This window comes from Ochrobactrum sp. Marseille-Q0166 (assembly GCF_014397025.1).
In the GTDB taxonomy this organism is placed as follows: domain Bacteria; phylum Pseudomonadota; class Alphaproteobacteria; order Rhizobiales; family Rhizobiaceae; genus Brucella.
Map to the genome: position 1 here is coordinate 1,711,153 of NZ_JACJUO010000001.1, position 115,343 is coordinate 1,826,495.

Sequence of the window (115,343 nt, forward strand, 5' to 3'; positions counted from 1 at the left end):
ACCCGGCAAATCACGGATCTCCGACAAACCAAACTGATCAAGAAATGCGTCGCTTGTGCCATAGGTTACTGGACGGCCCGGCGTCCGCCGGCGGCCACGCAGCTTTATCCAGCCTGTTTCCATAAGGACGTCGAGCGTGCCTTTGGATGTTTCCACACCTCGAATATCTTCAAGTTCTGCGCGTGTCACCGGCTGATGATAAGCAATGATTGCAAGCACCTCCATCGCTGCACGCGACAATTTGCGCTGCTGCACCGTCTCACGGCTCAAAAGAAACCCGAGATCGGGGGCCGTGCGGAATGCCCATGCTGCGCCGACTTTCACCAGATTGACACCCCTGGTCTCGTAAATTCTTTTCAGATGATCGAGTGTAGCTGTCAAATCCGCATCACCTGGGAGGCGTTCTGATAAAGCACGCTCTGTGACAGGCTCCGCGGAGGCAAAGAGTATCGCCTCAACCACCCGACTGATTTCTGCGAGCGTCATTGAAGATTCCACGGCCTCAATCTTAGCATCATGCTCATCATCCATCGTGATTTCCGCCTCAGACATCACCGTCCTCATCCAGTTCATTCAATTGAGCCTGAGCACGCATATAAATAGGCTCGAAAGCCGCATTCTGCCTCAGCTCCAGCTTACCCTCACGCACAAGTTCAAGACTTGCGGCAAACGAGCTCGCAAGGGCTGATGCGCGTTCCTGTGGTGTCAATGCATAATTGATCAGAAACCGGTCCAACGAAATCCAGTCTTCACTTACTCCCATCAACCTTACAAGCGCACTACGTGCTTCTTTCAAAGACCATACTGCTCGTTTTTCGATCTGAACATGGGTCACACTCTGACGCTGACGCTGGGATGCATAAGCCGTTAACAGTTCATAGAGCGTAGCGGAAAACTGGCTTGAGCGATCCACGACCACCAATTCCGGCATGCCACGGGCGAATACATCACGCCCCAATCGCTTGCGATTTACCAGATTGGCCGCAGCGTCACGCATGGCTTCAAGGCGTTTCAGGCGGAATTGCAGCGTGGCAAGCAGTTCTTCGCCAGTGGCCTCGTCATCGCCCTTCTGTTTTGGGATCAGAAGTTTTGACTTGAGATAAGCCAACCATGCAGCCATGACGAGATAATCAGCCGCCAGTTCAAGCTTCAGAGCCTGTGCCTGCTCCACAAACGCCAGATATTGCTCGGCGAGAGCCAAAACAGATATCCGTGAGAGATCCACACGCTGATTACGGGCGAGATGCAACAGCAAATCCAGCGGACCTTCAAAACCCTGCACGTCGATGAGCAGTGATGGTTCACCGTCATCACGCTCAGATTCCTCTTGCCAAAGAGCATCCATCGGTACATTGGCACCGTCTTTGCTACTTGTATTGGTTTCAGATCCAGCCAACCGCTTGTCCCGTCAATCAATCGGCCAGTGCGTCAATCTCGCCAGGCCTTTAAGGACATCTTATCCGAAGAATCGCCTCTTAAGCGATCAATTCAAACATTTCTCCAAATTCTTCACGCAATTCTGCTTCTTCTGACAAATCAGGCTCACCTGCATAAACTTCGGCCAGTTCAGCACGTTCGAGCGATTGTCCATCCAGAATTGGAACTCGCGCGGCAACTTTCTTGAGTTCATCCATGACGCCAGCGCAATAAAGAACAATATCGCAGCCCGCATTGATGATACCTTCGGCAATATCGCCGAGATCGCCTGAAAGCGCCTTCATTGAAATATCATCACTGATGATCAGCCCGTCAAACTGAATAATATCGCGAATGACAGTATTGATCACCGTTGGTGAAAGCGTTGACGGATTCTTCGGATCAAGGCTGTCGAAGATTACATGCGCAGTCATGGCCATCGGCAAATCATTCAAAGCTTTGAATGGAACGAAATCATGTGAAACGAGCTCGCTTAGTGGAACACCAACACGCGCCAGCTCTTTATGTGTATCGCTGAATGCTCTACCATGTCCCGGCATATGCTTGATAACCGGTAATACGCCACCTGCAAGCAAGCCTTCCGCCGCGGCCCGCCCCATTACTGCTACTTCTTGAGGGTTCTTGGAATAGGCGCGTGCTCCAATCACATCATGTGCGCCTTCAATCGGCACGTCGAGAACAGGCAAGCAATCAGCATTTACGCCAACTTTGAGAAGGTCGAATGCATGAAGGCGTGCATGAAGCCATGCGGCGCGAAGGCCTGCTTCCGGATCGCGATGGTAAATGGAACCAATTTCAGCGGCAGCAGGGTAATTGGGAACCAATGGCGGGCGAAGACGCTGAACGCGACCACCTTCCTGATCAATAAATATCGGAGTCTGAGGCCTGTCGGTGACGTCTCGCAATTGTTCGGTCAAATCGGCCACTTGCTGAAGGCTTTCGACATTCCGTGCAAAAAGGATAAAGCCCCAGGGCTTTTCATTGCGGAAGAAGGCTATCTCATCCGGCGTAAGCTTCGTACCGGCCACACCTGCAATCCATGCCTTGCATTCGCTCATGCGATATTCCTTCGATCCATTTGAGCTCAAATCAGTGACTATGCCTTATCCGAAAAACAATTCACTTGGTAGTCTGATGCAAAAAGGGCGGCCAATGCCGCCCTCTTCAAATAGGCCAATCCAAGCAACTTATTGCGTTACAAAGCAGCTGCCGCCCGCCGTCTTGAAACGACCGCAAAGAGCATTGGCTTCTTCTTTCGAGCCAGCCTGAACACGAACGCGGTAATAAGTGCCCTTGTTTGGAATATCAGCCCGCTTGATATCGACCGCACGACCGCCGATTACGCTTCCATAACGCTGAGCCATATTGGCATAAGACTTCTGAGCCAGTTCGGCAGATGGCTGCGAAGCAATCTGAATGAAATAGCCCCCACCTGCAGCCGATGCGACCTGAGGTGCAGCGACAGCCGCCTGAGCAGGTGCCTGTGTACGCTGTGGAACATTGCCAACAATTGTCGTTGGCTGTTCAGCTGGTCTCGAAGGAACAACAGGCGCGCGGACAGGTGTTACAGGAGTCTGTGTTACCGGCTGAGTGGCCGGCGTATTGGCAACAGGTTGCTTTAGCTCACCGCCAGCAGCAAGTGCTGCAATTTCATCTGTTTCTGCTGGCGGCGCAATCGGCGCATCATTATTCGCAGATGCGACGGGCGCTGTCTGTTGGGGTGCCGTCTGAGCCGGTTGCTGCGCCTGAACGATCGAACCGTCCGGACGCACAATCATCGTTTCCACCTCGCGTGGCTGGATCAAAGGTGAGTCTTGTCCGGATTGAGATGGCGTTGTACCGGCCAGATTTGGCTCAGGGCTATCATCCGTACCCACTTCATTGTCCTGCGCGCCCAGATCAACAGGTTCTTCACCTGCTGAAATAAGCGACTTCTGTTCTGGATTGTTGGGCAACGTACCTGCAACCCGATCGTAAACTGCCTTGTCCTGATTAGGAACAGTTGCACCGCCCGGATTTTCGGGCTGCATCTTTATTGGTTGATTGTCTGCGCGAATCACGACGGGTTCCCCCGATCCGCTACCACCAAGGAAATGATAACCAATGCCACCGATGAGAACGGCCAGACCCGCGACACTTGCAAGGATCAGGCCACGACGCCCGCGAACAGGGCGATTGCGATAGGCTTCAGCAGCAACACCAAGATCGTCTTCTGGCTGCATGCCGGCACGCGTGCCAAATTCGCCGCCTTCCATGGTTTGCGCACCTTGCGCTGCCCAATGATTATAAAAATCATCGCTACTACCGGAAGTTTTCTGAGGCGCTGTCGACTGCACTGTTGGATTGGCGCGCCCGTAGGCAACCGTTGCTGCCGCTGCGCCGAGGCCAAGTGCCGCTCCGGTCGCTACACCACCATTCGGCAAATAAGACGATGCGCTTTCACGGAAAATATCTTCAAAAGCCTTGTCGGCTTCGCTCTGCACCTCAGCCTTGGAAGTCGATTCTTCAACGTCAATGGTGCTGAAGACTTCAGCGAATTCGGCTTCCAGATCATTCAGCGATGCGTTTGAATCGTCATCACCATAACTGACTTCAGGCAAATCAAGCGAGTGGGTTTGTTCAACCTTACCTTCAGCGACACTCAAAGTTTCAATTTCAGGCGCAGGAGCTGCGAAAGCCGAACGCTGGTCTGCGTAATTGCCAAAAGTTGGCGCTGATGGACGCTGCTCTTCGTCGCTATAGGTCGCGTGAGCATAGGCTGGCTGGCTAACAGACTCTTCTTCCGCTTCAGCTTCCAGATCGAAGTCCTCATCCGTAAAGAAGACGTCTTCGGTAAATGTTGCTGCTGCTTCTGCGGTTACGGCAGAAGCCGACTCCCCTGATGGCTCAAATCCGAAGTCATCATCGCCGAACGAAATTTCTTCCAGCCCCGAAAGATCATCGTCAGTGGACTCTGCGACTGCAGGCACAACATCTGTGTCATCTGCGAGTGAAAAATCATCACCAAAGGAGAAATCATCCTCGAATTCAGACTGTTCTGATTCGTATTCCGCGGCCTGCGGTACTGACTCAGGAGATAATGCCCCCGTCGTTGCGGCACCGGCAGCAAAATTGCTCAGCGTATAATGCGGGTGAGCCGGAGCATCTTGTTGAGACGATGTTTCAGAATGATCGCCCGCCTGCACATAGCTCATTGGAGACTCTACCGGCGCATAAGCCTGCGGTTCTTCCGACGAAAAATCGTCGAATGCTGGCTCAGCATAGGCAGGCCCTTCCACGACATCAGCATCGAAATGAGAGCCATAGTTTGCATACTGTTGTGGCTCGCCCTGCGGAACGGATCGATAATCTGGTTCGGGTTCCGACACAGTCTGAGGCTCATCACCGAACAACAAGCTTTCCAGTTCGTCCTCAAGAGAAAGCGCATGATGCGCAGGTTCTATCGACTGAGAAGGCTCAAACGTTGTTGCTGATGGGATTTCCCATTGGTTGACATCCAGACTGTCGGCCGATTCATTTGCCGGATATCTGGCAGTTTCTCCCGTATATGGATCAGAAAAAGCCGTTTCAGATGCCTGATATTCGGACACTGGGAAGCTCGAATGGCTCTGCTCGGAAGCTGCAACACTTGCGTTTGCCGCATACACATCCGGGTGAATATCTTCGTAAGCTGTACGCGCTTCGGAATAATCGTTGTAGTCGAACTGCGGCACGGGTTCCGCGCGGTCTGCTTCTACAAATTCGAAAGATTGCGCAGAAACGGCTGGTTCATTTGAATCCAATTGAAAATCGAATTCTTCTTCAAGGGCAGAAGCCAGATTGTCTTCATTCAAGACAGGCTCTTCATTCTGATAAGAATTCGTCGAAAATGGAACCGTGTATTGTTGCGGTTCAGCTTCATTGCCAAAATCACCCAGCAACTCACGCTCAAGATCAAACGATAGTTCACTATCACCAGAATCAAAATTTGGCTCAGACCTGAAGTCGCCGCGATAATCGTTCTGGGGAATGTTGGTATCAGCAGACGCGCCGAAGTCCATGATCCTTGATAGTTCCATCAGCGGATCATCTTCGTGCAGCGGACGATCGCCGTAATTACGGGAATTAGCACTGCTGTCCGTCATGGTGTGTTCCTAACTCAAACCCTGGACGTCGTAAGACGTTTCAATACATCACATTTTAGCGAGGCAATGTGGGCAAAAGTTGACGGAAGTTACCTGCGCCTTATGGAAGGTCGACAACTTACCATGCCGTCGATCTTCCATCTTTTCGACTTATCATCACCCACTCAACACTGACGTTGAACTTGCGAGTGATCAATTCGTCTTAGCGCATTTCCGTTGGAGCATCCGCACCGATAATCGTCAAACCAGAAGTAAGAACATCGGAAACGACCTGCACCAGCCCTAGCCTTGCTAGAGACAATTCTGGATCGTTAACCTTAATAAAACGTAAGTCTGGGTTTTCTGTACCCTTATTCCATTGCGAATGCAGCGCGCTGGCAAGGTCATAAAGGTAAAAAGCAAGGCGATGTGGCTCTTGATGGCTCGCAGCAGATTCGATCAGACGTGGATATTCCGCAAGCTTGCGGATGAGCGCGATTTCGCTCTCATCAGTTAGCTTGTGAAGATGTGCGCCCAGTGAAACACGGTCCAGATCACTCAGGCCCAGCTGATCAACTGCCTGACGGAAGACAGAGTGGCAGCGTGCGGAAGCATATTGCACGTAGAAGACCGGATTGTCTTTCGACTGCTCTGTTACCTTTGCAAAATCGAAATCGAGCGGCGCATCGTTCTTCCGGTAAAGCATCATGAAACGGACAGGATCACGACCCACTTCATCGACCACATCGCGCAGCGTGATGAACTCGCCCGAACGTTTCGACATACGGACCGGTTCGCCGTCGCGGAACAGCTTGACCAACTGGCAAAGCAACACAGTCAGCTTTGCTTTGCCGTCGGAAACCGCGCGCGCTACAGCTTCAAGGCGCTTGACGTAGCCGCCATGATCTGCGCCTAGCACATAGATCATCTCATTGAAACCACGGTCATATTTGTCTTTGAAATAGGCGACATCGGCAGCAAAATAGGTGAAAGAACCGTCCGATTTCATCAGCGGACGATCGATATCGTCCCCTACTTCCGTCGACCGGAACAAGGTCTGCTCGCGATCTTCCCACTCTTCAGGCAGTTGGCCCTTTGGTGGTGGAAGTTTGCCCTTATAGACATGGCCTTTGAGTGTCAGGTCGTTGATTGCGGCCCGGATCGCGCGTGCATGGTCTGCATGCAGTGTGCGTTCAGAATAGAATACGTCATGATGAACATTGAGTGCCTCAAGATCAGCACGAATCATCGCCATCATCGCGTTGATAGTGCGCTCCTTGACGAGCACAAGCGCTTCTTCGTCCGGCATTTCCAGAAGCGTCTTGCCAAACTCTTTGGCGAGCGCCTCCCCAACCGGCACCAGATAATCGCCCGGATAAAGGCCCGCAGGAATTTCACCGATGTTTTCGCCCAGCGCTTCGCGATAACGCAACATCGCAGAACTGGCGAGTACATCAATCTGTGCGCCCGCATCATTGATGTAGTATTCTTTGGTGACGTCAAAGCCTGCAAATTTCAGCAAATTTGCAAGAACGTCGCCCACAACAGCACCGCGACAATGGCCAACATGCATCGGGCCGGTCGGATTCGCTGAAACATATTCGACATTGACCTTGGTGCCATTGCCCAACTTCGAGCGACCAAAATCAGTCGCTTCATTGAGCATCCCCTGCAGCTCACGCTGCCAGTAAGCATCTTTCAGGCGCAGATTGATAAAGCCGGGGCCCGCGACATCAACCGTTGCAACGTCAGCATCAGCCTTCAGCGCATCGGCAATAGCAGCTGCAAGCTCACGGGGATTCTGACCAACAGCCTTGGAAAGCACCATTGCGGCATTGGTTGCAATATCACCATGCGATGCGTCGCGCGGTGGTTCTACGCTGATACGCGACAAATCGAGATCGCCGCCATCTTTCGTTTTCAGATCAATATCTTGCAACGTTTTTTTGATACGTGCGTCGAAATCTGCAAAGATATTCATGGTCCGTCCTGTCAGGCGTCCGTCCGGCTGAAGTTGTGCATTCCGGCCTTAGCTCTTCAAAAAAATATCAGCAGCACCAACGCATTTCAGCATCGGCACCTGCTTCGTTACGCCCCCGATTAAGCTAAATCGGGTGTGTGGTCAAACAATCGTCGGTGTTCGCGCATGGCATAATTGTCAGTCATGCCTGCCAGATAATCGGCAACGCGGCGTGCGCGGCCTGCGTCATCAAGCGTTTCCATGCCTGATTGCCACTCGGCAGGCATGATCGACGGCTTTTCAAATGAAATATCAAACAGGTCTTGAACGATTTTATCGGCAGCATGCCTGCGAACCACAACACTGTCGTGAAAGTAGAGGTTCTTGAACAAAAAGCGTTTCAGAACTTTTTCTTCATCCCGCATTTCATCCGAGAAGCTCACGAGCGCGCGTGGCTGCGAATGGACCTCTTCAACGCTTCGTGGATTTGCGCTCGTGATACGGCGCTGGGATTCCGCAATCACGTCCTCAACCATGATCGTGATCTGCCGACGCACCAGTTCATGTCCGGTACGTACGGCATCAAGAGCAGGATAACGCGCTCTGACGATATCAAGCAACCGTTTGGTCAGCGGCACTGCGTCAAGCGCCCCAAGTGTCAACAGACCAGAACGCAGACCATCATCGATATCATGGGCATTATAAGCTATATCATCGGCGATTGCTGCGCATTGCGCCTCAAGACTTGCAAAGCGCGACAGTTCGAGATCATAGCGCTCATTGAAATCAAGAATGGGTTGTGGAACAGGCCCATCGTTATGAGACGCAAATTGACCAAGTAGCGGTCCATTGTGCTTAACCAGCCCTTCGAGCGTTTCCCATGAGAGGTTCAGACCGTCAAAATCAGCATAGCGATGCTCAAGCTTTGTTACGATGCGCAGAGACTGCGCATTATGATCAAAGCCGCCGTAAGGTTGCATCCGCTCATTGAGCGCATCTTCGCCAGTATGGCCGAACGGCGTGTGGCCAAAATCATGAACAAGGGCAACAGCTTCGGCCAGATCCTCATCGAGCCGCAGGGCACGCGCTAGCGCACGCGCAATCTGCGCCACTTCGATCGTGTGGGTTAGACGGGTGCGGTAATGATCGCCCTCATGTGCGATAAAAACCTGTGTCTTATGCTTAAGACGACGAAAAGCGGTGGAATGAATAATTCTATCGCGATCCCGCTGAAAGGGTGTGCGTGTTGCGCTTTCCGGCTCTGATACCAACCGCCCACGGCTCAAGGTCGGATTGCAGGCATAGGGCGCCCGTTCGCGATAGCCGAAGCCAATTCCTTCAAGTTGCCCTATTCCTTCAGCAGACATTGCGATGCATTCCTCACTGTAATATGATTACGCAAATCTCGTGCGGACATTGACTTCCGCACGTTGCGTTCATAGCTATCAGCTAAACATGAAGGCAAGTATGCGTTTGTCGTAAATCTGGACAATTCCAACTCGGCACTCGCAATTGCAAGCGGAACAAGGCAGATGACAGGCATTACCGTTTCTGAATCCGCAGCCAGGCGGATTGCAAAAATTATCGGTTCCGAACCGGGAAAGACAGCGCTTCGCGTTTCGGTCGAAGGCGGCGGCTGTTCCGGCTTCTCTTACAAATACGATCTCGTAGATGACCAATCCGACGATGACATCGTGATTGAAAAGCTCGGTGCCAGGGTGCTGATCGATTCAATTTCTGTGCCGTATATGGACGGATCGGAAATCGACTTTGTTGACGATCTGATGGGTCAATCCTTCCAGATACGCAACCCGAACGCCACGGCATCATGCGGTTGCGGCACAAGCTTCGCGATCTGATAAAGGGAAACTGGTTGAATAAGCCGGCTCCAGTTGGACTGGAGCCGGCTTTTTTTATCAGGCTTTAACAGAAGAGACCGTCGCGTCGATGTGATCGACCAGCGCATCCGGCAGGCCAAGACGCCCAGCCAGCATATCGAGATAACCGCGCTCTGCGCGGCTGTCCGGATCAATGGTCAGGCGCGATGCTGTGTAAAGCTCAACCTTTTGTTCTTCGGTTTTTGCGGCTGCGACAAGCGCATCAATATCTATCGGGTCAGCCAATTCTTTCTCAAAAAATGCTTCGGCCTCATTATCGAGACCCGAAATCTGAACCTTCTCCATGATGCGCGCACGTTCCGCGTCATCAATATGGCCGTCTGCCTTGGCAGCTGCAATCATCGCCTGAATGAGTGTAAGCGCGAAAGAGTTGCTCATTGCGGGAGATTGCGGATGAAAAGGAGAATCGGCTGGCGGCGGAAGCAATTCCGGCTCTTTTGCTGTGGGCTGTTCTGCCGCCTGCGGCGACTGGCCGGATTTATAATTCTTATAGGCGAGATAACCAAGGCCGGCGATTGCAGCGATACCGCCAGCGGTCGCTACATTACCGGCAAGCTTGCGTCCGGTTTTTGTGCCTAAAATTGCAGCCGCTATTGCCCCCGTAGCCAAAGGGTTTTTCTTCGCGAGATCGGTGGCCTGCCCTGCTTTGTCACGAACGCTTCCTGACATGCCCGGAATTTGCGATCCCAGAAACTGATCGAGAAGCTTTTTGGCGTCGAACATACATATCTCCTGTTTGGCTACGATTTTATGGAGATAGGAATGGGACAGCGGCAATACAAATCCCGAGCAAAGAAAACTGAGCATGGCTGCAATTTCTGTGGTGGAGAGTGGGCAGCGCTTGCCCTCGCCTCGTCTTCCGCCTAATCATTTGTACATGAAAATCGCGACATGGAACATTAATGGCGTCAAGGCGCGTATCGAAAACCTTCAGCATTGGTTGAAGGAATCGTCGCCTGACATCGCTTGCCTTCAGGAAATCAAGTCAGTGGACGATCAGTTCCCACGGCTCGAGATCGAAGCACTCGGCTATCACGTCGAAACGCATGGCCAAAAAGGGTTTAACGGCGTCGCGATCCTCTCGAAAAAATCTCCTGAGGAAGTCAATCGCGGCCTTCCCGGCGATGATGACGATGAACAAGCTCGTTTTATCGAAGCCGTTTTTTCGACGGATAGTGGCGTTTTGCGCGTCGTGTCACTTTATCTGCCAAATGGCAATCCAATTGATACGGAGAAGTTTCCGTACAAGCTTTCTTGGATGCAGCGCCTCGAAGTGTGGGCAAAAAGCAGACTTGCATTGGAAGAGCCGCTTGTTCTTGCAGGTGACTACAATGTTATTCCCGAACCCTATGATGCGAAAAATCCGCAACAATGGCTGGGCGACGCGCTGTTTCAGCCCCAATCACGTCAAGCATTCCGCCGATTGGAAAATCTGGGCTTCACCGAGGCAGTCAGGGCTGCAACGGATGATGAAGGTGTTTATACATTCTGGGATTATCAGGCCGGTGCCTGGCAGAAAAACAACGGTATCCGCATCGATCATCTGATGCTGTCGCCGGAAGCTGCCAACCACTTTGTTTCAACTGACATCGAAAAGCATGTCAGAGCATGGGAAAAGCCGTCAGACCATGTGCCTGTCATGGTAACACTATCCGTCTGATCATCAGGCGGATTTAAAAAAATCAGAAATCGCCCTTGGCAGCCATATTGCTGGAAAGTGCAACTGCGTTGCGGCGATCAGCTTCACCGGCAATCGAAAACGCCTGTTCCTGCATATCGCGTATCCAAGCGCAATCCTCTGTCGGGCAACGCTCAAAGGCTGCGGTCAGCAGCGCAAGGCCACGGACGGTTTTGCCAGCCTGGAAAAGCATATTGCCCAGCATGGCTTGCGCACTGGCATTTCCCTTCTTGGCGGAAAGCTGGAACCAACGTGCAGCCTGCATGGGATTAGGCTCTCCGCCCTCTCCATCAAGAAGCATCTTGCCAAGCTCGAACTGCGCTGCAGGATCGCCAAAATTCGACGCAGCCTGCACATAGAGGTTACGCGCAAACTTGGGATTGGATTTAACCGGAGAGCCAGGAATGCCGCTCTTCACATAACCGGCAAGTGCAACGAGTGCATCAGCGACATAAGGTTCGTTCTCAGAGCCCGGTTCAGCTCCATCACGGACAATCTTTTCGAAAATCTGATAGGCTTCGTAGTCATTCTCAGTCACGCCATCGCCATCGGCATACATGCGTGCGAGCTTCCACTTGGCACCCTGATGACCCCGATCAGCAGCATAACGCAGCGCCTTGATGGCCTCATCCTTATGACCGCTCTTATAAGCAGAAAAACCAAACTTGAAGAGTTCAAACGGGCTGCGCGATTTCTCGGAGTCATCGTTCAAATCAAAGGCAGAGGCGCTGTTGCAGACAATGGCTAAGCCAAGTGCCGCAGCGATGAGGGGATATGAAAAACTGCGGACACGCATCACAACGCTGGTCTTTCACAATTATCGGAAGTTAATGGCATAAGTGGCATCGTGCATTGAATTTTAGTCAACACTGAGACGCGATTTTGGCGGAAAAAAGCTGCGCCACCAAGACCTGCCGATGTTGAAGATACGACGGCATCACTGCGTCGAGAAAACGGATCGTTGCCAAGCAATGCGTCTTTCTTCATTTCAACCTGCTCAATGGGAACTTAATCGCCCCAAAAGTGTTTATCAGCTTTTTGCCTTCCCTATCCGGTGACGAGTCTTTGTGGCGGGAAGTGGGCAAAATAGATCCCCCAATCCTATAGCCTAAAGCAATGATAGAGACTGTTGCTAAATCAACACAAAATAAAATGTTGTGAGCTTCATTTGATGAGCAAAGCGTGCTTCCAAATGTGATAGCTTTCCCAAAGCGTGATCATGGGCCGTGTTTAGAATTCAAGACGAGGACAAGAAAATGGCCCGCAGGCGGCGCGATTATAAGCGTTCCTACGCATCAAAAAGGCGAAAGAATACACGAAATATCCGTAGTATCCTTTTGACTTTGCTAATATTTTTAGCACTCATAGTCATCATCATCTCGCTGCCGGAAAATCGACAACAAGGAGATACCCTGACTGGCCCCGTTTATGTCATTGACGGTGACACGGTTGTTTTGAACAAGGTTCATATTCGCCTGGCAGGAATAGACGCACCGGAAATGCAGCAGAGTTGCCAAGTTGATCACCGTGATTACTTTTGCGGCAAAGATGCCCGAAAAGCTTTGCTTGGCGAGATCAATGGCAGAACGATTCGATGTGAAACGCTGGGGCTCGACAAATATGAACGCACTTTGGGGACATGTTATCTTAACGAGACAAACCTCAATCAGTGGATGGTTGAACAGGGCTGGGCCGTTTCATACGGCGGTTATCACGAAGAGGAAGCTATCGCTCGTCGGGACAAACGCGGGATATGGGCAGGTCGCTTTGAAACACCGCGTCGTTGGCGAGAAGACCATCAGAAGCCGGATACGGAACCAGAATCCGGGCATCACGCGGGATCATCCGATATAATCAGCGACATGATTTATTACATCAAGAACCATATTATGGATCTGCTGAATGCAATCAGGTCGGGAGCTTTGCCGAAACAATGAAAAATATTCACGCGTTGAGGCAGTCTATACAGACATGCCGCATTTGTCGCGATATGCCTCTGTTCCTACCGCCTTTGCCACATGAACCCAATCCGGTCTGTATAATTTCAAATACTCCACGCATCGCCATATGTGGGCAAGCACCCGGGATTCGCGTTCATAATACATCCCTGCCATTTAACGACCCTTCCGGTGATCGCCTGCGACATTGGCTCGGCACTACACGCGAAGAATTTTATGATCCTGCGCTTTTCGCGATCGTACCGATGGGGTTTTGCTTTCCCGGTTATGACAAGCATGGCGGCGATCTTCCTCCGCGCCGCGAATGTCGGCAAACGTGGCACGATCGCGTTTTCGCCTCTATGCCACAGCTCGAATTCATCCTGGTCGTCGGTCAATATGCGATGGCATATCATCTGCCACAATCGCGCAAAACCAATCTCACTGAAACGGTTCGTAATTGGCGCAGCTTTATGGAATCGACAAATGCTGCAGGTCGAACCGTTTTGCCGCTTCCTCATCCTTCGTGGCGCAACAGTGGCTGGCTAAAGCGAAATCCATGGTTTGATGCAGAAGTGGTGCCTGCTTTGCAGAAAAGAGTACGCAAACTCATTAATACGGGAAATAATTTTTAGAACCGCCATTCTCAACAGAATAATTTTCCTGTAATTTGGAGCGAATGCAAAGGATAAGGTATTAAGTTCCCCACATCCACCGGCTTCGGGAAACCGTTTCTAATATCGGGATAATAAACGCATGGACAGGCTAGACAGAAAGATTCTGCGCTTATTGCAGGAAGACGCAACACTGGCGGTAGCTGATGTCGCAAAGAAGGTTGGCCTATCCACAACCCCTTGCTGGCGCCGTATCCAGAAGCTTGAGGAAGATGGCGTTATCAAACGCCGGGTCGCCATCCTCGATCCTGTACGCATCAATGCACGGGTAACGGTATTTGTTTCTGTGCGCACCAGCTCTCACAGCAATGAATGGCTGAAACGCTTCTCGGAAGTTGTGCAGGAATTTCCAGAAGTCATCGAGTTTTATCGCATGAGCGGTGATGTCGATTATTTGTTGCGTGTGGCCGTACCTGACATTGCTGCCTATGACGCGTTTTATAAGCGACTGATCAGCAAAATTGAAATTCGCGATGTGTCTTCATCTTTTGCGATGGAGCAGATCAAGTACACGACCGAGCTGCCGCTGGATTACATGGTGCTCGACAAAGAAAACAATTAAATACGCATTGCCACAAAAAAGCCCGGAAAACTCCGGGCTTTTTTGTGTTCATTTTGTGGAACCTGTGACGCCAGCCTGTTCAAATGTTGCCATTCCACTGTGGCAGAGCGCTGCTGCCTTAACAATACCGGCGGCAATCGCTGCCCCCGTCCCCTCGCCAAGACGCATTCCGAGATCAAGAAGCGGCTTCTTGCCCATCTTCTCCAGAAGCAGTTTGTGACCCGGCTCGGCCGAAACATGACCGAACAGGCAATGGTCAAGCGCTGTCGGATTTGCCGCATAAAGAACTGCAGCGGCCGCACTTGCCACAAAGCCATCAACGATAACGGGAATCTTTTCCATGCGCGCTGCCAGAATTGCACCTGCCATAGCTGCCAATTCGCGGCCACCAAGGCGACGCAAAACTTCCAGCGGATCCTTGAGGTGATCCTGATGCAGGTTAACTGCTGCGCGCACTGCTGCAAGCTTGCGCTGCAACAATTCACCTGTTGAACCAGTACCCGGCCCAACCCAATCTTCAGCAGCGCCACCAAAAAGTGCGAGTGCAATTGCAGCGGCTATCGTTGTGTTGCCAATCCCCATTTCGCCAATGCATAACAGATCGGTCCCGCCAGCGATTCCTTCCATCCCGAAAGCCATGGTTGCTGCACAAGTGCGTTCATCCATCGCGGCTTCCTCGGTGATGTCTCCTGTCGGATGCTCGAGGGCGAGATCGAACACCTTGAGACCGAGATCATATGCGATACAGAGCTGATTTATTGCGGCACCACCTGCTGCAAAATTCTCAACCATCTGTGCGGTAACACTGGAAGGAAATGGTGTGATATTCTTTGCGGTCACACCATGGTTTGCTGCAAAAACGGCTACCAGCGGACGATTAATCTGCGGAATCGATTTGCCAGTCCATGCTGCAAGCCAAGCAGCAATCTCTTCCAGTTGGCCAAGCGAACCAGCAGGCTTTGTCAATGCCGATTCCCGTTCGCGCACCGCTGCTTCAGCACCAAGATCAGGTCCCGGCAGATTACGGATAAGTTCACGAAAATCGTCAAAAGGAAGGCCACTGGCGCTCATATCGTCTGGTCCAATCAAGCAATGGAGGATGCAAAACTATTTTGCACGTCCTATAAGCACTTACGGAATTTTTCAAATCACCTCTTTGCGCCAAGCTTATAATGGCTGCAAATATCTCTTTCGACACCTGTTGTTCTCAAGGCGGAGCAAGCACTTGCAGCGAAATAGCTTTATAACAGACACAGTTCGCTCTCTGGGCTTCCTCAGCCGACTGCCGCTTCCGCACAACTGGTTAAAAGACACTGATGCTTCTCAGGGCGATTCGCTTAAACAAAGTCTTCGTGCATTTCCATTAGCGGGCGCTATCCTCGGTCTGCTTGCAGCTATCGTTCTTCTCATATCAAACGAACTGAACTTGCCAGCGCTTGTTTCCAGCCTCATGGCCGTGGGTGCACTCGCCGCTATGACAGGTGCGCTCCATGAGGACGGTTTGGGCGATACAGCGGACGGATTTTTCGGCGCAACCAAACGAGAGCGACGCCTCGAAATAATGAAAGACTCGCGTATTGGCACCTTTGCAGCCATGACGCTTATCATCTGGACTGGTCTTAAAGTCGCTCTGCTGGCTGCAATTATCGAACGTGCTGGGCCGTGTTACGCGGCTCTCGCCCTTGTCGGAACAGAGGCCGCAAGCCGAGCAGCGATGCTTGCCATCTGGTATGGCCTTCCATCTGCACGTCCCGGCGGCCTTTCCGACAATCTGGGACAGCCCAGCTGGGAAAGCGTTGTCTGCGGCTGTTCGCTCGGCCTCTTCATACTGGCAATAACCAGCATACCTGTTGCAGGCTTTGCAGGCTTTGTGAAAACATTGTTTTTCAGCGTTGTATTAGTGTTAGCTTTTGCGAAGCTCTGCATATCCAAGATTGGCGGACAAACAGGCGACACACTGGGAGCCACGCAACAGATTTGCGCTCTCACCGTGCTGTTTGGTCTTGTCAGCGGACTTTGATGAAACCACATTGTCTGCATGAACATGGCAACAATTGAATCTCCATGTATTCTGGTATGCGTGATAGACCACCACTCGGGCTTTTGCTTGGGCTGTGCGCGAACGCTTGAAGAAATCGCCACATGGTCCGCCATGGACAACGGTGCACGGCGGACAGTGATGGCGCTTTTACCAGCGCGCCATGAAAAAATGAAAAAGAAAGAAGACTGATGGGGCGTTTGTTCTGGATCGTAATTGCAGCAATCGCGGTCGTCATCTTGCTGCTGATGGCCAACAACGAGAGCGGTACAACACTCGGCCTCGCCAATGATGCCTTTGGCCAAGCTGCGTATATGGGCATATGGGGTGTTGTACTGGCGGCGGGCATACTCGGTTCCGGTATCAGGCTTAGTGATTTTGCGCGCAACATGGCCGTTTGGGCTGTGATTATTCTGGCTCTGGTTGCAGCTTATCAATATCGCTATGAACTTCAGGATGTGGGCAGCCGAATAACCGCCGGCCTTATTCCCGGAAGTCCTATTTCGGGTCGCGCGTTGGATGGTTCTTTAACGGTCACGCTTGCCAAGTCTGCCAATGGGCACTTTGAAGTAAATGGCCGAGTTAATGGTGCGCGTGTATATTTCCTCGTTGATACAGGTGCATCATCGGTCGTTCTCTCCCAAGAAGACGCTGAACGTGCAGGAATAGATACATCGTCACTCGTTTATAATGTGCCGATAAACACTGCCAATGGCAGAGCAAGCGCTGCAAGCGTCACCATCACAAACTTACAGATTGGCGACATCGAACGCCAGAACATCCGCGCCATGGTTACGCAGGAAGGTCTGATGACCGGCAGTCTGCTCGGCATGAATTTCCTGCAAACACTGGGCGGTTTCAGTGTGCGCGGCGATCAACTGATTATGATGGATTGATCGGGGCAATCCCCAAAAGTATTAAACGGTTTTAAGAAAAGATGCGCCCAATATTAAGCTGCCTCAGCGCTGGCTTCCATGACAGACGCGTAAGCTTGACGCAGCAAATTACTATTAGCATCGGGCTTTGACGCATCGGTCGAGAGCATCTGACGCCAGCGGCGCGCGCCGGGTTGCCCAGTAAACAAGCCGATCATATGACGGCTAACATGCGAGAGCTTGCCACCGTCGCCAATATGCCTATCGACATATTCGCACATGGCATCAAGAACGTCCGCTATATCTATGGATTTTTCCTCGCTTCCATAAATCAGTCGATCAACGTCCGCGAGTAATGCCGGGTTGTGATAAGCGGCACGTCCCAGCATGACCCCATCAACGTTTCGGAGATGCGACACCGCCTCATTCAGAGACACTATGCCACCATTTATGCCGACGAAAGAATTATCAATGCGCTGCTTCAAGCGATAAACACGATCATAATCTAGCGGCGGAATATCTCGATTTTCTTTGGGCGAAAGGCCTTTCAGCCATGCTTTGCGGGCGTGGACCCAAAGCGCATCCGCTCCAGCGTTCAGCACCTGATCGGCAACGGCATTGAGTGCCACTTCCGGGTCCTGATCGTCGACGCCAATCCGGCATTTGACAGTGACAGGCACTGAAACGACTTCTTTCATGGCCGCAACGCAGCGTGCAACCACGTCCGGCGTCAACATCAAGCACGCTCCGAACGTCCCCGACTGTACCCGATCGGACGGACAACCAACATTAAGATTGACTTCATCATAACCATAGCTTTCGCCGATACGTGCTGCTTCCTGCAATTTGATAGGATCAGAACCACCTAGCTGCAAAGCAATCGGGTGCTCCATCGCATCAAAGCCCAGCAAACGTTCGCGCGGGCCATGGATTGCAGCATCAGCGACAACCATTTCAGTGTAAAGCAATGCACGCTTTGAAAACAGGCGATGAAAATATCTGCAATGGCGATCAGACCAATCGAGCATCGGAGCCACAGAGAACCGATGATCAGGATAATTGCTATTTTTATTTTTAATTTCAGTCATTTAAACAACTATCTCGAGAATGCGATTCATGGAGGCCTGACAGCTTGGCGTAGATCGCTGTGTTTCAAGCGGCGCAAAAAGCCACAAACAAGGTCAATGATCAAGTTTTCATACCGCGAAGGCTACTAAATCATCGATTACTGTGACTTTCACGCTTTTTAGGCCTTAAGATCGCTATAAGCGATTCTTAATACTAAATTCGAGGGCCTCATTTTGACCGACCTGTCCCCCTTTAATAAGCCATTCGATGCATTTTTGTTTGACATGGATGGTACCGTTCTAAGTTCTATTGCTGCAACCGAACGCGTTTGGGGGCAATGGGCTACCCGCCACGGCATTGATCCTGTAACTTTCGTTCCCACTATTCATGGTGTGCGTGCCGTCGATACTGTGCGCAGGCTCGGCCTGCCACATCTCGACCCTGATACCGAAGCTAAAATTCTGCTTGATGCTGAAATGGCGGATCTGGACGGTATCGTTCCGATTGAAGGGGCACTCGATTTTCTAAGCGCATTACCGAAGGATCGTTGGGCGATCGTTACTTCTGCACCCATTGCACTTGCACGGCTTCGTCTGGCGGCTGCCGGTATCCCGCTACCGGAAATTATTGTTTCTGCTGAAGATGTAGAAAGAGGCAAACCAAGTCCGGAATGCTTCCAGTTGGGCGCAAAGCGACTTGGTTTTGATCCGCATAATTGTCTGGTGTTTGAAGATGCGCCAGCGGGAATTGTTGCAGGAGAAACCGCTGGCGCTCACGTTGTTGTTGTGACCGCTACACATCCGCACTCCCCGGAAACGGCTCACAGGAGCATCAACAGCTATAATGAACTCAAGCTGTCTGTTGATGCCGATACAGGAGTTTTGTCGCTGACCGACGCCTCTATCTGATAATTAGTGAGGGATGCGCGTGTTAAATCACGCGCCGCCCTTCCCGCCAAACGGTGCGGATAATCGGCACATGCTCTGCGATCTGCACACGCACAATATCGCCGCGCTTGCCAATGGAAATGTCTCCGCGATCTTCGAGACCAACGGCCTTTGCCGGGTTCGCTGAAACAAATCTGATGGCTTGCGGTAAAGTGATTTCTTCCATCACTTCGGCCATAAAAAACGCAGCCTGCATCATGCTTGCCGGGATATAATCTGACGAAATAATATCAAGATAGCCAGATCCAGCGAGTTCGCGGGCCGAAACATTACCCGAATGAGAGCCGCCGCGCACAACATTCGGGGCGCCCATCAGCACAGACATTCCGGATTCTTTCGATGCCTTTGCGGCCATAACGGTCGTTGGAAATTCAGCAACACGAATGCCTTGCAAAGATGCTTCTGCAACATGATCCGTCGTTGCATCATCGTGACTGGCAAGAACAATTCCCCGTGCGTTGCAGGCACTGGCAATCGCCGTCCGATTGGATGCCGAATAGTGTTGCGACTGTCCCATACGTTTTTCGCAATAGCGGATAAACTCTTCTTCCGAGACCTTTAGCTTGCTCATGTAGTAAAGCTTATATGTCTCAATATCAGTAAACTGGCGCTGGCCCGGCGCGTGATCCATCAAAGAAACAAGCCTGACCAGTGGATGTACACCAAAGCGTTCAAAAGCACTCAGGCAATCAGGGGCCGAAACCTCGCAACGCAAATGCAGAAAGTGATCGGCGCGTAGCCGACCGGCTTCACGTCCTTCTGCAATAGCCGATGAAAGCTTGCGCATATCCTCAATGCCAGTGGCAGCTTCCTCATCAAAACCGATCCGCAGAGCATCAAAAACCGTAGTAATGCCGGAAGCTGCAATCTGCGCATCATGCGCCTGCACTGCGGCAATCGGGTTCCAGCGCACTTTGGGGCGCGGTGCATAATGGCCTTCCAGGTGGTCAGTATGCAGCTCAACCAATCCAGGCGTCAGAAAATCGCCCTCCATATCCTCTCCATTTACGGACGACCCAGAAGCGACATCAACAATAACGCCATCAACAATTTTTATTGCACCGTTGATTACCTCATCCTGCAACACGATATTCGCATTTTTTAGAACTGTTTCGGCAGTCATTTTTCAAGGTCTCCCCACGGCTCTCGAAGACCGCACCGACACCTTATTACCACCCGACAGTGGATGCAGCGAATGGATCTCGAATGGCGCCCCTTTTTCAGGTTCAACAAACAAAGCAAGATTGGCGACTTCGACCTGATCTTCGAGAACAGGAGCAAAAAAGTCGTTAAGTGCCCGCTCGACCTGAGGACGTTGCTTTTCTTCCACAGGCCCAGTCAATGTCATATGAAAACGGAACTCATCAAATACATACGGATAACCCCAGCGATCCAGATTACGTCTCTGTGTATCGCTTAAACGCTCAGGGCAACGTTTGGCGATTTCTTTATCGCGCAGAGGTGCACGAAAACGGTCAAACGATACAACAATATCATTGGCTAGCTGGTTGAGCTCAGCCACAGGCTCTTCGGGGACCAGTGCGAAAAATGGGCCGATACCTTGAATTTTAAGGCGCGGAATAACGAAGGGCGCAGTTGACGAAGCAAAATACATAAGCGCGGAAAGCAAGTCGCTTTCCTGAAACCCTTCATCAAGCCTGAACGGTGCTTTCAATGTCCCATGAAAACCATATCGCCGCGGCTCTTCGGTCAGCAGTGCGATGTCTTCTGCCCGAAGCGTGCGAATCGCAGGAAGTTTTACAGCCTCTCCACTAAACGCACTGCGCCCCAGCCAATTTGCAGCCACTTTCACAAGTGCATCACCCGAAGGCGGCGTGAAATAGATCGCGTAACGCATATTGATTCCCCTTTTCGCAGGATGCTTACACGCGGAATGTGGCAAGTCGATAAAGGCAGGCTAAATCAGGATTTTACATCAGAGGAAATTCGTATAGGCGTAGTTTTGAATAGCTGTGAGGAGGTAACTATGGGTGGTTTTGCGTCAATTGGTGAATGCATGATCGAACTGTCGGGAAGCGGCGATGATCAGTGGCGGATGGGCTTTGCCGGAGACACCCTGAACACTGCCTGGTACATGCGCGCCCTGACAGAACCATCCTATGCAGTAGAATATGTCAGCGCTTTTGGCGAAGATGATTTTTCCCAGCAACAACGCGCATTCCTTGCTTCAAACGGAATCGGTACAGCAAACAGTCCAGTTATCAAAGGCGCTCATCCCGGCCTCTATGCGATTACGCTCAACGGCGCCGAGCGTTCCTTCACCTATTGGCGCAACGATGCCGCGGCAAAGCGGCTTGCCAGCGACAAAGACGCGCTGAAAGCCAGCCTCGCCGGGCGTGATATGATTTATTTTTCCGGGATTTCAGTGGGAATCGTATTTCCGGAGCATCGTGAGACACTATTCGAGGTATTGCGTGAGTGCCGTGCAAATGGCGCACGCATTGCTTTCGATCCAAATTTCAGGCACCAGCTCTGGCCAGACCGGGAAGTGGCAAAGAAAATTATCAGCGACGCCATGCGCATTGCCGATATTGCGCTACCGACATTTCCGGATGAGCAAGCCCTTTTCGGCGATGAAACAGCACAAGCCTGTGCAGACCGACTGGCGGGGCTTGGTGTCAAAGAAATTATCGTGAAGGACGGAACCGAACCGGCGCTGGTCGTTGCTGATGGCAACAAGACACTCGTGCCTTCGGTCAAAGCCAATGCAGTGGATACGACAGGTGCTGGCGACAGCTTTAACGGTGGTTATCTGGCTGCGCGACTGCACGGCCTCTCGCCTGTGGAAGCAGCAACGAAAGCACATACCGTTGCCGCCCGAGTGGTTGAAGTTCGCGGCGCGCTGGCTCCGATGGAAACTGCACGCGCCGCTTATCTTTAAGAATTAGTCCTTCGTAAAGGTGAAATGACTGGTCTGGGCGTAAACCTCGCCCGGACGCAATATCGACTGCGGGACATAGGGATATTCAAGCGAACCCGGCCATAGCTGGGGTTCGAGACAAAAACCTGCGTGTTTGCCGTAAGACTTGCCAGTCAGACCGATGCATTCATTGGCCATTGTATTGCCTGCATAGAACTGAACGCCGGGCTCTGTGGTTGCTATATCCAAACGAATACCTGAACGTGCAGCTTTAACGGAAGCACAGGTGCGGAGAGGACCGCGCGCTGCAGTCAGGCAGAAATTGCTGTCATATTCCAGCTGAGCGCCATTTTCATCGAAGCGGATTGGCCGGAAATCGCGAAAGTCATAAGCTGTTCCCCTGACCGGCAGAATGCGACCATCGGGAATCAGAGCGTCATCAACAGGCATATAAGCATCGGCTTCGATCTTAAGCTGATGATCAAGAATGTCGCCCTCGCCGCCATCATCAAGGTTGAAATAACTGTGATGGAGAAGGCTACACGCGGTGGCCTTGTCTGTAACGGCCTCTAAATGCACAACCAGTGTGCCATCTTCTTTCAGTGAATAGGTGCAGCTTACATTCAGGTTACCCGGAAACCCCATTTCACCATCTTCAGACAGTATTTTGAGAGTTACAAAATCCGGGCCGGAATCCGCAATATTCCAGACCCGGTTTCCAAGACCTTTGCTACCGCCATGGAGATTATGCACTCCCTGAAAATTCGGCTCAACGTCATAGGTTTTGCCGTCAATTTCAAACCGCGCATTGCGGATGCGATTTGAAAAACGCCCGGCAATTGCACCCAGATGCGGTGAATGGGCCGGATAATCATCAAAGTCACGATAACCAATCACCAGTGGTGCCTCGTGCCCCTCCATGCGAAGGTCCTGAATGGCAGCGCCCCATGTGATGATTTTAGCTTCAAGACCGCCGCTGGCAATTGTCAGGCGATGAACTGCCTGCCCGTCTGGTGCATATCCAAATATTTCCAATGTCACTTTTTCTCCGCCCATTCTGATGCAATTTCAGGAATTATATCAAATCCGCATCATGAACATGGTGCAAGGGAAATAAAGACAGTCCTCAGATATTTGCGCCAAAACAAAGCAATATTCATTTGTAAAAATCTGGAATAATATGGAGCAATAGTAAGTATTTATCAAATATTATTTATATAAACTTGAGGTTGTAACAATGAAAGATAATTTCAAAAAAGTTATCCCATATATTTACAGTGAAGAAGGTGGATACGTTGACAATCCACACGACCCCGGCGGCGCGACCAATATGGGAATTACTCGATCAACATTATCTGCCTGGAGAGGATCTCCAGTATCAGCACAGGATGTAATGAATCTTTCTAAAGCAGAGGCGACAAGAATCTATCAACAACAATTCTGGAACAAGATCGATGGCGACAATCTGCCTTCCGGCGTTGACTATGCGATGTTTGATTTTGCGGTCAATTCCGGGCCGGGTCGCGCAGCAAAGCTGTTACAGGAAATTATCGATGAGCCACAGGATGGCGTGATCGGCGCAAAAACCATTGCAGCAGTTTCTGAATATTCGTCTGAATTTGTAATCAATGCACTTTGTGATGCGCGCGCCTCATGGCTCAAAGGTCTATCCACAGCATCAAGATTTGGCAGCGGCTGGTTCGCACGGGTTGAGCGTGTTCGTGCGCGTGCCCTTGACCTTATAGCCACACCGCCCATTATGGAGCCTGCCGAACCCAAAGCCGAAAGTCTGCCGAAAGCGCGTCAATGCGACACCTCCGTACAAACTGTTCTCAGACATCCCGAAGCACTCGGCACTATTGGCTCAGCGTTATCGGGTCTCGTGGCTATCGCAACAGGCAACGGGCCTGTGCAATATGCGCTTGCAATCGTTATGCTTGTATGTGCCGGTGTTGGTCTGTGGTATTTCATAAAACGCATCAGAAACGAAGCATGAATTGTGCTTTTCAAACATCATTTCAAAATTTTGTAATCGGCTTTATGTTGCGCTTGGCCTAACAGACACCTTATATGCCCGATTAACGCTCTGGTTATTGTGAAAGCAATATGACTTTCCCTATCGCTGGAAACACGCTAGATACGCGCAGATACTCAGACACATGCCTGTTGAGGCATCGCCAGGAATAAAGGAATCGAAACTTGTCCTCTACTTTTGACAAAGTCGCCGACATCATCGCAGAAACGAGCGAAATCGACCGTGATATCATCACGCCGGATAGCCATACCATTGATGATCTTGGCATCGACAGCCTCGACTTCCTCGACATCGTATTCGCTATCGACAAAGAATTCGGCATCAAGATTCCGCTTGAACAGTGGACTCAGGAAGTAAACGAAGGCAAGGCTCCGACCGAAGAATACTTCGTTCTGAAGAACCTTTGCGCCAAGATCGATGAACTGGTCGCAGCGAAAAAAGGCTGATTAGCCGCGCAACCTGGCAGAATGAGAGGGTGAACATCCGTGTTCGCCCTGATTCTGTTTTAGGAACAAGCAAGCATTCTTGGGCACAGCATTTACGGGCAGACCGAACCATGCAGAGCAATAAAGTCGTCATAACCGGCATCGGCATCATCTCTTCGCTTGGTGAAGGACTCGATGCGCATTGGAACGCTTTCTCAGTCGCAGGCTCTGAGCCTCGTCTCGAAAAGGAAGCTTTTGCGCCTTACACAGTCCATCCGCTTGGCGAAATCGATTGGGGTTTGCAAATCCCCAAGCGTGGCGACCAGCGCCAGATGGAGACATGGCAGCGGCTTGGCACTTATGCGGCAGGCCTCGCGCTTGACGATGCAGGCATCAAGGACGACGAAGCCCTTTGCGCAAGCATGGACATGATCGTGGGCGCTGGTGGTGGCGAACGCGACATCACAGTCGATATGCAAATTCTCGAGGAAGGTCGCACCAGTAATAATCGCGGTGAGATGCTCAATGAGAAGCTTTCGACCGAGTTGCGCCCGACCCTGTTTCTTGCCCAGCTTTCCAATCTGCTGGCAGGCAATATTTCCATCGTTCACAAGGTGACCGGCTCTTCGCGCACATTCATGGGTGAAGAAGGTTCGGGCATCTCGGCTATTGAGACCGCTGCGGCCCGCATTCGTTCAGGTCAGAGCACGCACGCGCTGGTCGGCGGCTCGTATAATGCTGAACATTTCGACATGATCCTCGGACATGAACTTGGCGGCTTGCTCAAGCATGATGGCTGGGCATCGCTCTGGGATCGTGAAGGCTCTGCCGGTGGCGGCATGATTTCGGGTTCTGGCGGTGTGTTCCTTGTGCTTGAAAGCGCTGAACACGCGCAAAAGCGCGGAGCGCGCGCCTATGCCGAAATATCGAGCATTGAAAGCGCACAAATCCGCCGTGATGTGGTTGATCTCGAAAAGACGGTGTGTGACCTGCTGCTCGCTGCCAATGGCGGAGCAAAGCCTGAATATGTAATTTCCGGTGCTTCAGGTGCGCATCAGGCAACCGCTGCGGAAAAAGCAGCGCTTGAAAGCGTTTCTACCGCTTATCGTGGTATCGCGGGCCTGACCGGCCACTTACGTGAAGCGCAGTTCCCGCTGGCCCTTGCGCTTGCAGCAATTTCCGTCTGGAAGGGTGAAGCTTTTGCACCATCGAATCCATCGGAAAAAAGCCTTGACGGATCTGTGAGCGAAGCAATTGTCACCACTATTGGTGCGACACGCGCTGAAGGTGTAGCAAAGTTGGTGAGAGCATAAGATGACCAAATATACAGACCATCTCGGCCGTCCCATTGTTGCCATCACGGGTGCTGGCGTTGTTTCTTCGCTCGGGCAGGGCAAGGAAGATAACTGGGCAGCACTGACCGGCGGCCGTTCAGGCATTCACGAAATCAGCCGCTTCCCTACGGAAAGCCTGAAAACCCGCTTTTCAGGCAATGTTGATTTTCTTCCTGAAAGCAATGTCGGCTCCTCTGCTCTGTCCGAGGCGCTGGCGCGTCTTGCTGGTGAAGAAGCCCTCGCCCAGTCCGGTCTTTCAGTGAGCAATTTTGGCGGACCGCTTTTCCTTGCAGCTCCTCCGGTTGAGCTCGATTGGAAAAGCCGTTTTGCGCTTGATGCGAGCATCAAGGATGAAGGCCCGGCAAGCTATCAGCTTCTGCTTGAAGCTTGCCGTCGCGTGCGTCAGGATGAGCTCTTCAATACGACGCAGTTTGGCTATATCGCCGAGCGTCTGTCTGAAGCTTTTGGAACACGCGGTCTGCCGGTAACGCTCTCTACTGCCTGCGCTTCGGGCGCAACGGCGATCCAGCTCGGTGTTGAAGCTATTCGCCGTGGCGAAAGCGACCGTGTTCTTGCGATCGGCACCGACGGCTCGGTATCCGCTGAATCGCTTATCCGCTTTTCGCTGCTTTCCGCATTGTCCACCCAGAACGACAAGCCGGAAAAGGCATCAAAGCCTTTTTCCAAGGATCGCGACGGTTTTGCCATGGCGGAAGGCTCAGGAGCGCTGGTGATGGAATCGCTTGAGAGTGCCATTGCACGCGGTGCCAAGGTGCTCGGCATTCTTGCCGGTTGTGGTGAAAAGGCTGATGACTTCCACCGCACCCGTTCCAAGCCTGATGCCTCGCCTGCAATCGGAACGGTGCGCGCTGCACTTAGCGATGCAGGTCTTACCGAAGATCAGCTTTCCTATGTCAATGCTCACGGCACTTCGACACCCGAAAATGACAAGATGGAGTATCTTGCCCTTTCAACGGTGTTTGGAGACCGACTTTCTTCAATCCCTGTTTCGTCAAATAAATCGATGATCGGTCATACGCTGACCGCCGCAGGAGCGATTGAAGCCGTATTCTCGCTGCTGACAATTGAAACCGGCACCCTGCCTCCAACCATCAATTACGATAATCCGGACCCGGCAATTCCGCTGGATGTCGTGCCAAATGTGAAGCGTGACGCACAGGTTTCCGCCGTGCTTTCCAACTCATTTGGTTTCGGTGGACAGAATACCAGCCTTGTATTGACGGCAAATACGAATTAATCGGACAGGAAATTATATATTCTCGGTAATCCCGGAAAGCCGAATGCTCTCCGGGATTATGTCTTGAAAAGGATAAATTCATGCGCGCCTTGCAACTTCTCGACGATCGTCGTCTTGAAATGACCGATATTGCTCCGCCGCCTGCCCCCGGTAATGGCGAAGTTACCGTCAAGATCAAGGCCGTCGCACTCAACCATATCGACGTATGGGGTTGGCGTGGCATGGCATTTGCCAAGCGCAAGATGCCACTCGTCATCGGCGCAGAAGCTTCCGGTGTGGTCGATGCCATCGGCCCCGGTGTATCCAATGTTCTGCCGGGTCAGCTCGTGTCGATCTATGGCGCACGCACCTGTGGTCTGTGCAAGGCCTGCCGTGAAGGTCGCGACAATCTGTGTGAACATGTAGGCGGTGTTCATGGCTTCCATCTTGATGGCTTTGCCTGTGAAGCCGTCAATCTGCCAGCACGTCTGCTGGTTCCGGCACCTCCCGGCGTTGACGCCATTGGTGCGGCAGTTGCTCCTGTTACTTTTGGTACTGTTGAGCACATGCTTTTTGACAATGCGAAACTCCAGCCGGGCGAAACCGTTCTGGTTCAGGCTGGCGGTTCCGGCATTGGTACAGCAGCAATTCAGCTTGCCAAGAAGATGGGCTGCACAGTCATTACCACCGTTGGATCGGACGACAAGATCGAAAAGGCGAAGGCGCTCGGTGCCGATCACGTCATCAATTATCGTGTGGATCGCTTTGAAGGTGTTGTACGCAAGCTTACGAAGAAAAAGGGCGTCGATGTTGTGTTTGAACATGTCGGTGCCGACACATGGGCAGGCTCGATGCTTTGCATGAAGCGCGGCGCACGGCTTGTGACCTGTGGTTCGACGTCTGGCGTTTCAACAAACATGAACCTGATGCAGCTCTTCCAGCAGCAGCTCAAAATCCTCGGCTCCTTTGGTTGCCGCATGGAAAACATGGCTGATGCGATGCAGAAAATGGCGCAGGGCGTTGTTCATCCAGTCATAGACACCATTGTTGGCTTTGATGACATCAGTACGGCTCTCAAGCGCATGGAAGGCCGCGACGTGTTCGGTAAGATCGTGTTGCAGATCGACTAAGCCTTTATGTTCAAGATAAAGCTTCTTCTCTTCAAGTGGTCGCGCAAGCTCAAGCAGTTCAACTACTGGCTTTGGGCGCAAGCCGTGTTTATGGCTCTGGCTCTGCTGCGTCTGCTGCCTGCCAAAAGTGCAATCCGCTTTTCTGCGTGGTTCGCGCGCAAGGTGGGACCGCTGACACCGCGGCACAAGGTTGCAACCAACAATCTGCGCCTTGCCTATCCCGAGAAGAGCGATGCTGAAATCGAAAAGATCGCCGTCGAAATGTGGGATTCGATGGCGCGCCTGTTCGCGGAATATATCTTCCTCGATGCGATTTTCGATTTTGATCCCAATGCGACCGAACCGGGGCTTATTGAAGTTGACGGCATTCCGATTTTCGAACGTCTGCGTGACGAGAAGAAGCCGCATATATTTTTCACCGCGCATACCGGGAATTTCGAGCTTTTACCGATCTGTGCAGGTACATTCGGTCTCGATGTAACGGCCCTCTTCCGCCCCCCGAACAATCCTTATATTGCCAACACGGTTCTCAAGGCCCGCCGCACCAATATGGGTCATCTTGTGCCATCAAAGGCCGGTGCCGCATGGTCGCTGGCGCGTGTTCTGGATGCTGGCGGCAATGTGGGGATGCTGGTGGATCAGAAGTTCCAGCGCGGTGTTCCCTCGACCTTCTTTGATCGTCCGGTTAAAACCAATCCGTTGCTCGCCAAGCTCGCGCGCCAGTATGATTGCGACGTCTATCCGGCGCGCTGTATTCGTCTGCCGGGCGGTCGTTACCGGCTCGAACTGAAAGAGCGTATGGATCTGCCACGCGATGAAAAGGGCGAAATTGACATCGCCGCGACCGCGCAGCTCCTCAACGACACCGTTGAGGAATGGGTGCGTGAATATCCTGGCCAGTGGATGTGGTTCCACAAGCGCTGGGGCTAGAAACCAATAATCTGCGTTCGGCCAGCACTGGCCGGACGCTTTTTGTTAGAATTAGGCAATGCTTGCCAAGGGAGACAAACATGCGTCCTATCGCTATCGCCCCATCCATCCTTTCTGCCGATTTTGCTCGTCTGGGAGAAGAAGTCGATGCTGTGCTTGAAGCCGGTGCTGACTGGATTCATATCGATGTCATGGATGGGCATTTTGTGCCTAACATCACGTTCGGCCCACAGGTGGTGAAAGCAATTCGTCCACGTACCAAGGCTTTCTTTGACACACATCTGATGATCGCACCTTGTGATCCATATCTTGAGCCATTTGCCGAGGCCGGTTGCGATCTCATTACAATCCACGCAGAAGCTGGCGCACATACACACCGCTCGCTCCAGAGCATCCGCGCTTTGGGCAAAAAGTCTGGTCTGGCACTCAATCCCGCAACACCTGTCGAAGCATTGGCCAATGTTATTGATGATGTTGATCTCGTTCTTGTCATGACCGTTAATCCGGGCTTTGGCGGTCAGAAGTTCATTGCGCCGATGCTCGACAAGATCAGGCGAGTGCGTGAGATGATCGGCGACCGCCCGATTGATATCGAAGTGGATGGCGGGATTACGCCAGAGACTGCCGGATCGGTCGTTGCTGCGGGTGCAAATATTCTCGTTGCGGGTTCTGCCGTTTACAAAGGCAACTCGGTTGAGAGCTACAGTGCCAATATCAAAGCCATTCGCGAAGCAGCGGAAGCTGCAAGATAAGCCGCATTTGCTGGGGTTTGTGCGTTGAGCAGAGCGTCAGGCTCTGCTAAACACCACGCATTCCCTTTACCCAAGACTGCAGCCCGGCAGACGGGCCGCCAAAACAGGATATGCCCATGATCCCGCGCTATTCCCGACCAGAAATGGTCGCCATCTGGTCTCCCGAAACCAAATTCCGCATCTGGTTCGAAATTGAGGCCTATGCATGTGAGGCGCTTGCCGAACTCGGCGTTATCCCGAAGGAAGCCGCAAAAACCATTTGGGAAAAGGGCGATGCCGCCAAGTTCGACGTTGCGCGCATCGACGAAATCGAAGCCGTCACCAAACATGACGTCATCGCGTTTCTGACTCATCTGGCTGAATTCATCGGCCCGGACAGCCGCTTCGTGCATCAGGGCATGACATCGTCGGACGTACTCGACACAACGCTCAATGTTCAGCTCGTTCGCGCAGCTGACCTGCTTCTCGCAGACATGGGCCGCGTGCTTGCAGCGCTCAAGAAGCGCGCATTCGAGCACAAGGATACCGTTCGTATCGGCCGCAGCCATGGTATCCATGCCGAGCCGACCACAATGGGGCTGACTTTTGCTCGTTTCTACGCCGAAATGGTACGCAACCGCGCCCGTCTCGTTGCAGCACGCGCAGAAATCGCGACCGGCGCTGTATCGGGCGCTGTTGGTACCTTTGCCAATATCGACCCACGCGTTGAAGAATATGTCTGCGAAAAGCTCGGTCTTGCCGCAGAGCCAGTTTCAACACAGGTTATCCCGCGCGACCGTCATGCCATGTTCTTTGCAACGCTCGGCGTTATCGCTTCGTCGATTGAGAACGTAGCCATCGAAATCCGCCACATGCAGCGCACCGAAGTTCTGGAAGCAGAAGAGTTCTTCTCGCCCGGCCAGAAAGGCTCGTCGGCGATGCCGCACAAACGCAACCCTGTTCTGACCGAAAACCTGACCGGCCTCGCCCGTCTGGTCCGTATGTCGGTTGTGCCTGCAATGGAAAACGTCGCTCTCTGGCATGAACGCGATATTTCGCATTCCAGCGTTGAGCGTGCGATCGGACCCGACACCACCATCACGCTTGACTTCGCGCTGAACCGTCTGGCTGGCGTCATCGAAAAGCTGGTGATCTACCCGGAAAATATGCTCAACAACATGAACAAGTTCCGTGGTCTTGTTCATTCGCAGCGCGTTCTGCTCGCTCTTACACAGGCTGGCGTTTCGCGTGAAGATTCATATCGCCTCGTGCAGCGCAATGCCATGAAGGTCTGGGAACAGGGCGCAGACTTCCTGGAAGAACTGCTTGCTGACCAAGAAGTGCGTGCAGCACTTTCCGAAGAACAGATCCGCGAAAAATTCGATCTTGGCTACCATACGAAGCATGTTGACACGATTTTCAAACGGGTTTTCGGTGAGGCATAAGCCTTCATAAATCGAGTCCGAAAAGAGCCCCATGTTTCTGTAAACATGGGGCTTTTTATATTCAGATCAGGCGCTCTTTTTAATCGTGTTGATTACATTGCCCCATGGATCCTCAAAGACGTGGTCATTACCGCCACGCGTGTCTTCCATTTCAACCCATGCAAGACCCGTGCGATCCTTATCGCGCAAGCCAGCACCTGAACTCTGCCAGGCATTGGCACCAATATGGTGGTGATAACCGCCGGTTGACAGAAACACAGCCTTGTCGCCATAAGTTTGCACGGTGTCGAAGCCCAGCTGATTATTCCAGAAAGCTTCCGCATCCTTCGCATTACCAACGCGCAAGTGAACGTGACCGACAACTGTATTCTGCGGTGCACCGTTCCATTCACCACCTTCACGATCAATAACATCAAGAAGATTTTTCACGTCGAGCGCTTCTGTGCCCATCTTTACGCGGTTACCATTCCACTGCCACGTATTATGTGGACGATCAGAATAGATTTCGATGCCGTTACCTTCTGGATCAGTCAGGTAGATTGCCTCACTGACATTATGGTCCGACGCACCGGCCACAGGCAGCTGCTTGTCGATGGCGCGGCGCGACCAGCGCGCCAGATCGCCACGGGTCGGCAGCAGGAAAGCCGTATGATAAAGGCCAGCGCTGCGTGGATCATCGGGCTTTGCTGCAGAAAACTGCTCGATTTCCATCAGCTCACGGTCGCCGGCGCCAAGCACGATCGAAGCACCTCGACGTGTCATTTCACGCAAGCCTACGACATCACGATAATACTCAGCCAGAGTTTCTGCATCACGCGCCTTTAGGCCAATGCGCGCCACACGTACCGGTGTCGTCATTGCAAATGGCAAAGGAGCGCTTTTTACGCTGTTTGTGGTCGAACCGCCCTTGTCGGCGACCGCCATCTTCATTGTCTCAGTCATTTCATTCTCCTTCGACGGCATTTCTGCGCGTGCGGAAAGAATATTGCTCATGACAACAGCGCCTACAGAACCAAGTATCGTTCTTCTGCTAATCGTCATGGCCGCCAAATCCCTTCCCTTGTTATCTTCCCGCTAAAGATCACAATTTAGCGAGCGTTTCACAAGATAGCGATCAGCGAACAAGCTGTTCATCATTCGCGTTCTCTAAGTTGATACATCAGCGCTATAGCCTAGCTTGAAGATGCATTTAAACGCCTCTAAATAGGGATCATGAAAGTTAAAGATTCCGACATTCTTATCATTCCCGGCTATACCAATTCCGGCCCCGATCACTGGCAGACCCGTTGGGAAAACAAACTCTCAACGGCGCGACGTGTGGAACAGGCGGAATGGTCGAAACCGGTCAAAGAGGACTGGGTGGCGCAGCTGGTCAAAACGGCCAATGAGTCGACAAAGCCGATCGTGCTCGTTGCCCATTCGCTTGGCGTTGCCACAGCAGTTCATGCCATTCCACACATTCAGCACAAGGTTGCCGGTGCTTTCTTTGTAGCGCCTCCCGATGTAGCGAATGAAAAGATCCGACCCAAGCACCTCATGACTTTTGGTCCTTATCCGCGCCAACGTCTGCCGTTTCCAACAATCACTGTCGTCAGCCGCAATGATCCCTTCTCAAGCTTTGAAGCTGCAGAAGATATCGTGAAGGACTGGGGCGCGCTCCTTATTGATGCAGGTGAAGCAGGCCACATAAATTCGGAGTCAGGACATGGCCCATGGCCTGAAGGTTCAATGGTTTTTGCTGAATTTATGAGCAATCTTCAGCCACCAAAATCACATTAAATCAATATCTTACATTACATTCTGATCAAATAGATTCAGTTTAATTTTTGAAGCGGCAGATGAAGTGCTCTGCCGCTTTATTTTTTTACGCGCGGACGGCATCGACAAGCGTTTTTGCGCCGAGGCGCAGATAACCGCCATCGTTTCCGAGTGTCAAAAACTGGAAGCCAAGCGGGATATAACGCCGTGCGAATTCAGCTGATGGCGAGTAGACACCCGCAAATTTTCCAGCCGCCGCAGCCTTGCGGGCGATCGTGCTCACCGGTTCGATGATCGCTTCGGAATCGGGATCGGCCTCCCGGCCATTACTCCATGCGATCGAGAAATCCGCAGGACCCACGAAAACACCGTCAATACCACGCACATCAAGGATTGCATCGAGTGCATCATAGGCATCGCGTGTTTCAATCATCGCAAAAGCGAGTGTGTCATGATTGGCGGTGACAAGGTAATCGTTCGAGCCCGGTGTACCGTAATCGGCATTGGCGCGGAATACGCCCCAAGAACGCTCCCCAACCGGCGGATATTTCATTGCAGCGGCAAATTTGCGCGCATCTTCAACCGAGTTTATCATTGGCGCGATCACAGCTTGTGCGCCGAAATCGAGTGCGCGACTAGCCATATCGAAGCGCCCGACCGGAATCCGAACGATTGGCGGCTTACCCGCATTCAGAATCAATCCAAGGCTGCGTAACACGCTTTGCTCATCATGACCGCCATGCTGCATATCAAGCGTGACCGCTTCAAAGGCGCTATGCGCGAGCACTTCAACTGTCAGCGCTTCCGGCAAGGATGACCACGCAGAGAGAACTGTTTCTCCGGCACGAAGACGCGAAGACAAAGACATGCTTATTCCCCATTACAAACATTCAGGGCGGAAATGCTGTTTACATTTCCGCCCTGATAAACTGATTAGTCTTTCTGCACTTGCTGCACTGCTTCCTCAAGGAAAGCGAACATCTTTTCGCGAATGGTTTCGTCAGTCACTGTCGCCCCAGCCGCATCGAAATCGGCACGCAGTTTGCGGAAGACGTCTTCATCGCCAGCTTCTTCAAAGTCAGCGGCAACAACTTCACGAGCATAGGCTTCTGCGTCGGCGTCATGCTTGCCCAAAAGTTCAGCCGCCCAAAGGCCAAGAATCTTGTTGCGGCGAGCCTCTGCCTTGAAACGAAGTTCTGCATCATGAGCAAACTTGTTTTCAAAAGCGTTGCGGCGATCATCCATGCCAGTGGCCATTCATATAACTCCCAAGCTGTTAACTTATATGAGATCGTCAACCGTTCTCTTGCCTAAAGCTGGCAAGGGGCGCAAGATTATACAAGAGCCAAAACCCAATTTATTAACTTATCTGGCTCTCAAACGCTTAAAACGGGGGAACGGGTGTAAAGCAGGATTGTTAAAAGCCCACAATTGCTATAGGTAGCCCGCGAGAATAGCGGCAAATGCCGATCATCACATTTTTGGAAATCCGAGAAAAGCCATGAACCGTCGCCGCCGTATTTACGAGGGCAAGGCCAAGATTCTTTATGAAGGCCCTGAACCCGGTACTCTTGTCCAGTTCTTCAAAGATGACGCAACCGCGTTCAATGCGAAGAAGCACGAAGTTGTTGACGGAAAAGGCGTGTTGAACAACCGCATTTCCGAACACATTTTCACGCAGCTCAACCGCATCGGTATTCCGACCCACTTCATCCGCCGCCTCAATATGCGCGAGCAGCTGATCAAGGAAGTCGAGATCATCCCGCTTGAAGTCGTTGTTCGCAATGTTGCAGCCGGTTCGCTCTCCACACGCCTTGGCATCGAAGAAGGCACCGTTCTGCCGCGCTCAATCATCGAGTTCTATTACAAGGCAGACGCTCTTAACGACCCAATGGTCACTGAAGAGCATATCACTGCGTTTGGCTGGGCCAGCCCAGCAGAAATCGATGACATTATGGCCCTTGCCATTCGTGTCAACGATTTCCTGACCGGCCTGTTTCTTGGCATCGGCATCCAGCTCGTTGACTTCAAGATGGAATGCGGACGCCTGTTTGAAGGCGACATGATGCGCATCGTCGTTGCTGACGAAATTTCACCCGACTCAGCGCGTCTGTGGGACATCAACACCAATGACAAGCTCGATAAGGACCGCTTCCGCCGCGATATGGGTGGGCTGGTTGAGGCCTATCAGGAAGTTGCGCGTCGTCTTGGCATCATGAACGAGAATGACACACCCCGCCCTTCCGGCCCTACGCTTGTGAAGTAAAATCCGCACAGCCCGGCAACTCGCGTTCCGGGCTGTTTTCATTGTCTTTATTACAGATCAGCAGGAACTACCAAGTGATCAAGGCACGCGTCACCGTTACACTGAAAAACGGCGTTCTCGACCCGCAGGGCAAAGCTATTGTCGGCGCGCTCGGCAGCCTCGGCTTCGAAGGAATCAACTCTGCACGTCAGGGCAAGGTTTTCGATCTAGAACTCGAAGGCACGGACAAGGCGAAAGCCGAAGCCCAAATCAAGGCCATGTGCGAGAAGCTGCTCGCAAACACGGTTATTGAAGATTACGCAATCGTCATCGCTTGACGCACTGCGGCTTGAACTTAAGTTTTTTGTACACCTTCAGATTAAAAATGAGCAGATTTGAAGGGTACTCAAATTCAAAGAGACGTAAAACGCCATGAAAGCAGCAGTCGTTCTTCTTCCAGGTCTCAACCGCGACCGCGACATGATTGCGGCCATTACCAAGATTTCCGGTCAGGCACCAATCACCGTATGGCAGACAGATACCTCTATCCCTGATGATGTTGATCTGATTCTCATTCCGGGTGGGTTCTCCTATGGCGATTATCTGCGTTGTGGTGCGATTGCGGCGCGTATGCCGATCATGCAGGCTATTCGCGAGAAGGCTGACAAAGGCGTCATGGTCATTGGCGTCTGCAACGGTTTCCAGATTCTGGTTGAAGCCGGAATGCTGCCGGGCGCGCTGATGCGCAATACATCGCTGAAATTCGTCTGCCGCGAAGTGAAGCTCGAAGTCAGCAATGCGAATACTTCCTTCACACGCGGCTACCAGCCTGGTCAGATTATCCGTTGTCCGGTTGCGCATCATGACGGCAACTATTTTGCTGATGCAGAAACGCTGAAGCGTCTCGAGGGCGAAGGTCAAGTTGTGTTCCGATATGCAGAAGGCACCAACCCTAACGGTTCGGTCAATGATATTGCCGGCATCGTTAATGCACAGGGCAATGTCCTTGGCATGATGCCTCATCCTGAAAATCTGATTGAAGGTGCACATGGCGGCGATGACGGCCGCGCGCTTTTTGCGGGCGCATTGGGAATTGCCGCTTAAAACGCCCTGACTATATTGAATACGAAAACGGCCTTCGTCTCAAAACGAAGGCTTTTTTATTAAAATAGGCGCTGGTTGCTTCAAACAATACGGCGAACTCATTCGACTGGCGCGTCGTGCAAATTCATGGCAGCTTGCTCATTGCATACTTCCTACGGAAACCGACTCGGGGAACAAAAATAATGCAATTATATTCGCGCCCACTCTCCCCTTATTGTGCCTTTGTGCGCAGCGTTCTTTATCTCAAGGAACTGCCTTTCAAGCCGCTGAACCTACCCTACCCTCTTCCTGGAGATTTCGGCAATGTGACGCCGCTTAAGCGGGTACCCGTGCTGATTACCGGCTCAGGCGAAACGTTGTTTGAAGCAATCGTCATTGCTGAATATCTTGAAGATCATTATCCGGAAACGCCTCTATTGCCAGGAACGCCCCGCGAGCGAGCGCTGATCCGGCTTCTGGCGCGTATTGCCGAAATCGATGTGCTCGAACCTGCAATGAAACTCTTTATTCTTCGAAGCAAACCTGAAAGAAATGAGGCTACAATAGAGCGACTTTTCACGAAGCTTCATAATGGTCTGAGCGTGGTCGAATCGCGCCTCACCGACCACGATTTCGCGCTCAATGACGCACCAACACTCGCCGATGCATGGCTGTTGCCAGTACGGTTCCTTATGGAACCGCTCAAGAAGCTTTCGGAAAAAGTCGACCTGCTGCATGCTTACCCAAAATTCGACACATATGCAGTGAAAGCAACGCAAGACCCGGCATTCGAACTCATATGGAACGAAATGAGTGACGGGTTGAAGACTTTCATGCCGGAACTTGCCTGAGTTACGACTCGATAAAGGGCGCACTTTTGGAGATGCGCTTGAACATATTGTTTCTATGCGTTTTCGGCAGACCAATCGCATGACGGTTTTGCCCATAGCATTATCATGGAGCCGTCCTTGAAGAAAAAGACTATTGCATTTGCAGCACTGCCTGCATTGGCATTTTTTGCAGCCTGCACACCGAAACCGACGCCTCCCGTGCCGACAAATGTCAGCAAAGCTGCGCTTCCAATCATGGAACGCATTGCTGTGGGAGCGAATAGCTGCTGGTTCAAATCCAAGGATAGCGATTTCCGCGGCTATGCGTTTGCGCCGGAACTTAATTCTTTTTCGGGTCGTCCACGAATTTTAGTGGTTCCTGCTCGTAATCTGGCTGGGCGACCGCTGCTTGTCGTGCAGGCAGAGGGCAACCCAGCGCGGATAGAGGCTTTTGGACCGATGATGCAGCAAGGCCATGGCAGTCGTATCAATGCGGACATTAATCGCTGGGCATCAGGCCAAAAAGGCTGCTGAAAATCACTGCTATCGAATATGGAAGCGTACTTTACGCGCTTCCTTATCCGCATCGCACCGCGTGAAGCCGATATCGCGAAGCTGATCTTCTGAAAGATCCATAAGTTCGATACGGCTGCGGCGCAGCATCAGGCGCAGAGCACACCATTCCATGATGCGCCGACCGAGCGACCGGGATGCGTAACAGAATTCACTCTCCCTCGTCTGAATTGTATCAATTGTATCTATTTCATCGTGCTTAACTGACCTATATGTCATGGAAAAGTGCCTTTTAGATTGGGCTTAGGCGGTATTATGCATCAGTTTGATGCCTTAAGCGTAAATACGATTGACTCAAATATTGATACAATGCTTATATTGTGACCATGACAAATTGGCTCCCTGATCTTACCGGCAAGTCCGGCCCGCTCTATCTTCAGCTTGCTGACGCGATTGAGGATGCAATAACGACTGGCGCTCTGCCTGCGGGAGAGAAACTGCCGCCGCAACGCAATCTTGCCTTTGACCTGAAGGTGACAATTGGCACAATCGGGCGTGCTTATGCGCTGGCGCATGAACGCGGACTGGTGACGGGGGAAGTCGGGCGTGGCACTTATGTGCTTGGAAAAGCTGACCGCAAAGATGCGCCGATCGCCTATTCAAGTGATGGGATTGCTGGCACGCGCATTCAGGATGCCCCGGCCGACAAGGGCCGCTTTGACACCACGGCCGCGCCTGATGTCGGGCAAAACGCGGTTCTTGAGCCGTTGATTGCATCAATTATCCGCAACTACCCGCATGAGGTTGTCAATTACACACGATATTTTCCGCAACACTGGCTTGAGGCTGGTCGTCAATGGCTTAATCAGGAGAATGGTCCTGATGATGCCAGCAATATTGTTATCACCAATGGTGCCCATGCCGGTGCAGTTGCAGCAATTACGGCTTTCACCTCGCCAGGCGACAGGATAGTCTTTGAAGAGCTGACCTACACCCAGATAAGCAGGTCCGTTAAAATTGCCGGACGCCGGGTGGCGATTGCGGCAAGTGACGAATATGGCATGATCCCGGAAGAGTTTGAGCGGGTCTGTAACCAGCAGCACCCAACGATGGCATTTCTCATGCCAAGTATTCACAATCCAACACTTGCGACCATGCCTTATGAGCGCCGGGTTGCAATTGCCAATATTGCGGCGCGGCACAATGTCTGGCTTATCGAAGACGACACCTACGGGGTCATGACCCGGTCCAATATCCCGAAGATTGCCGATATTGCGCCCGAACGTACATTTCTTTTAGGCAGCCTTTCGAAGGCTGTAACAGCGGGCCTTCGTTGCGGCTGGGCAGCCTGTCCGCCGCATTGCGCGCAGCGTTTACGCGTGACTCACAAGCTGATGACAGGCGGCGTGTCGTTTCTGCTTGCTGAAACAACGGCACAGATGGTGCTTTCAGGTCAGGCAAGCGCCTTGCTGGATCGATGTTCGGCTGAAATTGAATGGCGCGAACAGTTGGCCCGTAAAATTTTTGCCGGTCATGACTTCGTATCGTCACCCCATGTCCCGATTCTCTGGCTGAAACTGCCAGAGCCATGGCATGCCAGCACGTTTAAAGCAGCCGCATATGAAAACGGTTTGCTGATCGACGATGAAGATGAGTTTAAAGCCGGACGTATTGAGCGCAACTATCACCGCGTTCGTATCGCTTTTTCCTCGCCGACAGACCGTAGCCACATAGAAAATGGCTTTACAACGTTGCGGCAACTGCTCGAAAATGAACAAGTCGGCTATGAAGGTAGTTTTTGAGCCGGGAAATCGGCATTTTCCTGTCGCGCTTCCAGCAGAGTTAGGTTAAAGAGGCCCCTTGAAACCTTAGGTGTCCGCCCTTCGGCAGAAGTTTCCGGGTACCGCAGCCTGCGACGGGGTCCCTCATCTCCATGACTATTTCCAATAAGCGCGACATCACGCCGGAACTTATCTCTGCCCACGGCCTCAAGCCGGAAGAATATCAGCGTATTCTCGACCTGATCGGACGCGAACCAAGCTTCACGGAGCTCGGCATTTTCTCGGCCATGTGGAATGAACATTGTTCCTACAAGTCGTCGAAGAAGTGGCTGCGTACTCTTCCAACAACCGGTCCACGGGTTATTCAGGGGCCTGGCGAAAACGCTGGCGTTGTTGACATTGGCGATGGCGACTGTGTCGTCTTCAAGATGGAAAGTCACAACCACCCGTCCTACATAGAGCCTTATCAAGGGGCTGCGACTGGCGTGGGTGGTATTCTGCGCGACGTGTTCACCATGGGCGCTCGGCCGATTGCAGCGATGAATGCGCTTCGTTTCGGTGAACCTGACCATCCGAAGACCCGCCACCTTGTATCCGGTGTTGTTTCGGGCGTTGGCGGTTATGGCAATGCCTTCGGTGTCCCGACCGTGGGCGGCGAAGTGAACTTCGACAAGCGATACAATGGTAATATCCTCGTCAATGCATTTGCTGCAGGCCTTGCCAAGCATGACGGCATCTTCCTTTCGGAAGCCAAGGGCGTTGGCCTGCCGGTTGTTTATCTCGGTGCCAAGACGGGCCGTGACGGCGTTGGCGGTGCCACAATGGCATCGGCTGAATTCGACGAATCAATTGAAGAAAAACGTCCTACCGTTCAGGTCGGAGATCCATTCACCGAAAAGTGCCTGCTCGAAGCCTGCCTTGAGCTGATGGCTTCGGGTGCTGTGATCGCCATTCAGGACATGGGTGCGGCTGGTCTCACCTGTTCTGCGGTCGAAATGGGCGCGAAGGGCGATCTCGGTATCGAACTTGTTCTCGATCATGTTCCAGTTCGTGAAGTCAACATGACCGCTTATGAAATGATGCTGTCGGAAAGCCAGGAGCGTATGCTCATGGTTCTCAAACCAGAAATGGAAGAGGAAGCACAGGCGATCTTCCGCAAGTGGGGCCTTGATTTCGCAATCGTCGGCAAGACCACTGATGATCTGCGCTTCCGCGTCATCCATCAGGGCGAAGAAGTTGCAAACCTCCCGATCAAGGAACTCGGTGACGAGGCTCCTGAATATGATCGTCCGTGGATGGAACCCGGCAAGCACGCTCCGCTGCCAGCCAGTAACGTCCCGCAGGTCGAAAACTATTCAGATGCACTGCTCAAGCTCATCGGCTCGCCGGATGGTTCGTCACGCCGCTGGGTTTATGAGCAGTATGATACACTCATTCAGGGCAATTCGTTGCAGCTTCCTGGTGGTGACGCTGGTGTTATCCGCGTTGAAGGCCATGCCACCAAGGCACTCGCCTTCTCGTCCGACGTAACGCCACGTTATTGCGAAGCCGATCCGTTTGAAGGCGGCAAGCAGGCCGTTGCCGAGTGCTGGCGCAACATTACCGCAACCGGTGCCGAGCCGCTCGCTTCGACTGACAACCTGAACTTTGGCAACCCTGAGAAGCCGGAAATCATGGGACAGTTGGTCAAGGCCATCGAAGGCATTGGCGAAGCCTGCCGTGCCCTCGATTTCCCGATCGTTTCGGGCAACGTATCGCTCTATAACGAGACCAATGGTCAGGCAATCCTGCCAACGCCGACCATCGCAGGCGTTGGCCTCATTCCTGACTGGTCGCAGATGGCCAAGATCGGCGGGATGCAGGATGGCGACACGCTGGTTCTGCTGGGTGGTGATGGCACGCATCTGGGCCAATCGATCTATCTGCGTGATCTGTTCGACCGTGCTGATGGCCCTGCTCCAAGCGTTGACCTTGGGCTTGAAAAGCGTAACGGCGAATTTGTGCGTTCAGCGATCCGCAACGGCCAGGTGACAGCCTGTCACGATCTTTCCGATGGTGGCCTTGCAGTTGCGGTTGCTGAAATGTCCATCAAGTCAGGCAAGGGTGCAATCCTTGATGCGGGCGACGGCCTGCCGCATGCAACGCTGTTTGGTGAAGATCAGGCGCGTTATGTGATTGCAGCAACGCCTGAAATGGCGAAACTCATCGCACTCAATGCAGAGGGTGCTGGCGTTCCGTTTCGTGTACTTGGCACGGTTGGCAGCGACCGCCTCAAGTTCGGGGAGAACGTTGATGTTGCAGTCAGCGACCTTACCAATGCCTTCGAAGGCTGGTTCCCGAGCTTCATGAACGGTGAAGCGAGCGTCGATAACTGAGCATCTGTGACGAACTGATACTAATTGCCGCCCGGCCGGAAACCCCGTGCCGGGCGGTTTGCTTGTCGGCAATTTAAGCGTTAGACAGATTGAGTTTAACGTATCACGATGATGCACTACGATTCTATAATAGTAAAAAGCCTAAAAATGGCAGGAGATTTTGCATGGCTATGGACGCTCATGAGATCGAAAAACTGATACGCGAAGGTATTCCCGGCGCAAAGGTGACGATCCGCGACCTTGCCGGAGACGGAGATCACTATGCTGCCGAAGTTGTTGCGGAAATCTTCCGCGGCAAGTCGCGCGTGCAGCAGCACCAGATGGTTTATGATGCGCTGAAGGGCAATATGGGTGGTGTACTGCACGCCCTCGCGCTGCAGACCAGTGTGCCGGAATAATGATTGAGGGGCTCATCGTGCTACTGCGGCAAGATGCTGCCCCCAACGTGGCCGGATTTCGCGCTAATTTGACTTGCTTTCACCTTTAGAGGGTGATTACCAAAGCTCAGCTCACTATATAGGGGCAGAACCTCTCCCTACGCGGGCCGGGATTTGAACCGGCATCCTGAAAGGAACTAAAATGACCGGAATCAATGATTTCATCGACAATGAAGTGAAGACCAACGACGTTGTGCTGTTCATGAAAGGCACCCCAGGTTTCCCACAGTGCGGTTTCTCCGGTCAGGTCGTTCAGATTCTCGACTATCTCGGCGTCGATTATAAGGGTGTAAACGTTCTGGCTTCAGACGAAATTCGTCAGGGCATCAAGGATTACTCCAATTGGCCCACCATTCCTCAGCTCTATGTAAAGGGTGAGTTTGTTGGCGGATGCGACATCATCCGCGAAATGTTCCAGTCCAGCGAATTGCAGTCACTTTTTAGCGATAAGGGTATTGCAACCAAGGCTGCCTGAAGACTAATTAAACCCATAAGGCTTTTGCCGCTTTTGGGAAGGCGCTGCTATGTGGCGCCTTTTTATATTGCCTATAATTAGCGCAGGAACTTGGCTCGGGCCAAAACGCTGCTTTTTCTGAGTTCTGTCTCTTGAGACGTATCTCTGCAAGCTCCACGCTTTTCTATCAAGGACTGCATTAATGCCGCTTAACATCCAAAAAGCTTCGCCGGATCAACAGATGCCTGTGCGCGCACGCGGTGAATTTATTGCGCTTATTGCAGCAATTATGGCGATCAATGCACTTGCAGTGGATATCATGTTACCTGGCCTGCCACAGATCGGTGAAAGCCTCGGTTTGTTGTCAGAGAACCATGCGCAATACGTCATAACGGCGTATCTGCTTGGCTTTGGTGTTTCGCAGTTATTTTATGGTCCACTCAGCGACCGTTTTGGTAGACGCGTGCCATTGTTCGGTGGTCTGACAATTTATATTCTAGCGGCAATTGGTGCAGCTTTTGTCAGTGATTTTACAACGCTTATCGTATTGCGTGTATTACAAGGTCTTGGTGCAGCTGCAACGCGCGTGATTGCAGTATCTGTGGTGCGCGACCGGTTTGCGGGCCGCCAGATGGCGGAAGTTATGTCACTTGTCATGATGGTATTTATGATCTTGCCGGTAATTGCTCCGGCAACAGGCCAGTTGATCATGCTCTTTGGGGAGTGGCACCTCATCTTCCTGTCGATGGCGATCTTGGCCGCAGCTGTTGCGCTATGGGCCTATATTCGTCTGCCTGAAACGTTGCCTGTCGATCACCGCCGTCCACTAACGCTGAAAAGCATCATTGGCGGTTTTGGGATCGTGCTGTCCAACCGTGTCGCGCTTTTCTATATGTTTGGTACATCGTTCATTCTTGGCGCGCTATTCGGCTACATCAATTCAGCGCAGCAGATTTTTGTAGATATCTATAAGCTCGGCTCGTTGTTTCCTCTAGCCTTCGCAGCAGTCGCTATGACGCTGGCGCTAGCATCATTTCTGAATTCGCGCCTAGTCGGACGCTTCGGGATGCGACGCATTTCGCAAACGATGCTGTTGGTTTATGTTGGCTTCAGCCTGCTTTGGGTTGTGTTGTCAGTATCGTTTAGCGGTCCAATCCCATTCTGGCTTCTGATGGTGATCTATATGACCATCATGTTCTCATTCAGCCTCGTTACATCAAACTTCAATGCGCTGGCTATGGAGCCGCTCGGAGAAGTGGCTGGCACGGCATCGTCGGTACTTGGCTTCGCCCAGACCGTTATCGGCGCAGCCCTTGGGGCAGCAATTGGTCAGGCATTTGATGGAACGACGACACCGGTCGCTGCAGGGTATTGTGTACTGGGCTTTGTCGCCTTCATTTGCGTCATAATTGCTGAGCGCGGTAAGCTGTTTAAACCGCATAACAAGCGCGTTTGATTTGAAGCCTGAAAAGCCCGCAAATTGCGGGCTTTTGTTTATTCTGTGAAAAGAGCTGCCTTTATTGCTTTCCAGCTTTCCCTGTCAGGCGCGACCAGCAAACCGCCGCCAGTGTGCGACGGCAGATATGCAGTTTCATCCCAGCGCGCCAAATAACCGCCTGCTTCCTGATGGATAAGTGCACCAGGCAAGTGATCCCAGGGCATCAACTTATTATAGCAAGCAAAATGGGCGCCACCGGTAGCGATGATGCGATATTCGTGCGCTGCACAGCGATAACCGATCTGTGACAAGAATTTGGTATGGTTACGCGCCAAACGTGAACGGATCGGCTCTTGCGTATATTGCCATGACACTGAACCCGTCATCTGGGAAATATCCGCTGATGCTGCAACCTTCACGGGGCTTGTCGAGCCATTCGCATAGCGAATATGCGCGCCGCCCCCTTTTGAAGCGAGAATCCAGTCCTGACCGACTGGATCATGGATAATACCGGCAACGGTTTCGCCTTTAACAACAACCGCCAGCATCACGCCAAACAATGGAACGCCAGACGCGAAGTTAAAGGTGCCATCGACCGGGTCGATAGTGAATGCGAAATCTGCATCACCAAGACCATTCAGCAGTGTTTCATCGTCTGAACAAGCTTCTTCACCGACAATCAATGCGTGCGGGAAGCGTTCTTTAAGGCGGTCTGTGATATAGCGCTCGGCGTTTACATCCGCCTCAGTAACGAGATCCGCCGCCGAAGTCTTCTGGCGAATATCACCCTGTCCCAATTGCCGAAACCGCGGCATGATCTCGGCATTCGCGGCTTCTGCCAAAAGGTCTGCCAGCCAATCGATCTGCTTCTCATCAAACTGCACTGTCAGTCTCCGCATTAGAATTGGTCATCAAGGCAGCGAAATCGAACAATTTGCGATCCAGCAGGTGACTTGGGCGCACATTGGTCATGGCACGGATCATTGTGTCCTTACGGCCCGGCATACGCTTCTCAATATCGCTCAACATCGCTTTCATCGCGTTGCGTTGCAGGCCTTCCTGGCTGCCGCAGAGATCACAAGGAATGATCGGGAACTGCATTGCATTCGCAAATTTTTCCATATCTTCTTCCGCCGCATAAGCAAGCGGGCGGAAAAGCATCAGATCCCCTTCATCATTGAGAAGTTTTGGCGGCATGGCTGCAAGACGACCGCCATGAAACAGGTTCATGAAGAAGGTTTCGAGAATGTCTTCACGGTGATGACCGAGCACAATCGCCGAACACCCCTCTTCACGCGCGATGCGATAGAGATTGCCACGTCGCAGTCGCGAGCAAAGCGAACAATAGGTGCTGTTTTCCGGCAGCTTTTCTGTGACGATTGAATAAGTATCCTGATATTCAATGCGGTGTTTGATACCATAACGGTTCAGAAAGTCCGGCAAAATATGCTTTGGAAAATTCGGCTGTCCCTGATCGAGATTAACCGCCAGCAGCTCCACCGGCAACAGGCCACGCCATTTCAGGTCAAGCAGCAGTGCCAGCAGGCCATAAGAATCCTTGCCGCCGGAAAGGCAGACCATCCAGCGCTCACCGGGCTTAACCATAGCAAAATCATCAATGGCCTGACGAGTGAGCCGCAGCAGACGCTTGCGCAGCTTGTTGAATTCGACTGAGTCTGGAACATCACGAAAAAGCGGGTGACAACCATCGGCACCGGAATCTTCCGCAATATTTGGATCGAAAGCGTTCATCATGCTTCCTGCACATAAGAGAGATGGATTAACGTCTACATACAGAAAAGCCGCCCTCGGGAAAACCAAGGGCGGCCATTTATTTTCACTTTCACGCATTCCCTCACGCAAAACCGCTTCGCACTTTTGCCGGAAACGCTCTGAACCAGAGGCTCAGAATTAACGCGAATAGAATTCGACGACGAGGTTTGGTTCCATCTGAACTGCATATGGAACGTCAGCAAGCGTTGGAACGCGCGAGTAGGTCGCAACCATCTTGTTGTGATCAACTTCAACGTAGTCAGGGACATCGCGTTCTGCGAGCGCAACAGCTTCGAGAACGATCACGAGCTGCTTCGACTTTTCGCGAACTTCAACAACGTCACCAGCCTTGAGGCGGAACGACTGAATGTTGACGCGGCGGCCGTTTACGTTGACGTGACCGTGGTTGATGAACTGACGTGCAGCGAAGATCGTTGGAACGAACTTTGCGCGGTACACAACAGCATCCAGACGCGATTCGAGCAGGCCGATGAGGTTTTCACCGGTGTCGCCCTTGCGGCGAGCTGCTTCGTCATAGGTCTTGCGGAACTGCTTTTCGGAGATATCGCCGTAGAAGCCCTTGAGCTTCTGCTTTGCGCGGAGCTGTACACCAAAGTCAGACAGCTTGCCCTTACGGCGCTGACCGTGCTGGCCTGGGCCATATTCACGACGGTTTACAGGGGACTTCGGGCGGCCCCAGATATTTTCGCCAAGACGGCGATCAATTTTGTACTTAGCGGATTCGCGCTTGCTCATCGCATTTCCTTTAAAAAGTTAGTGCGCCTTACGGCGCAGACAGGAAACGCGCCCTCCTCTGCCCTTGGTTTTCAAGGACTGACAGAATGAAGCGCGCAGCTGCGATCCTCATCCACGGGACACGTCAAATGAAACGCCGGAGCGTTCAGGCTCCAGCGATGGCGGCTTTTAGTCATTTGATTGTCATCTTGTCAAGGCTGAAGCCCTGATTTTAAGTCATTTGACCGGTTTGGAGTCGATCTTAAACAGGACACGGTGGCTTTTAAAGAAAAAGCACATCCCACCGCCTTTCAGGGTCAATTGCAACATTTTGCCATCAAGCGTGAAGGAACGACATCTCATCTTTCAACATTATCCTTTTGGCGCGTGTTATCAAAAGAGGTGAATATGGTCGTTTTCTTCGCTTTCCTTCAAAGGATTATGATGATCGTCTTCGCGACTTTCGCGATTATGATGCTGCCCGAAGAAAACGGGACCAGTCTTTCGCACGCTCAGGCTCAGAACCTTATCGAAAGGGTGTTGAGTAGTGATGCCAAACACAAGAGTCCGCAAAGGCGACCAAAGAAGAAGCGTGTGGCCAAACAAAGCCAATCCAAGGCATCACTTGTCGCGCCCAATCCATCGTCTACTGCCGCACCTGCCGTAATTCCTATTCCAACGCCTTCACCTCGTCGAGAAGAGGAAACGGCAAAGCGATCGGAACAGTCAAAGCGTGTTCAGACACCTTCTGCCGAAAATCCTCCTCTGCCGGATAAAAAACCCAAGCAACAGGTACAAAACGTCAAACCGACCGCAGAGTTAGCTCCCCCTTCGAAGCCAGAACGTATCTATCAGGTTTCTTGTCCAGCCCTGATGACCGGAGATGTGGAGGGACAGCTGTTACCTCCGATCCAAGACGCAGCACAATGCAGTGCGCGCTCGCCTTTATCGCTGACAGCAATTGGAAAAACCGAACCTTTGAAATTCACCAATGCAGTCACCACAAATTGCGCAATGGCTGTCACGCTTGCTGAATGGTCAAAAGATGTCAGAGAGGCAGCCAGGAAAGTGTACGGAGACAGGATCAAGATCTCCGAAATCGGAACCGGATCAGATTATCAATGCCGTAATGTCAACGGCACATCTACGGGACGAGTATCGGAACATGCTTTCGCGAATGCACTTGATATCATGTCATTTAAATTTTCTGATGGCTCGAAGACTGAGCTGGAAAGTGGATGGAATGGGTCAGAGAAAGAGAAAGCTTTCTGGCGTGCAGTGCATGGTGCGAGTTGCAAGATCTTTATGACTGTCATCGGGCCGGATGGTGACGCGGCTCACCAGACGAACATGCATCTAGATCAGGGATGCCACGGCAAATCCTGTCTTGCTCGAATCTGCCAATAAGATATCTTGCGACGTTATTGGGAAACACAAAAAAGACCCAACTGCGTTTCTAATAGTATCGTCATTATCGATTTTGCTTACCGCAATTTCTGCGGTAGCTTTTCAAAGGAAGCGATCCATGAAATCGACCCGACTTATATTTTCTGCGATTTTTACACTCGGGATTGTCAGTGCTGCACAAGCGGATGCCGTACCAAAGCGCTCGAAAGATTTTACCGGAAACTACCAAACACTCGTAAAAGATCAGCAGGCATCGCCACCGGTGGCAGACTGCATTGCGAGTGCCTATGACTTTGTGAAAAAGAGCACGAAATATGATCGACTTGGCTTTACCAAAGACGATATTGCTGCGGCCAGCACAAATTCGAAATCTATAAAATTCAGCGCAAAGGACACGCGTAAAGTTTCCAAGGTAATTTCAGTATCCGGAGAAGCCCGCATCAAAGCAGGTGGCTGGGACAGTATCACCCTTCGTTGCGGTATTTCTGATGGCAAGTTAAAAGCAATCGAACTTATTCCATCCAAACCTGCCAAATAAACTGTCGAAAGAGCAGCTTATTAAGCGTCAGCTGCTCTTTTTGTCTGAAACATGTTCGGGCAAGCCTTTGCGTTTGGTTTCCGCAAATTCTTCCAGTTCCTTTTCAGTCATCGATTCATACATTTCTTTCGATGCACCAAAGAGTTCACTCTTTTTAATTTCGCCTCGTTTGGCTGCGAGTGCAGCACCCGCCGCCTTCTGCTGAGCCTGTGATTTTGCTGGCATGAACGTTACTCCCTTCTTCAAGAGAATAACGAGTGTGCGAATAACAAGTTCCTTAATCTTGCGCAGCCACATCAAATCGTGAACGGGCGTTACGCATTTGCTCACGATTTTTTACTGCCCACTGACCCAGCACATCAATCGGCACGGCCAGCGAGTGGCCAAGCTCTGTAAGCGAGTAAGTCACTTCCGGTGGAGATGTTGGCCGCACGCGGCGCGCGACCAATCCATCACGCTCGAGGGATCGTAATGTAACTGTCAGCATTCGCTGGGATATACCCTCAATGGCGCGACGCAAGGCATTGAAACGCAACGAGCCCGTTTGCAGATTGAAAATAACGAGAATGCTCCAAGTATCACCAACACGATCCAAAACTTCGCGAATGGGGCATGAACCCTCCCCTTCAGGGTCAGCCTGAAAAGCGGGTGTTGAAGACAGTAAAGGCGAGCTGGCATTTGGCTCCGTCGTATTTTTCATTCGCGCTCCTACAATCATACTGCACTCTAAATCATTGTTTTAACGCGCATCACCATCCAAACAAAGCTTGACCAGAAATCAGCCTAGCGGATTGATTTTCCCGCATATGCGTTTCAAGCTTTTCAGAATGCGCTCAAAATCTTGATTTCGAGACACGTCTTTTACAAAGATGGTTCCCCGTTTAGGGACACCCCACAATCTGGAACTTACTGCTTCTATCGTCAGTTTTTGCACTTGCCAGCGACGCGGTTACTTCCATGTAACTTAAACATGAAAAAGTGCGTTCTTCACAACGTTTCCGGCATCGACTACATAGTTACCATAAAGAACCTGATTATTAAATATCACTTCTCCAAGTTTAATTGAAAGGAAACATCATGGCGAAAATTGCACTGATCGGCGCTACAGGCTTTGTGGGTACTGCCGTCCTTAAGGAAGCCGCATCTCGCGGCCATAGCGTGACCGCGCTGGTTCGAAACACGGACAAGGTTGAGAAACTCGATAATGTGACAGCGGTGAAGACAGACGTCTTCGACACCGATGCACTCGCCAAACAGCTTGCAGGCCACGACCTTATTATTTCAGCCTTCAATCCCGGCTGGGGTGATGCGAATATCCGCGAAAATCATATCAAGGGTAGTCGTTCCATCAATGAAGCTGCCAAGAAAGCGAACGTAAAGCGCCTCATCGCGGTCGGCGGTGCAGGCAGTCTCTCGATAAATGGGCATCAACTGGTGGACTCACCCGAGTTTCCTGCCGAATGGAAAGAAGGTGCACTCGGCGCGCGCCAGGCCTTGAATGAATTGCGTGAAGAAAAGGACCTCGATTGGACCTTCGTTTCGCCTGCAATCATTCTTCAGCCGGGTGAGCGCACTGGAAAATATCGTCTTGGTACGGATGAACCTGTGTTCGACGACAAGGGAGAAAGCAAGATCTCTGTTGAAGATCTGGCCGTTGCGATTGTTGATGAAGCCGAACAGGGAAAATACATCGGCAAGCGTTTCACCGCTGCTTATTGAGCGCCATCATTGCCGGGCGGACAACCGCCCGGTTTCGTCAAGCTAACCCGATCACTTTTAAGTGCGTTCTTAACAAGCGGCATAAAGCGCATTAACTAAACGCATCAGACAACAGATCGATGGAACGCATGGAACTCGGTATTTATACTTTCGGCGATATAGGGCCTGACCCCGAAACCAATCGCCCGCTCTCGCCACAACAACGGCTCAACAATCTCATCGAGGAGATCGAACTCGCAGATCAGGTTGGCCTTGATGTGTTCGGCGTGGGCGAGCACCATCGACCGGATTATGCGATTTCTACGCCGCCCGTCGTGCTGGCAGCGGCAGCTTCACGCACGAAAAACATAAAGCTGACCAGCGCGGTAACGGTTCTTTCGTCTGACGATCCTGTGCGGGTCTATCAGCAGTTTTCAACGCTCGATCTAATCTCCAACGGGCGGGCTGAAATTATGGCAGGACGCGGCTCGTTTATCGAATCCTTCCCGCTTTTTGGCTATAATCTCGACGACTACGACACGCTTTTTGCCGAAAAGCTCGACCTGTTGCTCAATATCCGTCAGAATGAGCATGTTACCTGGACTGGCACCACGCGTGCAGCAATTGATGGTCGTGGCGTATATCCGCGTGCGTTGCCGGATTCCTTACCTATATGGCTCGCAGTGGGTGGTACGCCTGCATCAGTGGGACGAGCAGCACTTCTTGGTTTACCTCTCGCTATTGCGATTATCGGCGGATATCCACAGCGTTTCGCGCAACTAACCGATTTCTATCGCGAAGCAGGACTTAAAGCAGGGCACGCACCCGAAAAGCTCAAAGTTGGAATCAATTCTCACGGCTATATTGCTGAAAACTCTCAACAAGCTGGCGACGAGTTTTACAATTCTTACGCATATGTCATGAGCAAACTCGGGCGTGAGCGGGGCTGGCCAGCAACCAGCCGAGAACAGTTTGATGCAATGTGCCAACCACAAGGATCGCTACTCGTCGGAAGCCCGCAACAGATCATCGAAAAGATTTTAAGCCAGCACAGCTATTTCAAGCATGATCGCTTCTTGCTTCAGACAGCCCTTGGCAATCTGCCCCACAAATATGCGATGAAATCGATTGAGCTATTTGGAACCAAAGTGGCGCCGGAAGTCCGCAAAACGTTGAACCTGCAAACCTGCTCCTAAGCAAATGCCGGCTGGATATTTCCAGCCGGCTTTTTCATAAGAGCGACGATTTGATTGGACCAGATAGGCGCTTTCAATGAATGTTTTACGTGCGCCCTTTCCGATCATGGCGGGACCGGCAATCACTCCAGTGGACTGATTTCCCTGCGTAGGGCGCTTCACACTTTTCGGGATGCACTTTAAACCAGTTCGACTTCCACGATACCCGGGATTGCCTTCATCGCGCTCGCAATTTGCGGACTGACGCGATAACGGTGAGGAAGTTCAATCTCGACCTCGCGCTGGCCATCTTCCTTAATGACAATCAGGCTCACCTGCCCGTCACCACGCGTGTTAAAATGCGGCGCAATGTGCTTCACCGCCTCGGCTGAACGCAGATAAAGTCGCAATGCCTTTTGCATACGGCAAGCCTCATCTTCCAGTGACTGAACCGTCTGGATTCTGAGGCCAATACCTTCTGGGCGGTTTTCAGCAGCAACCGTAACCACCACCGATTTACCGCTCTCAAGGAGATCGCGATATTGCGCCAGACCTTCCGAGAAAAGCACAGCTTCAAACTGACCGCTGGCATCCGATAGCTGCACAATGCCCATCTTATTGCCTGTGCGTGTCTTACGCTCCTGTCTGGTTGTCACGGTCCCTGCAAGACGACCCGCATTTGCGCCCCGCTTCACCGCCGCCGAAAACTCGGTCCAACTCTGTACGCGCATACGATCAAGTACCTGACGATATTCATCAAGCGGATGTGCAGACAGATAGAATCCGACCGCCTGAAATTCGCGATGTAGCTTTTCTGATGGAAGCCATGGTGCAGCCTGCGGCAGAATAAGTGTTTCTTTCGGTGCACCCGAAAGCCCGAAAATATCGGACTGACCACTAGCCGCATTTTCCTGCGTGCGCTGGGCGAAGCCCATGATGCGATCCATGCCAGCGCTCATCGAAGCTCGGTCACGACCAAAACAATCAAGCGCACCGGCATTGATCAAGCTTTCCGTGACGCGACGATTGACGATTTTAGGATCGACCCGCTCAAAGAAATCTTCCAGACTTTCAAACGGCTTTTCTGAGCGAACATTGACGATATGATCAACCGCCGCCTCCCCGACACCCTTGATTGCAGCAAGAGAATAGAAAATTTTCTTCTCTCCCACCTCAAAAGGGCGGAACGACGTCATGACTGATGGAGTGACAACATCAATCCCCAGCCGATTTGCATCGCGACGGAAATCGTTAAGCTTATCGGCGTTCGACATATCATATGTCATTGAAGCGGCAAGAAACTCAACAGGGTAATGCGCCTTCATATAGGCGGTCTGATAAGACACGATTGCATAGGCAGCTGCGTGAGACTTGTTGAAGCCATAGTCAGCGAACTTAGCCAACAAGTCGAAAATCATGTTCGCCTGAGCTTTATCAACACCGCCTTCAATTGCACCGTCAACGAAACGGACACGTTGTTTGTCCATTTCCTCACGGATTTTTTTACCCATAGCACGGCGTAGAAGATCAGCTTCACCCAGCGAATAGCCGGAAAGAACCTGCGCGATCTGCATCACCTGTTCCTGATAAACGATAACGCCTTGCGTTTCCTTAATCAGACCGTCGATCTTCGGATGAATGGAAGCGATCTCTTCCTCACCGTTTTTGCGCGCATTATAGGTCGGGATATTCTCCATCGGACCCGGGCGATAAAGCGCCACAAGTGCAATAATATCCTCAATGCGGTCTGGTCGCATGCCTAGCAGCGCTTTACGCATACCCGCACTTTCCACCTGAAACACACCGACCGTTTCACCACGAGACAGCATTTCATAGGTAAGCTTGTCATCAAGCGGCAGACGCGACAGATCAATGTCTATGCCCTTGCGCGCGATGAGCTTGACGGCTGTTTCAAGCACAGTGAGAGTTTTGAGACCAAGAAAGTCGAACTTGACCAGACCGGCCTGTTCAACCCACTTCATATTAAACTGTGTGACCGGCATATCGGAACGCGGATCACGATACATCGGAACAAGTTCAGAAAGCGGGCGATCACCGATAACGATACCGGCAGCGTGGGTTGAAGCGTGGCGATAAAGCCCTTCAAGCTTCAGCGCCATATCGAGAAGGCGACCGACGACCGGCTCCTTCTCCCGCTCCTCATTGATTTTGGGTTCTGTTTCAATAGCCTGCGCCAAAGATACCGGATTAGCCGGGTTTTGAGGCACCAGCTTGCAGAGGCGGTCAACCTGGCCATAGGGCATTTCGAGAACACGGCCCACATCGCGTAATACCGCACGCGCTTGCAGCGTTCCAAATGTGATGATCTGTGCAACCTGATCACGGCCATACTTTGCCTGCACATAACGAATAACTTCTTCACGACGGTCCTGACAGAAGTCGATATCGAAATCGGGCATCGATACGCGGTCAGGATTGAGGAAGCGTTCGAACAGCAGCGAGAAGCGTAGCGGATCAACGTCCGTTATCGTCAAGGCATAGGCGACAAGCGAACCCGCACCGGACCCACGGCCCGGCCCCACCGGAATACTCTTTTGCTTCGCCCATTTGATAAAGTCCGCAACAATGAGAAAGTAGCCCGGGAACTTCATGCGGGTTATAATGCCGATCTCGTAGTCGAGCCGCTCGGCATATTGTTGTTCCGTATACCCTTCAGCAAGTCCAGCTGTTCCCAGCCGCATCTTCAGGCCTTCGCGTGCCTGCCGGGCAAGCTCGTCAGCCTCAGCCCGCATAGCTGCTTCAGGATCATCAGAATCGCCAGTGAAACGCGGCAGAATTGGCTGTCTCGTCTGAGTAAACCAGCTGCAGCGCTGCGCAATCTCAATTGTATTTTCAAGTGCTTCGGGCAGATCTGCAAAAAGCGCAACCATTTCGGCGCGGCTTTTCAAATAATGATCCGGCGTCAGACGACGGCGATCATCATTGGAAATAATTTGTCCTTCCGCGATGGCGAGCAGCGCATCATGTGCTTCGAAATCCTCTGCCTTAAGGAAGAAGGCTTCATTCGTAGCGACGAGCGGCAAATCCATTGCATAAGCAAGTTCGACAGTTTTTGCTTCAAGCGCTCGGTCATAGCCGGCCTGACGTTGCAACTCGACATATAAGCGATCACCAAAAGCGTCTTTCAAAAAGGCCAGTCGACTTTCGGCGCGATCAGCACGGTCAGCAGCAAATGCGCGTCCGATCGGCCCCAGCGGACCACCCGAAAGGACGATCACATCTTCTGCAAGACCGGACAGCCAGCTCGCATCCACATGTACCGGATCACCTGAGGGCGTATCGAGGTAGGCACGACTGACCAGCCTAACGATGTTGCCGTAGCCTTCCTCCGTAGAAGCAAGGAAGACCAAAGGCGCAAGATCAAGAACAAGCCTGCGGTTTGCGCTGCGGCTGTTATCATTGTGATCGCCAAATGCAACATCAAGCTGGCAACCGATAATAGGTTGCAAACCATCTTTCGACGCTTTCTGAGCAAACTCCAAAGCGCCAAATAAATTGTTGCTGTCGGTTATTGCGATGGCCGGCGCTTCATCGGCAATCGCCTGTTTGATGATCTTGCCAACCGGCAGTGCACCTTCGAGCAAGGAATAAGCAGAATGAACTCGCAGATGAACAAAACGAGGCGACGACTTGTCCCTGCCCGCTTCGATGCTTGCTGTATCACTCATATCATTTCCCCGATCTTTGCAGAGCTAACTCCGCTGCTAAGGCATGATAATGAAATCATGCCTTTATCGCCATCCGCGTGCCATTCACAATATTGAAGTTTGCACACGATAACGGGCGACTCTCATCGCCCATTCAGGCAGTTTCGGGGAATACGGTAACGATGTCCAGAGTTAGCTTCGTTACTATCGTTCAGGTTCACAAAAGAACCCGTTTTACGTTTTCAGATTGCACTTACCCAGATAGCGAAAGTTGCAACGAACAGGCTGACGGAGACGAAAGATAAAACGTCGTAGACGAGATCGGTCATGTGGATAACTCCTCTTTGTTCACGTATGTTTATTTTTTGTTCCATTTTTGTTCCAATGTCAACACTAATATAGCTGTGCAGATCTATTTAAGGTTTATGAAATATAAACAGAAAACGCCGACAGCATCAGCCGTCGGCGTTGGGAAACAGGTAGTCGTAAAACTCTGAGCTTTATCTCAGCGCAGATAAAGCTATCGGGCTTGCGATATCAAAGATCTACAACCTTGCCGTCTTTCAGCGTCACGCGCCTGTCCATACGACGTGCAAGATCGTGGTTATGTGTGGCGATCATCGCGGCCAATCCAGACTGGCGCACCAAAGCTTCCAGAGCACCAAAAACATAAGACGATGTTGTCGGATCGAGATTCCCGGTCGGCTCATCGGCCAAAAGTACGAGAGGTGCGTTGGCGACTGCACGCGCAATAGCAACGCGCTGCTGCTCGCCGCCAGAAAGCTCGGCTGGACGATGCGAAGCACGCTTGCCGATCTTCATGTAATCCAACAGTTGCTGCGCACGTACCATTGCAGCCTTCTGCGGAAGGCCACGGATCATCTGCGGCATCATCACATTTTCCAGCGCAGAAAATTCCGGCAGCAAGTGGTGGAACTGATAAACAAAGCCCACATCGTTGCGGCGGACAGCAGTACGTTCGTCTTCCGGCAGTTCACCACACGAACGCCCATCCAGAATGACATCACCAGCATCCGGGCGCTCCAGCAAACCAGCAGTGTGAAGCAGCGTTGATTTACCTGCACCAGATGGCGCAACAAGCGCCACCATCTCGCCGCGACGCAGCGTAAAGCTCGCGTCTTTCAGAATAACCAGTTCGCGATCAGCTTCCTTATAGGCTCGGCTGACATTTTCCAGACGCAGAATGACTTCAGCCGCCATTATTCATACCTCAGAGCTTCGACCGGATCGAGCTTGGCCGCGCGCCATGCCGGCAAAATGGTGGCAATAAATGAAAGGACCAAAGCCATTCCAATAACAGATAAGGTTTCGCCAACATCCATCTTTGCGGGCAGCGTGCTTAAGAAATAAAGTTCCGGATTAAACAGGGTCGTACCCGAAAGCCACGAAAAGAACTGTCGAATCCGCTCGACATTCAGACACACGACAACTCCGAGCACTACGCCTGCAAGCGTACCCGTCACGCCAATCGCAGCCCCCGTCATCAGGAATATCCGCATGACAGCGCCACGTGTTGCCCCCATGGTTCTCAGGATCGCGATGTCACGCCCTTTATCCTTCACCAGCATGATAAGGCCGGAAATAATGTTGAGAGCTGCGACAAGCACGATCAACGTAAGGATCATGAACATGACATTGCGCTCGACCTGCAAGGCAGAAAAGAAAGTCTGGTTGCGCTGGCGCCAATCGACCATGGAAATCTGGCGAGCTGCCACTTCCTCAACTGGTGCGCGCATGGCATCGACCTTATCCGGATTATCGACGAAGATTTCGAGCGACTGAACCTTGTCTTCCTGGTTGAAGAACAACTGCGCTTCAGTGAGTGGCATCATCACGATGGACGCATCATATTCCGACATACCGATCTCAAAGATCGCGACAATCGGATAGGCTTTCACGCGTGGGTTTACGCCAAAGGGCGTCACGTCACCATCAGGAGAGATAACGCGCAATGTGTCGCCAATGGAGAGGCCGAGGTTTTCAGCCATACGTGTACCAATGGCCACACCTCCGCTCTGATCGAACCCCTGCAAAGTGCCCTGCTTAATATTGTCAGAAACAAGCTTGAGCTTGGCAAGATCCTCCTCGCGAAGGCCGCGAACCAGTGCGCCGGTGCCTGCACCGATATTGCCTTGCACTAAAGCCTGTCCTTCTACGACTGGTATGGCGAACTTCACACCGGAAATGCCGTCAATGCGAGTAATGAGGCTCGCGTAATCATCAAGCGGGCGATCAATCGGCTGCATGATGAGATGACCGTTAATGCCCAGAATTCTATTCAGAAGCTCCGCGCGGAAGCCATTCATCACCGCCATAACGATGATGAGGGTAGCAACACCGAGCATGATACCGGTGAAAGAGAAACCGGCGATGACCGATATAAAGGTTTCGCGGCGGCGCGCTCGCAAATAGCGCCATGCGATCATCCGCTCAAAGGCTGAAAATGGACCGGAAGAAGGTGTCTTACCAGACGCCTTCTGTTTACCATCAGATTTTGCTGCCGCCGCACTGCTCATGTTTAAGCCGTCAATAGATTGATTGCAGCTTCGACGGTGAGATTCTGACGCTCACCGGTCTTACGGTCCTTGACCTCGACTTCGCCAGCGGCGACACCACGTGGACCGACGATAACCTGATAAGGCAGGCCGATCAGATCCATGGTCGCAAACTTGGAGCCAGGACGGTTATCCGTGTCATCGAGAAGCGGATCAATGCCGGCATTCGTGAAAGCTTCATAGAGTTTTTCACTCACGCCATCGCAACCTTCATCCCCCGGCTTCATGTTGACAATGCCAACACCAAAAGGCGCAATCGCCTTTGGCCAGATGATGCCAGCTTCGTCGTGGGATGCTTCAATAGCAGCTGCCACCAGACGCGAAGGGCCGATACCGTAAGAGCCCATCGAAACAAGATGCTCCTTGCCATCTGGACCCTGCACTTTTGCCCCCATAGGCTCGGAATATTTAGTGCCGAAGTGGAAGATATGGCCGACTTCAATACCCCGCGCGGAAACCTGATCCTCTGCCTTTACAGCAGCCCATTCAGCTTCATCATGCATTTCGTCTGTTGCGGCATAAGGGGTCGTCCAGCGATTAACGATATCCGTCAACTGCTCATCATTGCGGAAATCGGTGTCCGCGCCTGGAACGGCCAAATCGAGATAAGCCTTATCGCAGTAGACCTGGCTTTCACCGGTTTCAGCCAGAATGATGAATTCGTGACTGAGATCACCACCGATCGGGCCGGTATCGGCACGCATCGGGATCGCCTGCAGACCCACGCGAGCAAACGTGCGCAGATAAGAGACAAACATGCGGTAGTAAGCCATCTTCGCGCCCTCATAGTCGAGGTCGAACGAATAAGCATCTTTCATCAGGAATTCACGCGAGCGCATTACGCCGAAACGCGGACGCACTTCGTCGCGGAACTTCCATTGGATATGATAAAGGTTAAGCGGCAGGTCTTTATAAGAACGGACATAAGAACGGAAAATATCCGTAACCATTTCTTCATTGGTCGGTCCGAAGAGCATTTCGCGCTCCTGACGGTCCTGAATGCGAAGCATTTCCTTGCCATACGCATCATAACGACCGCTTTCACGCCAAAGATCGGCCGACTGGATCGTCGGCATCAGAATTTCATTCGCACCAGCACGGTTTTGCTCTTCACGAATGATATTGCAAACCTTGTTGAGCACTTTCAGACCAAGAGGGAGCCATGAATAAATGCCTGCCGACTGCTGACGGATCATACCCGCGCGCAGCATTAACCTGTGAGAGACAATTTCTGCCTCTTTTGGGTTTTCCTTTAGAATAGGCAAAAAATACCGCGACAGACGCATCGTGACCACCGATCAAGAGAGAGATTGCCTGAGTATCAACTGAGTGTGAGGAGAATCAGGCAAAAATTAAGCAAATCTGTCGATTTCATAACGAGTTATGCCGCTGTTGAAAACCCGCCCATTTACTGTTTGCTAACCAGCTTTTTTAGCACCCACAACAATCAGCAACGCGCCTGTAAATAGAGAATCGAGATGCGCTCCACTTAATTCTTTTTAAAATTCAATATTTTACGCGGATCACATATAAAAAGGGCAAAAAATACGAAGGAAATATGACTTCCTGAAAGATTCTTGGTGACAAAAGCTGTGCAGTCCGCTATTTTTTTCATCAATAAGCATGACAACGGAAATAACCGTTGTTTAACGCGGTCAAAGTCTTGGGAGGATGGATCCAGGCGCGATTTTTCGCTGCCGCCGGTAAAATGGAAATGGATCGAACGCGTATTCGACTAGCAAGGCGAAAGCCTTGCTTTTTTTTTAGCCTTGACAATAAACGCGGTTTTTTAGGCGACCAAGCGCGAGCAACCTACTGTTATTATTGATTTTTCTCATTTGACGAATTTTTAGACTGATTTCCAATCATTTGAAACTCAATGGGACATTGCAACCGCCGAAACATGGTGGAAAAAATCACGGATCGAAGCGCTAATTTTATATTGATTCAAATAGTTATACTGAATTGATGAGTTTTAGATTCACAGAGAATCTAACAGTTCCACGTATAAAATGCTCCTCAGAAATTTACTGCCTAAATATTAGGCGGAAGATCAACGGCCTATAAAATATCTAAACCGGTCTGGTTGCTATTTCAGATCGGGGAAGAAATGTGGAATGTCGTCAAGCCCAAAACCTCGAACCTGCGTCATATAGTAATAGAGCGCAAATATGGCTGAAGCCACAATCGTTGTGCGAAGAAAAGCCCGCCCAATGCGGGGTTTTGCCGGTGCACTGGCGACCGTTCCCAAAGTCACGTCATTTTCTTCCGCTTGCGTTCGTAACCCAACAGGTAAAAGCGCAAACAATGTGATCCACCAGAAGATAAAATACATGGCGATGCCGGAGACAATCGTCATCTCATGCCTCCTCAAGCTCAATTAGAGTGCCATTGAAGTCCTTGGGATGCAAAAACAGTACGGGTTTCCCATGCGCCCCAATCTTTGGTTCGCCGCTGCCAAGAATGCGCGCGCCTTCTGCCTTTAGATGGTCACGAGCGGCGATAATATCCGCCACTTCATAGCAAAGATGGTGGATGCCGCCGGAAGGGTTCTTTTCCAGAAAGCTTGTGATAGGTGATCCCTCGCCCAAAGGCTCAAGCAACTCAATCTTGGTATTGCCTACATCAATGAAGACCACCGTCACACCATGCTCAGGCAAAGCCTGTGGCGCGGTCACTTTCGCACCCAACTGGCCGCTATAAAGTGCAGAAGCGACCTTAATATCGGGCACCGCAATTGCGACATGGTTCAGGCGTTCAAGCATCAGTATCCTCCTCCCGAAAACTGAAGCCTACTTTATCCGGTTGAGAAATACTGTCACTACCGGCTTTTTGCCCCATGCTTCATTTGTCGCAGCGCGAACAGCACGGCGAACGGATTCACGAACCACTTCCAGATCCTTGCGGCGAACACGTGGAATGCTGTCGATCGCTTCAATAGCTGCATCAAGCAGAACATCTTCCATCAGGTCACCCTGGCCGTCTTCCTCTGGCAGACCGAAAGCGACAAGATCAGGTTCATCCATAATCTTGAAATCACGGTCGAGCAGCACGGAAACCGCAACATGACCGACATAGGCAAGCTTGCGTCGCTCAACCATACCGATTTCGTCTTCATCACCGATCAGTTTGCCGTCCTTATAGATACGACCAATCGGGGCTTCGTCGATGATTTCGGCCTTGCCGGGTGCAAGACGGAGCATGTCGCCATCACGCACCTGTGCGATTTCTTCGATGCCTTCCATTGCCCCTAGCGACCCCTGCGCGACAAGATGCGCTGCTTCACCGTGCACCGGCACGAGGATTTTCGGGCGCACCCAGGAATACATGCGCTTCAGCTCGGCTCTTCGTGGATGGCCGGAAACATGGACGAGCGCTTCATCATCGCTGATCAGCTTGATACCCTGATCGATAAGCTTGTTCTTGATGTCCAGAATGGCCTTTTCGTTACCCGGAATCGGGCGCGACGAGAAAATAACCGTATCGCCAGCCGAAAGCGCAATGCTGCGCATTTCATCACGCGCAAGTTTCGCAAGTGCTGCACGCGGTTCGCCCTGACTGCCCGTGAGGATCATCACGACGTTTTCACGCGGAATATAGCCATAATCGTCTTCGCTGAGGAACTCAGGCAGGCCTTCCATATAGCCAAGTTCGGTCGCCACAGCGATTGTGCGTTTCATGGAACGACCAACCACCAGCACCTGACGACCCGCATCGCGTGCGGCTTCGGTGATCGAGCGAATGCGTCCAACATTCGACGAGAAAGTCGTAATGGCAACGCGTCCACGCGCGTTTTCAATGAGTTCGCGCAGGCTTTCGCCGACTTGACGCTCAGATGGAGATTCCCCTTCGCGCATCGCATTGGTGGAGTCGCAGACGAGCGCCAGAACACCCTGATCACCAAGCGCACGGAAACGTGCTTCATCAATCAGCGGCCCCATCGACGGATCCGGGTCCATCTTCCAGTCGCCTGTATGAATGACAGTGCCCAGCGGCGTGGTAATGGCAAGTGAAACAGGTTCAGGAATGGAGTGCGTAACCGCAATGGCTTCGATCTTGAACGACCCGATTTCAAAGCTTTCACCCGCTTTGAAAATATTCATAGGGATTTCCGGCGCACCGAATTCAGACTGGCGCTTGGCTTCAAGCAAACCTGCCGTGAATGGTGTTGCGTAGACTGGCGCTTTCAGGCGCGGCCAGAGATCAAGCAGCGCTCCGTAATGATCTTCATGCGCATGCGTGATGACAATACCGCGCAGATTGTGCTTTTCAGCTTCTAGAAAACGAATATCAGGAAGAATAAGGTCCGCCCCCGGATGCTCCGGTCCGGCAAAGCTTACGCCCATGTCAACCACGATCCATTCACGATTGTCTTCGGGACCAAAGCCGTACATGGCGACATTCATGCCGATTTCGCCGACACCACCAAGTGGCAGGAAGACAAATTGCGTGGATGGTGAGCGGGGCATAATGCCTCCCTGTTCTATGCTTTGAATTTATTATGCCTCTGTTGAACCGACAACCGATAGTTTGCAAGCCCGGAATGACGTGCAATGTCGCGCATTGTTCACAAATATTCGTTCATGAACCGGCTTTAATGGAGGCGGCTGTTCCAAAATAGACGTCACCCGCAGTTACGGGCACACGCATTCCGTCGTCTTGGCGGATGACCAGTCGGCATTCCGAATCGATAGTCTCAAACACGCCTTCAACGATCTTGCCATTGAGTTGCATTGCAACAGGCTGACCAAGGCCATATGCCCGTTTGAGCCAAAGCGTGCGGATATTATTCAATCCCCGTCCCTGATCCCATATACGGTAGTAGTGACACCATGCATCGGAAAGCGCGAGAAACAGTGTGGCTGCATCCGTATTGCCGCCCAATGCGTTGATCGAGGTTGCGGCATAAGGCAGGCCCTCAGGCGCTGCAACAACGTTTGTGCCCATGCCGATCGCTATTCCGAAATACCCGTCAGAGAGCATTGTTGACTCAAGCAGAATTCCCGAGAGCTTTGCGCCATCCACAAGCACATCATTTGGCCATTTGAGTGCAACGTTCACTTTAGCAACCACCGCTTCCGGCAACACGGCATCCACAGCGTCGGCCAAGGCCAGACCTGCAACAAAACCGAGTGTGGCAGCTGTTTTCGGTTCAAATTGATCAACGAGAAGCAGAGTGGCGGCGAGATTGCCTTCAGGCGCAGTCCATGTACGGCCACGGCGCCCTCGTCCTCTCTCCTGCTTGGGAGAAACGAACCAGAGGCGTCCTGCATCCCAGGCATTAGCCTGTGCAAGCGCCTCTGCATTGGTAGAACCAACGACCGGGAAAAACTCCAGTCGGTATTTGTCTGCTAAAGCCGCAGGTGCCAGCGTGAATCCCATGCCATCAACTGCGGCCTTATTTATTGTCATGCTCAGAAGAATGTCTTCGCTGCTGTTTCAGCCAAGCCACCGAGCCAGCCACCGATCAGTCCATAGAACAGAACGAAGGCACCCGAAACGAGCAGAACCAGACGGAGCTCAATTGCCGCCGGAACGAAAGTCGCCACCGGCTCATCGAACCACATGACCTTGATCATACGCAGATAGTAGAAAGCACCTACAACCGAAGCGACAATACCGATGATCGCCAATGGATAAAGACCCACTTCAACGGCTGCAACGAAGGTGTACCACTTACCGAAAAAGCCAGCGAGCGGTGGAATACCTGCAAGCGAGAAAAGCATGATCGTCATGATAACAGCCATGACCGGATTGGTGCGCGAAAGCCCAGCAAGATCGTCAATCTTCTCAACATTGCCATCTTTGGTCCGCATCGACAAAATGAAAGCAAAGCTGCCAAGCGTCATGACCAGATAGATCGCCATGTAAAGAGCCACACCCTTAACACCGACAACCGTACCTGCTGCCAGACCAACGAGGGCATACCCCATGTGGCTGATCGACGAGTAAGCCATCAGGCGTTTGATGTTGCGCTGGCCGATTGCAGCGAAGGCACCAAGAACCATCGAAGCGATTGCAACGAATGTAATGATCTGCTGCCAGTCGTGAGTGACAGGAGCGAATGCACCTTCAACAACACGAACGATCAGCGCCATTGCAGCCATTTTCGGAGCAGCCGCAAAGAACGCGGTTACCGGCGTTGGCGAACCTTCATAAACGTCCGGCGTCCACATATGAAATGGAACAGCAGAGATCTTGAAGCAGAGGCCTGCGAGGATAAACACCAGACCAAAGACGAGGCCAAGCTGACGCTCACCGCCGGTGATTGCACTTGCAATTTCAGCAAAACCGATATGGCCGGTGTAACCGTAAACAAGGCTGATACCATAGAGCAGCATACCCGAAGACAGCGCACCAAGAACGAAATATTTTAGGCCTGCTTCTGTGGAACGCACGCTGTCACGATTGAAGGCTGCAAGCACATAAAGTGCCAAAGACTGCAATTCGAGACCCATATAAAGCGTCAGCATATTCGATGCCGACACCATGATGAGCATGCCGAGCGTGGAAATCACGATCAGGACAGGAAACTCGAACTTGTCAAATTTTTCTTCACGCGCGAAGCCGACCGACATGATCAGCGCCACGATAGAGCCGATCAATGTCAGCGCCTTCATGAAGCGCGCAAATGCATCGCTGACAAAAGCACCGCCAAAAGCGCTGCCATTGTGAGGGAAAATCAGGACAAGAGCGAGTGCTGCGATCAGAACGGCGACAGCTAGTCCATTGACGATGGTTGAGGCGCGCTCTCCGGAGAACACGCCGATCATAAGCAATACCAGCCCACTCAGCGCGAGGAGAACCTCGGGAGCTGCGAGAGTCAGGGAAGCAATCAGGTCGGTTTGCATCAAGCCTACGCCTTTACTTACTGCGCCAGCGTAGCACTAGCGGCATTTGCCAGCGCTGCGTCATAATTGGTAACCAGTGCATGCACGGCACTTGCGGTCACATCGAAGACCGGCACCGGATACACACCGAAGAAGATAGTGAGGGCCACAAGCGGATAGAGAATCAGCTTTTCACGCGGGCTGAGGTCGAGAAGCCCCTTTAGGCTTTCCTTGGTCAGCGCACCAAACACCACATTGCGATAGAGCCACAGCGCATAGGCTGCCGACAGGATCACACCCGATGTTGCAAACAGCGCCACCCACGTATTGACACGGAAGACACCGAACAGCGTGAGGAATTCACCGATAAAGCCAGAGGTGCCCGGAAGACCGACATTCGCCATCGTCAGGATGAGGAAGGCAACTGCGTATTTCGGCATATTGTTGACGAGCCCGCCAAACGCCGAGATTTCACGCGTATGCATACGATCATAAATCACGCCAACACAAAGGAAAAGCGCACCCGAAACGATACCGTGCGAGAGCATCTGGAAGATCGCACCCTGCACACCCTGCTCGTTGGCGGCGAAAATACCCATGGTGACATAGCCCATATGCGCAACCGACGAGTATGCAATCAGCTTCTTGATATCTTCCTGCACCAGAGCAACTAGCGAGGTGTAGACGATAGCAATTGCAGACAATGCAAAGACGAGCGGTGCAAAATCGGCAGATGCCAGCGGGAACATCGGCAGCGAGAAGCGCAGGAAGCCATAGCCGCCGAGCTTCAGAAGAATACCTGCCAGAATGACCGAACCTGCGGTCGGGGCTTCAACGTGCGCATCCGGCAACCAGGTATGAACTGGCCACATTGGCATCTTGACGGCGAAGGATGCAAAGAATGCCAGCCATAACCACGTCTGCATGCCAGCCGGGAAGTCGTATTTCAGCAACTCGACGATGTTGAGCGTTCCGGCCTGCCAATACATTGCCATGATAGCGATGAGCATCAGCACCGAGCCAAGCAGCGTATAAAGGAAGAACTTGAAGCTTGCATAAACGCGGCGCTTGCCACCCCATACGCCGATGATGATGAACATCGGAATAAGGCTTGCTTCGAAGAACACGTAGAACAGGAACAGATCCAGCGCGCAGAACACGCCGATCATGAGCGTTTCCAGAATAAGGAACGCAATCATGTATTCCTTAACGCGCTTCTCGATCGCCAGCCAGCTTGCCAGCACGCAGAAAGGCATGAGGAAAGCGGAGAGAACGACAAACAGCATGGAAATGCCGTCAACGCCCATGTGGTAGGAAATGCCACCACCGAGCCAGTCAATCTGCTCGACCATCTGGAAGCCCGGATTTGAATTATCAAAACCGGCCCAGATCACGAGAGAAAGAATGAAAACGAAAACCGTGGTCAGCAGCGCAACATTTTTAATGTTGCGACGCGAGGCTTCGCTGTCATCCTTGATGAGAAGGATCAACAAGGCGCCGACAAGCGGCAGGAATGTGACCGTAGAAAGAATTGGCCAATCGGTCATCAGAAAGAGCTCCCGAGCATCATCCAGGTGACGAGCGCGGCGACGCCGATAAGCATCGCGAATGCGTAATGATAAAGGTAACCCGACTGCATCTTCACAACGCGACCTGTAACATCAAGAACGCGTGCTGCGACACCATTAGGACCGTAACCGTCGATAATCTTGCCGTCACCGACCTTCCAGAAGAAGCGGCCGAGCCAACGGGCAGGACGAACGAAGATCAGGTCATAGAGTTCGTCGAAGTACCACTTGTTGAGAAGGAACTGGTACAGACCGCGATGACGCTCTGCGAGTGCCTTCGGGATGTGTGGCGCACGGATATAGAATATCCAGGCCGTTACCAGACCGATCAGCATAGCGATGAACGGCGACAACTTAACCCACAGCGGAACATGGTGATAATGTTCCAGAATTTCGTTGCTTGGCAGCGTGAAAAGCGCACCTTTCCAGAACTCGGCATATTCGTGGCCGAAGAAGTATTCCTTGAAAACAACACCTGCAAACAGTGCGCCCACAGCGAGGATAAACAGCGGCACGAGCATGACAGGAGGCGATTCATGAACGTGATGCATGACTTCAGCAGAAGCGCGTGGCTTGCCGTAGAAGGTCATGAAAATCAGGCGCCATGAGTAGAAGCTCGTAAACAGAGCTGCGACCACCAGAAGCGTGAAGGCATAACCCGAAGCAAGGCTGTGCGATGCGAAGACCGACTCGATGATGGCATCTTTCGAAAAGAAGCCAGCAGTACCGATGATCGTGCCAGGAATACCAAGACCCGTAATCGCAACAGTACCGATCATCATCATCCAGTAGGTGATTGGGATCAGCTTACGCAGACCACCCATGCGACGCATATCCTGTTCGTCAGACACGGCATGGATAACCGAGCCTGCGCAAAGGAACAGAAGTGCTTTGAAGAAAGCGTGCGTGAAGAGATGGAATACAGCAGCGCCGTATGCACCGACACCCAAAGCCGCAAACATGTAGCCAAGCTGCGAACAGGTTGAATAAGCGATAACACGCTTGATGTCGTTTTGAACAAGCGCAACCGTTGCCGCAAAGAATGCTGTCGTTGCACCGATGATCGTTACGATCAGCAGAGCGGTATGCGAGAGTTCGAAGATTGGCGACATACGCGCAACCAGGAACACCCCTGCGGTCACCATCGTTGCCGCGTGAATAAGTGCGGAAACAGGTGTCGGGCCTTCCATCGCGTCAGGCAACCATGTGTGCAGCAGGAACTGCGCCGACTTACCCATAGCACCCATGAACAAGAGCAGGCAGACAACGGTCAGCGCCGTTTCCTTGTGCAGTTCGTAGCCGAGGAAGTTCAGAACAACAGCACCCGCATCTGCCGAACCTTCAGCTGGCAGATAGTTTGCTGCAGCTGCGAAGATCGTGTTGTAATCAACCGACTGAAACAGCGCGAACAGACCGAAGATGCCGAGCAGGAAACCAAAGTCACCAACGCGGTTGACAACGAATGCCTTCATTGCAGCGGCATTGGCCGAAGGCTTCTGGAACCAGAAACCGATCAGAAGGTAAGATGCAAGACCCACGCCTTCCCAGCCGAAGAACATCTGGATCAGATTGTCCGACGTTACCAGCATCAGCATGGCAAAGGTAAAGAGCGAAAGATAAGCAAAGAAGCGTGGACGATGCGGATCATGGTGCATGTATCCAATCGAATAGATGTGCACCAGTGCCGATACCGAATTGATCACGACAAGCATGACGCCAGTCAGCGTATCAACACGGAGAGCCCAATCGAACGACAGCGAACCGGATGTAACCCAATGAAGAACTGGGATACGAACCGTTTCGGCATCATGACCAAGCGGGATCTTGAAGAACACGACCCATGACAGGATCGCAACGATCACCATCAGGCCAGATGTAAGGTATTCACTCGCTTTAGCGCCGATCTTGTTGCCGAAGAGACCTGCAACAAGAAAGCCGATAAGCGGAAGGAAGACGATCGCGTTATAGAGCATTTGCCCGTCAACCTTTCATAACATTGACGTCTTCCACCGCGATAGAACCGCGATTACGGAAGAAAACAACGAGGATTGCAAGACCGATAGCTGCTTCCGCAGCTGCAACAGTCAGTACGAAGAGCGCAAAAACCTGCCCGACCATATCGCCGAGCACAGAAGAAAACGCGACGAAATTGAGATTGACCGAAAGAAGAATCAATTCGACAGACATCAGGATAACGATGACGTTCTTGCGGTTTAAGAAAATACCGAAGACGCCAAGTGTGAACAGGATGGCCGAAACGGTCAGATAATGAGAAATACCGATTTCCATATTCTTATCCTCAGATGCCCTTGCCCGGTTCGACCTTCTTGATCTCGATCGCCGTTTCAGGCGTACGAGCGACCTGATCCGGGATCGACTGGCGCTTAACATTCGGCTTGTGCCGCAGCGTCAGAACGATCGCCCCGATCATGGCAACGAGAAGGACCAATCCAGCAATCTGGAAGTGGAAGACGTAGTCGGTGTAAAGAATATCACCGAGGGCCGCTGTATTGGTGCGTTCAGCGAGATCAGGTATTGGAACTGCCCCCTGCCCCAGCTTCGGCGTGAACATCGAACCCGCAAAAACAACAATCAGCTCGCCCAGCAGAATGAGACCCACCAGAGCGCCGACCGGCGCATATTGCAGTGCACCGCGCTTCAATTCGGAGAAGTCAACATCCAGCATCATAACGACGAAGAGGAAGAGAACCGCCACAGCACCGACATAAACGACGAGCAGGATCATGGCGAGGAACTCGGCCCCCGTAAGCAAAAACAGCGCCGCTGCATTGAAGAAAGCGAGGATCAGAAACAGCACCGAATGCACGGGGTTGCGTGCCGCAATCACCATGAACGCGCTCGCGATCATGATAAAGGCGAACAGATAGAAGAACGCTGCCGCAATACCTGTCAGCATGGGGATCCCCCAACACCTTTCCGTGGATAAAGCCTGATTGCTTCATCCGCTTTAGTCTTTGTTTGCCGCGAATAATCGCGAAACTTAAATTCCAGCAACAAGACGGGCCGCCCCTTCCTGTTGCCGTTTTTCCAACCGGATGCCGAAACAAAGTTCCGGCAAAACCAATCAGCGATATGGCGCATCCATCGCGATGTTGCGCGCAATTTCGCGTTCCCAGCGATCACCATTGGCAAGGAGTTTGTCCTTGTCATAATAAAGCTCTTCGCGGGTTTCGGTCGCAAACTCAAAGTTCGGACCTTCAACAATTGCATCCACCGGGCAGGCTTCCTGACAGAAACCGCAATAGATGCACTTCACCATATCGATGTCATAGCGAACCGTACGGCGCGTACCGTCATTGCGGCGAGGACCAGCTTCAATGGTGATAGCCTGCGCCGGGCAGATCGCTTCGCAAAGCTTGCAGGCAATGCAGCGTTCTTCGCCATTGGGATAACGGCGCAGCGCATGTTCTCCACGAAAACGTGGGCTGATAGGACCCTTTTCATGCGGATAATTCAAAGTCGCCTTTGGCGCAAAGAACTGACGCATGGAGAGAAAGAAAGCACCGACGAATTCCTTGAGAAGGAGGGATTTCGCGGCTTGTGCGAATGAAGCCATTTGTCTTTCTCCTTACACCAGATCGAAGACTTTGATGACGGTCGCGGTCAGAACAACCATACCGAGCGAAATCGGCAGGAACACTTTCCAACCCAGACGCATCAGCTGGTCATAACGGTAACGCGGTACGAAAGCCTTCACCATCGCGAACATGAAGAAGCAGAAGCAGAGCTTGAGCATGAACCAGATGATGCCCGGCACCCAGTTGAGGAACCATACGTCAACCGGAGGCAACCAGCCGCCAAGGAAAAGTGTGGTCATCAGGGCGCACATCAGCGTGATCGCCACATACTCGCCGAGGAAGAACAGAAGGAACGGCGTGGACGAATATTCGATCATGTGACCGGCCACGAGTTCAGATTCAGCTTCGACCAGATCGAATGGCGGACGGTTCGTTTCAGCAAGAGCCGAAATGAAGAAGATCACGAACATCGGGAAAAGCACCAGCCAGTTCCAGTCGAGGAACGAAGCAGGCAGACCGAGCGATGTACCGAGACCCGTATTCTGCGACAGCACGATATCGGTCAGGTTGAGCGAACCAACTGTCAGAAGAACCGTGACAATCACGAAACCGATCGACACTTCGTAAGAGACCATCTGTGCTGCCGAACGAAGTGCACCGAGGAATGGATACTTCGAGTTCGAGGCCCAGCCACCCATGATCACGCCGTAAACTTCAAGCGAAGAAATAGCGAAGATATAAAGAATGCCGACATTGATGTTAGCAATCGCCCAGCCTTCATTGACCGGGATAACTGCCCAGGTTGCCATTGCCAGAACCGCCGAAACAAACGGGGCAAGAAGGAACACACCCTTGTTTGCACCCGAAGGAATGATCGGTTCCTTGAAGACGAACTTCAAAAGATCAGCGAAAGCCTGAAACAGACCCCATGGACCAACAACGTTTGGTCCGCGGCGAAGCTGTACGGCTGCCCAGATCTTGCGATCCGCATAAAGCAGGTAAGCCACGACGATCAGCAATACGACAAGCAGAACGACCGACTTCAGCGCTATGATCAGCGCGGGCAAGACGTAAGCTGCAAAAATTCCGTCCATTATTCCGTCTCTCTCTCGCTTACTCAGCTGCCTGTTGGAAGCTGCCGGCCGCAAGCGCCGAGCACTCGGCCATAACGGCGGAAGCACGCGCGATTGGGTTCGTCAAATAGAAATCCTTGACCGGCGAAACGAACGCTGCGCCGCCAGAAAGGTTAGTTGCTTTTGCTGCCAGTGCGGCCAGATCGTCTGTATCGCCAAGCGCAATCGTATCGATCGCCATCATATGCGGATAGTCCGCATAGAGCTTGGCGCGAAGCTGTGCGAGGCTGTCAAATGGCAGGCGTTTGGCCAGAGCGTCGGAAAGAGCGCGCAGAATTGCCCAGTCTTCCTTCGCCTCGCCCGGTGCGAAACCAGCACGGTTGCCGAGCTGTACGCGGCCTTCAGTGTTGAGCCATGTACCCGACTTTTCGGTATAGGCTGCACCCGGAAGGATGACGTCGGCAGCATGTGCACCGGCATCGCCATGCGTACCGATATAAACAACAAAGCTCGAACCCTTGGCCGTCATGTCGAGTTCGTCTGCGCCAAGCAGGAACACAACATCAAGCTTGCCCAACATATCGCGAGCAGCCACGCCACCCTCACCCGGAACGATACCGAGATCGAGAGCACCGACACGGGAGGCAGCGGTATGGAGAACCGAGAATCCGTTCCATTCACCATTGACTGCACCAACATCCTGAGCAAGCTTTGCAGCGGATGCGAGAACTGCTGCACCGTTTTCACCGGTCAAAGCGCCCTGACCCAGAATGATCAGTGGTCGTTCGGCCTTTGCCAACACGTCGCGGAACGCATTTTTGCCAGCAGCAACGGCAGCCAATGTGTCTGCACCTGCGCCCAGATATTCGTAATCGTAACGCAGTTCAGCCTGTTCGCCGATCAGAGCAATCGGGAAATGGCCCATGCGCTGACGCTTGCGAATACGCGCGTTCAGAACAGCGGCTTCAACGCGTGGGTTGGAACCGATGATCAGAAGAGCATCAGCATTTTCAATGCCTTCGATCGTTGTGTTAAAGAGATAGCTTGAACGACCCAAAGCTGGATCGAGTGCTGCACCATCCTGGCGGCTATCGATATTCTTCGAGCCGAGCGATGCAACGAGGCTTTTCAGGGCATAGAGTTCTTCAACCGAAGCCAGATCGCCAGCGACTGCGCCGATCTTGTCAGCGGAAGTAGCGGAAACCTTGGCAGCGATTGCTGCGAAAGCTTCTGGCCACGAAGCTGCAACCAGACGACCATCCCTCCGAACATATGGGCGATCAAGGCGCTGGGTGCGCAGACCATCCCAGATGAAGCGGGTCTTGTCTGAAATCCACTCTTCGTTCACCGCTTCATTCACACGCGGCATGATGCGCATCACTTCGCGGCCGCGGGTATCAACGCGAATGTTCGAACCGACAGCATCCATCACGTCGATAGTTTCGGTCTTGTTCAATTCCCACGGACGAGCCTGGAATTCGTATGGACGCGAGGTCAGAGCACCAACCGGACAAAGGTCGATAACATTGCCCTGAAGTTCCGAGGTCATTGCCCGTTCAAGATAAGTGGTGATTTCAGCATCTTCACCGCGACCGATCAAGCCGAGTTCAGAAATCCCAGCCACTTCAGTCGTGAAACGGACGCAGCGCGTGCAGTGAATGCAGCGAGTCATCACCGTCTTGACGAGTGGACCAATATACTTGTTCTCAACGGCACGTTTGTTTTCGCGATAGCGTGAACCATCGGTTCCGAATGCCATTGCCTGATCCTGCAAATCGCATTCACCTGCCTGATCGCAGATCGGGCAATCGAGCGGATGGTTGATGAGCAGGAATTCCATCACGCCCTCGCGGGCCTTCTTGACCATTGGCGTGTTGGTGAAAATTTCAGGTGCTTCGCCATTCGGGCCCGGACGCAGATCGCGAACGCCCATAGCGCAGGATGCTGCCGGCTTTGGCGGTCCACCCTTCACTTCAACAAGGCACATGCGGCAGTTTCCGGCGATGGAAAGCCGTTCGTGGAAACAAAAACGCGGGACTTCAGCCCCCGCGGCTTCGGCAGCCTGAAGGAGCGTATAGTGATCGGGTACTTCGATCTCTGTGCCGTCAACCTTAATATTTGCCATCGCTTATCCAAACCTGCGGCTCTTACCGCATCTTCCAGATGTCAAACTCTAAAGTCCGCCCTTCCCGGGCGGACATACAACGTATTCTTCCGCTTACTCAGCCGCTTCAAGGCGGATGTTGCGGCTCTGAACAGCGTTGCGTGTATAATCGTCAATGCGCTTTTCAATTTCCGGACGGAAATTGCGGATCAGCCCCTGAATAGGCCATGCTGCAGCATCACCAAGCGCACAGATCGTATGACCTTCAATCTGCTTGGTTACGTCGAGAAGCATGTCAATTTCGCGCTTTTGCGCGTTACCCTTGACCATGCGTTCCATGACGCGCCACATCCAGCCCGTACCTTCACGGCATGGCGTGCACTGACCGCAGCTTTCATGTTTGAAGAAAGCTGAAAGTCGGGCAATCGCCTTGATGACGTCTGTGGATTTGTCCATGACGATCACGCCGCCGGTGCCGAACGAAGATTTCTTTTCGCGCATACCGTCGAAGTCCATGATGGCGTCCATCATGTCTTCACCCTTGACAATCGGGCAGGAAGCGCCGCCGGGAATGACACCCAGCAGATTGTCCCAGCCACCACGGATACCGCCAGCGTGCTTTTCAATCAGCTCGCGGAAGGTGATGCCGAGGCTTTCTTCAACAGTACAAGGCGTGTTCACATGTCCCGAAATCTGGAACAGCTTGGTGCCGACATTGTTCGGACGGCCAATTGACGAGAACCATGCACCACCGCGACGCAAAATAGTCGGGGCGACAGCAATCGACTCAACGTTGTTAACGGTCGTCGGGCAGCCATAAAGACCCATATTCGCAGGGAACGGAGGCTTCAGGCGTGGCTGCCCCTTCTTGCCTTCGAGGCTTTCAAGCAGAGCGGTTTCTTCGCCACAGATATAAGCGCCAGCGCCGTGATGAAGGAAAATATCCATATCCCAGCCGCACTTGTTGTTCTTGCCCAGAAGGCCCGCGTCATAGCACTCATCGATCGCTGCCTGAAGCGCCTCACGCTCACGCATGAATTCGCCACGCAGATAGATGTAAGCGGTATGGGCGCTCATGGCACAACCGGCGATCACGCAGCCTTCAATCAGCGTATGCGGATCGTGGCGCAGAATTTCGCGGTCCTTACAGGTGCCCGGTTCGGATTCATCGGCATTCACGACGAGGTAATGCGGACGATCCGTCACTTCCTTCGGCATGAACGACCATTTGAGGCCAGTGGGGAAGCCAGCGCCACCGCGTCCACGAAGGTTGGAAGCCTTCATTTCATTGATGATCCAGTCACGGCCCTTCTCAATGAAGCCCTTGGTATTATCCCAATGGCCGCGTGACATGGCGCCCTTGAGCGACATATCCTTGAAACCATAGATATTGGTGAAGATGCGATCTTTATCAGCCAGCATGTCTCACCTGCTTCCGTCTTTGGTTGCGGCTTCAGCTTCAGCCTTTGCCTTCGCTTCGGCTTCCGCCTTGGCTTTGGCAACTGCAGCATCTGATGCCTTACGGGTTTCCAGACCAACTTTTTTGTAATCCAGATCTTCGGTCAGAGCCGTCAGTCCGCCCTTTGGTTCAGACGTGATACGACCATCCTGTGGACCCGGCTTAACCGTGTCGCCCTTGCCCGCTTCAAATGCATCGATGATTTCAGCAAGGCGTTCCGGCGTCAGGTCTTCATAGGCATCCTTGAAGATCATGACCATCGGCGCATTGACGCAAGCGCCCTGACATTCAACTTCTTCCCACGACAGCGTGCCCTCGGCATTGAGCTCGAAAGGATCGTGATGAATCTTATGACGGCAGACATCCATCAGGGCTTCCGAACCACGCAACATGCATGGCGTAGTGCCACAAACCTGAATGTGCGCGCGCGTGCCAACAGGCTTCAACTGAAACTGCGTATAGAAGGTCGCTACTTCGAGAACGCGGATCAGCGGCATGTCGAGCATGTGAGCTACATGTTCGATAGCAGCCTTCGTGACCCAACCTTCCTGCTCCTGCGCACGCATGAGCAGCGGAATAACAGCCGACTGCTGACGGCCTTCAGGATATTTTGCGATCGTCTTGTGCGCCCAAGCCTGGTTTTCCGCGTTGAAAGCGAAACCAGCCGGCTGGACGGCATCATCTGCGAGACGGCGAACGGACATCAGCGGTCAACCTCACCAAACACGATATCGAGCGAGCCAAGGATTGCCGACACGTCAGCCAACATATGGCCGCGGCACAGGAAATCCATAGCCTGAAGATGGGCAAAGCCCGGTGCACGCAGCTTGCAGCGGTAAGGCTTGTTGGAGCCATCCGATACGAGGAAGACGCCAAATTCACCCTTTGGTGCTTCAACGGCTGCGTAAACTTCACCGGCAGGCACGTGGTAGCCTTCCGTGTAAAGCTTGAAGTGATGAATGAGCGCTTCCATAGAGCGCTTCATCTCGCCGCGCTTCGGCGGCACGATCTTGTTGTCGGTGTTCGAAACAGGACCGACGCGTTCCTTGCCGAGCAGAAGATCGACGCACTGGCGCATAATGCGGGCCGACTGGCGCATTTCTTCCATACGGATCAGGTAACGGTCATAACAGTCACCGTTCTTGCCGATCGGAATATCAAATTCCATCTCGTTATAGCATTCATAAGGCTGCGACTTACGCAGATCCCATGCTGCACCAGAACCGCGAACCATAACGCCCGAGAAGCCCCATGCCCATGCATCTTCGAGCGAAACCACGCCAATATCGACGTTACGTTGCTTGAAAATACGGTTTGGCGTGATCAGATCATCGAGGTTCTTGAGCGTGGTCGTCAGGAACGGATCAATCCATTTACCGATATCTTCAATGAGCTGATCCGGCAGATCCTGATGGACGCCACCGGGGCGGAAATAAGCTGCGTGCATACGAGCACCACAAGCACGCTCGTAGAAAACCATCAGCTTTTCGCGCTCTTCAAAGCCCCAGAGCGGCGGCGTCAGCGCACCTACGTCCATGGCCTGTGTGGTCACGTTCAGAAGGTGGTTGAGGATACGACCGATTTCCGAGAAAAGAACGCGGATCAGCTGGCCACGCTTTGGCACTGTAATACCAAGCAGTCGCTCAACAGCCAGCGCATAAGCATGTTCCTGATTCATCGGCGCCACGTAGTCGAGGCGGTCGAGATAAGGCACAGCCTGAAGATAGGTCTTCGTTTCCATCAGCTTTTCGGTGCCGCGATGCAGCAGACCGATATGCGGATCGACACGTTCAACGACTTCACCGTCAAGTTCAAGAACAAGACGCAAAACGCCGTGCGCAGCAGGATGCTGCGGACCGAAGTTGATATTAAAGTTGCGGACCTGAGTCTCAGCCATGTTCAGCTTCCTGTCGCTCAGTTCGTCTTGGCTTTCTCATCGCCCGGCAGGACGTAATCCGTCCCTTCCCATGGCGAGAGGAAGTCGAAATTGCGGAATTCCTGTCGCAGCATGACAGGCTCATAAATGACGCGCTTTGCTTCGTCGCTATAGCGAACCTCAACAAAACCGGTCGTCGGGAAGTCCTTGCGCAACGGATGACCTTCGAAACCGTAATCGGTCAAAATGCGGCGCAGATCAGGATGCCCCGAGAACAGAACACCATACATGTCGTAAGTTTCACGCTCGAACCACTCGGCACCGACGTAAACGGCAACAGCTGATGGTACCAGCGTATCTTCATCGGCCTGAACCTTGACGCGAATACGAAGGTTCTGGCGTGGAGACATGAGCTGATAGACAACGTCGAAGCGCTGCGGGCGCTGCGGATAATCTACGCCGGAAATATCCGTCAGGTTCACGAACTGGCACTGCACGTCATCGCGCAGAAACGTCAGAACGCTGATCAGGTTCGCAACCGGAACATTAAGAGTAAGCTCGCCATATGCGAACTTCGCCTCTTCGATCGTATCGCCGAGACGTTCTTTGATGTAGCCAGAAAGTTCACCAAGAGCTTCTTCGCTCATATCTCTAACTTCCTCTTTTAGAACTCGACCCATCCTTGGGAAAATAGATCGAATTCTAATAAACCCTCTTGCACCAATGAGACTACAAAATCCCCGTTAGCGCTCGATCGTACCTGTACGACGTATTTTCTTCTGCAGCATCAGAATGCCGTAGAGAAGAGCTTCCGCCGTTGGCGGGCAACCTGGAACATAAATATCGACAGGCACAACACGATCACAGCCACGCACCACTGAATAAGAGTAGTGGTAATAGCCGCCACCATTGGCGCACGAACCCATCGAAATGACGTAACGCGGCTCAGGCATCTGGTCATAAACCTTGCGGAGCGCGGGAGCCATCTTGTTGGTCAGCGTACCTGCAACGATCATGACGTCCGACTGACGCGGCGAGGCACGCGGTGCAATACCGAAACGTTCGGCATCATAACGCGGCATGGAAATGTGCATCATTTCCACGGCGCAACATGCAAGACCAAAAGTCATCCACATCAGAGAGCCAGTACGCGCCCATGTGATCAGCGCATCAGCAGATGTAACGATAAAGCCCTTGTCGGACAGTTCGCTGTTCAGATCATTGAAAAATGCATCGTCGGAGCCGACAGGTTTGCCCGTGCGAGGGTCAAGAATACCCTTTGGCTGCGGAGCAATGAGCGTCGCACCCGACGGCTGATTTGTGCCGGTCAATCCCATTCCAGCGCTCCCTTCTTCCATTCATAGATGAAGCCGATGGTCAAAACGCCAAGGAACAACATCATCGACAGGAAACCGAACCAGCCGATTGCACCGAAGGACACAGCCCAAGGGAACAGGAAGGCAACTTCGAGATCGAAGATGATAAAGAGAATCGATACCAGATAGAAGCGGATATCGAATTTCATACGGGCGTCATCAAAGGCATTGAAGCCGCACTCGTAAGCTGAAAGCTTTTCCGGGTCGGGCTGTCTGTACGCGACAAGAAACGGCGCAACCAGCAGGGCTACACCGATTACCATTGCGATGCCGAGAAAGATGACAATCGGCAAATAGGAACTTAAAAGCTCGTTCATGATCCTTATCCGGCTTGAATACGAGGCTGCGCCGCCTGTCATAAGCTTTTTAGAGCTTACCACCATGCGACACATTGCATCTGTTGCGACCTCGTCGCCTCAAGCAGCTTCAAAAGGCATGCCGTGCGAACTTAGTTCATTTCGCGGGGACGGTTAGCGCAGCATGCGCGCAAGCGCAAGCCCTCCAACGAGATCAGGCGGGTATAGTCCGGTCAAGATGCTTAATAAGAAGCAAGATCAAGCCCATATATGCCCCCTATTTTCGTATAGCACGAAAACATCATAATTTCGTGAGTATTTAGAGACAAACCGTCTTTCGCCATTTTAAGGCGAATAGAATCAATCGATTTAGATGCGAGCGACAAAACTGACGGCGGATTTTCAATCAAGTTCGTACCTGTCATCCACCGCAAGTGCCTCCGATTCATTGCGGAGTGCAAACCGGGATACGATTCACTCGCCAGATTTGAAAAGCGGAATGAATTCGGGCGCAGTTTCGTTTGAAGAAAATGGCTGCGCGCGCTTTGGATATAGAGAGCGAAAATTGCGCCTATATATATAAAGCGTAAAACAGCCCCTCCTCACTTCTGCCGACGTGTCGCTACCGGCGGAAAATTCTCATCGTCATGACCACGATTCTTGAAATGAATTAGCGCCAGCGATTCAATGAGTGGTTTCGCGTGCCTTCAGCAATCAGCCACTATTTTTTAGAATTGCCCCTCAGGATCGTAGCGCTTTCACATTGGCATAAGAATCAAATGCTGACGAAACTGCAGCTACGAACACCTCATCGCTTCGGCATCAAAGTCAGAGCTTAATAAAAGGAGAGAGATTTGAGCACATATCTGCTCACAAGTGGCGACGTTCTGGTCATTCTGGCCGGGATTTTGTCTGTCGCCTATCTCTCCTGGAAGCGTAAAACGAAATAGCCGCCCACCCTAACAATATGAATGATGACGCTAATTCGCTTGCGCCTTTAAGCACGCGGCGAAGTAAGGCTCTCGATCATGCATGACTGAGCATAAGAATTGAATGTTTCATCATAGGGAATAAAAACGCGAGAAGCGCCATTTTTATTCAAGATTTTATGATTGAATTCTTGAATGAAAATGGCGCGAGTGACGGGGCTCGAACCCGCGACCTCCGGCGTGACAGGCCGGCACTCTAACCAACTGAGCTACACCCGCGCATTTCATTTTCAGCCGTTTGGCTGGGTAGTCACCGGCGTTTCCGTTCGGTATGAGCGGTCGTTTAAGGGGTTCTCTCACGAGTGTCAAGCGAGTGGTCTGAAGAAAAAAGAAGAAATTCGATTTTATTTTAAAAGCCCCCATTTTGCGGGCTTTCTTATAGGGGAGCTTTTATCCACATCTCTGCATGTATCGCCCGAACGCATTCAAATTAAATGGAAAATAGAATCGCGTTACATGTTCAAGTGCATGAATCAGGCTCTTACACGTAGTTCTTATAAGAGCGCCGATTTGAGTTATCCCCAGCGGGCCTATCGATTTTAGCCGGAGAACTAAAAAAATGCATTTTTCTAATTTTTCCGCTTGCACTCTCCAAACGAACAGCCTAAACGGCTCTCACAGCGGCTGACAAGTCAGTCGGGCGATTAGCTCAGTTGGTAGAGCGCTTCGTTTACACCGAAGATGTCGGGAGTTCGAGTCTCTCATCGCCCACCATATTTTCCAATCACTTAGATCGAAAATATGAAGTTTACTTTAGGTTCAATAAACCTCGCCTGGCACCCTAGACCAACAACCCTCTAAAAAGTTTTTCTCTCAAAGTTCGTTGAGTGTGCGAAGCGCCCTTCGCCGGTAATTTGCGCGCTATTCTTCGTTAAGAATGTGCATATGCGCGGATAATCCAAGCAAACATGCTCGTAGCATAAACGTCGATAGATGAGCTGGTCGATCTTCGCGCTTGAAGTACTGTGCGCGTATTCAATCGAATTTTACGCAACAAAAAAGGCCGGGGCAAAAATGCACCGACCTTCCTGATCATCAATGTCTACCAGTGCCAGTACATCCGTGGTCAAAAGCATGAATTGATGGAGGCTATTGCGAGCGACAGACGCGTTCCAGCGCTCATCAGCAATGCCTATAAACAGATATATAAGAGAGCATTGTGTTCAAAGAAAGTCTGCTTGCTGAAAAATCACATTCTTTGATCGCGCTTCAATAAAGTGCCGGCTCCAAGGCACACCATAATCAGCACCCCACCGATTCCATAAGCCAGAACATCGAGCCAATCCGGCGTTGCTCCCAGAGTGATCCGCAGCGATCTGTTGCTGATTTCAATACCGAATACTTTGGACAGATATTGCCCGGCCTCAACCGCCACACCTACAAAAAATGCCGCCAGAGCCAACAAAACTCGGTTTCCGTCAAACACCGTACGGAATGCAAAATAGACGAAGATTACAGCAATAACATCGCCTAAGAAGCTTCTTATCCAGCCAAGACCAGCGCCTGCGGTCGCCAACAACACAAGACCAAAGAAGATCATGATCGTGATGACCAGCGCCGATTTCGAAAATTTGAACTGCACCAAAGCTTCCTAACAGCGGGACGACGGACATGTATTTCAGCCTGAAACGATAGAATCGAAATCTACCATTCCGGCAAAGCGTGCAGCGCGGACTTTGCCGAACTTGCTTTCATCAACAACCAGATGTTTCTGGAGCGCGCGCTGCATCGCCATCTGCTTTACCGGCACCTCATGAAAATGCGAGCAGGTTACTCCGTGTTGCTCATCAACACCGCCTGCCGACAAGAAAGCCTTGTTGATATTGACGCGCTTGAGAACTTCGATGCCTTCATCACTTGAGAAAGATGCGGCTTCCGGGTGGTAAACCCCACCGAGGACGATGAGCCGGACATCATCCCGGCGCGATAGAATCTCGGCGATATTCAGCGAATAACAGACCACGGTGATGTGCCGGTTTTGCGGTATTTGCTGCGCGAGATATGGCGTTGTCGTGCCGCAATCAATAAAAACGGTGTCATGCGCCTCGATAAGCGCTGCGGCTGCCGCGCAGGCCTGCGCTTTTGCATTGGCATGGCAATCTTTTTCAAGATCAAAGACATAATCGCTGCCGTTACCGTTATCCTGCACAGGAATAATGTAACCACCCAAACAATTGAGCGAACCGGAATCGGTCCCGATATCGCGGCGAATTGTCATTTCCGAAACGCCCAGCCGCGTTGCTGCATCGCGAAGACGCAGCACTCCCGCTTCCTCAACAAGAGCCGCAAGTTCGGCAATGCGTTCGTCTTTACGACTGATCCTGCTCACTGATTCCCCATTTCGGTTGCGGTTCACCTCCGTTTAGCTTGCCACATCAATTGGTGCAATTGCGATGGTGCATACTTGACAGGTCAAACAGAAATATGAAACGATCCAAACATAATGATCGGATTATAACATTATAATTCGCATTATCGGGAGGATCTGACAACAGGAATTTGCAACAGGCCAGAAAGCTTCAGGCAGCCTGCGCCAAGAAAGAGGAATTTGCGACTTATCCAGTATTGATGGTCGCAATGGAGGAGACACTGGTGTCAGCAGCAGTCTGCAAAGCACCAGCGTAAAAATCAGTAGTCACCAATCTCGCCTGCGCGGAAGCGCTTTTGGCGGGGGCTATTCGTTTCCAGGGAGGAAATACCGGTGAAGAAGTTTATCGCGTCCATGGCTATTGCCGCGTCTGTTACGATGTCTATTGCCGTGCCACATGCTTTTGCGGAAGGCGTCGTCGATACGTCGAAAATCAATAAAGACCTGATCACGACGGCAAACGACAAGAAATACACGATCGCGACAGTTGTGAAGGTTGACGGCATTGCCTGGTTCGACCGTATGCGTGACGGCGTTGAGCAGTTCAAGGCCGATACCGGCAATGACGTCTGGATGGTTGGTCCAAGTCAGGCAGATGCGGCCGCTCAGGTTCAGATCGTCGAAAACCTTATTGCACAGGGCGTTGACGCTATTGCCATCGTGCCGTTCTCGGTCGAGGCTGTGGAACCAGTCTTGAAGAAGGCTCGTGAACGCGGCATCGTCGTTATCAGCCATGAAGCTTCCAACATTCAGAATGTCGACTATGACATCGAAGCTTTCGACAATAAGGCCTACGGCGCCAACCTCATGAAAGAACTGGGCAAGTCGATGGGCGGCAAGGGCAAATATGTTGCTACCGTCGGTAGCCTGACCTCCAAGTCACAGATGGATTGGGTCGACGGTGCTATTGAATACCAGAAGGCCAATTTCCCGGAAATGTCACAGGCAACTGAACGCCTTGAAACCTATGACGATGCAAATACCGATTACACCAAGCTTAAGGAAGCAATGACTGCCTATCCGGACATCACCGGTATTCTGGGCGCGCCAATGCCTACTTCAGCCGGTGCCGGTCGTCTGATTGCTGAAGGCGGGCTAAAGGGTAAAGTGTTCTTCGCTGGCACCGGTCTTGTGTCGGTTGCTGGTGAATATATTAAGAATGGCGATGTTCAATATATCCAGTTCTGGGATCCGGCAGTTGCTGGTTATGCCATGAACATGCTGGCCGTCGCAGCTCTTGAAAAGAAGAATGAGCAAATCAAGGCTGGCCTTAATCTCGGTCTGCCTGGCTATGAAAGCCTGATCGCTCCCGACGCCTCCAAGCTAAACCTGCTCTACGGCGCAGGCTGGGTCGGCGTAACCAAGGAAAACATGGATCAGTACGACTTCTAATCGTTGCTGAACAGGAGAAAGAGACCCCCGCCTCTTTCTCCCCATTCCATCTGCATTTGCAGCCTTGCACGAGGCCTTTATGACTGAAAATCTGATCGAATTGCGCCATATCGGGAAGCGCTTTGGCGGCGTGAAAGCGCTGGACGACGTGTCCTTTGCCATCAAGCCCGGCGAAATTCACTGCCTGGCCGGCGAAAACGGCTCTGGCAAATCCACTGTAATCAAGATCATGTCCGGTGTTTACACACCCGAAGACGGTGAAATTCTGATCGACGGCAAGTCGGTCGGCAAGCTCGATCCTGTCAAATCCGTACATCATGGCATTCAGGTGATTTATCAGGATTTCTCCCTGTTCGGAAACCTGACGGTCGCGGAGAATCTCGCGATCAATACATTTCTCATGGAAGGTCGTAAGGCTGTCGATTGGAAGCGCGTGCGCGAACTTGCGCAGCAGGCGCTGGATCGTCTCGGTGTTCGGATGGATCTGGATTCCGATGTGGACAGTCTGCCAACATCCGGCAAGCAGATCGTAGCAATAGCGCGCGCCGTTATGGCCGATGCGCGACTTTTGATCATGGATGAACCAACCACTGCGCTTACCCGACATGAAGTCGACGCGCTGTTCAAGATCGTGCGCGATATTCAGGCACAGGGCATCGCCGTGCTGTTCGTCAGCCACAAGATGCGCGAAATGCTGGAAATAAGCGAACGGCTGACTGTTTTCCGCAACGGCAAGAAAGTCGCGGAAGGCCCGATTAACGAGTTTGACGAACCGGCGATCACCCGCGCCATGACAGGTCAGGAACTGACGGCTCACAGCTACCAATGGGTTGCCCGTGAAGGCGCCACCAGTGTCCCGAGCCTTGAGGTCGACAATCTCTCCGTTCCCGGTTCGGTGGAAAAAGCCAGCCTCACGCTTCATGCAGGCGAGATTGTTGGCATCTCTGGCCTGATCGGTTCTGGCCGTACCGAACTTGCCTTGGCTCTCTTTGGAATGAAGCCTGACTTTACCGGCAACGTGCGGATCGATGGCAAGCCCGTTCATCCCAAAACCGTGCAGGAAGGTATTGCCTGCGGCGTTGCTTATGTGCCGGAAGATCGTCTTACGGAAGGCCTTTTCCTAACCCAGTCGATTGAGCGCAATATCATTGTGACGTCGATTGAGAAATTCGTGCGCGGCTTGTTCATCAATCGCAAAAAGGCCGATGCGACGACGCGCGATATGTTCTCGGCAATGAATATTGTTGCGCCCGGCCCGCATACACCCGTCAACCATCTCTCCGGCGGCAACGCACAGCGCGTTGTGTTGGCGCGATGGCTTTTGACTGGCGCTAAAATCCTGATCCTCAACGGGCCAACGGTTGGCGTGGATGTGGGTTCGAAGGCTCAGATTCACAACATCATCCGCAAACTCGCACATGATGAAGGTCTGGCCGTTCTTATGATTTCCGATGATGTGCCGGAGCTGGTTCAGAACTGCAATCGTGTGCTGGTGATGCATCGTGGACGTTTCGTCGATGAACTCTCCGGTGAAAACATGACAGAAGACGCCGTCAATGACCGGCTCAAGACGCTGAATTGAGGAACCGGCACATGAAATTCTTTCGCAGTACCGAATTCATCATTGCCTGTGTGCTTCTCGCCGCAATGATTATCATTGGTCTTATCAACCCCGCCTTCTGGTCACTGGATAATATTTTCGGGCTTCTACGTTCCAATGTCGTGATCGGCATCATGGCGCTTGGCGTTCTGCTGGTGATGATTTCCGGCGGCATCGACGTATCGTTTACGGCTTTTGCTATTGCGGCAATGTATCTGACCGTCCGCGCCATGGTTTACCTTGGCTATGATGGTGTGTTCATTCCGTTTGTCGCCGCAACGTTGATTGGCTTGCTGCTCGGTGCCTTTAACGGCTTCATCATCCATCGCTTCAAGATGATCCCGCTGATCGTGACGCTCGGCACCGGCTCCATTATACGCGGCCTTGTGCTGGGTCTTGTCGGGACCAGCATCGTCAATATCAACAAGATGCCAAAAGAGCTGATCGAGTTTGGCAAGACGGACGTAATTTCGCTCACCTCAGCTTCCGGTACAGCCTTTGGCCTGACCGCGATGTTCCTCGTCTATCTCACGCTTGCATTGCTGATCCACCTGATCCTCAGCCATACGATGATCGGACGCAGTGTTTATGCCTATGGCGGCTCGCCGGAAGCCGCAAAGCGCGTCGGCTTCAACACGCGCCGCACGATCTTCTTCGTTTATTGCGTGGCGGGTGCCTTGGCAGGTTTTGCGGGGCTGCTCCATTCATCCATGATCTGGCTTGCCAACCCACGCGATTTTGTAGGCCTCGAACTCGATGTGATCGCAGCCGTGGTTCTTGGTGGCGCGTCGATTTTCGGCGGCCGCGGAACAGTGCTTGGCACACTCATGGGCGTCTTCATGCTCGTAATGGTCAAAAACTCGCTCATCATCATGAAGGTCGACACTACATGGCAGCGTGTCGTTGTGGGCCTCATTATCATCGCAGCAACCGCCACCACGGCGTGGCGCGATCGCAAAAGCATCGCCTGAAGGGAGAAAGTGACATGAAACAGTCTTTTGACATGCGCCGCATCCTTGGCGGAGACAACAATATCATCCAACTCGTCGTTATTACCGTGCTCGTGTTCGCGCTGATGACCTGGATGAACCCGGACAAGTTCCTGCGTTACTACAATTTTGAATCAATCAGCTACATCATGCCAGAGCTGGGCATCCTTTCCATCGCCATGATGATTGCGATGTTGACGGGCGGCATTGATCTTTCGGTGGTCGGCATTGCCAATCTGGCGGGTATCGTCGCTGGCGTCTATTTCCACTCATCCATGGTGCAGGCAGCCCAGACTTCAGGGTCTGGAATGCTGTTCTACACGGTCATTGGTATCCTGCTTGCGATACTCATCGGGCTTCTATCAGGCCTTGTGAATGGATTGCTGATTGCCAAACTGCGCATCACGCCGATCCTCGCAACACTCGGCACAGGCCAGGTTCTGATGGGACTGGCGCTGGTGCTCACCGGCGGCCCCGCCATCGTTGGTTTTCCGGATGCTTGGAACTGGGTAGGCAATGGAAAGATCATGGGCATCGCCACGCCTTTCCTTCTATTCATCGTGGTCTGCATTCTCGTCGGAATTTTGCTGACCCGCACCACGCTTGGTATCAATCTGATGCTGATCGGCACTAATCCGCGCGCAGCCGTGTTTGCTGGCATCCGCAAAGAACGCATGATCCTTTATTCCTATATGCTGACGGGCGTTCTCGCTTCGCTTGCTGGGATCATTTTGTCGGGACGTACCAATGCGGCCAAATCGGATTATGGCGCATCCTATCTGTTGCAGGCGGTTTTGATCGCCGTGCTTGGCGGCACCAATCCGGCTGGTGGCAAAGGGCGCGTGCTGGGCATCGCAATCGCGCTGATGGCTCTCATGCTTCTTTCCTCCGGCTTTCAGATGATGCGGTTCTCCAACCACCTGATCGACTTCATCTGGGGCGCGTTCCTCATCCTCGTCATCGCGATCAATGCTTCGCGCAATCAAGGCAGGTGATCCCACATGCAGGATATTGAATTTCATCTTCGTCGTCAGGACTTTGTCGAACAGCCGCATGTCATTGCCAGTGCAGACGGGCTGAGTGTTACGGCATTTCGCTATCCAAGTGGCATCGAAGCTCTGCTGATCGAAAACGAGCGCGGCAACATTATCGTGCTTCCATTCATGGGGCAGATGGTATGGGGCGCAGAGTTCGACGGCATTGATCTAACCATGGGCAACAGCTTCTCCATGCCGCGCCCGGCAACCACCATCGTCGAGACTTATGGATGCTTTGCTTTTCACAGCGGAATCTTGCGCAATGGCTGCCCTTCGCCGCAGGATAATCACCTTCTGCATGGTGAAATGGCCTGCGCAAAGATGGACAAGGCAGGGCTTTTGTTCGGCGCGGATGACCATGGCAGCTTTGTCGAAGTTACTGGCGAATATGAATATGTCATGGGCTTTGGCGCGCATTATCTCGCGCGGCCAAGCGTTCGGCTTCATGCGAAGGAAACGCTCTTCGACATCACCATGGATGTTGAAAACCTGTCATCGGCTCCGATGGAGCTGATGTATATGTGCCACGTCAATTTCGCCTATGACGAAGACGCGCACATTGTGCAGCCGGTCGCCTTTACACCAGATCAGGTGCAGGTTCGCACAGCCGTTCCGGGCCATGTGACACCCAATGACGATTACCTCGCCTTGATTGATGAACTGGCCGCAGATCCTTCCGTGATGGAAGTTTTGGATGAACCGGAACGCTACGATCCCGAACAGGTCTTCTACATTCGTGGCTTACCAACCGATGCCGATGGCAAGACCCATAAGATGATGAAGTTAGCCCATGGCGACGGCTTTGCGATCTCCTATCCGGTTGAGGCTTTCCCGAAAACCGTGCGCTGGATTCTCGTCAACGGTGATGCACAGGTTGCAGCCTTTGCCCTGCCATCCACTTGTGAGCCGGAAGGCTATCTCGCCGAAAAAGCCAAGAACAATGTGCGGATACTGGCGCCGGGTGAGCGCGCCATCTTCCCCGTGCGCCTTGGCTATCTCGATCAGCCTGCCGCCGAACAATTTGAAGCCAAGATCAGGGCACTCAGAAATTTAAAAGGAACTTCTCATGACCAGAAAGATCGGAGTGGTCGGCTCCAACATGGTGGATCTCATCACCTATGTGAACCGTATGCCTGGCCCCGGCGAGACGCTTGAAGCACCAACGTTCGAAATTGGCTGCGGCGGCAAGGGGGCAAATCAGGCTGTTGCAGCTGCACGCCTCGGTGCCGATGTGATGATGGTAACGCGAGTTGGCGATGACGTCTTTGCCGATAATACGATCCGCAATCTCAATAGCTTTGGCGTCGATACGCGACACGTTCTCAAAGTATCGGGCAAGTCGAGCGGTGTAGCCCCCATCTTCGTCGGACCTTCAGGCGAAAACTCAATCCTGATCGTCAAAGGTGCCAATGCAGACCTCCTGCCCGCCGAAGTCGATAAGGCTGCCGATGATCTGAAGGAATGCGGCCTGATCCTCATGCAGATGGAAGTGCCGGTCGAGACCGTCTACCACACAATCGCTTTTGCCGCTGAAAATGGTATCGAAACCATTTTGAACCCCGCTCCTGCGGCGGCTGATCTTGATCCTGAGCGTATCCGGCAAGTGACCTTCCTCGTGCCCAACGAGAGCGAGCTTGCTCTTTTGTCTGGCCTTCCAACCAGCACGGATGATGAGATTGTCGTTGCCGCTCGCTCGTTGATTGCGCGCGGTATTCGCACGGTCATCGTGACACTGGGCGGACGTGGCGCACGCATGATTACCGCAACTGAGATCGTCAATATCCCGCCGGTCAAAGTCACACCGAAAGATACGACAGGCGCAGGCGATGCTTTTATCGGCTCGTTTGCACGCTTTTATGCAGAGACGGGCGATGTGGAAGCAGCCCTTCGCAAAGCCTCCCTTTATGCCGCTCATTCCATCACCCGACCCGGCACTCAAAAGGCTTATGCCAGTGCCGATGAATTTGAAACGTTCTGCCGTGACCACGCGCCTTTGATCGAACGCGCCTAAGTGCTCTTGAACGTCAACAAACCTCACAGACGGACAATACAATGACCGAAACCCTTCCCTGCAATAATGGCACGCCGCTCAAGCCTGAATGGTTTGAAGATGTTGTCGTGAACCGCAGCGCCTCGGAACGTCGCGCTGCAACGCTGCCAGCGCGACGTTCGATCAAGAAAGAATATCAGGCAGCATGGCTTATCCGTGCAATCCAGTGCATCGACCTGACGACGCTTGCCGGTGATGATACTGCCGGACGCGTGCGCAGGCTTTGTGCCAAAGCGCGCCGCCCCGTGCGCGATGACATTCTTGAAGCCCTCGGCCTGCTTGATGCCGGTATAACCACCGGCGCAGTCTGTGTTTATCCGACCATGGTGTCCCATGCAGTCAAAGCACTGGAAGGCTCCGGCATTCCCGTAGCCTCTGTGGCAACAGGTTTTCCGGCAGGCCTGACACCTTTGCCATTGCGCCTTGCTGAAATCACCTATGCGGTTGAGCAAGGTGCGCACGAAATCGACATCGTCATTACCCGCGAGCATGTGCTGACACAAAACTGGTCGGCGCTTTATGACGAAATTGCCGCCATGCGCGAAGCCTGTGGCGAGGCGCATATGAAGGCCATTCTCGCAACCGGTGATCTCAACACGCTCACCAATGTTTATCGCGCTTCGATGGTTGCAATGCAGGCGGGTTCTGACTTCATCAAGACCTCGACCGGCAAGGAAGATGTCAACGCGACGCTGCCCGTCAGCCTTACCATGGTGCGGGCATTGCGGGATTATGGCGAGCTATCCGGGCAGATCGTCGGATTCAAGCCTGCGGGTGGTCTCAAGACCGCCAAGGACGCACTTGCTTGGCTCACACTCATGAAAGAAGAGCTCGGCAATCGCTGGCTTGAACCCGATCTTTTCCGCATCGGCGCATCATCGATGCTCGGCGATATTGAACGACAATTAGAGCACTTCGTGACCGGACGCTATTCAAGCGCCAATCGTCACGCCGCTGCTTAAACTTGGCATTTCGCATTCTCCTACGCAAAAGCTCACGCAGTTTTGCTGGAAATGCTCGTAAGGAACATAAAATGCGACCCATCAAGGATATTCTGAAGACCATGGAATATGGACCTTCCCCTGAAGCAAACGGCGATGTGAAGCAGTGGCTGGAACAGCATGGCCATTCTTTCGGTCATTATATCAACGGCGCTTTCGTCAAACCGGAAGGCCGCAAAACCATTGCCGTGGCCAATCCTGCCAATGGCGACAAGCTTGCCGAGATTACACTTGGAACGCAGGAAGACGTCGATCAGGCTGTGAAAGCTGCGCGTGGTGCCTTTGGCAAATGGTCGAAGCTATCTGGCCATGAACGTGCAAAATATCTTTATGCAATTGCCCGCCATATCCAGAAGCGAGAACGCTTCCTCTCGGTTCTGGAAGCCATGGATAATGGCAAGCCGCTGCGCGAAACGCGCGACATTGATATTCCGCTGGCAGTTCGTCATTTCTACCATCATGCCGGTTGGGCGGAGATGGTTGAAGATGAGTTCAAGGGCTTCTCGCCGGTTGGCGTTTGTGGTCAGGTGATCCCTTGGAACTTCCCATTGTTGATGCTGGCGTGGAAGATCGCGCCGGCCTTGGCTGCTGGCAATACGGTTGTGCTGAAGCCAGCTGATCTCACACCACTGACCGCTATTGCCTTTGCAGAAATCTGCCACGAAGTTGGCCTGCCTGCCGGTGTAGTCAATATCGTGCAGGGCGATGGCACAACGGGTGCGAGCGTCTGCGGTCATGACGGCGTCGACAAGGTTGCTTTCACCGGCTCGACACAAGTGGGCCGCATCATCCGCGAACAGATTGCAGGTTCCGGCAAGAAGCTCTCGCTGGAGCTTGGTGGCAAATCGCCCTTCATCGTATTTGAAGATACTGATCTCGATGCCGCTGTTGAAGGTGTCGTCGACGCCATCTGGTTTAACCAGGGCGAAGTCTGCTGCGCTGGTTCACGTCTTCTGGTGCAGGAAGGCATTGCCGATCGCTTTTATGCCAAGCTGAAAAAGCGGCTTGAAAGCCTGCGCGTTGGTGATCCGCTCGACAAATCCACCGATGTTGGCGCCATTGTCTCGCCTACTCAGGTGAAACGCATATCCGATCTGATCCAGAAAGGTATCGATGAAGGTGGCCAACTCTGGCAGACACCTAATCCGCTGCCTGCCAAGGGTAATTACATTGCGCCTGGTTTTTTTACTGAAGTCGATCAAGCCGCAACGGTCTGCCAGGTGGAAATCTTCGGACCAATCGCCGCCGCCACAACATTCCGCACGCCGGATGAGGCTGTGGCACTCGCCAACAACACGCGTCATGGCCTTGCTGCTTCCATCTGGTCTGAAAACATCAATGTTGCACTTGATCTTGCAGCGCGTGTGAAAGCCGGTGTTGTCTGGATCAACTGCACCAATATGCTGGATGCAGGCGCAGGCTTTGGTGGTTATCGCGAAAGCGGATACGGCCGTGAAGGCGCACGCGAAGGCCTTTACGAGTATCTTGCAGCCGATTGGGAAAAGACGCTGACTTCACCAAAGGCTGCCGAAAACTTCGCACCGTCTGCGGCGCCATCAGGTGAAGACAAGATCGTCATCGATGGCATTGACCGCACAATGAAGAACTATATTGGCGGCAAGCAGGCTCGTCCTGATGGTGGCTATAGCTATTCTGTTACAGGCAAAGGCGGCGCGATTATCGGTCAGGCTGGCATTGGCAACCGCAAAGATATCCGCAATGCGGTTGAGGCGGCAGCTAAAGCATCAAGCTGGGGCAGCGCCACCGCCCATAACCGGGCACAGATGCTTTATTATCTGGGTGAAAACCTCGATGCACGCCGCGACGAATTTGTGGCTCACCTCGTTGAGAGCACTGGTGTCAGCGAAAAGAAAGCTACCGAAGAAGTCGAAGCATCACTGCGCCGCATTTTTTATTACGCGGCACAGGCCGACAAATTCGACGGCGCGGTGCATTCGACCAAGTCGCGCCATGTGACGCTTGCCATGAACGAACCTTGGGGTGTGATGGGCATTGTCTGCCCGGATGAAGCTCCGCTTTTGTCGCTGGTCTCGCTTGTGCTGCCTGCCATTGCGATGGGTAATCGCGCAGTTGTCGTGCCATCAAGCCGTCATCCGCTGATTGCTGGCGATTTCTATCAGGTACTCGACACATCGGATGTGCCGGGTGGTGTGATCAACATTGTCACCGGCGAGCGTGAAGTCTTAGCCAGAACATTGGCTGAACATGATGAAGTGGCAGCCCTTTGGTACTTCGGTTCTAAGGAAGGCAGCGCGATGGTCGAGAAGGCCTCAGCCGGAAATCTCAAAGCCACATGGGTCAGCAATGGCCGCATGCCTAACTGGAACAATACCAGCGAAGCACAAGGTCGCGATTACTTACGCAGAGCTGTTCAGGTCAAAAACATATGGGTGCCATACGGCGCTTAAATAGAAAGGCCCGGTCAATCGACCGGGCCTTTCAGTTTCAGACAATCAAGCGGCACTTTCAAAGCCGGATTACATATTCCTTGCGCGTAGTTTCAATAACGTCCCAGGTACCTTTGAAACCCGGTTGAATAACAAAACTATCGCCTGCTTTAAGCGTTCGTGCTTCGCCGCCCCCTTCCGTCAGAACCGACTGGCCTGCCAGAATATGACAAAACTCCCACTCATCATATTCGATGCGCCATTTTCCCGGCGAGCTTTCCCAAATGCCTGCAAAAAGCTTGCCGTCGTCACTTTCCTCAAAATTCCATGTCAGGAATCGCGGATCGCCCGAAAGAACGCGCTCCGGCAAGGGAGCGCCTTCTTCTGGTTCCACGGTGTTAATATCAAAGCGGAGGAATCGGCTCATCGCATCAGACCTTTGCGAGCGCCTGCTCGATATCAGCGATAATGTCATCGGCGTCTTCAATACCAATTGACAGACGAACGACATCGGGGCCTGCACCCGCTGCAACCTTCTGCTCATCGGTCAGCTGTCGGTGCGTTGTCGATGCCGGATGGATAACCAGCGAACGTGTGTCACCAATATTGGCCAGAAGAGAGAACAGTTCGAGACTGTCAACAAACTTTACGCCCGCTTCATAACCATTCTTCAAGCCGAAAGTGAAAACAGAACCCGCGCCCTTCGGCGAATATTTCTGAGCAAGCGTATGATACTTGTCATGTGGAAGTCCCGCATAATTTACCCAGGACACTTTTTCATGCCCATGCAGCCATGAAGCAACCTTCAAGGCGTTATCCGCATGGCGCTGCATACGTAGTGGCAAAGTTTCAACGCCCGTCAGAATCTGGAAAGCATTGAATGGAGAAATGGCCGGGCCGAAATCGCGCAGACCAAGCACGCGCGCAGCAATAGCAAACGAGATATTGCCAAAGGTCTTGTGTAGTTCGACCCCTGCATAGTCCGGGCGCGGTTCAGTGAGAAGCGGATAGTTGCCAGACTTGGCCCAATCGAATGTACCTGCATCGACCAGAATTCCACCCATAGAGTTGCCATGGCCGCCGATGAATTTTGTCAGCGAATGCACGACAATATCCGCTCCATGCTCAATCGGACGCACGAGATAAGGTGAGGCCAGCGTGTTATCGACAATCAGTGGCAGACCATGCTTGTGTGCGATTTCGGCAATCGCTTCGATATCGACAACTATTCCACCCGGATTGGCGAAACTCTCGATAAAAATTGCGCGTGTCTTGCCATCGATCTGTTTTGCAAAATCGGTGGGATTGGTCGCATCAGCCCAGCGAACATGCCAATCAAATGATTTGAATGACTGGCCGAACTGGTTGATCGAGCCGCCATAAAGCTGGCGCGCCGCGATGAAATTATCGCCCGGCTGTAGCAGCAAATGGAAAACAAGCAATTGTGCCGCATGTCCCGAAGCCGTTGCAACAGCTGCCGTTCCGCCCTCAAGTGCTGCAATACGCTCTTCCAGAACGGCAGTCGTAGGATTGGTGATGCGTGTATAGATGTTACCAAAAGCCTGCAGGCCAAACAGAGACGCAGCATGATCTGCATCGTCGAAGACAAAGGACGTGGTCTGATAGATCGGTGTGGCCCGCGCGCCAGTGGTTGGATCAGGCTTTGCGCCTGCGTGTACTGCGAGTGTTTCGATCCCTGGTGAGCGCTTAGACATGAGTTCCTCCTGACAGCCTATGCCAAACAATTGGACCGAAAGTTAGGCTTTGCCTGAAAGAAAGCAAAGGAGAAATTTGCGCCAAAATGCACAAGAGCAGAAATTAATTCCACGTTTTATGATCAGCCGATAAGACGCGGGTATTCGATGGCTGGACATCGATCCATGATCACTTTTACCCCTGCATCTGCTGCCTTTTTTGCAGCATCTTCATGCACCACGCCGAGCTGCGTCCAGAGAACCGCAGGTCGGTGTTCTAAGGCGATAATTTCATCCACAATGCCAGGCAACGACTGAGACGCACGAAACACATCCACCATATCAATCGGCTCATTGATGTCAGCCAGCACTGCTACAACTGTCTGCCCGTGAATGACTTTCCCCACCTGTCCCGGATTGACCGGAATAACGTGATAGCCGCGATCCAGCAAAAACTTCATGACACCGTTGCTCGGTCGTTCCGGCTTTGGTGATGCACCAATTAATGCAATCGTTCTGACAGACCGAAGAATATTGCGCATCTCGTTATCTGAAGACATCTGCATCACGTTCCTCCAATCCCATTCCGACGTTTATTGTAACCATACAGAAACACAGACTTGCAAGATAAGCCACACTCCCCCTATTGCTTATTATAAAGGAGAGAAGATGAGCATCAGCACCGCACACAATACGGTCTTCAGTCCTGTCATGCGCGTTGAAGAATTGCAGGCTTTCATGGAGCGCGAATTTCCTCAGCTTGGTGAAAGCTTCAAGATTGTCTCGATCAATGAAGGTTCTGCGACAATGCATCTTCATGCCGAAGAGCAACATTTGCGGCCAGGCGGCACTATATCCGGCCCTTCTCTCTTTGCTCTTGCCGATGTGGCGGCTTATGCAGCGATTCTAGGTCATATAGGGCCTGTGGCGCTGGCCGTCACGACAAACCTCAATATCAATTTTCTCCGCAAAGCCGATCCGGGTATAGTGGAAGCCGTGGCGCGAATTCTCAAGCTTGGAAAGCGTTTGGCCGTTTTGGAGATAGCCCTTACAAGCGGCACAACAGGTGAGCTTATTGCACACGCAACCGCGACTTATTCCATTCCACCGCAGAAAAAAGATACGGTATTATAATACCGACATCATAACCCATTGTTTTTATTCCATTTTTAAAAGATTGCTATAAAAACAGCGCTTGACGGCCTGTCATAGTTTGTGTATCGACCCGCCCAGTACGTATGGAAGCCCGCTTTTACACGTTCTTACGGTTGGCCGTCGTGATGATTGGTACGACCAACACAAGCAACAAGAAAAGCCCGGATCGCAAGATCGGGGATTAAGTCAAGGAAGACTTCAATGGCAACTTTTTCTCAGAAGCCAGCCGAAGTGGTGAAGAAGTGGATTCTGATCGACGCAGAAGGTCTCGTCGTCGGTCGTCTCGCATCCCTCGTCGCCAATCGCCTGCGCGGTAAGCACAAAGCAACCTTCACCCCGCACGTTGACGATGGCGACAATGTCATCATCATCAATGCAGACAAGGTTGTTCTGACCGGTAAGAAGTACACCGACAAGGTTTACTACTGGCACACCGGCCACCCAGGTGGCATCAAGGAACGTACTGCTCGCCAGATTCTCGAAGGCCGTTTCCCGGAACGCGTTCTTGAAAAGGCTATCGAGCGCATGATCCCACGCGGTCCGCTTGGCCGTCGCCAGATGAAGAACCTGCGCGTCTACGCAGGTGCAGAACATCAGCATGAAGCTCAGCAGCCAGAAGTTCTGGATGTAGCAGCGCTGAACCGCAAGAACAAAGGGAATGCATAATCATGGCTGAGCAGCTCAACTCGCTCGAAGAACTCGGCAGCGTAGCGTCGGCCTCCGCCGCAGCTCCAGTTCACGTCCAGAAGATCGACGCTCAGGGCCGCGCTTATGCGACCGGCAAGCGTAAGGATGCGATTGCTCGCGTTTGGGTCAAGCCAGGTTCCGGCAAGATCACAGTCAACGGCAAGGAATTTGCTGCATATTTCGCACGTCCGGTTCTGCAGATGATCCTGCAGCAGCCAATCGTTGCTTCGAACCGCGCTGGTCAGTTCGACATCGTTGCAACCGTGGTTGGCGGTGGTCTTTCTGGTCAGGCCGGTGCTGTTCGTCACGGCATCTCCAAGGCCCTCACCTACTACGAACCGGGCCTTCGCACGGTTCTCAAGAAGGGTGGCTTCCTTACGCGCGATAGCCGCGTTGTTGAACGTAAGAAGTACGGCAAGGCCAAGGCTCGCCGTTCGTTCCAGTTCTCGAAGCGTTAATATTTATCGCTTTGGAATTACAGAAAGCGGGCCTTTGGGTCCGCTTTTTTGTTTATTAATGGTCCGAAGATGAGGCCAGGTTATATTGGTGTTGGGAGTGCGTGCGATGCAGAAGGTTCCGGTATCACTATTTCATTCTGGGCCGATTAGAGCACATCGAAAAAATGTGAAACAGTTTTCGGAAATCATGCGCGATAAAACAAAAGATTAGAATGTCAGTGCTTGGGATCGCGACCTTGATCATCCTGTAGCGCAAAAGTTGGGTCGTCACCATTGGTACAAAACTTATTGCGTTCATATTGCCCGTGTAGAACGGGCTTATGCATTTGATACTAAATCCGCATAAAGCAATCTCCCATTTTGCTTCGTGAAGCGCTATGAGAGCTGAGACACCATCGGGAACCGGCCATGCCCTCTAAAACGATTGACCACGCTTTCACCACTCGCAGCCTGACCAGTGCTGCAACCGACCCCACCCATGCGGGGGTGCTATCGTTTATGCGGCGTCTATATAGCAAATCGCTGAAAAATGTCGAAGCCGTCGTCTGGGGTATTCCGTTCGACGCGGCAGTTTCCAACCGTCCAGGCGCACGATTCGGTCCGCAGGCCATTCGGCGTGCATCGGCCATTTTCGACAATGATCCGCAATATCCATTCGAGCGCGATCTGTTTGAAGACCTCGCAGTCATCGACTACGGTGATTGCCTGCTTGATTACGGCAATCATTACAAGACGCCGGCAACAATCGAGCGGGAAGCCGCAAAAATCCTCCGATCAGATGCATTTTTGCTAACGCTTGGCGGCGATCATTTCGTTACATGGCCGCTGCTCAAAGCCCATGCTGCAAAATATGGCCCGCTGGCGCTCGTTCAGTTTGATGCACATCAGGATACATGGTTTGACGATGGGAAACGCATCGATCACGGCTCTTTCGTCGCACGTGCCGTTCGTGACGGGATTATCGATCCTGAACTTTCGATCCAGATCGGCATTCGCACACACGCACCAGAAAATTGCGGCATTAAGATCATTTATGGTCACGAAGTCGAGGATATGTCAGCGCTGGCCATTGCTGACGAAATTCTCAACCGCACTGCTGGCAAGAAAACGTATCTCACCTTCGACATCGATTGCCTTGATCCAGCCTTTGCGCCTGGAACCGGGACACCTGTCGCTGGAGGCCCTTCGTCTGCAAAGATGCTTTCCGTACTGCGCAAGCTGACAACGCTTGATTTTGTGGGTGCCGATGTCGTTGAGGTTGCACCGGCTTATGATCATGCCGATATAACGGCAATCGCCGGAGCGACAATTGCAATGTATTATCTTGGATTGCTGGCGGAACAAAAAGCAAGACGACGATAGATAAAGCTAACAAACAGATTCAAGCAGCTCAAAAATCGATTCCGAACTTTGATGTAACTTTCTGAAATCTAAAGGCAAAGCGCATGAAACCGAAAATCTTCATCGACGGCGAACACGGCACAACCGGTCTGCAAATCCGCAGCCGCCTTGCCGAACGCGACGATCTTGAAGTGATTTCAATCCCGGAAGCCGAGCGACGCAACAAGGATTTGCGCGCCGACTATCTGCGTGCTGCCGATATTGCGATCCTCTGCTTGCCGGATGACGCTTCAAAAGAAGCTGTTGCGCTGCTCGAAGGTCATAACTCGACGCGTATCATTGATACCTCAACCGCACATCGGGTACATGCCGACTGGGCCTATGGTTTTGCAGAGCTTGCAAAAGGACAGCGTGAACGCATTGCAGAGGCGCGGCTCGTTGCCAATCCCGGCTGTTATCCGACGGGTGCAATCGCACTGGTGCGCCCATTGCGCGACGCTGGCCTGCTGGCAGCGGATTATCCGATCAGCGTCAATGCGGTTTCCGGCTATACGGGAGGCGGCAAGCAGATGATCGCGCAGATGGAAGACAAGAACCATCCGGAGCATCTCGCAGCCAATAATTTCCTCTACGGCCTGTCGCTGCACCACAAGCATGTGCCGGAACTGCAACTGCATGGCCGTCTGGATCGTCGCCCGATTTTCAGCCCAAGCGTGGGGCGCTTCCCGCAAGGTATGATCGTTCAGGTTCCGCTGTTTGTTACTGAGCTCGAAGGCGCTCCATCGCTCAAGGATATTCATGCCGCTCTGACCGCTCATTACGCTGGTCAGGATATTGTGGAAGTAGTTTCCCTTGACGAAAGCAGCAAGCTTGCGCGCGTTGATGCAGAGGAGCTTGCAGGCAAGGATGGCATGAAGCTATTCGTGTTTGGTACAGAAGGTGACAATCAGGTCAATCTCGTTGCCCTGCTCGACAATCTCGGCAAGGGCGCATCAGGTGCCGCTGTTCAGAATATGAACCTTATGCTTGGAAAATAATCCGAGCATGAAATGAAAAGCCCGGCTTGAAGCCGGGCTTTTTTTATTCCTGATACGCACCTTTCGTTGCGCGCCAGTGGGCAACGGCAAAGGCCAACACGATCAGTGCTACAAACTGATGTGTAAGACCAAGATCAAGCGGAACGCTCATCAGAAGCGTTGCAATACCAATTGCCGCCTGTATCAATATTAGGCCCAGTAAAACGATTGTGCGGCGTGCATGAGTGGTTCCGGGAGCATTCCTCCGCACCTGAAAAAGATGTAGCACAGCCAAAACCAGGACCGTGTACGCAAACATGCGATGCACAAACTGTACGGTTTTCGGGTTTTCAAACAGATTGATCCACCATGGCGATTGAATAAACAAATCTGATGGAATGATCGCGCCGTCCATCAATGGCCAAGTGTTGTAAGTCAAACCGGCATGTAGGCCGGCAACAAGTCCGCCAAGATAGATCTGTACCAACACGGCAAATACCAACCAGCCAGCAAAGCGCTGGATCGAGCGTTCTGACGGTCGTTCGGTGTATTTCGCCAACCCCCGCGCAATGTAAAATACTGCCGTGATGATGATACAGGCCGTCGTCAGGTGGACTGCAAGCCGGTACTGGCTGACACTTGTGCGTTCGCTTAACCCCGAAGCCACCATCCACCAGCCAATAGCCCCCTGCAAACCGCCCAATGCGAGCAGGCCGAGCATACGATATTTCAGCGTCGTATTAAGGCGTCCAGTCAGCCAAAAGAATGCGAGTGGAATGGCAACCAGAAAGCCAACAAAACGCGCAAGCATGCGATGCGCCCATTCCCACCAGAAGATAAACTGGAACTCTTCAAGGGTCATGCCCTTATTGATTTGCTGATATTGCGGAATCTGGCGATATTTATCGAATTCTTCCAACCATTCAGTGTGATTGAGTGGCGGGATAACACCGTGAATCGGCTTCCATTCCGTAATTGAAAGTCCAGAGCCAGTCATGCGTGTGGCTCCGCCAACCATGACAATAGCAATGAGAACGACAAAAACCGCATAAAGCCAATAGCGGATCAGCCGACGATTGTCATCATCGCTATGTGGAACGGAAACTGCCGTCATGCAATTCATCCTCAAATTTCATGTCAGGGATACATGCCGCATAGGTGCATTGGTTACAAGCCAACTTCACGCGACAAGCCGACGCGTTTTTGCTTCCTTTGCGTTCACTCACGCGTTAGTGAGGAATGGATCGGGGAGAATGTGATGCCAGTACGACTGAAAAAACTCATCGGGACATTTTTGCTTGTAGCGTTGGTGATCGTTTATGCAATTTTTGCAACGATTATCGCGGTTGCACAGTTGGCTGAATCACCAGCATGGGTTCATCTGCTCTATTTCCTCCTAACCGGACTGCTCTGGGTTCTTCCTGCAATGGCAATCATCTGGTGGATGGCTCAGCCTCCGCGCCAGAAACGTCACTGATAAGCCTAACGAGGGCAGATTGACGTGACGAACATATCCGTAACTCGTCTCACGCCACGGATCATCGCGGATTGGACAGGGCTGCGTTCCATTTGGACGTCGCACGATGCTTTATATGGCAATGCGCAATCGTTTGATTGGATCGATAGCTGGCACAGGCATGTCAATCCTGAAAGTTTCGTTGCAGCTCTCTTTATGGGTAATACTCCGGTTCTGATGCTGCCGCTTGAACCAATTGCAGTTAGCGGCACGCATATTCTGCGCTATCCGGGTGGCACGCACGCGAATTGTAACTTTCCATGGTTGAACCGTTCTCTGGCCTCACTAATCGATGATGCAGCACTTGATGCTCTGCTTGCCATGATCGCTCGCGAAAGGCCGAAAACAGACGTTATCGGCCTCGCGAGACAAAAGGCCTCGCTATCCGGAATTTCAAATCCGTTGCTACGACTCAAAAATGCGAAAAACCATAATCCCGTTCTGATGGCGTCACTCACTGCTGGCTTTGACGCGGTTCTCCAACGCGGCAATGCCAAGCGGAAACTAAAAAAGCACCGGCAACATGAGCGTCGTTATAATGAGAACGGGGGATGGCGCATCTATGCACCGGGTCAACGTGAAGAATCTGACCAAATGCTTGATGTCTTTTTTGCACTGAAAGCGCATCGCTTCAGGCAAATGGGCATCAACAATCCTTTTGAAAGCGCCAAAGTTCAAATTTTCTTCAAAGAGATTTTTGGGAACGCTGTGTGCCTCGACAAAGCACCGTTTGAACTGAAAGCTCTTGAGGTTGATGGTAAAATTCGCTCGATCATCGGTAAAATTGCTTCCGACGATGGTCCAACAGTCGAGTTCAATGCTATCGCGGATGACGAGCTAGTGACAGCCAGCCCCGGCGAGTTTCTATTCTTCGAAGACATTAAAAGCAGTTGTGAGGCTCGCTTAACCTATTACAGCTTTGGTATTGGTGACGAGCCATATAAACGCGAGTGGTGCGATATTGAGGCCTGTGTTTACGATACCGTTATTCCACTTACGTTGAAAGGCCGCACTTTCACAGCATTTCAATCCATTCGGAAAAAACTTGCGGCTACGATTAAGGGCAATCCAAAGCTCTGGCAATTCGTAAAACGGTTACGAAGCAAACTCGCGCGGCGTTGACTATTCGATTGAAGACCTTGTTAATTTGATTCACGAAAGATCACTATGTCTTTGATTGTGAATCTAAATCAGGCAGGCATGCGTTCAGAATTGTCCATTAAAATGATGACATCCTCATAGTCGCCCTGATCCATATCGAGCGCTGCTGTAACAACGCCATTATCGTCAGGGTCAATAATATTCATAACGATTGCTGCAGGACCATCCGCGATACGCCGTATCTGACGCGATGTAGAGGGTCCGCACTCAACAATTACAAAATCATAGACTGTTTCCAGCGCGTCAAGAATGTAAGGCAAGCGATCAGCTGATCGCATTGCGCTTTCAGGCTCGACCTTGCCAAGCGGCATGATATGCGCCTGAGAGAAATGATCTGTATGGATGACATCATTGAAGCGGCGTTCGCCGGAGAGGAGCTCGGTAATACCCGTATGATTGCTGCTTTCAAGCATCACTAAACCCAGCGTGCCATGAGCAGTCATATCAATGAGAATGACGCGCTTGCCCCGATCAGCCAGCTCACGAAGCAAACGAACGGTCGATGCGGAAGCGTCGTCACCCTCGGGCGAAACAGCAATGACGCGCTTTAACTGACCTGCCATAAGGCGGTCTGCAACGCTTTTTACGCTATTGGGACTATCCGTAACCTGTCTCGCATTTTTTTTTGAACTGGTCAGCGCGTCTGACATGAAGGGGGACGTCCAACGGCGCACCGGCGAATCTTCAGACGCAGAAACTTCATCTGAAGGCTCATCAAAAGCCATGTCAGTCGCTGCCTCTATCACCGGCATTTCAATCTCGGCCACGGCTGCATATCGACGGCCATCCGAGGCTATGAAAGCTCTGCCACTGAACAGCTCGCGTAGCAGTACGAAGATCGAAAAGATCAGGAGCCCTGCAACAAAAGTCGCGCTGACAATTGGTAACACCTTTGGATAGTAGGGTTCACCGGGCGCATCGGCGCGCGAGAATATCCGTGCATCTGCTGGAACATAATTGCGGTCAGTACGAGATGCTGCTTCACGATAACGGGTGAGATATGTTTCAAGAAGCTGGCGTTGTGCCGTCGCTTCTCGTTCAAGCGCACGAAGCTCTACTTCTTGTGTGCCAGCCTGCGCGGCTTGGGCTTTTACACGATTAAGTTCGCGATTGAGTTCTTCTTCTCGCAGTTTTGCAGCATTCACCTCATTATTGAGGCTCGTCAGAAGTTTACGCCCTTCCGCAGTGATCTGACCATTAAGATCTGCAAGCTGAGACCGCAATGCCTTTATGCGGGGATGACCGTCGAGCAACGTCACCGACAAATCTGCGATCTGCGAGTTGAGTTCAATACGGCGTTCCGCGAGCCGCTGCATCATACTGGAAGCGACGACATCCGGGAGCGTGTCAACCGAAATCCCTGCCGATAGTGCCTGCCGAACACTTTCTGCTCGGGCTTCCGTAGCGGCGCGGCCTGCGCGAACACGCGAAAGCTCTGATGTCACTTCCGAAAGTTGCTGTGCTGCAATCGTATTGTTTGCCTGTCCGGTCAAAAGCCCCTGCGCTGCACGATAATCAGCAACTTTCTTTTCAGACTCGCGAACTTTGCCGCGTAAATCTTCAATTTCAGGCGCTAGCCAGCCGGTTGCATCATCATTGGACTGAAGTTTCGCAGCCTCCTGCAACGCTATATATGAATCGGCCACTGCGTTGGATATTTCTGCCGCTTCTTGTGCATTAGGAGACGTATATTGTACAACGATTACGCGCGAGCCAGTGACGTTGAAAACCTGCAAATTTTGCCGCAGTTTTTGGAGAACCAGCTCTTCAGGCGTTAGATTTTCAGGATTGTTGCGCATGCCAACAAGAATCAACAAGCGCGCCCATGGTTTTATATTTGTTGAAGTAAATGCCGGATTGTCAGTCAGCTTGAGCTTATCGGACACCCGCTTGAGCAGATCGCCAGATGTCATAACCTCAACCTGGCTCTTGACCCCTTCCGCGTCCATTATAGGACGCTCAGCCGTCGCTTCGCCATTCGGACGCGTGAAGACGGATTCACGCGATTCAATCAAGATACGGGTTTCTGCACGATAATCAGGGGTAATCAGAAGACAAAAGGCCCACGCCAATGCTGCCATAATGACAGCCCCGCCCAAAATCAAAAGCCAGTTGCGGCGCAAACTCATAAAGAGCGCGCCGATATCAATATCTGCGTCTTTCGACTGACTATCGAATTCAGACATTCCGACACTCCGCCCGATACTCAGCATGTGCAGTTACAGATAAACCACCCTCGCCTTTTAACGGCTTCAATCACATCATTATCTAAAATCGTAAACGAACAAGGTAACCAGAGGGTTAAATTAAACTTAGCTGCTGATTTGCTCATCACAACAAAGTTTTTTCATAAGAGCTGTCGTTCTTTACCAGCCATTAACCTTAATCAATCGATAACAACATCTATCAGCATTTGGATGTTTCCATCCGAATCTGTAAATGCGGCAAGGCTTTTCGGAAGAGACCGAGGCGAAGATGATAATGCAGAAAACTCATGAAAAGCGCATAGGCCATATGGCTCTTGTCGCGCTCGGCCTTGCGGCAATGACGCTTTCCGCATGTTCCAGCTATCGCCCGGCACCCGCAGCTTTTCATGCAGCGTTAAACGAACCGTATTTGCTCAATGCAGGTGATCGTGTCCGCGTTACCGTATTTGAACAAGCAAGTCTGACCAACAATTATTCCGTCGATCAATCGGGATATATCGCATTTCCGCTCATTGGCAGCGTTCCGGCCAGCGGCAAAACCGTTAAGCAGCTTGAAGGTTTAATCGCGTCCAAGCTCCGTGGCGGTTATTTGCGCGATCCTGATGTGAGCGTTGAAGTTGATCGCTATCGTCCAATCTTCATTATGGGTGAAGTTGGAGGGGCCGGCCAATACTCCTATGTGCCAGGCATGACTGTTCAGAAGGCAATCGCTGCTGCCGGTGGTTTCAGCCCACGCGCCAATCAGGAAAACGTCGATGTCACCCGCACAATTAATGACAAGGTCACAACTGGACGCGTACTGATTTCCGATCCTATCTTGCCGGGCGACACTATTTATGTGCGCGAACGCTTGTTCTGATGGCGCTCGATGTCTGATGACACCTCGACCAAATCTTTCCGCATCGTCCATTGTTTTCGAGAGCCAACGGGTGGTCTTTTCAGGCATGTCCGCGATCTTACCCGCATTCAAGCAGCCAACGGTCATGAAGTCGGTATTCTTTGCGACGCCACAACTGGCAACCAACGTGAAGACGCACTTCTTGAAGAATTACGGCCTCAGCTGGCGCTGGGGATTCATCGCATCGCGATGCAAAGGCATATCGGCTTTGCTGACGCCAAAGCGGCATACAAAGCCTATCGCATCATTAAGAAATTGCAGCCGGATATATTGCACGGACACGGCGCCAAAGGCGGCGTCTATGCACGTTTGTTCGGTTCAGCCTTACGGGTTTTTAAGTCTCGCGTAGCCCGTATCTATTCACCGCATGGCGGGGGCCTGCATTTCGACAGAAGGACACGCAAAGGCAGCATAGTCTTTCTGGCCGAAAAAATGCTGGCTCCCTTGAGCGATGCCATCCTGTTCGTTTCCAACTTCGAGAAGCGAACCTATGAGGAAAAGGTTAGCAGGCCTTATGATCTTCATGCGATCATCTATAATGGGCTGTCGGATGAAGAGTTCGTTCATACACCTTTAGCAGCTGATGCCACCGATCTGCTTTTTGTCGGCACAATGCGCGATTTGAAGGGTCCAGACCTTCTTATTCGAGCGATTGCAGATCTTCGTGACAATCATAAAAAGCGTCTGACGCTTACTTTGATCGGTGACGGAGCCGAGAAGCACGATTTTATCGCGCTAGCCACCAGCCTTAATCTCGGTGATCAGGTGCGTTTTCTTCCCGGAATGGCGGCGCGTGAAGCGTTTACGCGTGGACGCATCATCGTCGTACCATCGCGTGCGGAAGCGTTTCCCTATATAGTTTTGGAGGCACTCGCTGCAGGCAAGACGGTGATTTCCAGCAATGTTGGCGGAATACCGGAAATATTCGGCTTAGATTCACCTGCACTCACGCAGCCTGACGTGGATTATCTTACGGAAAAGCTGCTTTCGGTCATGCTTGACGAGGTTGGTTTTCATGCATTTATGCCAGATGCAGATCGCTTACATGAACGGTTCAGTCTGAACGCAATGGCACAATCTATAGAATTGGTTTACCGTGAGGCGCATTCCTGACAGTCTCTTAGTCCCCCGGCACTTTTTAATCAGTATTTCCTTAGGATTTACAATTAAAGATAGTCTGGCACTTTGATTTTTAGGGGTAAACCGTGCACGACAACGATAAGTCTTCTCGAGCTGAGCCAGATTCAAGCAATGTCAGCGGCACGATTGGTTCCGGCGGGCAAGAGCAAGTCGAATTAAACCCTATGGCGCGCCAGATGGCTGCGCAATATGCACGTGACAACTTATCTCCAACCATGCTGAGTGGTGTCATACGGCTGATTGAATTCGGTATCGTATTCCTGACAGGTGCTTTAAGTTTTTCGTATTATGTGAGTTTTGATACTCCGCATTTATTTTATTATTTTCTCATCATGATCGCCAGCGGTGGTCTGTTCGTGCTTTTGATGGAAATTAACAGTGGTTATCAGATTAATATTCTGCGTAGTCCTAGCCGTCATCTGAAACGCGTTATCATCAGTTGGGCGACCGTACTTGGCGCCGTTGCGGTCACAGGCTTTCTTCTTAAAGTATCCTCGGATTTTTCGCGCGCCTGGTTTTTGATCTGGGCTTTCAGCGGCCTTATCATCCTCATTGTCTCAAGATTGTTTGTATCATGGAGAATCCGCAGCTGGGCGCGCAATGGCATTCTCGAACGCCGTGCCGTCATTGTTGGTGGGGGGCCGAATGCGGAAGCACTTATCCGCTCGCTTGAGCAGCAAACGGATAATGACATTCGTATTTGTGGTATTTTCGATGACCGTGACGACAAGCGTTCTCCGCCAATCGTTGCAGGCTATCCGAAGCTGGGAAATATCAAAGAGTTGATAGAGTTTGCACGCATTGCGCGCATCGACATGCTGATTGTTTCACTACCGATCAGCGCCGAGGAGCGTATTCTGAAGATCCTCAACAAGCTTTGGGTATTGCCGGTCGATATACGCTTGTCTGCAGTCAACAGTCACCTGCGCTTTCGTCCACGTGCCTATTCCTATATCGGCACGGTACCGATGTTGGACATTTTCGACAAACCAATCAATGACTGGGATTCAGTCGCCAAGCGCATTTTCGATATCATCTTCAGTATGCTCGGCATTATTTTGCTTTCACCCATCATGCTGGCGACGGCCATTGCTATCAAACTCGATAGCAAAGGGCCTGTTCTGTTCAAACAGAAGCGTCACGGCTTTAACAACGAAATCATCAATGTCTGGAAATTCCGTTCAATGTACACGGATCAGAGTGATGCAACAGCACGCAATGCAGTGACAAAAAATGATCCCCGTGTCACAAAGGTCGGGCGTTTTATTCGAAAAACCTCCATTGACGAGCTTCCGCAGTTCTTCAATTCGCTGACAGGATCTCTGTCCCTTGTCGGCCCACGCCCCCATGCCATCGCAGCACACTCGCACAATGTCCTCTATAATGAAGTTGTGGATGGGTACTTTGCTCGCCACCGTGTTAAGCCGGGTGTTACAGGATGGGCTCAGATTAACGGCTGGCGAGGAGAAATTGACAACAATGATAAAATCCGTATGCGCACAGAATATGATCTCTATTATATTGAGAACTGGTCGCTGTGGTTTGATCTGAAAATACTCTTTCTCACGCCAGTTCGCCTTTTAAATACGGAAAATGCCTATTGAGTTCGCTCGCGCATAGTTCAGGCGATGCGACCGAAACGCGCCGCCTTTTATCTGTACATGACGTTGCAGGTAAACGTGCGCTCAACAGAATGCTCAGTAATTTCGGTATTGGACTAGGCGTTTTCCTGCTCGGCTTTGTGATGAGCGAACCAGCTCCTTACGAGCTTTATATGGTTGGTCTCATTTCGATAGCCTTGCTTTTTGGAATGCGGCTTACGCGGACCAGTTTGGTTTTACTCGCTCTGCTTGCAGCTTTCAATTTCGGCGGCATGATATCCGTCATGCAAATGGCAGATCCTAAAAATGCGCCACTTTATATTACTGTTTCACTATTTTTGGCTTTTACGGCGGTCTTCTATGCAGCTCTTATTGAAGCAGACCATCGACGTCTCAAGACTATCTTCAATGCCTATCTGCTGGTCGCGCTGTTATCGTCTGGGCTTGGAATTGCCGGTTATCTCAACCTCTTTCCGGGCGCAGACATTTTTACGCGCTATGGTCGCGCCAAGGGGGCCTTTCGTGATCCGAATGTCTACGCACCATTTCTGATATTGCCATTTTCGTGGTGTCTTTATCGTATAATGCGCGGCAACCTGCGTGATCTGGTCGTTTACATTCCGCTCTGCTGCATTCTTACCCTCGGTATTCTTGTATCTTTCTCACGTGCTGCATGGGGTATGGTCCCCTTGGCCTTCCTATGTATTTTTGTGGTGCTATTACTTCAAAGCGAGAGCAATAAGCTGAGATTAAGGTTAGTGTTCATCGGCACTTTAGCTGTTGCTATGATAATCCTTGCAATTCTGCTGCTGCTACAAATTCCCGATGTAAGAACCTTCTTTTTCGAACGTGCTCAATTTGAACAAAGTTATGATAGTGCGCGTCTTGGCCGGTTTGCACGTCACTGGCTTGGTATGTGGCTTGCTATCGAACATCCATTGGGTATAGGTCCGCTCGCATTCGCACCATTGTTTGGTGAAGATACCCATAATACCTGGCTGAAAGCCGTTCTTGAATACGGCTGGATCGGCTTTGTGAGTTTCATCACGCTCACAATCCTAACATTAGCAATTGGTTTGAAGCTTCTTTTCAGAAACCGTCCATGGCAACCATTTCTACTTTGCGCTTATGCAACTTATCTCGGCCATATTCTAATTGGAAACGTCATCGACACTGACCACTGGCGGCATTTCTACCTGCTGTTTGGTATTATATGGGGCTGTGCAGGACTGGAATATAAACATCAGCTCGAGACCTCATTATCACTGTCTGATCAATCCTACGGCAAGCTAAAATGCAGCTCCTGATTTACACCGCCGCCGCATTATTTGAAATCGCGGGCTGCTTTTCCTTCTGGGCGTGGATCAAGCTCGACAAGTCGGCACTATGGCTGTTTCCGGGGCTTATTTGCCTCGCATTCTTCGCTTATCTGCTTACACTTATTGAAAGTGACGCTGCTGGCCGAGCCTATGCAGCATACGGCGGCATTTATATTATTGCTTCTATTTTATGGATATGGATAGCTGAAGGAATGCGACCTGATCGCTGGGATATTATCGGCGCAACCGTTGCCTTTGCTGGAGCTTGCATCATCTTGTTCGCCCCTCGGGCATAATTGTAATAAAAGCGAACTTCAATCGCATCCAATTCCTAAGTTTGGTCAGCAAGAAGTTGCGATTGCAGCTAATAATCTTATTTTGCTATATAATTTATATTCAAACGTAAAAATTTTGAAAATTATAACATTTTTTATCTTATGATTACTCCCTAAATAGATCACTATTAATCTTCCCTCTGAATTAACTAGAGGGGAGATTAATAGTGATTTTTTGGGCCTGATCGCGGCAGTTTTTCTTTTTACCCTCGCATATCAATTATTCCGAATTTGATAAGTTTCGGGAACAAAGCGATAGCCCTGACCATCTCTTTGTAAGTAGGCCAGAGATGGGAAAGGCATGTGATAGCCAATAAACGGCAACCGTTCTGCGGCGATCATATCAAACATTCGCTTGCGTGTTTCAACTGCCATTTCCTTGTCGATATCAAATGCGACATGCCAGTCAGGGCGTTGAAGTGTGATGACGGAATGATTGGCCGTATCCGAGATAAGCATCAAGGATTTTCCACCGGATTCGACTCGGAACGCAAGATGTCCCGGAGTATGGCCAAAGGCCCCGATCGCGTGAATGCCCGACACAACTTCACTACCGTCATCAAGAAATATCGTTTTTTCTGCGAGTGGCTTCACATTCTTCTCGACCAGCTGTGCAACACCCTTGGCTGGAGTGCCGAGCCGTGCTGGATCAGTCCAAAAGTCGAACTCCTTTTGTCCGGCTGCATAACGTGCATTTGCAAAAGCTGGCTTTTCACCCTCCATAAGGCCGCCAATATGATCGGGGTGAAAATGGCTCAAAACCACGAGAGAAACGTCATCAGCCGTGTAGCCAGAAGCCTCCATGGCCTCAACGAGTTTGCCCTGCCCGGCTTCACGTGCAACGGCGCCCATGCCAGTATCAAACAGTATAAGATCCTTGCCTGTATTGATGAGGACCGGTGTAAAGCTGTTAACGAAACGATCGGTAGGCAGCAGATTTTCTTCGAGAAGTGCTGCGACATCTTTCGGATCTTGATTGATCGCATAAGTCTTTTCAGGCGCTTCACCTGCTCTGCGACCATCAGAAAGCGTCGTCACTTCAAAATCGCCAAACTGAAATCGATGAAAGCCAGGATTCTCTATCTTTGAAGCCGGAGTCTTGTCTGTAGCCTGCGCCCTCTCAAACGGTCCAAGGGCAGCACCTCCACCCACGATAGAAGCAGCAACAATAAAATTTCGTCTTGAAATAGCCATCGCTCCGTCTCCAGATTATTTTTCTAATCAACATATCGCAAAAGACGCCTCAATCCAGAGCGTGTCGCGTTTAATCGTATCAATCGCACTCACTCCACCTCTCTATTTTTATGCATGTTGTTATCGGAAAACCAATCTCACTTTTCCGCGATATGCTTTAGCTGGCTCTCATCACGTTTTCTTAGGTGCTTGAGGAGAGGCGCACTTGCTGCTGCTGCAATTTACCGCTATTTTGAGGGTGTGCAGGACGACCTGCGCCTCTGTTCGTATAGGGGACGGCCCCATAGAGGAATGCTCTATGACGTGGCCTATCGAGAATAATGAGATCAAGCCTATTGTTGAATTAGGCTCGTTTACGGATTATCTGATCTCTTTTAAAAATCCAGCGCTATACGATCTGCTTCATTATAGGCTTTTTTTTCGACGGCTTACGCCTGCAGGCGTTCCGACTATTTTGGCGCTAATCGCCGTTCCAATTGAACGGGTATTCTATATTTCACGTCATGAGAGAGTAAACCAGTGTGTTTACAACGCGAACCTGAATGTCATTGCATGATGCACTGCATTCGTCTCACTAAAAATATAAAACCGGCGAAAGGACGTCCTTTCGTTACAGCAACAATGGGACGGCCCATATTCAAGGAGCACAATAAAATGGCATGGATTTATCTGGCAATAGCTGGAGGCCTGGAGGTCGTATGGGCCTATTTCATGAAAAAGTCTGAGGGTTTTTCCCTTCTCACACCCAGCATTATCACCATTATAACAATGATAGGAAGTTTTGCGTTGCTTTCCTTTGCGATGCGAACCCTTCCTCTAGGTACGGCCTACGCGATATGGACAGGCATTGGTGCAGTGGGAGCCTTTCTGGTCGGTATCTTCATTCTTGGCGAAGCTGCAAGCTTCTTCCGTATTGCAAGCGTTACACTCATTCTTGCAGGCATTATCGGATTAAAATTATCATCTACATAAAACAACAAGGGAGGCTGAAGCCTCCCTTGTTATGATCTTGCATGCTCCGAGAGGCAAGTGTTCCACGGTTTAAGATGCTACGCATCACGCCTTGGAAATGTTCTTCGCCACACGGGCTTAACGAACCTGATCCAACAGGCGTTTACATTCCAACAGATCGAAAAGTGCCTCCTGCAAAAGGCCGCGATTGTCTTTTGACGGACGCTTTCCATCCGCTCCAATCGGGCCGTCATCCTCGCCTTTCAACAAACCAAACAGCTTCCGGGACGGCTGCGGTGCCTTGATTCCGTTTGGCAACGCCATTTCGTTATCGGCTGCGTTTTCCATAGCCTGTTTTTCAGCGGCCGCCTGCTTCTGGCGTGTAATGGCTTCGATCGCCTGTACATCGCCGTTGCCGAGGGCAATAATGAACTGGGCATTATTTTCACGCAAAAGGCGTTGCACACCTTTGATGGTATATCCCTGATCATAAAGCAGATGACGGATACCCTTAAGCAACTCCACATCCAAAGGTCGATAATAGCGACGGCCACCGCCTCGCTTCATGGGCTTGATTTGTGTAAAGCGCGTTTCCCAAAAACGCAAAACGTGCTGTGGAAGATCAAGATCCTCCGCTACTTCGCTAATAGTCCTGAATGCATCAGGGCTCTTATCCATCTGCTTGCCCTTTCCAGTGGTTAGTTGGCCCTAAGGCCTCCCCTGCCAGCCCAGATAGTTCAAATGGCAATCAGTACTTCATCAGTACGAGCCATAATATCACAATAATCCAACGCCGTTTATCATAAAAAAAAGCAACGAAAAGCCCCAACTTCTCGGCTTCCCATATTAGCGGTCCGACTCGGCCTTATTAAGGATCATATAATATCAGAAATTGATAAGCACCTCTTCAGTATAGCAGGAAACATAAAATTAGGCCGTTGATAGCATTAATTGAGATCGGATGGTCAGTATGAAACGCAAAACGCCGCCCATATGAACGGGCGGCGGCACAATAAGAAAATTGCTTATCTACAGCTTGATATGAACTCTTATTTTGCGCTTTTTGCTGAACGCTTCTGATGTTCCTGGAGAATACGTTGCTTCAAAACATTGGAAGCTTTGAAGGTCATAACACGACGCGGGAGGATTGGAACTTCCTCTCCAGTCTTCGGATTACGACCGATACGCTCATTCTTGTCACGGACCTGAAACGTCGCAAAAGACGACAGCTTTACAGTTTCTCCGTTAACGATAGCGTCACAGACCTCATCGAGGATCATCTCGACCAGAGCCGCTGATTCTGTTCTGGACAGGCCTACCTTGCGATAAACAGCCTCTGCCAGATCAGCACGCGTGACCGTCTTACCTCCCATAACCGAACCTGCCTGGTTAGTGTTTGAACAGATAATATCCTTAAGTGACAGGAGGTTACACAAATAAAAGTGGTTCGGTCAAGCCGCGAGTTTCCTCGCGGCCTATCAAATTTCCAATTACCAGCGCAACAGAACCGCACCCCATGTAAATCCGCCACCCATTGCCTCGAGAAGAACGAGGTCTCCCTTCTTGATGCGACCGTCGGCTACGGCAGTTGCAAGGGCAAGAGGAACAGATGCGGCGGAGGTATTTCCGTGGCGATCGACCGTGATTACAACTTTTTCCTCGGCAATATTGAGCTTTTTTGCCGATGCATCAATGATGCGCTTGTTTGCCTGATGTGGGACGAACCAATCAATATCATCAGCGGTCAGCCCGGTTTCGGAGAAAGAAGCTTCAATAACGTCGGTAATCATGCCCACTGCATGTTTGAAGACCTCACGACCTTCCATGCGCAGATGACCCACCGTTTGCGTGGTAGACGGTCCGCCATCAACAAAAAGCTTCTCTTTGTGATTACCATCAGAGCGAAGATTCGCTGTCAGAATACCACGATCTGACGTCAGGCCTTTCCCTTCCGACGACTCGAGTACAATCGCGCCAGCGCCATCACCAAAAAGCACGCACGTGGTGCGGTCTTCCCAATCGAGAATGCGAGAGAAAGTTTCTGAGCCGATAACCAGAACGCGTTTTGCCAAGCCACCACGAATATAAAGATCCGCCGTGGTTATTGCATAGATGAAGCCACTGCAAACTGCCTGCAAGTCGAAGGCAAAGCCTGTCGTGATGCCCAATTCTCGCTGAATTTCAACAGCGCTCGCAGGAAAAGTGTGGTTTGGAGTCGATGTCGCAACCAGAACCAGATCAATGTCTGAAGCCTGAAGGCCAGCATTTTCCAACGCTGCGCGCGCGGCATCAGCACCAAGGGAAACAGTTGTTTCGCCCTCACCTGCAATATGACGCTGACGGATACCCGTACGCTGAACAATCCATTCGTCAGAGGTTTCAATAACACCCTCAAAATCGGAGTTCTTCATGATCCGCTTGGGGAGAGCAGATCCTATTCCTCTTACGACAGATCTTATCATCGCTTTTTCCTGTCCTAGTTGACCGATGCCGACATAGCTGACGGTCAAAATTCATACCCTTTTGCGGGCTAATTATCATTTAGTCGCTTCGTTGCCGTCATTGTTCGAAGCATGCGGATGGCTATGGTGGAAATGCGCCAAGTCCGCCTCAATTTTCTCAAGGAGGCGGTTTCGAACCATGTCGTAACCGACCTCAACCGCCGAACAGAAACCTTCTGCCGTTGCGCTGCCGTGACTCTTGATCACGACACCGCTCAATCCGAGCAGGACGCCGCCATTGACCTTATTGGGGTCCATCTTTTCACGAATCCGATCAAATGCACCTTTTGCGAAGATATAGCCAATCTTAGCGAGCAAAGTTCGGCTCATAGCTTGGCGCAGCATTTGCGCCATCTGCCGTGCGGTCCCTTCGGCGGTTTTGAGCGCGATATTGCCGGTAAAGCCTTCGGTAACGACCACATCAACCGTACCCTTGCCAATGTCATTACCCTCCACAAAGCCCGCATATTGCAGGCCGTCGAGGGGAATGTCGCGCAGAATCTGTCCCGCTTCCTTGATCTCATCAAGTCCTTTGACTTCTTCGGTACCGACATTAAGAAGGCCGACGGTTGGTTTGCGCACTTCAAACAGCGCACGTGCCATTCCCGCTCCCATAACGGCATAATCTACTAGCTGTCGTGCATCAGCGCCAATGGTTGCGCCGATGTCGAGAACAATACTCTCGCCACGAAGTGTCGGCCATATGCCAGCAATCGCCGGACGTTCAACATCAGACATCATGCGCAGGCAGAATTTGGACATGGCCATCAATGCCCCGGTATTACCGGCCGAAACACAAACATCCGCATCGCCGGTTTTGACGGCTTCGATTGCCTGCCACATGGAGGATTTACCCCGGCCGGCGCGCAGTGCCTGGCTTGGCTTATCATCCATTTTGATCGCAACCTGACTGGCACGAAACTCAGACGCCGCCTGAAGATTCGGATATCGTGCCAATACAGGCTCAACCTGGCCGGCCAAACCAAAGAAGATAAACCGGATATCAGGATGACGCTCAAGCGCCTTCGCAGCACCAGGGATGACCACTTCAGGGCCAAAATCACCGCCCATGGCGTCAATCGAAATTTTTATCACTCTTGATTAATCCTGTGCGATCCCTCGCCCCCAAATCTTCTTTTTAAAAAAGAGAGGGCTTTTCCGCGAAAATAGAGTTTTTCCGGGTGTGTACAACCAAATTCTCTCAAGTATCCGTTAAATCACGGCTTCTTAGACCAATCCGAGAGTTTTGCAAAAGGCGAATCGGGTTTATCTCCGTCTTCCATATCGCCAAAAACAATTGGCTCCACCTCGTCCGGCAGCCCCGGCTTGCGTGGATAAGGATCAAGTGCGAGTTCAAAAAACTCTTCCGCCACTGCTCCCAAATCAATCCTGTCACCAACAAATGTTTCTGGAATGTCTGCACCTTCTGCATCAAGCAGCAACTCGCCACTTTCGTCGAGTTGCACTTTTGCAAGTCGGGAATCTTCAGGCACAAAAATTGTATCAATGTCTTCGTCGATCATTGCATCGAGCGGCTCAAGTGTCGCTACACAAGACTGCACGACTTCTGCTTTGATGGTACCGCGGACGCGAATGCCCCGCTTCTTCCATGGTGTCAGCAAAAACTCAGCATCAAAGGATTTCACAGACTGCAAACCATGCGCAACACTCAATGCCGCTCTTTCCTTTTCATTCGTCCCAATCTTCACCGTAAGACCTTTGTGGGGCAGGTGCAGAACCGGAACGGGATAGGTCAGCGCCGGTTTATCAGTCATTATCGTCAGCCTTTTTCTTATTATCAGTTGGTGTAAACACCATATCTTCAACATTTATAAAGGAAATATTCCCTGCTGCCAAAGCACCGTCATCCATTTCTGTGAGCAAATCTCTGCACGAGAACATATAGGAACTCAGATGGTGAGAGTGTGGCCAAAATTCGAGCTCGGGTTGGATGTTTCTTGTCAAAGCAGCCGCAAGAGCTTCGTGATCATTGGAATCTAACGCCGCACCATAAGAACTCACCCGACCATAAAACATGCGTGCAAGCTTCTTGATACGCTTTGGCACGCTTTGATCACCGATTCCCAATTCTCGCAGGGAATGATCAACATCCTTGAAAAATTCATCAGCGATGTCTTGTGCAAGCGACATCAACGCTGGCTGCGCACCCTTCATGCGATGAAAGGTGAGAAAAATATGAACTGAAAGCATTTCATAGCGGCCAAGTGGCGTGTCAGGCACTTGAAATTCTGAATAAAACCACTTTTGCCGCGCCGCCGCCACGATCGTCTCGTAAACGCGAAGCACAACTGTCTCATTTGCTTTTGATTTGCGGCGAAAAAGTTGAAGAATCATTCTCGTACGACCGTACTTGTTGCATCCAGATGCAAGGTGGTTTACCGAAG

113 protein-coding genes and 2 tRNA genes (1 of these 115 running past the window's edge) are annotated in these 115,343 nt (G+C 51.8%); 55 read left to right on the forward strand and 60 right to left on the reverse strand.

Annotated elements, in window-relative coordinates:
* The 6 genes from scpB to H5024_RS08160 form a co-directional block, all read right to left on the reverse strand.
* A protein-coding gene (gene scpB, locus H5024_RS08135; RefSeq protein WP_187545232.1) for an SMC-Scp complex subunit ScpB crosses the window boundary here: on the reverse strand, nt 1–552 show its 5' portion. Its footprint begins 162 nt before the window's first position; 552 of the gene's 714 nt are visible here — the first part of the coding sequence; the start codon lies at nt 550–552; the stop codon falls past the left edge of the window.
* The gene (locus H5024_RS08140) at nt 545–1,396 is read right to left on the reverse strand and encodes a ScpA family protein (RefSeq protein ID WP_187545235.1); all 852 of its coding nucleotides are present in this window, start codon (nt 1,394–1,396) and stop codon (nt 545–547) included. The genes scpB and H5024_RS08140 overlap by 8 nt, the downstream gene beginning before the upstream one ends.
* Before the next feature lie 79 nt (nt 1,397–1,475).
* A complete protein-coding gene (nagZ, locus tag H5024_RS08145; protein WP_187545238.1) occupies nt 1,476–2,495 on the reverse strand; it encodes a beta-N-acetylhexosaminidase in 1,020 nt (339 codons plus the stop codon).
* Nucleotides 2,496–2,624: 129 nt separating this feature from the next.
* Entirely contained in the window at nt 2,625–5,561 is a 2,937-nt protein-coding gene (locus tag H5024_RS08150) for an SPOR domain-containing protein (protein ID WP_187545240.1), read from the reverse strand.
* A gap of 202 nt (nt 5,562–5,763) precedes the next feature.
* Entirely contained in the window at nt 5,764–7,521 is a 1,758-nt protein-coding gene (gene argS / locus H5024_RS08155; protein ID WP_187545243.1) for an arginine--tRNA ligase, read from the reverse strand.
* Between the two features lie 119 nt (nt 7,522–7,640).
* A complete protein-coding gene (locus H5024_RS08160; protein ID WP_187545247.1) occupies nt 7,641–8,867 on the reverse strand; it encodes a deoxyguanosinetriphosphate triphosphohydrolase in 1,227 nt (408 codons plus the stop codon).
* A 165-nt stretch (nt 8,868–9,032) separates the two neighbouring features.
* Here H5024_RS08160 and erpA point away from each other — a divergent pair, with 165 nt between their 5' ends.
* A complete protein-coding gene (gene erpA, locus H5024_RS08165; RefSeq protein ID WP_187545249.1) occupies nt 9,033–9,359 on the forward strand; it encodes an iron-sulfur cluster insertion protein ErpA in 327 nt (108 codons plus the stop codon).
* A gap of 57 nt (nt 9,360–9,416) precedes the next feature.
* On the opposite strand, the gene H5024_RS08170 is transcribed toward erpA, so the two are convergent.
* Entirely contained in the window at nt 9,417–10,121 is a 705-nt protein-coding gene (locus tag H5024_RS08170; protein WP_187545252.1) for a tellurite resistance TerB family protein, read from the reverse strand.
* A 154-nt stretch (nt 10,122–10,275) separates the two neighbouring features.
* Between H5024_RS08170 and xth the strand changes: the two genes are divergently transcribed.
* On the forward strand, nt 10,276–11,058 hold the full coding sequence (gene xth / locus H5024_RS08175; RefSeq protein ID WP_187546705.1) for an exodeoxyribonuclease III: 783 nt from the start codon (nt 10,276–10,278) through the stop codon (nt 11,056–11,058).
* A gap of 22 nt (nt 11,059–11,080) precedes the next feature.
* Here xth and H5024_RS08180 read toward each other — a convergent pair whose 3' ends face one another.
* Both H5024_RS08180 and H5024_RS08185 read right to left on the reverse strand, forming a co-directional pair.
* Complete coding sequence (locus H5024_RS08180; RefSeq protein WP_187545254.1) at nt 11,081–11,872, reverse strand: tetratricopeptide repeat protein; 792 nt, start codon at nt 11,870–11,872, stop codon at nt 11,081–11,083.
* Entirely contained in the window at nt 11,872–12,063 is a 192-nt protein-coding gene (locus H5024_RS08185) for a hypothetical protein (protein WP_187545257.1), read from the reverse strand. The genes H5024_RS08180 and H5024_RS08185 overlap by 1 nt, the downstream gene beginning before the upstream one ends.
* A 269-nt stretch (nt 12,064–12,332) precedes the next feature.
* Here H5024_RS08185 and H5024_RS08190 point away from each other — a divergent pair, with 269 nt between their 5' ends.
* The 3 genes from H5024_RS08190 to H5024_RS08200 all read left to right on the forward strand — a co-directional run bounded on the left by H5024_RS08190 (nt 12,333) and on the right by H5024_RS08200 (nt 14,249).
* Nucleotides 12,333–13,013: a thermonuclease family protein gene (locus tag H5024_RS08190; protein ID WP_187545260.1), complete on the forward strand. Its 681-nt coding sequence runs from the start codon at nt 12,333–12,335 to the stop codon at nt 13,011–13,013.
* Nucleotides 13,010–13,648, forward strand: coding sequence for a uracil-DNA glycosylase family protein (locus H5024_RS08195; protein ID WP_187545262.1), 639 nt, complete (start codon nt 13,010–13,012; stop codon nt 13,646–13,648). Before H5024_RS08190 ends, H5024_RS08195 begins: the two co-directional genes overlap by 4 nt.
* Nucleotides 13,649–13,769: 121 nt before the next feature.
* A complete protein-coding gene (locus H5024_RS08200) occupies nt 13,770–14,249 on the forward strand; it encodes an Lrp/AsnC family transcriptional regulator (RefSeq protein ID WP_187545265.1) in 480 nt (159 codons plus the stop codon).
* A gap of 48 nt (nt 14,250–14,297) precedes the next feature.
* Here H5024_RS08200 and cobT read toward each other — a convergent pair whose 3' ends face one another.
* Nucleotides 14,298–15,320, reverse strand: a complete 1,023-nt coding sequence (gene cobT, locus H5024_RS08205) for a nicotinate-nucleotide--dimethylbenzimidazole phosphoribosyltransferase (RefSeq protein ID WP_187545268.1) — start codon at nt 15,318–15,320, stop codon at nt 14,298–14,300.
* 154 nt (nt 15,321–15,474) lie between these two features.
* On the opposite strand from cobT, the gene H5024_RS08210 reads away from it, so the two are divergent.
* From H5024_RS08210 to H5024_RS08220, 3 genes are read left to right on the forward strand one after another with little or no spacing between them, the layout of a single operon-like run.
* Nucleotides 15,475–16,269 (forward strand): adenosylcobinamide-GDP ribazoletransferase, encoded by a 795-nt coding sequence (locus tag H5024_RS08210; RefSeq protein ID WP_187545270.1) that lies wholly within the window; start codon nt 15,475–15,477, stop codon nt 16,267–16,269.
* A gap of 18 nt (nt 16,270–16,287) precedes the next feature.
* Nucleotides 16,288–16,479: a DUF1289 domain-containing protein gene (locus tag H5024_RS08215; RefSeq protein WP_187545273.1), complete on the forward strand. Its 192-nt coding sequence runs from the start codon at nt 16,288–16,290 to the stop codon at nt 16,477–16,479.
* A complete protein-coding gene (locus H5024_RS08220; RefSeq protein WP_187545276.1) occupies nt 16,479–17,183 on the forward strand; it encodes a TIGR02281 family clan AA aspartic protease in 705 nt (234 codons plus the stop codon). The genes H5024_RS08215 and H5024_RS08220 overlap by 1 nt, the downstream gene beginning before the upstream one ends.
* 53 nt (nt 17,184–17,236) lie before the next feature.
* Here the strand turns inward: H5024_RS08220 and dusA are convergent, their stop codons facing one another.
* On the reverse strand, nt 17,237–18,250 hold the full coding sequence (gene dusA, locus H5024_RS08225; RefSeq protein WP_187545278.1) for a tRNA dihydrouridine(20/20a) synthase DusA: 1,014 nt from the start codon (nt 18,248–18,250) through the stop codon (nt 17,237–17,239).
* A 213-nt stretch (nt 18,251–18,463) separates the two neighbouring features.
* Here dusA and H5024_RS08230 point away from each other — a divergent pair, with 213 nt between their 5' ends.
* Complete coding sequence (locus H5024_RS08230; RefSeq protein ID WP_187545280.1) at nt 18,464–19,138, forward strand: HAD-IA family hydrolase; 675 nt, start codon at nt 18,464–18,466, stop codon at nt 19,136–19,138.
* Nucleotides 19,139–19,160: 22 nt separating this feature from the next.
* Here the strand turns inward: H5024_RS08230 and H5024_RS08235 are convergent, their stop codons facing one another.
* On the reverse strand, nt 19,161–20,300 hold the full coding sequence (locus H5024_RS08235) for an alpha-D-ribose 1-methylphosphonate 5-triphosphate diphosphatase (protein WP_187545283.1): 1,140 nt from the start codon (nt 20,298–20,300) through the stop codon (nt 19,161–19,163).
* A 3-nt stretch (nt 20,301–20,303) separates the two neighbouring features.
* Nucleotides 20,304–21,035, reverse strand: a complete 732-nt coding sequence (locus H5024_RS08240; protein ID WP_187545285.1) for a DUF1045 domain-containing protein — start codon at nt 21,033–21,035, stop codon at nt 20,304–20,306.
* Nucleotides 21,036–21,164: 129 nt separating this feature from the next.
* On the opposite strand from H5024_RS08240, the gene H5024_RS08245 reads away from it, so the two are divergent.
* Nucleotides 21,165–22,079, forward strand: a complete 915-nt coding sequence (locus H5024_RS08245) for a sugar kinase (RefSeq protein WP_187545287.1) — start codon at nt 21,165–21,167, stop codon at nt 22,077–22,079.
* Nucleotides 22,080–22,082: 3 nt separating this feature from the next.
* Here H5024_RS08245 and H5024_RS08250 read toward each other — a convergent pair whose 3' ends face one another.
* Nucleotides 22,083–23,099 carry an aldose epimerase family protein gene (locus H5024_RS08250; RefSeq protein ID WP_187545288.1) on the reverse strand — a complete coding sequence of 339 codons (1,017 nt, stop codon included), beginning with the start codon at nt 23,097–23,099 and terminating at the stop codon, nt 22,083–22,085.
* Between the two features lie 196 nt (nt 23,100–23,295).
* On the opposite strand from H5024_RS08250, the gene H5024_RS08255 reads away from it, so the two are divergent.
* From H5024_RS08255 to purB, 8 genes are all read left to right on the forward strand, one after another.
* Nucleotides 23,296–24,054: a glycoside hydrolase family 108 protein gene (locus H5024_RS08255; RefSeq protein ID WP_187545289.1), complete on the forward strand. Its 759-nt coding sequence runs from the start codon at nt 23,296–23,298 to the stop codon at nt 24,052–24,054.
* A 203-nt stretch (nt 24,055–24,257) separates the two neighbouring features.
* On the forward strand, nt 24,258–24,539 hold the full coding sequence (locus H5024_RS08260) for an acyl carrier protein (RefSeq protein ID WP_187545290.1): 282 nt from the start codon (nt 24,258–24,260) through the stop codon (nt 24,537–24,539).
* A gap of 110 nt (nt 24,540–24,649) precedes the next feature.
* Nucleotides 24,650–25,831 carry a beta-ketoacyl-ACP synthase gene (locus H5024_RS08265; protein ID WP_187545291.1) on the forward strand — a complete coding sequence of 394 codons (1,182 nt, stop codon included), beginning with the start codon at nt 24,650–24,652 and terminating at the stop codon, nt 25,829–25,831.
* Nucleotide 25,832: 1 nt separating this feature from the next.
* The gene (locus tag H5024_RS08270) at nt 25,833–27,110 is read left to right on the forward strand and encodes a beta-ketoacyl-ACP synthase (RefSeq protein ID WP_187545292.1); all 1,278 of its coding nucleotides are present in this window, start codon (nt 25,833–25,835) and stop codon (nt 27,108–27,110) included.
* Between the two features lie 80 nt (nt 27,111–27,190).
* On the forward strand, nt 27,191–28,219 hold the full coding sequence (locus H5024_RS08275) for a zinc-binding dehydrogenase (RefSeq protein WP_187545293.1): 1,029 nt from the start codon (nt 27,191–27,193) through the stop codon (nt 28,217–28,219).
* A 6-nt stretch (nt 28,220–28,225) separates the two neighbouring features.
* Nucleotides 28,226–29,149 carry a lipid A biosynthesis lauroyl acyltransferase gene (locus tag H5024_RS08280; RefSeq protein WP_187545294.1) on the forward strand — a complete coding sequence of 308 codons (924 nt, stop codon included), beginning with the start codon at nt 28,226–28,228 and terminating at the stop codon, nt 29,147–29,149.
* Nucleotides 29,150–29,229: 80 nt separating this feature from the next.
* Nucleotides 29,230–29,901: a ribulose-phosphate 3-epimerase gene (rpe, locus tag H5024_RS08285; RefSeq protein WP_187545295.1), complete on the forward strand. Its 672-nt coding sequence runs from the start codon at nt 29,230–29,232 to the stop codon at nt 29,899–29,901.
* Between the two features lie 116 nt (nt 29,902–30,017).
* The gene (purB, locus tag H5024_RS08290; RefSeq protein ID WP_187545296.1) at nt 30,018–31,325 is read left to right on the forward strand and encodes an adenylosuccinate lyase; all 1,308 of its coding nucleotides are present in this window, start codon (nt 30,018–30,020) and stop codon (nt 31,323–31,325) included.
* 66 nt (nt 31,326–31,391) lie between these two features.
* Here purB and H5024_RS08295 read toward each other — a convergent pair whose 3' ends face one another.
* Nucleotides 31,392–32,255, reverse strand: coding sequence for a VOC family protein (locus H5024_RS08295; RefSeq protein ID WP_247875260.1), 864 nt, complete (start codon nt 32,253–32,255; stop codon nt 31,392–31,394).
* Between the two features lie 282 nt (nt 32,256–32,537).
* On the opposite strand from H5024_RS08295, the gene H5024_RS08300 reads away from it, so the two are divergent.
* A complete protein-coding gene (locus H5024_RS08300) occupies nt 32,538–33,104 on the forward strand; it encodes an alpha/beta hydrolase (protein ID WP_187545300.1) in 567 nt (188 codons plus the stop codon).
* A gap of 85 nt (nt 33,105–33,189) precedes the next feature.
* On the opposite strand, the gene H5024_RS08305 is transcribed toward H5024_RS08300, so the two are convergent.
* A complete protein-coding gene (locus tag H5024_RS08305) occupies nt 33,190–33,957 on the reverse strand; it encodes an HpcH/HpaI aldolase/citrate lyase family protein (RefSeq protein ID WP_187546707.1) in 768 nt (255 codons plus the stop codon).
* A gap of 59 nt (nt 33,958–34,016) precedes the next feature.
* Nucleotides 34,017–34,340, reverse strand: coding sequence for a DUF1476 domain-containing protein (locus tag H5024_RS08310; RefSeq protein WP_187545302.1), 324 nt, complete (start codon nt 34,338–34,340; stop codon nt 34,017–34,019).
* Nucleotides 34,341–34,584: 244 nt separating this feature from the next.
* Between H5024_RS08310 and purC the strand changes: the two genes are divergently transcribed.
* The 5 genes from purC to H5024_RS08335 all read left to right on the forward strand — a co-directional run bounded on the left by purC (nt 34,585) and on the right by H5024_RS08335 (nt 37,775).
* On the forward strand, nt 34,585–35,349 hold the full coding sequence (purC, locus tag H5024_RS08315; RefSeq protein WP_187545305.1) for a phosphoribosylaminoimidazolesuccinocarboxamide synthase: 765 nt from the start codon (nt 34,585–34,587) through the stop codon (nt 35,347–35,349).
* Between the two features lie 74 nt (nt 35,350–35,423).
* Nucleotides 35,424–35,666, forward strand: a complete 243-nt coding sequence (gene purS, locus H5024_RS08320) for a phosphoribosylformylglycinamidine synthase subunit PurS (protein ID WP_187545307.1) — start codon at nt 35,424–35,426, stop codon at nt 35,664–35,666.
* Between the two features lie 94 nt (nt 35,667–35,760).
* A complete protein-coding gene (gene purQ / locus H5024_RS08325) occupies nt 35,761–36,432 on the forward strand; it encodes a phosphoribosylformylglycinamidine synthase subunit PurQ (protein ID WP_187545309.1) in 672 nt (223 codons plus the stop codon).
* Between the two features lie 182 nt (nt 36,433–36,614).
* Entirely contained in the window at nt 36,615–37,262 is a 648-nt protein-coding gene (locus H5024_RS08330; protein WP_187545311.1) for a glutathione S-transferase family protein, read from the forward strand.
* A gap of 117 nt (nt 37,263–37,379) precedes the next feature.
* A complete protein-coding gene (locus tag H5024_RS08335; RefSeq protein WP_187545313.1) occupies nt 37,380–37,775 on the forward strand; it encodes a hypothetical protein in 396 nt (131 codons plus the stop codon).
* Nucleotides 37,776–37,784: 9 nt separating this feature from the next.
* Here H5024_RS08335 and H5024_RS08340 read toward each other — a convergent pair whose 3' ends face one another.
* Nucleotides 37,785–38,033, reverse strand: a complete 249-nt coding sequence (locus H5024_RS08340) for a DUF1127 domain-containing protein (protein ID WP_187545315.1) — start codon at nt 38,031–38,033, stop codon at nt 37,785–37,787.
* 107 nt (nt 38,034–38,140) lie between these two features.
* Here H5024_RS08340 and H5024_RS08345 point away from each other — a divergent pair, with 107 nt between their 5' ends.
* The 5 genes from H5024_RS08345 to H5024_RS08365 all read left to right on the forward strand — a co-directional run bounded on the left by H5024_RS08345 (nt 38,141) and on the right by H5024_RS08365 (nt 44,257).
* A complete protein-coding gene (locus tag H5024_RS08345) occupies nt 38,141–39,556 on the forward strand; it encodes a PLP-dependent aminotransferase family protein (protein WP_187545317.1) in 1,416 nt (471 codons plus the stop codon).
* 131 nt (nt 39,557–39,687) lie between these two features.
* Nucleotides 39,688–41,910, forward strand: coding sequence for a phosphoribosylformylglycinamidine synthase subunit PurL (gene purL, locus H5024_RS08350; protein ID WP_187545319.1), 2,223 nt, complete (start codon nt 39,688–39,690; stop codon nt 41,908–41,910).
* 164 nt (nt 41,911–42,074) lie between these two features.
* Complete coding sequence (locus H5024_RS08355) at nt 42,075–42,308, forward strand: BolA family transcriptional regulator (protein ID WP_187545321.1); 234 nt, start codon at nt 42,075–42,077, stop codon at nt 42,306–42,308.
* 181 nt (nt 42,309–42,489) lie between these two features.
* Nucleotides 42,490–42,822 carry a Grx4 family monothiol glutaredoxin gene (gene grxD, locus H5024_RS08360; protein WP_187545323.1) on the forward strand — a complete coding sequence of 111 codons (333 nt, stop codon included), beginning with the start codon at nt 42,490–42,492 and terminating at the stop codon, nt 42,820–42,822.
* A gap of 181 nt (nt 42,823–43,003) precedes the next feature.
* Entirely contained in the window at nt 43,004–44,257 is a 1,254-nt protein-coding gene (locus tag H5024_RS08365; protein WP_187545325.1) for a multidrug effflux MFS transporter, read from the forward strand.
* A gap of 38 nt (nt 44,258–44,295) precedes the next feature.
* On the opposite strand, the gene H5024_RS08370 is transcribed toward H5024_RS08365, so the two are convergent.
* The 3 genes from H5024_RS08370 to rpsD form a co-directional block, all read right to left on the reverse strand.
* Nucleotides 44,296–45,123, reverse strand: a complete 828-nt coding sequence (locus tag H5024_RS08370) for an inositol monophosphatase family protein (protein ID WP_187545327.1) — start codon at nt 45,121–45,123, stop codon at nt 44,296–44,298.
* Complete coding sequence (gene ttcA / locus H5024_RS08375; protein ID WP_187546709.1) at nt 45,113–45,991, reverse strand: tRNA 2-thiocytidine(32) synthetase TtcA; 879 nt, start codon at nt 45,989–45,991, stop codon at nt 45,113–45,115. Before ttcA ends, H5024_RS08370 begins: the two co-directional genes overlap by 11 nt.
* Before the next feature lie 159 nt (nt 45,992–46,150).
* The gene (rpsD, locus tag H5024_RS08380) at nt 46,151–46,768 is read right to left on the reverse strand and encodes a 30S ribosomal protein S4 (RefSeq protein WP_187545329.1); all 618 of its coding nucleotides are present in this window, start codon (nt 46,766–46,768) and stop codon (nt 46,151–46,153) included.
* Nucleotides 46,769–47,155: 387 nt separating this feature from the next.
* Between rpsD and H5024_RS08385 the strand changes: the two genes are divergently transcribed.
* Nucleotides 47,156–48,154 carry an extensin family protein gene (locus H5024_RS08385; RefSeq protein ID WP_187546712.1) on the forward strand — a complete coding sequence of 333 codons (999 nt, stop codon included), beginning with the start codon at nt 47,156–47,158 and terminating at the stop codon, nt 48,152–48,154.
* Nucleotides 48,155–48,272: 118 nt separating this feature from the next.
* Complete coding sequence (locus H5024_RS08390) at nt 48,273–48,692, forward strand: hypothetical protein (protein WP_187545332.1); 420 nt, start codon at nt 48,273–48,275, stop codon at nt 48,690–48,692.
* A 27-nt stretch (nt 48,693–48,719) separates the two neighbouring features.
* Here H5024_RS08390 and H5024_RS08395 read toward each other — a convergent pair whose 3' ends face one another.
* Nucleotides 48,720–48,917, reverse strand: a complete 198-nt coding sequence (locus H5024_RS08395; protein WP_187545335.1) for a DUF3008 family protein — start codon at nt 48,915–48,917, stop codon at nt 48,720–48,722.
* Between the two features lie 52 nt (nt 48,918–48,969).
* The gene (locus H5024_RS08400; RefSeq protein WP_187545337.1) at nt 48,970–49,392 is read right to left on the reverse strand and encodes a helix-turn-helix domain-containing protein; all 423 of its coding nucleotides are present in this window, start codon (nt 49,390–49,392) and stop codon (nt 48,970–48,972) included.
* A gap of 377 nt (nt 49,393–49,769) precedes the next feature.
* Between H5024_RS08400 and H5024_RS08405 the strand changes: the two genes are divergently transcribed.
* Both H5024_RS08405 and H5024_RS08410 read left to right on the forward strand, forming a co-directional pair.
* The gene (locus H5024_RS08405) at nt 49,770–50,411 is read left to right on the forward strand and encodes an NAD(P)-dependent oxidoreductase (protein WP_187545340.1); all 642 of its coding nucleotides are present in this window, start codon (nt 49,770–49,772) and stop codon (nt 50,409–50,411) included.
* Between the two features lie 128 nt (nt 50,412–50,539).
* Nucleotides 50,540–51,586: an LLM class flavin-dependent oxidoreductase gene (locus H5024_RS08410; RefSeq protein ID WP_187546714.1), complete on the forward strand. Its 1,047-nt coding sequence runs from the start codon at nt 50,540–50,542 to the stop codon at nt 51,584–51,586.
* A gap of 179 nt (nt 51,587–51,765) precedes the next feature.
* Here H5024_RS08410 and dnaE read toward each other — a convergent pair whose 3' ends face one another.
* From dnaE to H5024_RS08525, 23 genes are all read right to left on the reverse strand, one after another.
* Complete coding sequence (dnaE, locus tag H5024_RS08415; RefSeq protein WP_187545343.1) at nt 51,766–55,254, reverse strand: DNA polymerase III subunit alpha; 3,489 nt, start codon at nt 55,252–55,254, stop codon at nt 51,766–51,768.
* 516 nt (nt 55,255–55,770) lie between these two features.
* Complete coding sequence (locus H5024_RS08420) at nt 55,771–56,454, reverse strand: ABC transporter ATP-binding protein (RefSeq protein ID WP_187545345.1); 684 nt, start codon at nt 56,452–56,454, stop codon at nt 55,771–55,773.
* Entirely contained in the window at nt 56,454–57,770 is a 1,317-nt protein-coding gene (locus tag H5024_RS08425) for a lipoprotein-releasing ABC transporter permease subunit (RefSeq protein ID WP_187545347.1), read from the reverse strand. Before H5024_RS08425 ends, H5024_RS08420 begins: the two co-directional genes overlap by 1 nt.
* Before the next feature lie 2 nt (nt 57,771–57,772).
* Nucleotides 57,773–59,095: a proline--tRNA ligase gene (gene proS / locus H5024_RS08430; protein ID WP_187545348.1), complete on the reverse strand. Its 1,323-nt coding sequence runs from the start codon at nt 59,093–59,095 to the stop codon at nt 57,773–57,775.
* 803 nt (nt 59,096–59,898) lie between these two features.
* Complete coding sequence (locus H5024_RS08435; protein WP_187545350.1) at nt 59,899–60,168, reverse strand: DUF1467 family protein; 270 nt, start codon at nt 60,166–60,168, stop codon at nt 59,899–59,901.
* A gap of 1 nt (nt 60,169) precedes the next feature.
* Entirely contained in the window at nt 60,170–60,574 is a 405-nt protein-coding gene (gene mce, locus H5024_RS08440; protein WP_187545352.1) for a methylmalonyl-CoA epimerase, read from the reverse strand.
* A 27-nt stretch (nt 60,575–60,601) separates the two neighbouring features.
* Complete coding sequence (locus H5024_RS08445) at nt 60,602–62,278, reverse strand: ribonuclease J (RefSeq protein WP_187545354.1); 1,677 nt, start codon at nt 62,276–62,278, stop codon at nt 60,602–60,604.
* A gap of 112 nt (nt 62,279–62,390) precedes the next feature.
* Complete coding sequence (locus H5024_RS08450) at nt 62,391–63,191, reverse strand: biotin--[acetyl-CoA-carboxylase] ligase (protein WP_187546717.1); 801 nt, start codon at nt 63,189–63,191, stop codon at nt 62,391–62,393.
* Nucleotides 63,192–63,223: 32 nt separating this feature from the next.
* On the reverse strand, nt 63,224–64,660 hold the full coding sequence (nuoN, locus tag H5024_RS08455) for an NADH-quinone oxidoreductase subunit NuoN (protein WP_187545356.1): 1,437 nt from the start codon (nt 64,658–64,660) through the stop codon (nt 63,224–63,226).
* A 17-nt stretch (nt 64,661–64,677) separates the two neighbouring features.
* On the reverse strand, nt 64,678–66,186 hold the full coding sequence (locus tag H5024_RS08460) for an NADH-quinone oxidoreductase subunit M (protein WP_187545358.1): 1,509 nt from the start codon (nt 66,184–66,186) through the stop codon (nt 64,678–64,680).
* The gene (gene nuoL / locus H5024_RS08465) at nt 66,186–68,180 is read right to left on the reverse strand and encodes an NADH-quinone oxidoreductase subunit L (protein ID WP_187545360.1); all 1,995 of its coding nucleotides are present in this window, start codon (nt 68,178–68,180) and stop codon (nt 66,186–66,188) included. The genes H5024_RS08460 and nuoL overlap by 1 nt, the downstream gene beginning before the upstream one ends.
* 7 nt (nt 68,181–68,187) lie before the next feature.
* Nucleotides 68,188–68,496, reverse strand: a complete 309-nt coding sequence (nuoK, locus tag H5024_RS08470; RefSeq protein ID WP_007874552.1) for an NADH-quinone oxidoreductase subunit NuoK — start codon at nt 68,494–68,496, stop codon at nt 68,188–68,190.
* Between the two features lie 10 nt (nt 68,497–68,506).
* The gene (locus H5024_RS08475; RefSeq protein ID WP_187545363.1) at nt 68,507–69,124 is read right to left on the reverse strand and encodes an NADH-quinone oxidoreductase subunit J; all 618 of its coding nucleotides are present in this window, start codon (nt 69,122–69,124) and stop codon (nt 68,507–68,509) included.
* A 168-nt stretch (nt 69,125–69,292) separates the two neighbouring features.
* The gene (gene nuoI, locus H5024_RS08480; RefSeq protein ID WP_187545365.1) at nt 69,293–69,784 is read right to left on the reverse strand and encodes an NADH-quinone oxidoreductase subunit NuoI; all 492 of its coding nucleotides are present in this window, start codon (nt 69,782–69,784) and stop codon (nt 69,293–69,295) included.
* Nucleotides 69,785–69,796: 12 nt separating this feature from the next.
* Complete coding sequence (nuoH, locus tag H5024_RS08485; protein WP_187545368.1) at nt 69,797–70,840, reverse strand: NADH-quinone oxidoreductase subunit NuoH; 1,044 nt, start codon at nt 70,838–70,840, stop codon at nt 69,797–69,799.
* Between the two features lie 19 nt (nt 70,841–70,859).
* The gene (gene nuoG / locus H5024_RS08490; RefSeq protein WP_187545371.1) at nt 70,860–72,944 is read right to left on the reverse strand and encodes an NADH-quinone oxidoreductase subunit NuoG; all 2,085 of its coding nucleotides are present in this window, start codon (nt 72,942–72,944) and stop codon (nt 70,860–70,862) included.
* Between the two features lie 93 nt (nt 72,945–73,037).
* Nucleotides 73,038–74,345 carry an NADH-quinone oxidoreductase subunit NuoF gene (gene nuoF, locus H5024_RS08495; protein WP_187545374.1) on the reverse strand — a complete coding sequence of 436 codons (1,308 nt, stop codon included), beginning with the start codon at nt 74,343–74,345 and terminating at the stop codon, nt 73,038–73,040.
* 3 nt (nt 74,346–74,348) lie between these two features.
* Complete coding sequence (gene nuoE / locus H5024_RS08500; protein ID WP_187545376.1) at nt 74,349–75,086, reverse strand: NADH-quinone oxidoreductase subunit NuoE; 738 nt, start codon at nt 75,084–75,086, stop codon at nt 74,349–74,351.
* Nucleotides 75,086–76,279, reverse strand: a complete 1,194-nt coding sequence (locus tag H5024_RS08505; RefSeq protein ID WP_187545379.1) for an NADH-quinone oxidoreductase subunit D — start codon at nt 76,277–76,279, stop codon at nt 75,086–75,088. Before H5024_RS08505 ends, nuoE begins: the two co-directional genes overlap by 1 nt.
* A 17-nt stretch (nt 76,280–76,296) precedes the next feature.
* Nucleotides 76,297–76,905 (reverse strand): NADH-quinone oxidoreductase subunit C, encoded by a 609-nt coding sequence (locus tag H5024_RS08510; protein ID WP_187545381.1) that lies wholly within the window; start codon nt 76,903–76,905, stop codon nt 76,297–76,299.
* A 96-nt stretch (nt 76,906–77,001) separates the two neighbouring features.
* Entirely contained in the window at nt 77,002–77,595 is a 594-nt protein-coding gene (locus tag H5024_RS08515) for an NADH-quinone oxidoreductase subunit B (RefSeq protein ID WP_187545383.1), read from the reverse strand.
* A complete protein-coding gene (locus H5024_RS08520; protein WP_007874537.1) occupies nt 77,586–77,951 on the reverse strand; it encodes an NADH-quinone oxidoreductase subunit A in 366 nt (121 codons plus the stop codon). The genes H5024_RS08515 and H5024_RS08520 overlap by 10 nt, the downstream gene beginning before the upstream one ends.
* A gap of 1,110 nt (nt 77,952–79,061) precedes the next feature.
* Nucleotides 79,062–79,138 (reverse strand) — tRNA-Asp (locus H5024_RS08525).
* A gap of 419 nt (nt 79,139–79,557) precedes the next feature.
* Here H5024_RS08525 and H5024_RS08530 point away from each other — a divergent pair.
* A tRNA-Val gene (locus H5024_RS08530) sits at nt 79,558–79,633 on the forward strand.
* 475 nt (nt 79,634–80,108) lie between these two features.
* Here H5024_RS08530 and H5024_RS08535 read toward each other — a convergent pair.
* Together H5024_RS08535 and H5024_RS08540 are read right to left on the reverse strand one after the other, a co-directional pair.
* Complete coding sequence (locus H5024_RS08535; protein WP_187545385.1) at nt 80,109–80,501, reverse strand: DUF2809 domain-containing protein; 393 nt, start codon at nt 80,499–80,501, stop codon at nt 80,109–80,111.
* 36 nt (nt 80,502–80,537) lie between these two features.
* On the reverse strand, nt 80,538–81,248 hold the full coding sequence (locus H5024_RS08540; RefSeq protein WP_187545387.1) for a DeoR/GlpR family DNA-binding transcription regulator: 711 nt from the start codon (nt 81,246–81,248) through the stop codon (nt 80,538–80,540).
* 372 nt (nt 81,249–81,620) lie between these two features.
* Between H5024_RS08540 and H5024_RS08545 the strand changes: the two genes are divergently transcribed.
* The 8 genes from H5024_RS08545 to H5024_RS08580 all read left to right on the forward strand — a co-directional run bounded on the left by H5024_RS08545 (nt 81,621) and on the right by H5024_RS08580 (nt 91,785).
* On the forward strand, nt 81,621–82,679 hold the full coding sequence (locus H5024_RS08545; protein ID WP_187545389.1) for an autoinducer 2 ABC transporter substrate-binding protein: 1,059 nt from the start codon (nt 81,621–81,623) through the stop codon (nt 82,677–82,679).
* Nucleotides 82,680–82,758: 79 nt separating this feature from the next.
* Entirely contained in the window at nt 82,759–84,261 is a 1,503-nt protein-coding gene (locus H5024_RS08550) for a sugar ABC transporter ATP-binding protein (protein ID WP_187545391.1), read from the forward strand.
* An 11-nt stretch (nt 84,262–84,272) separates the two neighbouring features.
* Nucleotides 84,273–85,250, forward strand: coding sequence for an ABC transporter permease (locus H5024_RS08555; protein ID WP_187545393.1), 978 nt, complete (start codon nt 84,273–84,275; stop codon nt 85,248–85,250).
* 14 nt (nt 85,251–85,264) lie between these two features.
* Nucleotides 85,265–86,263, forward strand: coding sequence for an ABC transporter permease (locus H5024_RS08560; protein ID WP_187545395.1), 999 nt, complete (start codon nt 85,265–85,267; stop codon nt 86,261–86,263).
* 6 nt (nt 86,264–86,269) lie between these two features.
* Entirely contained in the window at nt 86,270–87,460 is a 1,191-nt protein-coding gene (locus H5024_RS08565; protein WP_247875222.1) for an aldose 1-epimerase family protein, read from the forward strand.
* The gene (rbsK, locus tag H5024_RS08570; protein ID WP_187545397.1) at nt 87,372–88,316 is read left to right on the forward strand and encodes a ribokinase; all 945 of its coding nucleotides are present in this window, start codon (nt 87,372–87,374) and stop codon (nt 88,314–88,316) included. The genes H5024_RS08565 and rbsK overlap by 89 nt, the downstream gene beginning before the upstream one ends.
* Before the next feature lie 41 nt (nt 88,317–88,357).
* On the forward strand, nt 88,358–89,317 hold the full coding sequence (deoC, locus tag H5024_RS08575; protein ID WP_187545400.1) for a deoxyribose-phosphate aldolase: 960 nt from the start codon (nt 88,358–88,360) through the stop codon (nt 89,315–89,317).
* A gap of 71 nt (nt 89,318–89,388) precedes the next feature.
* A complete protein-coding gene (locus H5024_RS08580) occupies nt 89,389–91,785 on the forward strand; it encodes an aldehyde dehydrogenase family protein (protein ID WP_187545402.1) in 2,397 nt (798 codons plus the stop codon).
* Nucleotides 91,786–91,843: 58 nt separating this feature from the next.
* On the opposite strand, the gene H5024_RS08585 is transcribed toward H5024_RS08580, so the two are convergent.
* The 3 genes from H5024_RS08585 to H5024_RS08595 all read right to left on the reverse strand — a co-directional run bounded on the left by H5024_RS08585 (nt 91,844) and on the right by H5024_RS08595 (nt 94,024).
* Entirely contained in the window at nt 91,844–92,191 is a 348-nt protein-coding gene (locus H5024_RS08585) for a cupin domain-containing protein (protein ID WP_187545404.1), read from the reverse strand.
* Nucleotides 92,192–92,195: 4 nt separating this feature from the next.
* Nucleotides 92,196–93,479 (reverse strand): O-acetylhomoserine aminocarboxypropyltransferase, encoded by a 1,284-nt coding sequence (locus tag H5024_RS08590; RefSeq protein ID WP_187545406.1) that lies wholly within the window; start codon nt 93,477–93,479, stop codon nt 92,196–92,198.
* A 122-nt stretch (nt 93,480–93,601) separates the two neighbouring features.
* On the reverse strand, nt 93,602–94,024 hold the full coding sequence (locus H5024_RS08595) for a CoA-binding protein (protein WP_187545409.1): 423 nt from the start codon (nt 94,022–94,024) through the stop codon (nt 93,602–93,604).
* 103 nt (nt 94,025–94,127) lie between these two features.
* Between H5024_RS08595 and H5024_RS08600 the strand changes: the two genes are divergently transcribed.
* The 5 genes from H5024_RS08600 (at nt 94,128) to argC (ending at nt 98,136) form a co-directional block, all read left to right on the forward strand.
* Entirely contained in the window at nt 94,128–94,592 is a 465-nt protein-coding gene (locus tag H5024_RS08600; RefSeq protein ID WP_187545411.1) for a PaaI family thioesterase, read from the forward strand.
* A gap of 222 nt (nt 94,593–94,814) precedes the next feature.
* Nucleotides 94,815–95,279: a 50S ribosomal protein L13 gene (rplM, locus tag H5024_RS08605; protein WP_007874511.1), complete on the forward strand. Its 465-nt coding sequence runs from the start codon at nt 94,815–94,817 to the stop codon at nt 95,277–95,279.
* Between the two features lie 2 nt (nt 95,280–95,281).
* Nucleotides 95,282–95,758, forward strand: a complete 477-nt coding sequence (rpsI, locus tag H5024_RS08610) for a 30S ribosomal protein S9 (RefSeq protein WP_187545413.1) — start codon at nt 95,282–95,284, stop codon at nt 95,756–95,758.
* A 408-nt stretch (nt 95,759–96,166) separates the two neighbouring features.
* Complete coding sequence (gene speB / locus H5024_RS08615) at nt 96,167–97,120, forward strand: agmatinase (protein ID WP_187545415.1); 954 nt, start codon at nt 96,167–96,169, stop codon at nt 97,118–97,120.
* 83 nt (nt 97,121–97,203) lie between these two features.
* A complete protein-coding gene (gene argC, locus H5024_RS08620) occupies nt 97,204–98,136 on the forward strand; it encodes an N-acetyl-gamma-glutamyl-phosphate reductase (RefSeq protein ID WP_187545417.1) in 933 nt (310 codons plus the stop codon).
* Nucleotides 98,137–98,179: 43 nt separating this feature from the next.
* Here argC and H5024_RS08625 read toward each other — a convergent pair whose 3' ends face one another.
* On the reverse strand, nt 98,180–99,229 hold the full coding sequence (locus H5024_RS08625) for a COX15/CtaA family protein (RefSeq protein WP_247875223.1): 1,050 nt from the start codon (nt 99,227–99,229) through the stop codon (nt 98,180–98,182).
* Between the two features lie 144 nt (nt 99,230–99,373).
* Between H5024_RS08625 and H5024_RS08630 the strand changes: the two genes are divergently transcribed.
* Together H5024_RS08630 and H5024_RS08635 are read left to right on the forward strand one after the other, a co-directional pair.
* Nucleotides 99,374–99,592, forward strand: coding sequence for a DUF2842 domain-containing protein (locus tag H5024_RS08630; protein WP_187545422.1), 219 nt, complete (start codon nt 99,374–99,376; stop codon nt 99,590–99,592).
* Between the two features lie 24 nt (nt 99,593–99,616).
* On the forward strand, nt 99,617–100,753 hold the full coding sequence (locus tag H5024_RS08635) for a GNAT family N-acetyltransferase (RefSeq protein ID WP_187545425.1): 1,137 nt from the start codon (nt 99,617–99,619) through the stop codon (nt 100,751–100,753).
* A 68-nt stretch (nt 100,754–100,821) separates the two neighbouring features.
* Here the strand turns inward: H5024_RS08635 and H5024_RS08640 are convergent, their stop codons facing one another.
* On the reverse strand, nt 100,822–102,978 hold the full coding sequence (locus H5024_RS08640) for an exopolysaccharide transport family protein (RefSeq protein ID WP_187545427.1): 2,157 nt from the start codon (nt 102,976–102,978) through the stop codon (nt 100,822–100,824).
* 295 nt (nt 102,979–103,273) lie between these two features.
* On the opposite strand from H5024_RS08640, the gene H5024_RS08645 reads away from it, so the two are divergent.
* The 5 genes from H5024_RS08645 to H5024_RS08665 all read left to right on the forward strand — a co-directional run bounded on the left by H5024_RS08645 (nt 103,274) and on the right by H5024_RS08665 (nt 108,253).
* Nucleotides 103,274–103,858, forward strand: a complete 585-nt coding sequence (locus tag H5024_RS08645) for a polysaccharide biosynthesis/export family protein (RefSeq protein WP_187545430.1) — start codon at nt 103,274–103,276, stop codon at nt 103,856–103,858.
* A gap of 9 nt (nt 103,859–103,867) precedes the next feature.
* Entirely contained in the window at nt 103,868–105,010 is a 1,143-nt protein-coding gene (locus tag H5024_RS08650; RefSeq protein WP_187545432.1) for a glycosyltransferase family 4 protein, read from the forward strand.
* Nucleotides 105,011–105,102: 92 nt separating this feature from the next.
* Nucleotides 105,103–106,641, forward strand: coding sequence for an undecaprenyl-phosphate glucose phosphotransferase (locus H5024_RS08655; protein WP_187545435.1), 1,539 nt, complete (start codon nt 105,103–105,105; stop codon nt 106,639–106,641).
* Entirely contained in the window at nt 106,638–107,945 is a 1,308-nt protein-coding gene (locus tag H5024_RS08660) for an O-antigen ligase family protein (RefSeq protein ID WP_187545437.1), read from the forward strand. The genes H5024_RS08655 and H5024_RS08660 overlap by 4 nt, the downstream gene beginning before the upstream one ends.
* Nucleotides 107,933–108,253, forward strand: a complete 321-nt coding sequence (locus H5024_RS08665; protein WP_187545439.1) for a YnfA family protein — start codon at nt 107,933–107,935, stop codon at nt 108,251–108,253. The genes H5024_RS08660 and H5024_RS08665 overlap by 13 nt, the downstream gene beginning before the upstream one ends.
* Nucleotides 108,254–108,508: 255 nt before the next feature.
* Here H5024_RS08665 and H5024_RS08670 read toward each other — a convergent pair whose 3' ends face one another.
* The gene (locus H5024_RS08670; RefSeq protein WP_187545441.1) at nt 108,509–109,486 is read right to left on the reverse strand and encodes an MBL fold metallo-hydrolase; all 978 of its coding nucleotides are present in this window, start codon (nt 109,484–109,486) and stop codon (nt 108,509–108,511) included.
* 654 nt (nt 109,487–110,140) lie between these two features.
* On the opposite strand from H5024_RS08670, the gene sugE reads away from it, so the two are divergent.
* The gene (gene sugE, locus H5024_RS08675; RefSeq protein ID WP_187545443.1) at nt 110,141–110,458 is read left to right on the forward strand and encodes a quaternary ammonium compound efflux SMR transporter SugE; all 318 of its coding nucleotides are present in this window, start codon (nt 110,141–110,143) and stop codon (nt 110,456–110,458) included.
* 117 nt (nt 110,459–110,575) lie between these two features.
* Here sugE and H5024_RS08680 read toward each other — a convergent pair whose 3' ends face one another.
* The 6 genes from H5024_RS08680 to H5024_RS08705 all read right to left on the reverse strand — a co-directional run bounded on the left by H5024_RS08680 (nt 110,576) and on the right by H5024_RS08705 (nt 115,293).
* Nucleotides 110,576–111,115, reverse strand: coding sequence for a MerR family transcriptional regulator (locus H5024_RS08680; protein WP_187545446.1), 540 nt, complete (start codon nt 111,113–111,115; stop codon nt 110,576–110,578).
* 371 nt (nt 111,116–111,486) lie between these two features.
* Nucleotides 111,487–111,810, reverse strand: a complete 324-nt coding sequence (locus H5024_RS08685) for an integration host factor subunit alpha (RefSeq protein ID WP_187545449.1) — start codon at nt 111,808–111,810, stop codon at nt 111,487–111,489.
* A gap of 117 nt (nt 111,811–111,927) precedes the next feature.
* Complete coding sequence (locus tag H5024_RS08690) at nt 111,928–112,899, reverse strand: beta-ketoacyl-ACP synthase III (protein ID WP_187545451.1); 972 nt, start codon at nt 112,897–112,899, stop codon at nt 111,928–111,930.
* 75 nt (nt 112,900–112,974) lie between these two features.
* Nucleotides 112,975–114,033 (reverse strand): phosphate acyltransferase PlsX, encoded by a 1,059-nt coding sequence (gene plsX / locus H5024_RS08695; protein ID WP_187545454.1) that lies wholly within the window; start codon nt 114,031–114,033, stop codon nt 112,975–112,977.
* Nucleotides 114,034–114,155: 122 nt separating this feature from the next.
* Nucleotides 114,156–114,713 (reverse strand): DUF177 domain-containing protein, encoded by a 558-nt coding sequence (locus H5024_RS08700; RefSeq protein ID WP_187545459.1) that lies wholly within the window; start codon nt 114,711–114,713, stop codon nt 114,156–114,158.
* Nucleotides 114,706–115,293, reverse strand: coding sequence for a ubiquinol-cytochrome C chaperone family protein (locus H5024_RS08705; protein WP_187545462.1), 588 nt, complete (start codon nt 115,291–115,293; stop codon nt 114,706–114,708). Before H5024_RS08705 ends, H5024_RS08700 begins: the two co-directional genes overlap by 8 nt.
* Between the last annotated feature and the right edge of the window lie 50 nt (nt 115,294–115,343).

Excerpts from the sequence above, each read along its gene's own strand:
- H5024_RS08680 (WP_187545446.1), bottom strand. The coding sequence starts at position 111,115 with ATGGATAAGAGCCCTGATGCATTCAGGACTATTAGCGAAGTAGCGGAG.
- H5024_RS08295 (WP_247875260.1), bottom strand. The coding sequence starts at position 32,255 with ATGAAGATGGCGGTCGCCGACAAGGGCGGTTCGACCACAAACAGCGTA.
- purB (WP_187545296.1), top strand. The coding sequence starts at position 30,018 with ATGATCCCGCGCTATTCCCGACCAGAAATGGTCGCCATCTGGTCTCCC.
- H5024_RS08590 (WP_187545406.1), bottom strand. The coding sequence starts at position 93,479 with ATGTCTAAGCGCTCACCAGGGATCGAAACACTCGCAGTACACGCAGGC.
- H5024_RS08520 (WP_007874537.1), bottom strand. The coding sequence starts at position 77,951 with ATGAACGAGCTTTTAAGTTCCTATTTGCCGATTGTCATCTTTCTCGGC.
- H5024_RS08445 (WP_187545354.1), bottom strand. The coding sequence starts at position 62,278 with ATGCCCCGCTCACCATCCACGCAATTTGTCTTCCTGCCACTTGGTGGT.
- purC (WP_187545305.1), top strand. The coding sequence starts at position 34,585 with ATGAACCGTCGCCGCCGTATTTACGAGGGCAAGGCCAAGATTCTTTAT.
- H5024_RS08200 (WP_187545265.1), top strand. The coding sequence starts at position 13,770 with ATGGACAGGCTAGACAGAAAGATTCTGCGCTTATTGCAGGAAGACGCA.
- H5024_RS08345 (WP_187545317.1), top strand. The coding sequence starts at position 38,141 with ATGACAAATTGGCTCCCTGATCTTACCGGCAAGTCCGGCCCGCTCTAT.
- H5024_RS08235 (WP_187545283.1), bottom strand. The coding sequence starts at position 20,300 with ATGACTGCCGAAACAGTTCTAAAAAATGCGAATATCGTGTTGCAGGAT.
- H5024_RS08310 (WP_187545302.1), bottom strand. The coding sequence starts at position 34,340 with ATGGCCACTGGCATGGATGATCGCCGCAACGCTTTTGAAAACAAGTTT.
- H5024_RS08670 (WP_187545441.1), bottom strand. The coding sequence starts at position 109,486 with ATGGCTATTTCAAGACGAAATTTTATTGTTGCTGCTTCTATCGTGGGT.
- H5024_RS08650 (WP_187545432.1), top strand. The coding sequence starts at position 103,868 with ATGTCTGATGACACCTCGACCAAATCTTTCCGCATCGTCCATTGTTTT.
- rpsD (WP_187545329.1), bottom strand. The coding sequence starts at position 46,768 with ATGAGCAAGCGCGAATCCGCTAAGTACAAAATTGATCGCCGTCTTGGC.
- deoC (WP_187545400.1), top strand. The coding sequence starts at position 88,358 with ATGACCGAAACCCTTCCCTGCAATAATGGCACGCCGCTCAAGCCTGAA.
- H5024_RS08185 (WP_187545257.1), bottom strand. The coding sequence starts at position 12,063 with ATGAAGAAAGACGCATTGCTTGGCAACGATCCGTTTTCTCGACGCAGT.
- H5024_RS08700 (WP_187545459.1), bottom strand. The coding sequence starts at position 114,713 with ATGACTGATAAACCGGCGCTGACCTATCCCGTTCCGGTTCTGCACCTG.
- ttcA (WP_187546709.1), bottom strand. The coding sequence starts at position 45,991 with ATGAACGCTTTCGATCCAAATATTGCGGAAGATTCCGGTGCCGATGGT.
- H5024_RS08390 (WP_187545332.1), top strand. The coding sequence starts at position 48,273 with ATGAAATCGACCCGACTTATATTTTCTGCGATTTTTACACTCGGGATT.
- H5024_RS08510 (WP_187545381.1), bottom strand. The coding sequence starts at position 76,905 with ATGAGCGAAGAAGCTCTTGGTGAACTTTCTGGCTACATCAAAGAACGT.
- H5024_RS08330 (WP_187545311.1), top strand. The coding sequence starts at position 36,615 with ATGCAATTATATTCGCGCCCACTCTCCCCTTATTGTGCCTTTGTGCGC.
- H5024_RS08385 (WP_187546712.1), top strand. The coding sequence starts at position 47,156 with ATGGTCGTTTTCTTCGCTTTCCTTCAAAGGATTATGATGATCGTCTTC.
- H5024_RS08595 (WP_187545409.1), bottom strand. The coding sequence starts at position 94,024 with ATGCAGATGTCTTCAGATAACGAGATGCGCAATATTCTTCGGTCTGTC.
- proS (WP_187545348.1), bottom strand. The coding sequence starts at position 59,095 with ATGCGTCTGTCGCGGTATTTTTTGCCTATTCTAAAGGAAAACCCAAAA.
- speB (WP_187545415.1), top strand. The coding sequence starts at position 96,167 with ATGCCCTCTAAAACGATTGACCACGCTTTCACCACTCGCAGCCTGACC.
- H5024_RS08560 (WP_187545395.1), top strand. The coding sequence starts at position 85,265 with ATGAAACAGTCTTTTGACATGCGCCGCATCCTTGGCGGAGACAACAAT.
- nuoL (WP_187545360.1), bottom strand. The coding sequence starts at position 68,180 with ATGCTCTATAACGCGATCGTCTTCCTTCCGCTTATCGGCTTTCTTGTT.
- H5024_RS08705 (WP_187545462.1), bottom strand. The coding sequence starts at position 115,293 with ATGATTCTTCAACTTTTTCGCCGCAAATCAAAAGCAAATGAGACAGTT.
- H5024_RS08170 (WP_187545252.1), bottom strand. The coding sequence starts at position 10,121 with ATGTTCGACGCCAAAAAGCTTCTCGATCAGTTTCTGGGATCGCAAATT.
- H5024_RS08410 (WP_187546714.1), top strand. The coding sequence starts at position 50,540 with ATGGAACTCGGTATTTATACTTTCGGCGATATAGGGCCTGACCCCGAA.
- purL (WP_187545319.1), top strand. The coding sequence starts at position 39,688 with ATGACTATTTCCAATAAGCGCGACATCACGCCGGAACTTATCTCTGCC.
- H5024_RS08220 (WP_187545276.1), top strand. The coding sequence starts at position 16,479 with ATGGGGCGTTTGTTCTGGATCGTAATTGCAGCAATCGCGGTCGTCATC.
- rplM (WP_007874511.1), top strand. The coding sequence starts at position 94,815 with ATGGCAACTTTTTCTCAGAAGCCAGCCGAAGTGGTGAAGAAGTGGATT.
- H5024_RS08565 (WP_247875222.1), top strand. The coding sequence starts at position 86,270 with ATGCAGGATATTGAATTTCATCTTCGTCGTCAGGACTTTGTCGAACAG.
- nuoK (WP_007874552.1), bottom strand. The coding sequence starts at position 68,496 with ATGGAAATCGGTATTTCTCATTATCTGACCGTTTCGGCCATCCTGTTC.
- H5024_RS08640 (WP_187545427.1), bottom strand. The coding sequence starts at position 102,978 with ATGTCTGAATTCGATAGTCAGTCGAAAGACGCAGATATTGATATCGGC.
- H5024_RS08600 (WP_187545411.1), top strand. The coding sequence starts at position 94,128 with ATGAGCATCAGCACCGCACACAATACGGTCTTCAGTCCTGTCATGCGC.
- rpe (WP_187545295.1), top strand. The coding sequence starts at position 29,230 with ATGCGTCCTATCGCTATCGCCCCATCCATCCTTTCTGCCGATTTTGCT.
- nuoG (WP_187545371.1), bottom strand. The coding sequence starts at position 72,944 with ATGGCAAATATTAAGGTTGACGGCACAGAGATCGAAGTACCCGATCAC.
- H5024_RS08265 (WP_187545291.1), top strand. The coding sequence starts at position 24,650 with ATGCAGAGCAATAAAGTCGTCATAACCGGCATCGGCATCATCTCTTCG.
- H5024_RS08450 (WP_187546717.1), bottom strand. The coding sequence starts at position 63,191 with ATGGGATTCACGCTGGCACCTGCGGCTTTAGCAGACAAATACCGACTG.
- H5024_RS08355 (WP_187545321.1), top strand. The coding sequence starts at position 42,075 with ATGGCTATGGACGCTCATGAGATCGAAAAACTGATACGCGAAGGTATT.
- H5024_RS08195 (WP_187545262.1), top strand. The coding sequence starts at position 13,010 with ATGAAAAATATTCACGCGTTGAGGCAGTCTATACAGACATGCCGCATT.
- H5024_RS08190 (WP_187545260.1), top strand. The coding sequence starts at position 12,333 with ATGGCCCGCAGGCGGCGCGATTATAAGCGTTCCTACGCATCAAAAAGG.
- H5024_RS08215 (WP_187545273.1), top strand. The coding sequence starts at position 16,288 with ATGAACATGGCAACAATTGAATCTCCATGTATTCTGGTATGCGTGATA.
- H5024_RS08180 (WP_187545254.1), bottom strand. The coding sequence starts at position 11,872 with ATGCGTGTCCGCAGTTTTTCATATCCCCTCATCGCTGCGGCACTTGGC.
- H5024_RS08505 (WP_187545379.1), bottom strand. The coding sequence starts at position 76,279 with ATGGCTGAGACTCAGGTCCGCAACTTTAATATCAACTTCGGTCCGCAG.
- H5024_RS08405 (WP_187545340.1), top strand. The coding sequence starts at position 49,770 with ATGGCGAAAATTGCACTGATCGGCGCTACAGGCTTTGTGGGTACTGCC.
- H5024_RS08625 (WP_247875223.1), bottom strand. The coding sequence starts at position 99,229 with ATGACGGCAGTTTCCGTTCCACATAGCGATGATGACAATCGTCGGCTG.
- H5024_RS08425 (WP_187545347.1), bottom strand. The coding sequence starts at position 57,770 with ATGAGCAGTGCGGCGGCAGCAAAATCTGATGGTAAACAGAAGGCGTCT.
- argC (WP_187545417.1), top strand. The coding sequence starts at position 97,204 with ATGAAACCGAAAATCTTCATCGACGGCGAACACGGCACAACCGGTCTG.
- purQ (WP_187545309.1), top strand. The coding sequence starts at position 35,761 with ATGAAAGCAGCAGTCGTTCTTCTTCCAGGTCTCAACCGCGACCGCGAC.
- argS (WP_187545243.1), bottom strand. The coding sequence starts at position 7,521 with ATGAATATCTTTGCAGATTTCGACGCACGTATCAAAAAAACGTTGCAA.
- H5024_RS08585 (WP_187545404.1), bottom strand. The coding sequence starts at position 92,191 with ATGAGCCGATTCCTCCGCTTTGATATTAACACCGTGGAACCAGAAGAA.
- nuoH (WP_187545368.1), bottom strand. The coding sequence starts at position 70,840 with ATGGACGGAATTTTTGCAGCTTACGTCTTGCCCGCGCTGATCATAGCG.
- H5024_RS08580 (WP_187545402.1), top strand. The coding sequence starts at position 89,389 with ATGCGACCCATCAAGGATATTCTGAAGACCATGGAATATGGACCTTCC.
- H5024_RS08400 (WP_187545337.1), bottom strand. The coding sequence starts at position 49,392 with ATGAAAAATACGACGGAGCCAAATGCCAGCTCGCCTTTACTGTCTTCA.
- nuoN (WP_187545356.1), bottom strand. The coding sequence starts at position 64,660 with ATGCAAACCGACCTGATTGCTTCCCTGACTCTCGCAGCTCCCGAGGTT.
- H5024_RS08365 (WP_187545325.1), top strand. The coding sequence starts at position 43,004 with ATGCCGCTTAACATCCAAAAAGCTTCGCCGGATCAACAGATGCCTGTG.
- H5024_RS08420 (WP_187545345.1), bottom strand. The coding sequence starts at position 56,454 with ATGGCGGCTGAAGTCATTCTGCGTCTGGAAAATGTCAGCCGAGCCTAT.
- H5024_RS08240 (WP_187545285.1), bottom strand. The coding sequence starts at position 21,035 with ATGCGTTACGCGATCTATTTCACGCCGCCTTCGGGTGATGCACTTGTG.
- grxD (WP_187545323.1), top strand. The coding sequence starts at position 42,490 with ATGACCGGAATCAATGATTTCATCGACAATGAAGTGAAGACCAACGAC.
- nagZ (WP_187545238.1), bottom strand. The coding sequence starts at position 2,495 with ATGAGCGAATGCAAGGCATGGATTGCAGGTGTGGCCGGTACGAAGCTT.
- H5024_RS08555 (WP_187545393.1), top strand. The coding sequence starts at position 84,273 with ATGAAATTCTTTCGCAGTACCGAATTCATCATTGCCTGTGTGCTTCTC.
- H5024_RS08160 (WP_187545247.1), bottom strand. The coding sequence starts at position 8,867 with ATGTCTGCTGAAGGAATAGGGCAACTTGAAGGAATTGGCTTCGGCTAT.
- rbsK (WP_187545397.1), top strand. The coding sequence starts at position 87,372 with ATGACCAGAAAGATCGGAGTGGTCGGCTCCAACATGGTGGATCTCATC.
- nuoE (WP_187545376.1), bottom strand. The coding sequence starts at position 75,086 with ATGTCCGTTCGCCGTCTCGCAGATGATGCCGTCCAGCCGGCTGGTTTC.
- xth (WP_187546705.1), top strand. The coding sequence starts at position 10,276 with ATGAAAATCGCGACATGGAACATTAATGGCGTCAAGGCGCGTATCGAA.
- rpsI (WP_187545413.1), top strand. The coding sequence starts at position 95,282 with ATGGCTGAGCAGCTCAACTCGCTCGAAGAACTCGGCAGCGTAGCGTCG.
- H5024_RS08460 (WP_187545358.1), bottom strand. The coding sequence starts at position 66,186 with ATGACCGATTGGCCAATTCTTTCTACGGTCACATTCCTGCCGCTTGTC.
- H5024_RS08475 (WP_187545363.1), bottom strand. The coding sequence starts at position 69,124 with ATGCTGACAGGTATTGCGGCAGCGTTCTTCTATCTGTTCGCCTTTATC.
- H5024_RS08280 (WP_187545294.1), top strand. The coding sequence starts at position 28,226 with ATGTTCAAGATAAAGCTTCTTCTCTTCAAGTGGTCGCGCAAGCTCAAG.
- H5024_RS08550 (WP_187545391.1), top strand. The coding sequence starts at position 82,759 with ATGACTGAAAATCTGATCGAATTGCGCCATATCGGGAAGCGCTTTGGC.
- H5024_RS08255 (WP_187545289.1), top strand. The coding sequence starts at position 23,296 with ATGAAAGATAATTTCAAAAAAGTTATCCCATATATTTACAGTGAAGAA.
- nuoF (WP_187545374.1), bottom strand. The coding sequence starts at position 74,345 with ATGCTGGCTGATAAAGATCGCATCTTCACCAATATCTATGGTTTCAAG.
- H5024_RS08630 (WP_187545422.1), top strand. The coding sequence starts at position 99,374 with ATGCCAGTACGACTGAAAAAACTCATCGGGACATTTTTGCTTGTAGCG.
- H5024_RS08395 (WP_187545335.1), bottom strand. The coding sequence starts at position 48,917 with ATGCCAGCAAAATCACAGGCTCAGCAGAAGGCGGCGGGTGCTGCACTC.
- H5024_RS08270 (WP_187545292.1), top strand. The coding sequence starts at position 25,833 with ATGACCAAATATACAGACCATCTCGGCCGTCCCATTGTTGCCATCACG.
- dusA (WP_187545278.1), bottom strand. The coding sequence starts at position 18,250 with ATGACTGAAATTAAAAATAAAAATAGCAATTATCCTGATCATCGGTTC.
- H5024_RS08275 (WP_187545293.1), top strand. The coding sequence starts at position 27,191 with ATGCGCGCCTTGCAACTTCTCGACGATCGTCGTCTTGAAATGACCGAT.
- mce (WP_187545352.1), bottom strand. The coding sequence starts at position 60,574 with ATGCTTGAACGCCTGAACCATGTCGCAATTGCGGTGCCCGATATTAAG.
- H5024_RS08685 (WP_187545449.1), bottom strand. The coding sequence starts at position 111,810 with ATGGGAGGTAAGACGGTCACGCGTGCTGATCTGGCAGAGGCTGTTTAT.
- H5024_RS08245 (WP_187545287.1), top strand. The coding sequence starts at position 21,165 with ATGGGTGGTTTTGCGTCAATTGGTGAATGCATGATCGAACTGTCGGGA.
- sugE (WP_187545443.1), top strand. The coding sequence starts at position 110,141 with ATGGCATGGATTTATCTGGCAATAGCTGGAGGCCTGGAGGTCGTATGG.
- H5024_RS08340 (WP_187545315.1), bottom strand. The coding sequence starts at position 38,033 with ATGACATATAGGTCAGTTAAGCACGATGAAATAGATACAATTGATACA.
- H5024_RS08150 (WP_187545240.1), bottom strand. The coding sequence starts at position 5,561 with ATGACGGACAGCAGTGCTAATTCCCGTAATTACGGCGATCGTCCGCTG.
- H5024_RS08300 (WP_187545300.1), top strand. The coding sequence starts at position 32,538 with ATGAAAGTTAAAGATTCCGACATTCTTATCATTCCCGGCTATACCAAT.
- dnaE (WP_187545343.1), bottom strand. The coding sequence starts at position 55,254 with ATGAGTGATACAGCAAGCATCGAAGCGGGCAGGGACAAGTCGTCGCCT.
- erpA (WP_187545249.1), top strand. The coding sequence starts at position 9,033 with ATGACAGGCATTACCGTTTCTGAATCCGCAGCCAGGCGGATTGCAAAA.
- H5024_RS08435 (WP_187545350.1), bottom strand. The coding sequence starts at position 60,168 with ATGACGATTGTCTCCGGCATCGCCATGTATTTTATCTTCTGGTGGATC.
- cobT (WP_187545268.1), bottom strand. The coding sequence starts at position 15,320 with ATGAGCGCCAGTGGCCTTCCTTTTGACGATTTTCGTGAACTTATCCGT.
- H5024_RS08665 (WP_187545439.1), top strand. The coding sequence starts at position 107,933 with ATGCAGCTCCTGATTTACACCGCCGCCGCATTATTTGAAATCGCGGGC.
- H5024_RS08515 (WP_187545383.1), bottom strand. The coding sequence starts at position 77,595 with ATGGGATTGACCGGCACAAATCAGCCGTCGGGTGCGACGCTCATTGCT.
- nuoI (WP_187545365.1), bottom strand. The coding sequence starts at position 69,784 with ATGGCTTCATTCGCACAAGCCGCGAAATCCCTCCTTCTCAAGGAATTC.
- H5024_RS08690 (WP_187545451.1), bottom strand. The coding sequence starts at position 112,899 with ATGATAAGATCTGTCGTAAGAGGAATAGGATCTGCTCTCCCCAAGCGG.
- H5024_RS08645 (WP_187545430.1), top strand. The coding sequence starts at position 103,274 with ATGCAGAAAACTCATGAAAAGCGCATAGGCCATATGGCTCTTGTCGCG.